We start from the raw sequence: 115,343 nt of genomic DNA, 5'->3' as shown, positions 1-115,343 counted from the left end.
TGGAGTTTATTATAATATATGACTGTACGCTTCTTCCTTTAATATACATATATCCTTAAGGTTTCTATAGCCCTCTGCAAAATCTATACCGTATCCTACTACAAATTCATCTGGAATATCGAAACCTTTATATGCTATCTCTACATTTACCAATCTTCTCTCTGGTTTATCTAGAAGAGTACATATTTTAACACTTTTAGCTCCTCTAGATTTTAGATTATTTACTAGATAATTTAAAGTAAGTCCAGTGTCTATTATATCTTCTACCAATAATATATCTTTACCCTCTATACCGCCCTCTAAATCTTTAAGAATTCTAACTACACCAGAAGATTCAGTAGAATTCCCATAGCTAGAAACCGCCATAAAGTCAATAGTAAGTGGTATTTCAATGTTTTTAGCAAGATCCCCTAAAAACATAAATGCACCTTTAAGAACACCAACAAGCATCAAGTCTTTGCCTTGATAATCCTTTGTAATTTCTTTTCCCATTTCTTCTACTTTGGCTTGAATATTTTCATATGTCACAAGTACTTCCTTAATATTATGTTTCATCCTTATCCTCCTTAAGCTTCTCATTGTTTTTTATATTCTAGAACTAATACTTTTTTAGTACTGTTTTCCACCTTGTACTCTTCACTTATTCTATACCCTACTATCCATATTATATTTCCATCATTCTCGATAATAGGTATATTATCTCTTTCTTCTCTGGGTACTTTCTCGTCAATAAAAAAATCCTTTAGCTTTTTAGACCCCTTCATTCCAAGAGGAATAAATCTGTCTCCCTCTCTTCTACTTCTTATACAAAGCCTACCTTTTATTTTATCATAATCAAAGTATTTTTTAAAAGGATTTGTGTCCTTAATATTTGCTTTGGATACAGGTAATATATATGATGAGATACTAGCATTTATTTCCTCTATATATATATCTTGACCTGTGACAATGGTGCTCTTAAAGTTAATCTTCCTCTGATCGTTTTCCTTTTCTATTATCATGTTGCCATAGCTTGCTTTAACTATAATATTTTTAATAATGTTAATACTCTTTCCAGTTAAATTTTCTTCTGCCAATCTAAGAATATCACTAATATGCTTTTCGCCAATTCCTTTTAGGCTACCATTTATTTTCTCAATAGCCTTTCTTATAATCCTTGATTTAATAGAATAATGTTCAGCATTTAATTCTTTTATATTCAATACTATACTATTTGTATGTTCTTCAATAGTTATGTCTTTATATTTTCTATCTACAATTTCCAGTATAAACTCACTATCCATCTGCATAAGTCTGGCAGTTCTGACTAATGTATCAATAATTCCACTATTATAGTTTTTAGCTATATAGGGTATTACTTCTAGTCTTGTTTTATTTCTTCCGTATATGGGCTCTAGGTTTGTCCTATCTATTCTAGCGTCTATATGGTTTTTCTTACAATAGCTCTCTATTTCTTCTCTATGGATATCTAAAATAGGTCTAATAATGTTTCCATTCTTATATTCCATTCCCCTTAGTCCCTCTAGGCCTGTGCCTCTAAAAAATCTCATTATTAGTGTCTCTGCTTGATCATTCTTATTATGTGCTACTGCAATTTTACCTCCACCAATAATATTTAATACTTTATTAAAAAAACTATATCTTATTTCTCTGCCTGCCTCCTCAGATGTGAGTTTCTTTTTTTTAGCATATTCATCCATGTTTACTTTCGTAGAATAAAATGAAATAGCAAGTCTTGAACATATATCTTTAACAAATTCTTCATCTGCATCCGCTTCTTCTTTTCTGATTCCATGGTTAATATGAGCCACATAAATATTAAAATTCATCTCCTGCTTTATATCGTTGAGTATATATAATAATGCCATAGAATCTGGTCCACCGGAAACACCAATTACTATATTATCCTCTTTTTCTATTAGATTATATTTTTTTATTGTAGCCCTTACTTTTTCTTTCATTCTTACATCACCGTTTATTAGTTTTTTGTTAAATATCCACTTTCTCCCCAGGAGAATCTAAATCTGTATTATAAAATTTCTATATCTAAATAAATTTTCCTTTTAAAAATAAATATTAAGTCCTATTATAACCACAATTAAAAGTAGTCCCATACTAAAGAAAAAAAAAGCATCTATAGCTTCTGGTTTCCTATAGGATTTTATTTTAGTACTGGATTTACTAATAGCCTTTAGAGATGAGCTAGTCTTTTTGAAAGCCTTTTTCAGTTTATCTTTTAAGATATCAGTATGTATGATTTCACATTTAAGTGCCTTAATCAAAATCTTTTTAAGTTCCTCATCTATAACAAGATGTTTAATGTGCCATATTACCTGTTCTAGATTATGTATTAGTGGGTTAAATTCTTTTTTTAGCAGCATAGAAGTGATTATCATGGCTATACTGAAATTTAAACTTGTTATACTATCATAATTTCTCTCTATTCCCCAAGATATCATACTATAGGCAGGAGTATATTCTCTAATCCCTTGTCCTTTGAGAATTACTCCTCCAAAATCAATAAAGCTGATTCGTTTCTTTTTTTTGTCTAGCATTATGTTTTCAGGCTTTATATCTGCATATACATATCCTATTCTATATATTATTTCTAATAAGTTCAATAAAATAATTCCAATTCCTATTATTTCTTTAACCTTCATGTCCTTATGCTTTATCAAATCCTTTATACTATACCCTTCTATATAATCCATAATAAAAAAATAAAAAACTTCACCATCTTTTTCATAATCGTCCACTTCATATGCTCTTGGAATATGCTTAATGCTTTTAAGCTTGTTCATCATATCAAATTCTCTGGTTATTGAACTTATATCTCTGCTTATTTTTAAAGCTCTAATATTTCCAGTACTGCCCTTAACCTTATATACTGCTCCTATTCCCCCTTCTCCAAGCTTAGACAATACTATATATTCATTTTTATTCCACTTTCCAAAGATTTTTTCTGATATGTATAGCATATTCTTCCTCCTCATATGGGATAATGCTTCTAAACAATATAAAATCGAGATTCTCACTCACACCGGCTTGGAGAAAGCCTTCTGAATGCAAGAGAGAATCTCATTATTTTATACGCTAAGACTTTTAAATACTATTTCTTCTTCTATTTTGATTCCAAATTTATCTTTTTTGCAAAGTAGCTCTATGGCGCTTTCTATGGCAGGTCCCGTAGGAGTATTGCCACCTATTTGAATTTTGTTAAGTGATTTTTCTAATAAATCTATATCTTCAGTAAAGTCACACAAGACATCATATTGACTTCCGTTTTTCCCTGGATAGCTTATTACTGCAATTTCTGTTTTTCCTTTTCTTTGACTAAGTACTCTTAGAAGATTTAATATACTATTTCTAGCTATATTAACTTTACTAGCCATACTTCCACTAGAATCTATAACTATACAGCATTTTATATTTATCTCGTCTCCAAGCCTGTCAATCATATCTGTAACCTTTATTCTAGATTGAGGGTGCATATCCTTAAGCTCTGTTCCTATTATTTCTTTTAGTTCTTTGTTAACAGCCTCTTCTATTGTTTTATATACAGATTTAACAGTTGCTATGCTTAAGGCCATTGAAAGATTTTGAATGTGGGTTATTTCCCATACTCCACCACCAGCTTCAGCTATATCTTTAATTTCTTTTAAAGCTCCCTCCTCCTTGCCTCTATTTGTAATTCCTATGGTACTTGTAGTTACCCCTTTTTCATGTCCTTCCTTTGCTGCACTTACAGGGCTTATTCCATCATTGGATTCTCCATCTGTTATAAGCATTATCTGCCTAAACTCAATAATTTTTTCCATAATAATCCTCCTAGGCTTTTTTTTAATTATTTCCAAGCCTTTGTTTTATATACATTTAAAATTCACAAGTTAATATATACTTATGCTAGTCCACATATGATTATGAAAAAAGCATGTGGCTTTTACCACATGCTCATCTTCTCTTCCATATCTTCGTAACCAGTACAGTCATATCATCATTTGCCTTTCCTTCACATACATCTAAGGCAGCATCCATTATGTCATCTGCAATAGTTTGTGGATTGAGGCTTTCAATCTTTTGGATAATATTAGCCATCCATCTTTCCTTGTTATCTTCATCATAGTTTGCATCTAAGATACCATCTGATACCATAATAATAAAGTCTCCATCTTCTAATTCTTCCTCATATACCTGAATATCAACATCCCTTAATATGCCTACAGGAAGAGAATGAGAGTTTATTATTTGAACTTTATCTTTTCTCTTTATAAAGGTTGGAGCTGAACCTATTTTAATAAACTGAGACTTCCCTCTATACAAATCAACAATTGACATATCAATTGTTGCAAGCATTTCTTCTGATGACTTTAGCACTAGCACTGAATTAATAGTCTTTAAAGCTAGCTCTTTATCAAATCCAGCTTCTAAGAATTTTTCTAATAATGATATGGTAATATGGCTTTCTTGGTTTGCCTTATGTCCTACACCCATACCATCGCTAATGACTGCAAAATAATTATTGCATTTTTCTCCAAAGGTATAATTATCTCCTGATACCCCTATAAGTCCTTTATCTATTCTTGATACTTTAGTTATAGCACCAAAACGATTTGCTCTAACCAGCTTGAACTTTAGCTTTTTTCCATCATATCTTGAGCTAGAACAATATTTATCGTTTGCAAGCTGGATACCTATGATTTCAGAGGCAATTGATATGGCCTTATTTATGGTATCTTCACTATTATGCGTCCTTATTTCTAGGTATATTTCAAAATCCTCTCTTTCAGTTTCTGTAACAATTACCTTATCAACATTTATCCTGCTCTTTCTTAACCCTGCATAAATTTCCTTTTCTACATCCTGCTTAAATCTTACATCTCTATGTATTTCATTTGCCAAGTCTTTAATTACCTTGGACATTCCTTCTAACTGCTGAGATACTAATTGTCTACTCTCAATTATTTTGTTTTCCCATTTATAGTCTAATTTGTAAATATGGAATAAATAGTTCAACCTCTGTGCTATAGCATCAGTTTTTGTACATCTCTTCTTAAATATATCTGGCATCAGGTCAGTAGATATATTGCCTCTAGTTTCTATGGTCCCTAGCATATCGAACATAGAACCATATGTAGTATAAAAGTCGCTTTCCCAACAAAATTTGCAAAGATAGCATTGCTTACAAACATGATCTACAACTTCATTAATGAGATTTGAAACATCTTTTTGCTCTACTATCTTACTCTTATCTGATACTCTTCTAAAAGTATCTCCAAGCTCTTCAAAAACCTGTGATATTTCATTAAGTCTATTATATGTCATATCTTTTACCCTATTTGAATAAGCATCCTCTATTTGAGTTCTATTTGATATACCTATAATAACCTTACTGCTCAATCCCTTTAATAATTTAGTCATTATCAAAAATATGCCAATAGCCAGGACTATCTCTTTGTTCTTTAATATTGTCTGTGAGGCGCCATCTATATAGAAGGACATAATAATACTGCCTAGAATAAAACCTATACAGCTACCAATTTTCCCCACTTCTTTGAATAGTCCTGATAACAGTCCTGCAAACCCGTATATGGATATAACAAAGGGCAAATTAATCTGCGACATAGATGTTACCACACCTATAGTAATCCCTACTACAGTGCCTATTGCTGGACCCTTGTTGTAGGAAAGCAAAAGAACTATTACTATTCCAATAACATTTTTTATAGACATACCAAACAAACTCATATCTCCCAAGCCTGATACCGCCAGCGCAAGCATTATTGAACCGCATATTACTTCCTCGTTTGAAAACACTCTATTAAAATCAGTGTCTACTGTAGGAATACTATATGCAAATATATAGGTTAGAGTAAACACAACTATTCCTTCAAACATAGTCAGCATCAAATCATAAATGTAAAAATCATTTATGATTACATATATGCTTTTAAAAATCATTAAAACTGAGGCTGCAAATACAGAAGACTTAATGGCACTGTCTTTAAATTTAGGGTTTAGTATCTTATAGGTGAAAAATACAAACCACAAGGCAGAAAGATACTGATAGCTCTCAAGTCCATGGACTGTTACTATGCCTAAAGACGCAAATATAGGAACAAGACTTAATCCACCATATTTTATTAGATATGCAGTGACAAAAGCTATTCCAAAAGGAGTTAATCCCTCCATAATAGATGACTTTCCTATGAGATAGGATAATACACTAATTATTATAGTGCTACTATTTATGACTTTAGCTATTTCTTTTAGACTTTTAATATTCCAGCGTCCCTGATCCTCTCTAGGGAATGTTTCTATTCTACTTATCATAAAGCACCCACCACCTATTCTTTGTTTAGGCCATTTTAACAGATGGTTTTCAAAATATTTGTCAATAGAAGTTGCGAATCCTAAAAAGTTTTTGACAATATCAATTATTGTTTTATCATTTTATAGGCGTTTTCTTTGTTAAGGTTATTTAAAGAAAATATAAGGTTAATTTAACACAAAGTCACACTAATATATGTAGCCTTGTTAAAATCTTATTCTATTCATTTTTCGACAAATTCCATTTTTATTTCAGATGATAGTATAGCTCAGCAAAGCTAATGTCTTTTTTTGTGCTATCCCTATGTAACCAGAATTTATCGCTTATACAGTTTAATATTTAAGGATTAACATTAATTTAATTTCGTATATTATTTGAAAACAAACTATTTATTTATCGAAAATAAATTAGAAATTCATTGATGAGGATTCATAAATCTTTTATTCAACAAATAAAAAAACCGGATATTATATCCGGTTGTTATCTATGATTTTCGATTTTTTGCTCCAAAGCCCCTTTTCGTATCTTTTTTCTTAAGCTGTTCTTGCTTTTCACTACTATCTTTTAAAAACTTAGCCATCTTATCCTCAAAAGACATAAATTTTTGCTTATCATCACTCTTGCTCCAGTCTATTTCTGCTGGTTGCTTTTTTGATTTTTTAGGCTCAGCTTGTCTTATTGATAAGCTGATTTTTCCCTCATCGCTAATTGATAAGACCTTTACTTTTACAGCTTGGTCTTTTTTTAAGTATTCGCTTACATTGCTTACATAATCATGTGATATTTCAGAAATATGAACTAGTCCTGTTTTTCCTTCAGGTAGTTGAATAAAAGCACCAAAGTTTGTAATACCACTAACTGTACCTTCAACTACGTTACCAACTAAAACGGGCATAAATTAAATACTCCTCCTTTAGATATTATAACTGCCTTAACTCATTTAAGTATATATTATAACAATAAATATGTCAATCAGTTAAAATCAGTTATCAATGCCTTTAATAGGCTTGTCCTTATTTCTGTTTTTATCTATGAATATTATCTCATCTGGCATTACCATCTTTAGTTCTTCTCTTGCCATCTTTTCAATATACTCTAAGGAATCCGTATACTCTAGTTTTTCTTCAATATCTTTGATTTCACTATTCAATCTATCTATCTCGTTTTGCTTTTCTATCTTTTCCTTATTAAGAGCTACTATTAGTTTTTGTTGATTAATAAAAGTTGTTCCTACATAAATAACCATGATGCAAACTAATATATGTCTTATTTTAAGTCCTTTTCTTCTCTTTTTCTCTTTCATAAAGCTCACCTTTCTTACCTTGGCATTAGTATATTGTTTCTACAAAAATATTTAAAATCCTTTATAGAGAAAAAGTATTATGTAATAATCTAATGGTATATTTTGTTATCGTACGCTGTTTTAGGCCTAGCCTATCTATTCCAATTATTTTTTGCGAAATAGAGTTTTAATGTTCTTTTTACATCTTTTAAGCACTACAAAGGGTAAACCCAGATATCTCTTAGTTTTTCTAGTTAATCTATTTACACTAGATTTAAGCTTTACATATGGTTCGCGAAGCTTTGACATAATTAATCTAAAGGGAAAGAAAATAACCTTAAACACTCTCCTTAGAATGCTTATTATCCCATTTACTATCCAAACTATGGTGCTAATAATAATCTTGCTTAAAAGCTTTGAATATAAAAAAGCACCACTAAAAAACCCAATAAAAACATAGCCCCTTATTTCTCCCCAATTCGTATATAAAAGAACTGTAAGAGAAATTAAGGAAATAATTATCCAAAAAATAAAATCTTCAATAAATGTAGCTATTTTTTTTGGTTTAAAATAATATCTAAATATTCTATATATATCATATGCGAATCCAATAATGATGCCTCCATATAAAGTTGAAAGAAAAATATATCCTTGATTTTGGACGTAGCTATCCATCCTATCACCTCATGAAAATACTAGATGTTACTTAAACATTTTCCCTAACAAGCCCCCTCCTTTATTAGCCGATAGTTCTTTGTTAGTGTAATTTAAGCTGTTTATAATACCTTGAATAGTTACATTACCATCGTCTAAATTTAGCTTGCTTATATTTAATGAAGCGCCCTTAATAGTAAGTCCTCCTTTTGATGTAAAAAGGATTATAGTATTATCGTTAAAGCTCTCTACATATTCAACACCTGATATGCCAAGCTTTTCTCTATCTTCAAGTATAATATTGTTACTCTTTAATGTGGTTTTCTTTTCCGTAACCATTTATTCCCCTCCCATTTATATACTTATGTTAATGAATATGTAGCTTTGCCTTTTTTTATGCTAGCAGTTAGTAAGATTCTCTTCATATATAAGATATTTAGAAAATGCAAAGGGCTGGTCTTTAGACCAGCCCTTCTATATATTTCTGTACATTTCCTCAGCACTTTCTTTTGTAACATGTTCAAGTAGTTTTAAAACTTCAATTTTCATTGTATTGGCTCCAAAGTTAATTTGGATTATATCTCCTACGCTTAATACTGTTCCAGGCTTTGCCTCTTTTCCATTCACTAGAACTCTTCCTTGCTCACATGCTTCCTTGGCTATTGTTCTTCTTTTAATTATTCTTGCATTTTTTAAATATTTATCTATTCTCATAGCATCACCTCATTATTACAAAAGCTTCTATAAAAAAATAATAATGTAGAACCTTCCTATTTGTTATAAAAAAATCAGGTCACTGACCTGATTCTCTTATTTGTTTACTGCTTCTTTTAATGTTTTGCCAGCTTTGAAAACTGGTGCTGAAGAAGCTGGTATTTTAATAACTTCTTCTGGGTTTCTTGGGTTTCTACCTTCTCTAGCTTTTCTTTCTCTAACTTCGAAAGTACCAAAACCAACTAATTGTACCTTTTCTCCACCTGCTAATGCTTCTTCAACGCTTTTCATGAATGCATTAAGAGCGCTTTCTGCATCTTTTTTTGTTAAGTTGCTTTTTTCAGCCATGCTAGCTACTAATTCAGCTTTGTTCACAATATAACCTCCCTCATAATATTAATAATTGGTTACAAATAGCATATTCTATGTTTTTATGCAAAATCCTTCTTTTCTGTACTATTTTTTATCATTTTTTTTATTTTTATGTATTTTTGCTTTTTCCCACATGAAATCCATATCTTCTAGGGACATTTCCTTTAAATTCTTGCCCATTTTTTTGCTTTCGGTTTCAATAAACTCAAATCTTTCGACAAATTTTTCTATAGTTTTATTTATTGCATTCTCAGGATTTATGTTTAAAAACCTACTTACATTTACTATAGCAAATATTAAATCCCCTATTTCTAATTCTAGATTTTCTTTATTATTGTTCTCTATTTCCTGTATTACTTCATTAAGCTCTTCATGGAGCTTCTCTATTGCTCCATTTACATGCTCCCAATCAAATCCAACATCAGCAGCTCTTTGCTGCACCTTGTAGCTTCTCATAAGCGAAGGAAGGCTTTTAGGTATGTCTTTAAGTCTCTCAGTATATGTTTTTATGTTTTTTTCCTCAGCCTTCATATCATTCCAATTTTTTAAGGCCTCATATACATTATCTGCTGTTTTATCTAAAAACACATGTGGATGTCTATAGATAAGCTTTTTACAGATATTTGTTGTCACATCCCAGAAGTTAAAATATCCTTCCTCTTTACCTATTTGACTTTGAAATACTACTTGTAAAAGCAAATCGCCTAATTCATCTGCTAAGGCATCCATGTCCTCATTGTTAATTGCGTCTACAACTTCATAGGCTTCTTCAATTATATATTCTCTTAATGATACATGGGTTTGCTCTGCATCCCAAGGGCATCCTTCCTCCCCTCTTAGCTTTTCCATTATTCTAATTAAATCATAAATGTCATATATGGATTTGTCCTTTACTCTAGGTACATATATGCTTGTTAAATAGCCTATATTGTCTACCCTGTCCAGTTCATAAAGAGGAATCTTGACTATTTCTTCATCCTTTTTAATACCAGCTGAACTTATAACATATATTTCATGCTCATCTCCATATATTTCAGCAAGAGCAAGCTTAACCTCTGAAGCTCTCATTTTATCATACACTTGAGTTATAATACAGTCAATATTTATATCGACACTTATTTCCTTTATGTTAAGTCCATCTATTACTTTTAGACCATTTATAGGGTCATGTCCTACTGCTAAGATTATTGGCTCAATAAAGCTTAAACCTGGTACTATCTCTAACTCTATCTTTCCCTGTTTTTCAAGGCTTATAAGCATTGCCACTGTTTTTTCAGCAACTAATGGATGACCAGGTACACAATAAGTAATATGACCATGTTTTTGGGACTTTGTTACTAAATCTTGAGTTATATGCTCATAGACCTTTTCAAAGCTTGCTTCTATCTCATAAGCATAGTCATATGAGTTATATTCTATACCTTTTTGGTCTAAATATTCGACTGTAGGGTGCTTTTCTGTTCTCAAAAAAACCTTATTGCCATTACCTATAATTTCTATAGCACCTAATGTGAGTGAACTAACATCACCTGGCCCTAACCCTACCACTGTAATTTTACCCATGTTTACCTCCATATTTACAATTAGCTTTGACAATTTTTCCTTCATTTATACCTGCCATTAGCCTCTTAGAAGCCCTTTTGACTTTAATTTTTTTGCTATTACTTCTCCTTTAGGTAAAAGTTCAAAATCTTCAGTCGTTAATGCACCTGTTAAAAGGAGAGCTATTATATATACTACCCCACCTACTCCTATAGATAAAACAGTTGAAATCTTACTTCCTAACAGAAGAACTGAATATCTATAAACAGCCCATACAGTAACTGTCATTATAAATGTAGATATTATGGGCTTTAAAAAAGTGTCCTTAAATTTAAATTGGACCTTAGTATACCTTTTAACTTCAATAAAATTTAGTATGGCAGCGACTAAATAAGCCATTATTGTACTTATTGCAGCTCCTTTTATATTTATTGAAGGTATACCTGTTAATATATAAGTAAATATTGTTTTTACTACAGCTCCTATAGCTAGGTTTTTAACAGGCACCATTATCTTTCCTATACCCTGAAGTATGGCTGTAAGAGATTGTATCAATGTTAAAAACACTAAGCTAAGTGCCAAAACTTGAAGTATTGCTCCGGTGCTCTGCATTTGAGATAAATCATAATTATAATATAAAAGATCAATAATAGGTGTAGACAATATGAATAAGCCAAATGCTGATGGTAAGCCTATAAGTAAGGTTACACGAACCCCAGATTTAGTTATATTACGAATACTTTCAAAGTTTTTCTTTGCAAATGCACTAGATACTGCTGGTACCAAACTTATGGCTATTGCCATGGATAATACCTGAGGAAGATTGATTAAGGTTTGTGCATTGCCTGTAAGTTGTCCATATAGTGCTGTCGCTTCCTTTTGTGTAAAGCCTATTTCTTGTAGTCTTCTCATAATAAGAAAGGTATCTATGGTACTAATTATAGGAAGTATGGATGCACCAATAGTTATAGGTATGGCTATAACTAATATATCTTTTACTATTTTCCCTACACTTTCAGGCTTAGTAGCTACACTTTTGTCCATTTCATGTAAAATGTTTTTTCTTTCTTTAAAATATATAATAACAATTATTATAGTACCTGCAATACCGCCAGCAGATGCTCCAAATGAAGCTCCACCTGCTGCTTGTGGGAGTCCTAAACCTACTAGCTGATATGCAAGGAATAAGCCTATGGAAACTCTAAATAGTTGCTCTACAAACTGAGACATTGCCGTTGGAACCATGGTCTGTCGCCCTTGAAAATATCCTCTAAATGCAGACATTATTGGAACGAAGAATAATGCAGGTGACATGGCGATTAGAGAATAATAAGCATCTTCGTTGCCTACTAGTTCTACTATATATCCTGCCGTAAAAAAAACAAATATGGATGTAATTATACCTGCAAAAAGAAAACCCATAAATGATATTTTAAAAACTCTATGAGCTCCTCTATAATCCTGCAAGGCTCTCTTTTCTGAAACAATTTTAGCAATTGCTGTTGGAAATCCTGATGTAGATATGGCAACTAAAAGAACATACAAAGGATAGGCGGTTTGATAATAACCCATACCTTCGTCCCCTATCATATTCGAGAGGGGAATTCTATAGAATGCTCCTAAAATCTTTACTATAAGGCCTGATACCCCTAATATAGCTGCTCCTTTTAAAAAGTTATCTCTAGTCATAATTGCCTCCTGGTATTCTTATTAAAGATAAACAGATATAGAAATCCGTAAGTATTATTATATCAAATTTAGAAAGGATAATGAATATAAAATATGTTAAAGTTGGACTTTTCTACTGGCTATAATAATTAAAGCCTACTTTTTATTTAGTAGGCTTTAAGTAAATTATTGTTCCATTTGTTTTGATAAAAATCCTGCTGCTGTTTCTGCTAGTTTAGTTTCTATATCTCCCATTTTTGCATTTGGCTCCTTTGATACTAAAACCACTGCCCCAATTGGGTCTCCTTGTGTAACTATAGGTGCTATGATTTGACTAGTGTATTTTTCTGGATTCAATTCATCAGAGGCTAGTCTAATAGGCTTAGTTGTACCTGTTGCCACATAGGTTTCTTTGCTTTCCATAATTTTCTCTAGTTCAGGACTTACTCTTTTATCTAAGTACTCTTTTTTAGATCCTCCTGATATTGCAACTATAGTATCCCTATCACAAATAACTGAAGTATGGCTTATGTTTTCATATAAAGACTCTGCGTATTCAGTAGCGAATTCATTTAGTTCCCCTATAGGTGAATATTTTTTTAGGATTACTTCTCCTTCCCTATCAGTAAATATTTCTAAAGGATCTCCTTCTCTTATCCTAAGAGTTCGCCTGATTTCTTTTGGTATTACCACTCTGCCAAGATCATCTATTCTCCTTACAATTCCAGTAGCCTTCACTTTTTTCCCTCCTCAATTGTAAAATGTAAATATATAACTTTCTATGTGTACTTATTATTTTACTATTAAGATTATTTTATGCATACATGGTAATTTTATAGCAAATAAAAATTAAAGACGGCCAATCAATGGCCGTCTCAGTTTAGTTGTTGTCTTTATTCTCTTCTTTGTTTTCTTCTTTATTTGCTTCATCTGTATCTTTGTTCTCTACTTTTTCCTCTTTAATTAAATATTCTACCTTGGCTGTGTCCCTTAACTCTTTAATCTTTTCTTCAAATTTTTCTGATTGTTGGTTTTGCAGTACTGCTATTATATCATCTTTAACTTCTTCAAAAGATTCTTTTCTATCAACAAGCTTAATTATATGATAGCCAAAATCTGTTTTAACTACATCGCTGATTTCACCAGGCTTTAATTCAAATGCTGCTTCTGAAAATTCAGGAACCATTCTATCCTTAGTGAAATAACCTAAGTCTCCTTTTCTCTCTTCTGCACCTGGCTCAATTGATAGTTTTGTTAAGTCGTCAAAGTTTTCCCCAGCATTGATTTTTTTCAATATATCCTTAGCCTCTTCCTCTGTATTAACTAATATATGGCTTGCCTTAACAGAAATATATAAATCCTTATTTTTTTCATAAAGATTTTTTGCATCCTCTTCAGAGATAATTGACTCATAAAATTTATCTCTATACTTTCCAATAACCATGTCCTTTTCCATTCTGCTTCTTATATACTCATCTGTCATATGGTTCTGCTGTAATATTTCTTTAAGCTTTTCCTTGCCGCCTACTGATTCAGTAAATTCATTTATAGCTTCGTCTAATTCATCTTTAGTTAGCTTAATCTTTTCCTTTTCTGCAGCCTGTAATATGACTTCTTCAATAATAATATTTTCTAATACTATATTCTTTAATTCTTCTTCAAAAGTTTTTCCATTACCCATATCTCTTGACATTACATCTGAGCCTAACTGGCTTTCATAAATCCTTTTATTTATATCAAAGTTTAAATCAAAATCGGATTTTGATATAATCTTTCCATTTACAGTTGCAACACCTTCTTCCTTTGACACATTGCAACCACTTAGTACCAGTACTACTGATAATATCAAAAACGTAATTAGTAATATCTTTTTGTTGAGTCTATTTTGCACCAAAATCCCTCCCTATTTTATGCCTGTTTACATACATACTATTATATCTTATTTGTACCTATATGAAAACCACTAATTTTTTCAATAATTTTTTCAAGCTCTGACAATATACCTTCTTGCGACTTATTCATGAGCTTGTATTTAAAGCTAGGATTCTTAGATACATCAAAAATCATTCTTCTACCATAGGAAACAACCAATTCGTTCATAATCTCTGGTGTAATATATTCTAAGGACTTAAATTCTATTTTAATAATATCATCATTTTGAAACAGTGATATTATCTTCCCTTTGATACATAAAGATTTAATATATGATATTCTTAATAGATTAACAACTTCATTTGGAACATCTCCAAATCGATCTATTATCTCTTCTAAAACGTCAGAGTAGTCTTCTTTGTTGTTAATAGATGAAATCCTCTTATATATCTCTACTTTTTGTTCTTCATCCTGGATATATTTATTCGGTATATATCCATCTATATTAAGCTCTATAGAAGTATCTACTATTTCCTCTCTTCGTTCTCCTTTCAGTTTCTTTATAGATTCATCAAGGAATTTAATATATAAATCATAGCCTATAGCAGCCATCTGTCCATGCTGCTCTGCTCCCAACAAATTTCCTGCTCCTCTAATCTCTAAATCTCTCATAGCTATTTTGAAACCGGAACCAAACTCAGTAAATTCCTTTATTGCCTTTAGTCTTTTTTCCGCAACCTCGGTTAAAACCTTGTTTTTTTCATAAGTGAAATAAGCATAAGCTACTCTATTGGAACGTCCTACCCTTCCCCTTAATTGATATAATTGTGAAAGCCCCATTTTGTCTGCATCATGAATTATAATTGTATTTACATTAGGTATGTCTAGACCTGTTTCAATAATGGTTGTACACACTAACACATCAGTTTCCCTGCTTAAAAAGTCCATCATGACTCTTTCTAGCTCTCTTTCACTCATTTGTCCATGTCCAATGGCTACTCTTGCCTCTGGAACTAGGGCTTTAATTTTTGAAGCAAATTGCTGTATGCTTTGGACTCTATTATAAAGATAATAAACCTGTCCCTGCCTACTAAGCTCTCTTATAATTGCATCCTTGACTATTTGATCATTATGCTCCACTACATATGTCTGGACAGGATATCTTTCCTCGGGAGGCTCTTCAATAACACTCATATCTCTAATACCTATTAAAGACATGTGAAGGGTCCTCGGTATAGGAGTAGCAGTTAATGTGAGGACATCTATTGATTCCTTCATGATTTTTATAGTTTCCTTATGCTTTACTCCAAATCTTTGCTCTTCATCTATAATAAGTAAGCCCAAATCTTTATATTTTACATCCTTAGATAATAATCTATGAGTTCCTACTACTATGTCTAGGTTTCCACTTTTCAAATCATTTATTATTTTCTTTTGCTGATTAGCAGTTCTAAATCGACTTAGCATTTCAGCTTTAACCGGAAATTGGTTAAACCTTTCGATTATGGTGTTATAATGCTGTTGTGCAAGTATAGTTGTAGGTACTAAAATAGCTACCTGTTTCCCATCCATTATGGCTTTAAATGCAGCTCTTAATGCTACTTCCGTCTTGCCATAGCCCACATCTCCACATAATAGCCTATCCATAGGTCTATCCTTTTCCATATCACCTTTTATTTCTTCTATGCATCTAAGTTGATCCTCTGTTTCCTCATAAGGAAAAGCATCATCAAATTGTTTTTGCCATGGTGTATCTTGAGAAAACTTAAAACCTTTAATACTTTCTCTAGTAGCATATAGCTTTATTAAATCATTTGCCATATCTTCTATAGCTTTTTTGACCTTTGTCTTAGTTTTTGCCCATTCGCTACTTCCAAGCTTGTTTATTTTAGGCTGGACTGCGTCTGAGCCAATATATTTTTGAATTAAATTCATCTGATCAATTGGAACATAAAGCTTATCTTCACCTGAATATTTAATGGCTAAATAGTCTTTTTTTACTCCTTGTACCTTTAGCTGCTCTACTCCTATATATTTACCAATACCATGAGCTTCATGGACCACATGATCGCCTATATTTAAATCTGTAAAGGATTCAATCTTAGTAGTGTCCTTTCTTGCCTTTACTGGTCTAGTTTTCTTGTAGGTTCCAAAGGCTTCCTTGTCACTAATTATAGCAAATTTAAGGTTTGTATATTCAAATCCTCTGCTAATGCTCCCATGGGTTACAAATACTTGACCTGATTTTATTTCTCTATGAGGGTCATCTACATAGCTGCATTCTATATTCATTTCCAAAAGACTTTGTGCAAGTCTAATTCCTCTTTCCTTAGTTCCTGAAAGAATTATGGTTTTATATCCCCTATATTTTAAATATTTTAGCTCATCTGCTAGTAACTCTATTTTATTATGGAAGGATTGCATACCTTTTGTATTAAAGTTTATAATAGCCTTTGGCATGAAGCGTGGATTGTTTTTAAGAAGATTAGTAGTGGTAATACTGGTCATGCTGTGTATTTTTTCTACGATAGCATCATAGGTATGAAAAATATCCTGATGTCTAGACAAGACTTCTCCTCTTTCAAATAAATCCGTATATCTATTTATAAAATCCTCTTTAATACCTTTTACACTTTCCTCTATTCTTTGTGGTTCATCGACTATGACTAATGAATCATTTTTAAAATATTCAAGGATATTAGAAAGTTCCTGCTTGAAATAAGGCACTAATAGGTCAATATTTCCTATGCTTAAGCCATTAGATAGTCTTTGAATATAGTGGCCGTATTTTTCTGTTAGACTATCTATTATTTCTACTTCTCCTTTTTTTTGTAGCTTTTTGATCCGTGCATTTAAGTCAATTTCCATTTCATTTGCTATGCTTTCAGCCTCTCCTTTTAGAATCAATATCTCTTTTATCGGAGGTATGCGTATACTGGATAAATTGTCGATAGACCTTTGTGTTTTTAAATCAAAAATTCTTATAGAATCTATTTCATCATCAAAGAGTTCTATTCTAAAGGGATTAAGTGAGTTAACTGGGAAAAGGTCGATTATTCCGCCCCTTATACTAAATTGTCCTACTCCTTCTACCATATGGACTCTTTCATAGCCTTGAACAACCAACGTGTCTGCAATATTATTCAAATCAACAACTTGGCCTAATTCAATATCTATTGTATATGCCTTAATTGCTGACTTGCTCATTATTTTGCTTATAGCTCCTTTAACAGATGCAACTACTACAATGTTTTCTTCCTTTGATAATCTATCTAATACCTTTACTCTCTGATTTGATATTTCATGGCTGTAGGCTTCTATATCATACAAAACTACTTCTTTGCTTGGAAATAGCTCACTATTGTCATTGCAAAAAAAGCTTAAATCTTCTAATATTTTTTTTGCTCTTAGTTCGTCATAAGTCATTATAAGTATTTGCCTGTCTAAATGCTGATTAAGCCCATATATTATATGAGCTATATTCTCCTCTGATAATCCATGAAGTGCAATAGGCGAGGACTTCTTATTTATTTCTTTAGTCAATTGGTCATATGAAGACAGATTCTTTAGACTGTCTATAAACATATTAACCTTCATAAAACCAGCTCCTCGTTAAACACCTTTAGCCCAGGCTAAGCACCTGGGCTATCTGTATTTTGATTGAATTCATTCATTGCAGTATTTATTCCGTGAGTAACAATCTTTTCAACTGCCTTGGCAGCTTGTTCAATAGTGCTATCTATGGTAATCCTGTCGTCCTTAGAAAACCTACTTAGTACGAAGTCAGCTAAATCTTGGTGCTCTTTAGGTTTACCAATTCCAATCTTTACCCTTGGGAAGTTATCACTTTGGAGTAAATGAATGATAGATTTCATTCCATTATGTGTACCAGCACTTCCTTTTGTTCTTATTCTTAAGGCTCCATATTTTATGTCTACATCATCGACTATAACTATTAAGTTCTCTAATGGTATTTTATAAAAATTCAATAGTTCAAGTACACTTTCCCCACTTCTATTCATATAAGTCTGTGGTTTAGCTAAAAGTACCTTTTGTCCACCTATTTGAGCTTCACCATATACTGCCTTAAATTTAATCTTAGTAACCTTTACATTATTCCTCTGGGCAATACAATCTATTGTATCAAAACCTACATTATGCCTAGTTCCCTTATATTGATTACCAGGGTTGCCCAGTCCTATTACCGCGTACAAAAAACCAACTCCCTTTTGAGCCTAATCAAATAATCTGCTCACTGATTCATTTTTATATATCCTTCTTATAGCTTCTGCTATTAAAGGTGCTACTGATACTACTTCAATTTTGTCTATTTTCTTTTCTTCTGTCAGTGGAATTGTATCTGTTACTACTAGCTTTTCTATTACAGAGTTTTCTATTCTTTCAATAGCAGGTCCCGAAAGAACTGCATGTGTGCAGCATGCAAACACTCTTTTAGCACCAAAGTCTTTCAAAACACTTGCCGCCTTAGTCATTGAACCTGCTGTATCTATAATATCATCTACTATTATAGCATCTTTTCCTTCTATATCCCCTATTACATTCATTACTTCTGATACATTTGCTTTTGGTCTTCTCTTCTCAATAATTGCAATAGGCAAGTCTAAAATACTAGCAAAGTTTCTAGCCCTTTGAACTCCACCTACATCGGGAGACACCACTACGGTATCCCCAATTAGCTTTCTTTTACAATATTCTGCTAATATAGGGCCCCCAAATAAGTGGTCAACAGGAATGTCAAAGTATCCTTGGATCTGAGCAGCATGTAAGTCCATCGTTATTATTCTATCTGGCCCTGATATTTCAAGAAGATCTGCAACAAGCTTTGCTGTAATTGGGTCTCTTGCTTTTGCTTTCCTATCTTGTCTTGCATAGCCATAGTAAGGTACTACTGCATTAATTCTTCCTGCCGAAGCTCTTTTTAATGCATCAATCATAATTAATAGCTCCATAAGGCTTTCATTTACTGGTGGGCATGTAGGCTGAATCACGAACACATCAAATCCTCTTACAGTTTCATTAATGTTTACTGAAATTTCCCCATCACTAAATCTACCTACGACACTGTCTCCTAAAGTTTCTCCAAGTTCTGTACAAATCTTTTGAGCTAATTCTTTATTTGCATTTCCTGAAAAAATTTTCAAGTCTCTTCCGCTAATGTTCATTTATATATTCCTCCTACTAGAAATTATTTTATTAATCCTTTTTTTTCTACCCAGTCTCCTTTGTTAACTTGTCTAGCTCTAGCTATAGAAAGGCTTTTTTTAGGCACTTTATCTGTAATAGTAGAGCCTGCAGCAACATAAGCTCCTTCTTCCACTTCAACAGGAGCAATAAGGTTAACATTACAGCCTATAAAAGCATTATCCTGTACTATTGTCTTATGCTTATTTTTTCCATCATAGTTTACAAACACAGTACCACAGCCTATGTTTACACCCTTTCCTACATAGGCATCTCCAATATATGAAAGATGAGAAGCTTTAGAGTTATCATCAACTTTTGAATTTTTAACTTCAACAAAATCTCCTATCTTTACATTCTTTCCTATTTCACTATTTGGCCTTATGTATGCATAAGGACCTATATGTGAATCATCATCTATTTTGCTTTCTATAATTGTTGACATTTGAATGTCTACTCTATCTCCAATTTTACAATTTACAATTCTACTGTTATGTCCTATTATACAATCTTCACCTATCCTCGTGTTTCCTTCTATTATCGCTCCCGGATATATAATAGTATCCCTCTCTATAGCCACTTCACTATCAATATAAGTATTGTCAGGATTTATAATTGTAATCCCATTAATCATGTGTTTGTTGTTAATCCTTTTTCTCATTATTTTTTCGGCTTCAGCAAGCTGTATTCTTGAGTTAATTCCTGCAATTTCTTCATTATCCCTTATCTTATATCCACCTATAGTAAAGCCCAATTCATTTAATATTTTTATAGCATCAGTAATATAGTATTCATTTTGTGCATTGTTATTGTCTAAATTTTCTAGTGCTAATTTTAGACTTTTGCCATTAAAGCAATAAATCCCCGAATTGATTTCTTTAATACCTTTTTCTTCATCACTAGCATCCTTGTGCTCAACTATAGCCGTTACATTTCCTGCATTATCTCTAATTATTCTTCCATAGCCTGCTGGGTCGTTGAAATCTGCACTCAGAACTGTCCCCTCATAGTCTCCCTTTTTGTGAAATTCTATGAGTTTAGTCAATGTATCACTTGTTATTAAAGGAGTATCTCCATAAAGAATTACTACACAGCTATTGTCTTCTATATAGTCTTTTGCTTGCATTACAGCAAAACCAGTTCCGTATGGAACACCTTCTCCTACAGGCTGCTCTACGAATTGAACATTTTCTTTAATCTTTTCTCTTACTATATTTCCACCATGTCCTACTACTACTATGTTTTTGTCTATACCAGAAGCCTTAGAAACATTTATTACATGGCTTAATAATGGTTTACCACATATACTATGCATAACCTTTGGAAGCTTAGATTTCATTCTAGTACCTTCTCCAGCAGCAAGTATAATAGAAAGAAACATTTTTCTCACTCCTTATATCCAGATGCAATTATTATTCCCTACTATAGATAATGTCAAAAAAATTATATCTATTCATTTATACATCCGAGTTTGTTTATTGTCTACCAAATATAAATATAATCTATTAGGTGTAAAAAAACAAGATGGTAGCAAAAATTATGTATACAGTATAATAAATTAAGGCTCCAATTATGAAACAAATATTACAAAAAAGTAAAAAGGGTCCATAGACCCTTTAATTTACTCCTCACTCATTGCTTTTTCATACTCTTCAAAAACTGCTTTTTGTATAGCATTTCTTGTTTCTGAATTAATTGGATGAGCTATATCTCTAAATTCACCATCTGCCATTTTCCTACTAGGCATAGCGATAAATAGCCCGTTTTGCCCTTCAATTATTTTAATATCATGTACTACAAATTCTTCATCGAATGTAACTGAAACTATGGCCTTCATTTTTCCTTCATTATTAACTTTTCTGACTCTTACGTCTGTTACCTTCATGAATTCACCACCTTCCCACGGGGTCTTAAATCTGAATTTGCTTAAATTTAATATTCTCTACTTTTTTGGTAAATCCTTCTTTTAAATATAAAAAAATTTGTAATTTTGTGTATTTATATAATAAAAGTAAAATTTGGTTTTACTTTTATTGTTTATTAATATGGATAGTGTGTTATATTTATATTGATACAGTTATGTAAACAAATTTTCTTTTCCATATAATACCTAATAACCATGAATATTATACCACCTTTTTATATGTTTTATTCACTCTATACTTGAAATATTGTAGATATAAATATTCTCTTTTTAAAATCTAGCTATTATGGTATAATCATCACTGTATCATCAGAAGTCACTATAGAATATATTAATAATAGTATAATTATTGGCAATAATATGAATAATCATCTTATTCCCTGTCAGGAGGTATTTAAATGTTTTCGTTTGATATACATAGTCATAGCTTTTCACAAGTTCATTTTATAGGAATTGGTGGAATAAGCATGAGTGGTTTAGCTGAAATACTTTTAGAGAATGGATATAAAGTTTCTGGTTCTGATGCTAAGTCCTCTAATATATTAAAAAGACTTGAAAATAAAGGTGCTATAGTAAGCATTGGACATAATAAAGATAATATTAATGGTGCTGATTTAGTCGTGTATACTGATGCAATAAGTAAGGATAACCCCGAGCTGCTAGAGGCCATAGAAAAAAATATAGTTACTGTAGATAGAGGAACCTTTTTAGGTCAGCTAATGAAGCTATATAAAAATTCTATAGCTGTTTCAGGAACTCATGGTAAAACTACTACTACAGGAATGATGTCTGTAATATTTAATGATTCTCCAATTGATCCTACTATTTTATTAGGAGGAGAGCTTGATTTAATAGGAGGCAATGTAAAAATAGGTAATGGTGAAGTTCTGCTTACTGAAGCATGTGAATATAAAGGAAACATTCTAAAGTTTTTTGCAACTATAGGTGTTATATTAAATATTGATGAGGACCATCTAGATTATTATAAAAACTTAAATCATATTATAGATACTTTTTCTGACTTTGCTAAGATAATACCCCAAAATGGATACATCATTGCAAATAATGATGATGATAACGTTAAAAAAGCAATAAGAAGTGCAAATTGTAATATAATAACATTTGGGATTGAAAATGACTCAGATTACAAAGCTACTCATATTTCCTTTAATGGAAAGGGAACTCCTTCTTTTAGACTAATAGTTAATAATAAGGAATCTTACGATGTGGCTTTAAATACAATGGGAACTCATAATATATATAATGCACTAGCTGCTATAGCTACTACACATACCTGCGGGGTTCCAATGGACACAATTATTAGTTCAATTGCTATGTATAAGGGAACTCATAGAAGACTTGAATATAAGGGGCAAGTTAATGGTGCTGCAATAATCGATGATTATGCACATCATCCTACTGAAGTTAAGGCTACATTGTCTGCTTTAAGAAATTCTTCTTCTAGCAGAATACTTTGTGCTTTTCAGCCCCATACCTATACAAGAACTAAATCTCTTTTAAATGAGTTTGCCCATTCTTTTTATGACGCTGACAAGGTTTTAGTAACTGATATATATGCGGCTAGAGAAAAGGATACTGGTGCCATTCATTCAAGGGATTTGGTCAATGAGCTATTAAACAATGGTGTTGATGCTGAATACTTAGGTACCTTTGAGAATATAAGCAACTATATTAAAGATAATGCTTCTAATGGAGACATAATAGTCACTATGGGAGCAGGGGATATTTATATGGTTGGGGAGATGCTGCTTGAGTAAAAAACAAATATTAATTGAAGTATAACATAAAAGCCTGCTTTTGCAGGCTTTTCTCATTCATACTTAATCATTCTGTTTATTTTCATTGCTTGAATCTTGGCTTTCATCAAGATTTTCTGATGGAACCTCATATATTTTCATCATCATTTCTTTTACTTGTATAGGATCATGAATAAAATAAGACAATGTTGTTCTTCCATACGTCCTATCTTCTGCTACACCTGGCAATGTAGTCATAGAAATATCGTCCACGCTAATACCTATTGCACCAGCAGCATAGCCTAAAGCATCCTTTAGACTTACATCAGTCCTTACATAATCAAAGCTAGTTTTTACTACATTAACAATCTTTAAGCTTAGTGATTTTTTTATTGCAGATTTTATAAACTGCTGTTGAGCTCTTATTCTTCCTAAGTCTCCGTCAGGATATCCTACAGTCTTATCACTATTATGTCTATATCTTAAGAATTTTACTGATTGTTCTCCGTTTAGCACTTGTTTTCCTTTTGGTATATCTATGCGTAATGGCGGCTTATCTGCTGGATCATAATAATCCATGTGAAAAGGTACATTCACTTCAACCCCACCAAGAGAATCTACAATCTTTTCTACCCCTTTATAATCTACCATTATATAGTGGTGAACAGGTACTTGTCCTAATATTTCTTCTACTGCTCTTTTTGTTCCCTCAGCTTTACTTCTTCCATATACTGCATTTAGCTTTCTTAGATCTCCACTTTCATAACCTTTTGTATAATAATATGTGTCTCTAGGTACAGATATCATATCTACTTTGTTGCCTTTAGGGTCAAAGCTGGCAAATATTATAGTGTCTGATCTAGCACCTTCCATTCCCATAAGCAAAAAATTTACCCTTTTACTAGATTCTATGGCTATTTGAAAAGGATCCTTAGGCTTATCTGCTTCTGCGTTTTCTTCTTCCCTCTCTTTTTCGTCTGTATAATCTGGCTGTTCCTCTGGTGGTTCATATATTTTAGAATAAGTATATACCCCTGCTCCTATAGCTAAAGCAAAGCAAGCAAAAGCTATGGAAAAAATTTTTATAAACTGCTTCAATATGCACACCTACTTTCAGCTTAATAATAGATATAATTTCGTTTTATATCTATATTATAAATATTACAGTTATGAAAATTATAACATATTAAAAAAGCTTAGAAGATTAAGATTATATTACAAATTTTAAATTTGACAAGATGAACAGAAATATTTTAATTTTATAATTACTTTAGACCTTGGCTCTCTAATTTTTGTTCCACAAAAACTCTCTCTAAAACAAAATATATCCACAGAGTATAATAATATACCTGTGGATATGTACATCTGTGTCAAAAAATAATAACGATATTATTTTTCCTTTAATAAATCTCTAATTTCAGTAAGCAAAAGCTCTTCCTTAGTTGGTGCTGGAGGAGGAGCTGGTTTATCCTCTTCTTTCTTCTTAAATGAATTCAAGGCTTTTATAAAAAGGAATATTGAAAATGCAATAATTAAAAAGTCAAAAATCGACTGTATAAATTGCCCATAATTTAGGAAAATTGCTTCTGAGCCTTCTGTTGCTTCCTTTAATGGTAGTTTTAAGTCTGTAAAGTTTACACCACCAACTAGAAGTCCTAGTAATGGCATAACTACATCATTTACAAGAGAACTAACTATCTTCCCAAATGCTCCCCCTATAATTACCCCTACTGCTAAATCTACTACATTGCCTCTCATTGCGAATTTTTTAAACTCTTTAAGCATAAAAATATGACCTCCCATCTTATATGTTTTTCTATACATATACTTATTCCCTGCTAACAACTTGTCTAAACACTAAGCTGTTTCTTCTGATAAAGTAGCTTCATAATTTTTTACTTCTTTCTTTACATCAAGCCAGTTATTAATCCTAGTTATACCAGGTAATAAGGGTAGTCTATTATAATAACAATCAAATAACAGCACATCTATACCTGCTAATGCTAGCTCTTTAGCATTTTCGTACCTATCTTCAATGAATATATGGCAATCCAACTCTTTAGCCTTGTCCACCTTATAATGGCCCCCTATGAAATATATAGGTGCTTTAGGTAGCTTATGCTCTTCAAACCATTTCTGAGTTGCTTTTGACATTTTTTCTTCCCTTGCAGTTACATAAAATATATTATGTACTTTTGCTAAATCTCTTATTATGTAAGCAGCATCTTCTCTAGCTAAAGCATTTAGATGTATTTCTTCTCCATGTATCTCATAAAATTCAAAGTATTCCTCTACTGTTACTCCCATTATTTCATTTATCTCATATGTTATCACATCTTCTGGCTTTAAATTCTTGTTAAAATATTTATTTGCACTATCTAACCAATAATATGGATCTGTAATGGTTCCATCTATATCTATACAAATATTAAGATTTTTCATGTATACCTCCAATTTATTTATTATCAAGTATTTAAGTATTATAATAGCTAATTTAGAAACTATTATATCATATTTTTAACTCAAAAAGAAAAAGAGAGTTCTTATCTCTCTCTTTCACCATCAATTAATATTTTTACTCTATTGATTTCAATATTTTTTCTAGATCTTCTTACAGCCTCGTTTACTGCCATTACTATACCATTACAGCAAGGAACCTCCATATGGGCTACAGTAACTCCAGTTATATCATTATTTAAGATTATATTAGTTAGCTTTTCCACATAATAGTTAACATCATCTAGCTTTGGACAGCCTATGACTACTGACTTATCTTTCAATAAATCTAAGTGATAATTAGGATAAGCAAATGGTACACAATCTGCTGTAACTAACAATTCTTTGCCATCAAAATAAGTAGCTCTTTCTGGAACAAGCATTAGCTGAACAGGCCATTGAGATAATTGAGGTTTGATTTTTATCTCTATATCTCCTATAGATACAGCTGTTGATGCTTTAGGCTTTTCATTTCTACTTATTGCCATAGCCCTGCTTCCTGGGCAGCCACCTCCATGCCCATGGGCTTGAGAGGTTTGATTTTTGTCTAAGCTCTCCAAATGCTTTGCTGCTGCCTCTTCATCAAATTCATCTGCTTCTCTTTCAATTATTTGAATAGCTCCTACTGGACAATGTCCTATACAGTTTCCTAGTCCATCACAAAGATTTTCTGATATTAGCTTTGCCTTACCATTTATTATTTTAATAGCGCTTTCTGCACAGCCCTTTGTACATAGTCCGCATCCTATGCATTTTTCTTCATCTATATGCATTATTTTCCTAATCGCCATTTTATGCACTCCTTTTTAGTTTTCTGTTTTTTATTATATATTACATTAGCATATAAATGTGTGATAATAAGCAAAAAAAATTGTGATGTTTATCACAATTTTTAAAATCTAGCTTAAATCTATTCCTTTTACTGCAATTTCTTTATTAGGTAGATCTGACACTTGCTTAGACATTTCTAATATAATTTCTTTATCTACTTTAGCATCCTTAAATAAATATACCTTTATTCCATCTACATCATACTCTTGAAAATCCTCAAGAGCCACCGGCTCTCTAGTCCTCACAAAAATTTCAGGTCTTGGACTTCAGCAACTTCCTATTATTTCTGTGTATATTGTAAGAGTTCTTCGTCTTAAGTTTTCAAGATATTGTATAACATCTTCAGAAATGATAATATCCATTTTTTCCCCTCCCATAGATTGTTTAATCTGCCTTAATATTTTTCTTAATATATATAATAGAATTATACCCACTTCTTGGTGAATTATCTTTTATAATAAAAATACATTATTAAACAATTTCATTTTTTACTCAAAAAGGTTATTATATATATAACTAGGCTTTTAGGAGGAGTCAATTTGAAAGATATAAAAAGTAAATTTTCTATGTTTTTAGTTTGCTTAATACTTGGTGTTATACTTTCTATACAGTTTAATACTACTCAAAATGTTACTGATGGAGCTAATCCTATTACTAAATCAAAGGCACTATCTGTTGAAATAGAAAGATTAAGCATTCAAAAAGAAGAGCTTTTAAAAACATTAAATGATATAGAGAGTGATATTAAAGGCTTTGAAGATGAGGTGGCAGAAAAAGATAATTATCTTAAGAGCCTTTACACTGAGTTAGAAAAATATAATATCCTTGTTGGATACAAAGATACACAGGGACCTGGGCTTCAAATAGAAATAGGTGAGCCTGAGGTTGAAGTAACCTTTGATGACGGCACGAATATTATAGCTGCTAATTATGATGCTTTGTTACAAATTATTAGCGGTTTAAATGCTGCTAATGCAGAGGCTATTTCTATAAACGATATAAGGTACACTTCTTATTCAACAATTGAGGAAGAAAACAACTCTTTGATTTTCGATGACCACGTTATTAATACTCCCGTAATAATAAGGGCAATAGGAGATCCAAAAGAGTTAGAAGCTAACCTAACTATAAGAGGCGGAATTATAGATTATGTGAAAAGAAATTTATTCCTAAAAATAAACATTGTAAAAAAAGAAGATATAGTAATACCTGGCCTTCACAAGAAAATTGAGCCAAAATATATCAGACCTGTTGAAAGCTTAAATAGTCAATTATAAAGGCTGGCATTTTGCCAGCCTCTCTTATCCTAATCTTTTTTCTAGTTTTCGTCTTAATTCTTCATACCCTGGCTTTCCTAATAATGCAAACATATTATTTTTATATGCTTCAACTCCAGGCTGGTCAAAGGGATTCACTCCTAGCAAATATCCACTTATGCCACATGCCTTCTGGAAAAAATATATTAGCTTTCCATAGTAAAATTCGTTTATTTCAGGTATGCTAATAATTAAGTTTGGGACCCCTCCGTCTACATGAGCTAAAACAGTTCCCTCAAAAGCTTTTCTATTTACATAGCCTAATGTATCTCCTGCTAAGTAATTTAGACCATCAAGATCGGATTCTTGCCTTTTTATTTCTAGCCTTTCAGCTACACCTTCAATATTAATTACCGTTTCAAATAAATCTCTTCTGCCATCTTGTATATATTGTCCTAAGGAATGAAGGTCTGCTGAAAAGTCTACAGAAGCAGGAAATATTCCCTTTCCTTCCTTTCCTTCGCTTTCTCCATAAAGCTGTTTCCACCACTCTGCTGTATAACGCATTGAGGGTTCATAACTGGCCAATATTTCAATACTTTTACTACTATTATAAAGTAGATTTCTAATGACCGCATATTGATAGCAGTAGTTCTTGTCTAAATCTATAAGGCTATATTCTTCTCTTCCTGATTTTGCTCCATCCATTAGCCTATCTACATCTATACCGCAGACTGCAACAGGCAATAGTCCTACTGGAGTAAGGACAGAAAACCTGCCTCCTATATCATCAGGTATAGTGAATGTTTCATAGCCCTCATCTTCAGCTAATTTTTTAAGTGCTCCTTTTTCCTTGTCTGTAGTTACATATATTCTTTTTGCTGCTTGTTCTTTTCCATATCGCTTTTCCATATATTCCTTAAGTATTCTAAATGCAATAGCTGGTTCTGTCGTTGTACCTGATTTAGATATAACATTAATGCTAATATCCTTATCTTCTACTATTTCTAATAAATCCTTCATGTATCTACTGCTTATATTGTTACCAGCAAAATATATCTCTGGCGAGTTCCTTTTGCTTTTGGGAAGTTGGTTGTAAAATGAATGGCTTAAAGCTTCAATCACAGCCCTTGCCCCTAGATAGGATCCCCCTATGCCTATTACAATTAAAGCATCTGAATCCTTTCTAATCTTCTCTGCAGACTTTTTTAATCGCTGAAATTCTTCCTCATCATAGTTTACAGGATAGTCTAACCATCCTAAAAATTCATTTCCAGATCCTGTTTTATAGTGCAGCATATTATGTACAGTATTTAAACTTTTCTTCATGCTTTCAATGTCTGATTGTGATACTCCTGAGTTTGAATAATCAAAATATAAATTTTTCATATTGCTCCTCCTAAATATATTCAAAAAAGCTGGTTACCCAGCTTATATTAACTCAATAGACAATAATGCAAAATCATCATCTAAGTCCTTGTACTTAAAATTATTAACACCCTTTTCTATATGCTTTAGGAGATTATCTTTATTGTTTTGACATATCTCTATAAGTCTTTCAATCCCAAATAGCTCTCCAGCTTGATTTCTTGTTTCTATAACTCCATCAGTATAGAACAATATTTTATCTCCTTTATTGAGTTTTATCTGCTTTTCCTCATACTTAATTTGTTCAAACAGACAAGTAATTGGATATCCCTTAGCTTCAAGGAGCTCTATATTATTATTAATTAGTAGAGGAATACAATTGTGACCTCCATTCACATATTTGAAAGAGTAGTCTTTTAAATCTAAAACACCATAAAAAATAGTAAAATACTTTTCTGTATCAAGATTTAAATCAAGAAATCTTTTATGCAGCTCAGTAATTGCAGCACCAGGTTCCACATATTCATATTTGATTGATTTCATAGCTTGTCTAACAAACATTGTCATTATTGATGCTGTTATACCATGACCTACTACATCACTAATATATATGCCCATGTGATCCTCATCTATTTTGTATATATCAAATACGTCACCACTTAACATTTCCGATGGGAAGTAAAGGTAATCTATCTTTAATGGCCCTTGAATACCTTTTTGAGGCAATATTTTCTTTTGAATAGTTCTAGCAAAGCTTAAATCTTCACTCATTTTTTCATTTTTTTTAATTATTTCTTGTTCAAGCTTTCTTTCTCTGGTTACATCTCTAAAGACCTCAACAGCAGCATAAATATTTCCTTCTAAATCTTTAACTGGTGAGCTCTTAACAGAATATATTCTGTCTCCTATTATTTCTTCTTTTTCTACAATTTCTCCAGTATTTACTGTAGCATAAGCTATACACCTTTCACAAGCGCATCCCTTACCAATAACAGAATAACACTTCTCACCAACAATACCTTTTCCTAATGCCTTCTCCATTGACTTATTTGCGTAAATTATAGTTCCTTTACGATCTATAACACGTACCCAATCCACCATCCCATCTAATACTTCATAGGATAGTCTTCCATATCTATTAATTTTTTCACTAGCGAGTACTTCTCTAGAGCTTTGGAGCATATTCCTATCCCTCTTTTCCTCATTGAATATGGGCAATGGTAACAATTTTTATGAAAAAACTCGTTTATAGTATTATACCATAGATTCATTGTTTTTCTATAGATAATACTAGACTTATGACGATAAAAAGAAAAAGTTTCAGAATTATAAGCATATTTCAAAATTTTTCTAAATAGCATTTGATATATAGTATATTCTTATTGTATAATTAAGTTAACATGCTATGAGGAGGTGAATCTATTGGATAACTTTAATCAACCAGCATATGCTACGCCAGATAGGAGTTTACTAGAAACCTTAAGTAAGTGGTCTGGATTTGTAGGTATTATGACTATTATAAGTGGTGCTTTTATATGTTTAGGTGCAATAACCACTTTTGGAGTTTCTTTAATTCCTGGAATCATTACAATTATACTAGGCGTAAAGCTTAGAGGAGCTAAAACATCTATAGACAAGTACTTATCAGGTGATGCAAGAGAAATCAACGGTATTTTTGAGAATTTAGGTTCATATTTAAAGCTTCAAGGTATTTTAATCATAATATCATTAGTTCTAGTTGTTCTATCTATAATAATAGGTATTGTAGTTGGAGCTGCTCTATTTAACTCTTTTGGAGGATATTACTAGGATATGCAATAAAAAAACCAGAACATTATAGTTTCTGGTTTTTTATTTTGTAATTTAATACAGGATACACCTTTATTGTTCTCTATTCCTTATTAAATTCAACTTTTTCAAATCTATTTTCTGTGCATCTTGACAATATATATATTAGGTCTGAAAGCCTATTTATATATTTAATTAGATAAGGGTTTATGTCTGTTGCTTTTGATAAAGTAATTATCCTTCTCTCAGCTCTTCTACAAACAGTCCTAGCCACATGCAAATGGGCTGATACCTTACCTTCACCAGGTATTATGAAATAGTTAGGCTTCTCTATTTTTTCAGTATACTCATCTATTTTTTTCTCTAAAAAAATCACATCCTCTTCTTTTATTACCATGGGTCTTTTAGAGGATTCCTCTGTAGCTAGCTCAGCACCTACATCAAATAGCTTTCTTTGTATTCCATGAATAAGACTAAATATCCCCTTATCATTAATATAGTTTTTAGATAATCCTAAAAAGGTATTTAGTTCATCTATAGTTCCATAGCTCTCAACTCTAAAGTCATCTTTATCTACTCTTTTGTTATCAAACAAACTTGTTTGACCCTTGTCTCCTGTTTTAGTATAAACGCCCATGCTTACCTCCAACTAATAAATAATTTCTGTTCTTGTATAAAAATATACCCAATATATTATCCTTTATCCTTTTTTGTGACATATATCACAATTTTATTTGATATCAATCACTGTTTAGATAAACCTATTGATTTATTATAAGTTTATGAACCTAGTTTAAATAACCTTGTTTATGTATGATTTTAATATAATTTATTTTTATAAAGGAGGATTTTCAATGAGTATGTTTTGTTTTCAATGTCAAGAAGCGGCAAAGGGTACTGGCTGTACATTAAGAGGTGTATGTGGTAAGCCTGCAGATGTGGCTAACCTTCAAGATTTACTTATTTACTCACTAAAAGGTATTTCTTTCTACAACAATAGAGCAAGAGAATTAGGTATAGACACTAAAAAAGCTGATAGATTAATAGTTGAAGGCTTATTTATGACAATAACTAATGCTAACTTTGATAAAGCTCGTTTTGTTGCTAGAATAAAGGATGCATTAAAGCTTAGAGACGAAGTTAAGGAATCGGTAGTAAAGGTAGGAGGAAGCATTTCAGATATTACACATGATGCTGCAACATGGTTCTCTGATTCAGAAGAATTATTTGAAGAAAAATCAAGGTATGTAGGTGTTTTAGCTACTGAAAATGAAGATGTAAGATCCTTAAGAGAGCTTTTAATATATGGGCTTAAGGGTATGGCTGCTTATGCAGAGCATGCACTAAATTTAGGTTATGAAGATGATGGAGTATACACATTTATAGGGAAAGCATTAGTAGCTACTACTGACAATACCTTATCAGCAGATGAGTTAGTTGCATTAGTTATGGAATGTGGTAAGTATGGTGTAGACGTAATGGCTTTATTAGATAAAGCAAATACTAGCACTTATGGTCATCCAGAAATAACTTCAGTAAATATAGGTGTAAAAAATAATCCTGCTATATTAGTCAGTGGACATGATTTAAAGGATTTCGAGCAGCTGCTAGAGCAAACTGAAGGCACAGGAGTAGATGTATATACTCATGGTGAAATGCTACCAGCCCATTACTATCCATCATTCAAAAAACATTCTCATTTTGTAGGTAATTATGGAAATGCATGGTGGAAGCAAGATAAGGAATTTGATAGTTTCAATGGACCTATTTTATTAACTACAAACTGTTTAGTTCCTCCAAAGGATTCATATAGGGACAGAGTCTATACTACTGGTGCAGTAGGCTTTGAAGGACTTACTCATATAGTACCTGATGCTAATGGGGAAAAAGACTTCTCCCAAATAATCGAGCATGCTAAAAAATGTGCTTCACCTATTGAAATAGAAACAGGTGAAATAGTTGGTGGATTTGCTCACAATACAGTTCTAAGCCTTGCTGATAAAGTTGTAGATGCTGTTAAATCTGGAGCTATTAAAAGATTTTTCGTCATGGCTGGCTGTGATGGTAGAATGAAATCTAGAGATTACTATACTGAATTTGCAAAGACTTTACCACAGGATACTGTAATTCTTACAGCAGGCTGTGCAAAGTACAAATATAACAAGCTTGAGCTAGGAGATATTGGTGGTATTCCAAGAGTATTAGATGCTGGTCAGTGTAATGACTCCTATTCTCTTGCAGTAATTGCCCTTAAATTAAAGGAAGTATTTGAATTAAATGATATAAATGAACTTCCAATATCATATAATATTGCATGGTACGAGCAAAAAGCTGTAATAGTCCTATTAGCCTTACTGTATTTAGGAGTTAAAAACATCCACTTAGGACCAACTCTACCAGCATTTTTATCAGCAAATGTAGCAAAAGTATTAGTTGATACCTTTGGAATCGGTGGAATCACTAATGTTGAAGATGATATGAAAATGTTCATGGGTGCATAATGGTATAGGAAAAGCTAGGTAATTTTTTACCTAGCTTTATTTATGTCCTTCTTCTGGTACTATGCATATAAATTCAAAGACTTCATTTCCAATGTTCGAAAACTGATGTGTCGTATCTGATGGAACATATGCAAAGGAACCGGCTTCTACATCAATGTCCTTTCCATCTAAGTGTAGTCTGCCCTTGCCACTTACTACATAGTTTATATGTGGCCATGGATGGTTATGCTTTGGCGTGTAGCCTCCTACTTCTATTTCTAAAATACGCATTACATATCCTTCCCATCCTTCTGTAGGTGACACTAGTACTTTCATTGTGGCATCCTTTGCTTGTGGGTTTTCAATTTTCACTGCTTTTATGTCTCCTTTGTGTGAAACTATCATATAAAACCCTCCTTTTTTATGCTGAACAATCGTTAAACTACTGTTACACTACTGTTAAACAATCGTTAAACTACCGTCATACAGGCCTAGGTCCATAGTATTGATAATAATCAACCTTTATTCTGCCATTAAACAGCTTTCTCTTTTTACTTGCTTTTTCCCCATATAACTTTTCAAAATCTTCATTTGAAGTAATAATATACTTAGACCATGTATCTAGCTTATTAAATACCTTACCCATTTCTATATATAATCTTTCAACTTCTTTTTTATCTCCTAGCCTTTCTCCATAAGGAGGATTACATATGATTACTCCATAATCATCATTAACATTAATTTTAGACATATGCTTTACATCAAAGGCTATACAATCGTCTACCCCAGCTTCATATGCATTTTCCTTAGCTGCTTCTATTGCTTTTGGATTTATGTCCGATGCAAATATACGCATATTTAAATCCTGTCTTATGGACTTAAAAGCTTCTTTTCTTGCTTCCTTCCATAAACCATCTCTTATTCTAGGCCATTTTTCAGATGCAAAGCTTCTTTGAAGCCCTGGTGCAATATTTTTCCCAATCATTGCTGCTTCTATGGGTATAGTTCCAGAACCACAGAAAGGGTCTAAAAGGATCCTATTTGGATTCCAATAGCTTAGGCTTACTATTGCAGATGCAAGTGTTTCCTTTATAGGCGCTTCTACATTTTCTACTCTATACCCTCTTTTATGTAGGCCTTCTCCACTAGTATCTATGGTGAGGGTTGCTATATCTTTGAGAATTGACACCTGTATAGTAAATTTAGGTCCATCTTCTTTAAACCATTCTGTTTTGTATTTTTCCTTTAATTTTTCTACTACAGCCTTCTTGACTATTGCCTGGCAATCAGATACACTAAACAGCTTTGAGTCTACAGATTTCCCAGTTACAGTAAACTCTCCATCTTCAGTTATCCACTCATCCCAAGGAAGTGCCTTTGTCCCTTGAAAAAGCTCTTCAAAAGATAATGCTTTAAACTCTCCCATTTTCAATAGAACCCTATCCGCAGTTCTTAGCCATAAGTTTGCTTTTGGAATTGCTGATTCATCACAATTAAATGTTATCTTTCCATTCTCTACTTTAATGTCACTATAGCCTAATTGAATTATCTCACGTTTTACTACTGCTTCAAGTCCAAAAGTTGATGTAGCTATTAATTGTATCATGCTCTCTCTCCTAGAAAATATGTTTATATATATTTTACCAGAAAGAATGATTTTTTACTAACTCATGTATGTTTTTTTTATATTATTTTTTGTTTTTTTTAGATTTTGATGGGTATATTATTAAATATGTATAATATAGATAAATAAATTACACAGGAGGTAGTGTTTAATATGAAATCTTTAAGTCAATTTTTACAGTCTGGAGATTGGAAAGGTGAAAAGCACGTTCCAGTAATACATATTCCTCAAAAAGCAAAAGCAGGAGAAGATATTGAAATTAAAGTTTTAATTGGAGAAGAGATAGGCCATCCAAATACACTTGAGCATCATATTTCTTGGATTAAAGTATTTTTCCATCCTGAAGGAGCTAAATTTCCAATAGAAGTAGGTAACTATAATTATACTGCTCACGGTGAAGGGGAAGTATTTAATGAGCCTTTAACAGTTACAAAAATGAAGGTTAATAAATCAGGTACAGTTTATGCTCTAAGCTATTGTAATATTCATGGTTTGTGGGAAAATTCTGCTGAGTTAGTAATTGAATAATCTAAGCTCTAAATGGGTCTCTTAAATTTTAAGAGACCCATTTATTTTAATATAAAATTCTATCTTAAAAATATTTTGAATAACACTTGACAATAATATATAAAAGGCATAATATATATGACAAATCACATATGTTTTTACTATGAAGGAATTAGTAGTGCTTTATGCTAACATTATAGAGAGTAGGCGGCTGGTGAAAGCCTTCAGTACATAAAGTCACGAATTACGCTCTGGAGTTTTCAATACGAAAGTATTGCGTAAGCTATACGATATAATAGCTAAGAGGCATCTTATTGATGCGAATTAAGGTGGTACCACGGGTCTTCTCGTCCTTATTATGGATAGAAGACCCTTTTTGTATTTAGAAATAATTTTATAAATAGCATAGACAAGGAGGAATTTTAATGAATGTATTTGATGTTTTAATGGAAAGGGGATATATTGCTCAAACTACTCATGAAGAAGAAATCAGAGAGCTTTTAGACAAAGAGTCTGTTACATTTTATATAGGCTTTGACCCTACTGCTGACAGCTTACATGTGGGACATTTCATAGCTATGATGTTTATGGCTCATATGCAAAGAGGAGGACATAAACCTATAGCTCTCCTTGGCGGTGGTACGGCAATGGTTGGTGACCCGTCAGGTAGAACTGACATAAGACAAATGCTTACTAAAGAGAAAATAGAGCATAATGTAAACAGTATTAAAAAACAATTGGAAAAATTCATTGACTTTAGGGATGGCAAAGCTATATTAGTAAACAATGCAGATTGGCTACTGGACTTAAATTATGTTGACTTCTTAAGAGAAGTAGGTACCCATTTCTCTGTTAATAGAATGCTAACTGCTGAATGCTTTAAACAAAGATTAGAAAAAGGCTTATCCTTTTTAGAGTTTAATTATATGCTAATGCAGGGATATGACTTCTATGTATTAAATGAAAAATACGGATGTAAAATGCAATTAGGTGGAAACGATCAATGGTCCAATATGATTGCAGGTATGGAACTAGTAAGAAGAAAGGCTGGTAAACAGGTATATGCTATGACCTGTACTCTTCTTACAAATAGCGAAGGTGATAAAATGGGTAAAACAGCAAAAGGCGCTGTATGGTTAGACCCAGAAAAAACTACACCTTATGAGTTCTACCAATACTGGAGAAATGTTGATGATGAAGATGTTGATAAATGTTTAAGAATGCTAACCTTCGTACCTATGGATGAAGTTAGGAGACTTTCTCAACTAGAAGGTGCCGAAATTAATGAAGCTAAAAAAATATTAGCTTTTGAAGTTACTAAGCTTATCCACGGTGAAGATGAAGCTAGAAAAGCTGCAGAAACTGCAGAAGCCCTATTTGGCAGCGGTGGAGATCTAGAATCCATGCCTACTACAGAGCTTTCAAGCTCCATATTTGAAGAAGGCATAGGTATCTTAAGCTTGCTGACACAGGTAGGACTTACTAAATCAAATGGTGAAGCTAGAAGACTTATCACTCAAGGTGGTATACATGTTGATGATGAGCAGGTAAAGGATCCAGGGATATTAATTACTTTAGACAGTTTTAGAGATAATAAAATAATTATTAGAAAAGGTAAAAAGGTTTATCATTTAATAAAATTAGTGTAAGGCTGATAAAAAACAAACAATGGTTGACTTTTTATTAAAGAATAGTTAGAATTCTAATTATTAGATTTCTAACTATTCTTTTTTGTAAGGTAGGTGATAATATTGAAAGACGAAAAATTAAAAGAGTTATATCCTATTTTTCTCGAATTCGTTCCTTTATTTCATCAAAAGATAAGTTCTTTTTTTAGTAATAATGATGACAATAAATATAGATGTAATAAGAACCAACATAAGGCAATAATGGTTATTGGAAATATGGATAAAGTAACTCCTACCATGCTAGGAAAATATCTAAATTTGAAAAAGGGTAGCTTAACTACTTTAATAGATTCATTAGAAAAATCAAATCTTCTTTATAGAAATATGGATCTTCATGATAGAAGAAAAACTATTCTAAAATTAACAGAGGAAGGTAAAGACTATTTCCATTCAAAAAACAAAGAGCTTGAAAATCAGTTAAAATCCATATTTAGCGTGTTAGAGGAAGAAGAATTAAACAAGTTTATTGATAGCTTCAACAACATAGTCAAAACATTAAAATCGGTTTAGGAGGTATTTATGGACAGAGCAAAATTATTAGGTGAAGAAAAAATTGGGAAATTGTTGCTTAAGTTTTCTATACCAGCAATTGTAGGTATGGTAGTAAACGCAATTTATAATATAGTGGATAGGATTTTTATAGGCAACTTTGTTGATTCCTTAGGCTTAGGAGGCATTACCATAGCTTTCCCAATAATGATTATTATAATGGCTTTTGGTATGCTTATAGGTATAGGAGCAACTTCTTTAATATCTATAAGGCTAGGAGAAGGAAAAAGAGAAGAAGCTGAATTAATATTAGGAAATGCCATGGTTTTATTAATAATTATTTCATTAACTCTTTCTATATTTGGCTTAATATTCTTAGACCCTATTCTTAAGCTGTTTGGAGCAAGTCCACAAATATTACCTTATGCTAAAGAATATTTAAGTATTATTCTATTAGGTGCAGTATTTCAGTCAATAGGTTTTGGTATGAACAACTTTATTCGTGCAGATGGTAGCCCTAAGATGGCTATGGCAACTATGTTAATAGGTGCCATACTTAATACTATACTTGATCCCATTTTTATTATAGTATTTAACATGGGAATTAAGGGTGCTGCTCTCGCAACAATAATATCCCAAGCTGTCTCTGCAGCATGGGTACTTAATTATTTCTTTAGTGGTAAAAGCTCTCTTGTAGTAAAAAAGGAAAATTGGAAACTAAAGCCCCATATTGTTAAAAATATACTTGCTATTGGTTCCGCACCCTTTGCAATGCAGGTTGCAGCTAGTGGCATTACAACATTATTGAATCGTAGTCTGATTACTTATGGTGGAGATTTAGCTGTTTCGGCTTATGGAGCTATAAATAGCTTTTCAACTATATTACTAATGCCTATTTTCGGTATAAATCAAGGTTCTCAACCTATTATTGGTTATAATTATGGAGCTAAAAATTATGATAGAGTGAAGAAAGCTTTTTTACTTGCAATAACAGCAGCCACAACTATTACAATAATTGGATTTGTCGTAACCCGAATGTTTCCTTCTCAGTTAGTAGCTTTATTTAATAGTAAGGACAAAGAGCTTGTCAATATTGGAGCCAATGGAATGAAAATATTCTTCACAATGCTTCCACTTATAGGCTTCCAAATCGTAAGCTCTAACTATTTTCAAGCTACTGGAAAACCAAAGCAAGCAATGCTGCTTAGTTTGTCAAGACAAGTTCTCATGCTTATACCTGCTATACTTATACTTCCACGTTTTTTTGATTTAAATGGAGTATGGATGGCTGGCCCAACTGCTGACTTTTTCTCTTCTCTATTGACGGGAACTTTTATATTAATTGAATTGAAAAAGTTGCAGAAGTTACATTTAGAGAATCAATAGTAAATTCAAAATTTATAGTCTAAACAAAAAACACCTACTATGTTAAGTACTAAATAACATATAGTAGGTGTTTTTTTATCTAAAAAATATATAATTCAATATTTATAACTTTTTAAAATACACTTAATCACAGCTTAACTCGACCAATGCTTTGTTGAAGCTCTTCTGCTAGCTTAGCTAAGCTTTGACTTGCTGACGCAATTTCCTCCATAGATGCTGTTTGCTCCTCTGTAGCAGCTGATACATTTTGTATTTGTCCTGAAACTTCTTTGCTCATACTTTCTAGTTGAACAGAAGATGAAACTACACTCTCGCTTCCTTTAGCCACTTGATTTATAGATTCTGATATAAATACTATTTGCTCACTAACATCTCTTACTAAATTGGCAATATTCTCAAAGGTTTTTTCTGTATGATTAACAGTGTCCATACCCTTATTGACATTATTCATGCCTTCTTCCATAGCTATGTTAGCTTTCTTGATAATTTCATCATTATTTTTAATAAGTTCATATATATCTTCTGTTGCCTGTTGAGATTCCTCAGCTAGTTTTCTAACTTCTTCTGCAACTACAGCAAAACCTCTTCCCTGCTCTCCAGCCCTTGCTGCTTCTATTGCGGCATTTAAGGCGAGTAAATTTGTCTGCTCTGCTATGTTCTGAATCAAGTTTGTCATGTCATTCATCTTTTTAGAACTGTTAGTAACTTCCTCCAATGATTCTTTAACATGCTCTGTACTTTTTGCTATACTATGCATTTGAGAAATTACCTCTTTGATATCATCTCTTCCTGTATTTGATTGTTCAAAAGTCTCTTTACTTAAATTATTTATTTCCTCTGCATTACTATATATTTCTTGGACACTTGCAGATATTTGCTCCATAGATGATGTTACATCTAGTATTTCTCTTAGCTGTTTTTCTGAATTTTGTGCTACCTCTGTAGAAGAAGTAGCTACACTTTGGGAGGCCATCGCCGACTGCTCAGAAATTGCTGTTAATTCTTCAGAAGATGCAGCAACTAGCTCTGCTGAATTCATAACATTTGATATAAATTCTCTTAAATTATATAATATGGTTTGGAAGGCTGTTGCTATTCTTCCTATTTCATCTTCCCTCTCTAAGAAACTTTTATCTATATCTTCGCTAATATCTAAATCAGCAATTCTTTCGGCTCGTTTTGTTACAGCTATAATAGGCTTTGTTATAGACAAGCTAATAAACAATGAAACTACAATACCTAAAGCTATAGCTATTATAGATGTAATCATACTTGAGTTTCTTAAGGTATTTAATCTTACTAGCACTTCTTCTTCAGGTGCAGTTACAGCAATAGACCAGCCTGTATCTCCTATAGGAGCATATCCGTTTAGTTTGTTTTCACCTGCAAAAGTATATGAATATTCTCCTACTTCTCCATTCATCATTTTCTCAAAAAGAATTGCTAAAGTTTTATATTCATCATTCTTCTTCATATTTTCATATTTAAATTCTTCTGACATAGCTAAGCTATGGTCTGGATGTCCAATAATAATACCATCTTTGCTTATAATAAAACCATATCCTGTTTCTTCGTACCTTATATCTTTAACCATATTATTTAAAACACTTGCATCTATATATGCAACAATTGTCCCTATGATTCTTCCATTGTCTTTAAAGGGTACTGATATTGCAATTTTAATTCTATTGTCATCGTCTATAAATGGATCTGATACAAAGCTTTCTCCACTTTTAGCTTTCGCGAAGTAATCTTTATTTGAAATGTTTTCTGATTTTCCATATACTTTATTTATATTTCCATTCAAATCAGATATACCTAAATTCAAATATCCAGAGCGTTCAGTCTCGTCTTTTAAAATTGACTTTTTCTCCTCCCATGAAACTTCTTTGCTTTTTAGTCTTTGTATTGTTCCTAGTACTTCTAATGATGAAGTATATGTTGTTAGCTCTGATTGTACAAAACTTGCAGCACTTTCTGCTAACTGTGGTAAATTATCTTTTACATTATATATTAATGCTTCCTTTGCATTGATATATGATATTATTCCTAAGCCTGCACACATAACAAGTATTAATAGTGTTAATGATAAAGAAATTTTAGCCTTTAAACTTTTTGAACCAAATAATCTTCTTTCTTTTTTCATTCTATATGCCCCCCTAGCAGTATAATATTTGTCACTATGTACTTACGTGGATTTTTGTGTAAAATATATAACAACTGAACCATGTATATAATTGTATTTAAATATTACATTTATGTTACATTTGTTTTATAATTTAATGATTATGCAAGTTTTGGAGAATAAGCTAGAATTTTTAGTTATATTATCTATATTATCACAGGGAAATATAACTTCTTTCTGCGTGTCATGTTTTTGTCATTGACAATGTTGCATTTTCTCTGAAAATCAAATATATATGGTCAATATTAAGCTAATTACTAGCACATAAAGATAGTATTGGGGGTAGCATTATGAAAAGTTGTTTAGAATTTGGGGAATGTTTAAAGCTTATAGTATCATCTCTAAACATAACTTATAATCAATTGGCTAGAGGCATAAATGTAGATCCTTCTTTAGTAAGTAAGTGGATTAATAATAAAAGAGTGCCTCCATATAACTCTAATCATATTCAAAATATAGCAAAATTTATTTCAAGCACAGTATCAAGTAGCCAGCAGGAAAGAAATATTAACGAAGTAATGAAGATGATTAGTAATGAAAAAAGTATTACTTTTAGAAAAGTAGAAGACAAAATAGAGGATATTTTGTTAAATGGACAAGAATATTCCATAGAACAAAAAAATAAAATAGCTGTTAGGTTTAATTCCAATTACATGAGTGTAAAAACTTCAAAAGCAAAGCCTATTTTAATTAATGGTAGCAACAATATATTTCCCCATAATAATGATCATATCTCGACAAGTCATACCATGTGCAGTGAGTGTATGATAACAGGAGAAGAGTACATTTTATCAAATATCTTAAGGATACTTGATGAGGCATCTACAATAAATGGAAAACATCAGGAGCCTATTCTTATCATCTTAAATAGTGGTGTAGAGTTAATTCCATTTAAGCAGGATTTTTACAGACTTGTTGAAAAACTTTTTATTAAAATTCTTGAAAACGATTGGCAAATAGTCATCAATTTGCTACTACATGACAATAAAGGAAATACTCTAAAGACATTAGGATTTATTCAAAAATTCATTAGGTATGAAAGTTTTAAGGTCTTTTATTTCAAAGAAAACAGCCCACAAGCTAGAGGAACAGACATAATAATAGTTCCTACAATTGGAGCAATGGTATGTCTAACGGATTTTTCGCATTACAATTTGAATAATGCATTTTATTTTAAAAATCAAGAAATTATTAATACACTTTTGTACCATCACTATAGATCAATTTCTCATTCTTCCCCATTAATAGTGAGTCGATTTTATTATAGGGATATTTTCTTTTGCAAAAGCAAAACCGAAAATATAGATAGATTAGGAAATAGTTATTTCTATAGTGATGGAATAAATTCGTTAACTATACCCTTAGGCCTTTATAACAAATATCTAAAAATATTTAATACAGCTAAATTAGAGATTGAAGAAAAAAACAAATGGCACGAAACAAAACTAAACGCCTTTTCCAATAGAGTTAAAACGTATATTTATAGAGATATTTACATAAGAGAAGAATTTGAGAATATGATTGATGGTAAAAAACCTTTAACAATTGATGGATACAAGACTTCACTAGAACACAGTATAGATAAAAATGATATTATCAGGTATGTCCATCATCTTATATATTTATTAAAAAAATATAATAACTATGAAATTGCTTTGATAAGCAAAAAAAATAAAAATCTGCTTCCATGCTTTTTTTTTGAGATTAATGGTGTGAGTTCTTTATTTATTAATGCTTGCAATCCCTTAGAAAAAGTATCAAATATTCCTGAAAACCAAAGGTCAGCCTTTAGTTTTTTATTTAATGAGCATATACTTGTTAAAGCTATAAACGAACATTTTTTAGATGCTTGGAAATCAATTCCTGATATTAATAAAAATAAAAATTACATAATAGCTTGGCTTGAAAATATTCTCGAAAAGCTTAAGCAATAACTATTTCTCTAACCATATTAGATGCATAAGCTCTTGTTCGTAAAATCTCCAAACTTATAAAAAGCAAATGAATTTTCATTTGCTTTTTATAAGTTATCTTCTTTTATTATACTGACAAAATTTTTTATAAATCTAGCAGTCATACCCCATATTACATAATCGCCATACACATAAAAATATACAGCTTGCTTTCCTTTATACCAATTATACTCCTTACCGTTTTGTATCATATGATATGGAAAATCTGAATCTGTGGTTACTTCTAGTTTAGTATAATGTGTTTCAGGTTCATTGTTTATAAAAAAGTCTAAAGGTACTGTGAATATGTGGTCTACCTCATCTTCATTGTACTTAATATGGTCTATGTCTAATTCTTCAAGTATCCCAAGAAAACCATATATAGCTCTATTCCCGGATGCTATAAAATCTAGTTCTCCCAAGAGAGTTATGTTTCTAGGATAAATATTTAGCTCTTCGCTGGTTTCTCTAATAGCTGCTTCTGAAAACTTCTCTCCTTTTTCAACCTTTCCACCTGGGAAAGATATTTCATTAGGCTGAGTTTCTAGCTTTTCAGAGCGTACCTCAAATAATACATGCCACTGACCATCTACCATTATAAGAGGCATCAATACAGCATAATTATCCTTTATTTCCATAGGCTTTTTCCGTCTTTTTGAAAATGCATATCTAATATTAGAAATCTCCAATAAAACCACCTCATTATGATACTATCATATTTATTGTAACCTATGAAAAAGTTTTAGAAAATATAATGAGTGCAATAATTCTTATATAAAATTAGAACTTTCCTAGTCCTCATAAATAATTAGGACGGCCACTGAACTGACCGTCCCACCAATTGTTCCAAACACCATTTTAGGCATTTATACTACAATAATTCGTCTCCTTCATTCCAATCTACAGGACATAATCCTCCAGCTTGTAATGCCTTAAGCACACGAAGAGTTTCATCAACACTTCTTCCTATTCCTAGATCATGGACTACCGAATACCTTATTACCCCTTCTGGGTCTATTATAAATAGTCCTCTTAAAGCTATGCCTTCTTCTTCTATAAGGACTCCATAGTCTCTAGATGTAGTCTTTGTTCTATCAGAAGCTAAAGGAAACTTTAGCTTGCCTAGGTCACCTTTTATCCAAGCCTTATGTGAGTGTTCACTATCTGTGCTTATGCCTAAAACTTCTGCCCTTGCTGCTTTAAATTCTTCATATCTATGGCTATAGGCTTTTATCTCTGTAGGACAGACAAAAGTAAAATCTAGTGGATAAAAAAACATTACTAACCACTTACCTTTATAGTCATTTAACTTAACTTCTCCAAAATCTTCTCCATTAGGCAATACTGCCTGCATATTAAAATCTGGTGCTTGTCTCCCAACTATTCTTTCCATATATATTCCTCCTTAGCTTTAAATTTAACTATAGTCTATATATTTATTCCCTAATAGATGATTTTTAAACATACAGGCATTTAGTACATATTTTAACAGGAGGATGAACTTTTTATTATGCTTCATTTATCTCTTCAATTCTTTTTATTATCCTGCTTGAAAGCTTTTCATTTCTTTTTTTCATTTCTTTAAAATAGTTCTTCACATCCCCATAGAAAGGAATAGTTTCTCCAAAGGCTATAATTTCCAAAGCTTGCCTTGCCTTATTAACAACATAATTATCATCATGATTGCCTCCATATTTTATTAAATGAGACAAGGTCAATGATAGTGCTTCCACTACTTTTCCTTGTGGAAAGCTTTTTCCATTAATTTTAGGTAGTTCCTCCCATTCTGAAGGTAGAATATAGGTTTCTTCCTCTATGGCTGATTTAAGAGCTCTTTTAGCAAATCCAACAAGACACCTGCTCCCTATGCATTCTCCACAAATAGATTCTCCAATACAAATATCTTCAACTGCTTTCTTTATTTCATTTGCTTGGTCATACAAGGTAGCAGCAATTTCTTGCATAGGAAGTCTTCTTTCTTCCTTTTTTGCTTTCAAAATTGGTTTCAAAAGTATATATATTAACAAGGTTAAAAAAGAAAAATATATCCCGATGCTAAAACCTGATATATACTCCTTAGGAACTGTTTGGAAGAGCTTTAAGGTCCCAAAAAAAATAAATATTGCCGATGATATAACTTTTATTGTAAATTCAGGAACTTTATCTCCAATAATAGTTCCAATAAATATTCCTAGTCCACTAGTAGCCAGCATTCCTAAAACTGCTCCAAGCAATATAAAGGTTGGATATTCTGAGTCTACAGCTAAAGTCATTGCAGTAAGCTGGGTTTTATCTCCTAATTCTCCAAGAAAAAAGGCTAAGGCCACAGTCAAAACCGGACCAAAGCTCCTTTTATTATCCTCTTTTTCTTCATCATGACTTCTTAAAGCCATGAGTCCAAAAACAATAAACATTAACCCTGCTATTATCTGTATTTTATCTAGTGGTACTAGAGTCGAAAGATACGAGCCTAATACTATGGCTATCCCGTGGTTTAATGCGGAACCGATTAAAACTCCTAATAGTACCTTTTGCACCTTATATTGTGTTGCAAATGTCATTGCCAATATTTGAGTCTTATCTCCCATTTCTGCTACAAAAATAAAGAAAAATGCTTTTACTAGTTCCTGTATCATTTTTATCCCTCGTTTTGTTTTGTTAATATTTCTTCAATTCTTTCAGGACTTACTGGCGGACTAAAAAAGTAGCCTTGTATAACATCTCCACCATTAAGGTTAACAAAATCTAATTGTTCTTGAGTTTCTACTCCTTCAGAAACTGTCTTATATCCAAGTTCACGAGCAAGATTCAATATTATTTTAGTAATAGATCCATCATCTTTTTCTGGATAATCCTTTATAAATTCCCTATCTATTTTTATTACATCAAGATTTAAATCTCTAAGATATCTTAAGGACGAATATCCAGTACCAAAATCATCTATAGAAATCTTGATACCCATATCCTTTAAGGAAGAAAGCTTTTTATTTATGTCTTTTATATCTTCAACTAAAGCATTTTCCGTAATCTCCACACCTAAATATTTACCTTCTAGTCCACATTCTTGTAATATGCTTTTTATATCATCGACTAGTCTCCTATTCTTAAATTGAATAGGAGATAGGTTTACTGAAACGGGAATCTTAGGTAACCCAAGCTTCTGCCATTTTTTGTTTTGCTTACAGGCTTCTAGCATTACCCATCTTCCTATTTGGTCTATAAGACCTAATCTTTCTGCAATAGGTATAAATACAAAAGGTGATACTTGTCCAATCTCGTCGTTATTCCATCTTACTAAAGCTTCTAAGCCTATTATTTTTCCTGTCTTTGTGTCATGCTGCGGTTGGTATAACAAGCTTAATTCCATATTATCAATTGCAGTTCTTAAGAGAGTTTCTATCTTTACATCATTTTGAAGCTGTTCCCTTATACTCTCATCGTAAAAAGCATAATTACCATTATTGCTTTTTGCCGCCCAATCTATTGCTAAATTAACATCCTCTAGAATTCTATAAACATTATCATATGTATTTATTATTGGTAATATTCCAATGATTATATTTATAAATACAATTTCATCATCACAGCTAAAGCCTATGCTAATAGCATTGTTCAGCTCTTCAGCAATACTATCTAAGCTTTGTATTTGCGTATCTATAGTTCCATATACCATAAATACCTCTTTTTCAGTTCTAAATAAGGTTCCAATTCCACTAAAGATTAGTTCAACTCTGTTAATCATATTTACCATAACTTCGTCCATTAGTCTGTATCCATAGCTGGCAACAATCTCATTAAAGTTTGTAATTTTAAAAGATATTACAAATTGTTCTTCATGGCTTGTACTCTTTATGCTCATTTCTTTTGTTAAAATTTCTCTCAAATATTTGTCATTTGGAAGACCTGTCAGCAAGTCATATTTCTCAAGTCTAACAAAATTTTCTTCTATTTTCTTCATTTCTATTGGATCTTGGTATATTCCTACATAATTTATTCGTTTACCGTCTTGTCTTTCTACAGCAGTTATAGTTAAATGCTTAGGAAATATTTCACCGCTCTTTTTTCTATCCCATATTTCGCCTTGCCATCTTCCATATTCATTAATGGCACTATCCATTTCAGTATAAAATTCCTTATCATGAATCCCCGAATGTAGAAATTTAGTGTTTTTGTGCAAAATCTCTTCTAGCCTATATCCAGTCAATTCTTCAAAGCTACTATTAACATAAACTATCTTTCTTTCATTGTTTGTTATTACCATAGGATTCTTTAAATTATCAAATACTATCTTTCCCATCATAATTTTTATATTATCTTTTCTTCTATTATATAAAAGTAGTAAAGCAATAGTTCCTGCTAGAAAAATACTCAAAGCATGAATAGTTTTTAAGTCTGTTATCTTTAATATAAACGCTATGTTTTCAATCATCTACATGTTCCTTTCCTCATTGATGAAGCTAGTAATAAAAATAAATATATATACATTTTACTATAAAATGTATAAAGTTGCTATAAAAAAGTAAAAAGAATAAAAAAACAAAGAATCCTGTAGTATTTTGGATTCTTTAAATATATTGTATTATCCTTATGTATCTTGATTCTATTTATAATTGTACATAAAGCTATTTTATAGCTAGCCTAAGAACTCTTTAATCATATCAATATGTTTTTTTTCTTCTTTGATAATTCCACTTAGTGCTTTATAGCTGTTAGTTTCAGTATCTTCTTTTTTCTTTACAAGCAGTCCTTGTATTCTAATAACAAGAGCTAGATTTTTTTCTTCAAAATCAAGAGCACTCATTAATAGCTGCTTAACATCATCAGCCTCTGTATAGGTGAGTCCCTTTCTAAAGTCTATAATAATTTTAGAAATATTGTCATAAACATCAAAGTCTAGCTGAATATCATCCTTATTCATAATTTCTTTTTTTATTTTGTTATATGTTTCTATGTGCCTTGTTTCTTCCCTAATAAAAGTACCTGCCACAAGCTTTACATGCCCACTTATGTTAGGGCTATCTTTCAACATCTCATAAAGCTCTAGTGATTTTTTTTCTATATCTATTATCTTGTCTATTACATCTATAATTGTGTACATTTCTTAACTTCCTTCCTAGTGTTTTAAGTCATGCTATTAAATTATAACATATGGTTTCAACATTTTTCAACAAAGTTATACATTTAACAGGAACTACAAAAATCCCAAAAAGATTAATAAAATAATTTTGTTTTTTCTATTGATATTTTTATGTTTTTTTGAAAAAATCTAACTATAATAATATACTAAGGAGAATCAAAATGAAAGCTAAAATACTTTTTGAGGACAGGAATATAATAGTAGTAGAAAAGCCTCCTAAAATGCCCTGCCAAAGTGATAAAACTCTAGATGAAGATTTAATGAGTATTCTAATTAATCATTGCGTAGAAAAAGAGGTCTTGAAGGAAAAGCCCTACCTAGGACTTGTTCATAGACTTGACCGACCTGTAGGCGGAGTTCTAGTTCTTGCTAAAACTAAGGAAGCTAATAGAAGCCTATCTAAGCAAATATCTGAACAAGGCTTTTTAAAGGAATATTTAACAATAGTATGTGGTAAGCCTAGTAGTCCATCTGGAGAGTTTAGAGATTATTTGAAGAAGCTTATAACTATTAATATGAGTAAGGTAGTTCCACAAAATACTAAAGGTTCAAAGGAAGCCGTTTTAAAGTACCAGCTTATTGACACTGTAAAAACTAATGAATACGGAGAATTAAGCCTTATGAGTATAAGCTTAGAAACTGGAAGACATCATCAAATTAGAGTTCAGCTTTCTAATGGAGGGATACCTATATGGGGTGACAACAAGTATAATAAAACCTTTATTAAGAAAAAGGAATGGAGTCAAATATCCCTATGGGCACATAAGTTAGCTTTTAAGCATCCAGATAGTAATGAATTAGTAACATTTTATAGCTACCCATATGATGAGTACCCTTGGAATATATTTCATATTAAAAAAAGATGGTTCTAATAACCATCTTTTTACTCTATATCTCTTTAGTATATATACAATATCTGTTTCCTCCACTATTTTTAGCTCTATACATAGACATGTCCGCATTCTTCATTATAGCACGAGCTGTCTCACCTGCTTCAGGATATATGCCTATGCCTATACTAGTGGTTACATGAATATATTCCTCATAAAGAATAAAAGGCGTTTTAAATGCATCTAAGATTCTGTTAGCTAAGCTAATAGCTTCATTTGTATGGTTTATTTCTGTCATCAATACTAAAAATTCATCTCCACCAAATCGGCCAAATACATCTGATTTTCTCACAACTTTATTAACTCTTTCTCCTACTAGCTTTAATACCATATCTCCTGCTTCATGGCCTAATGTATCATTAATATCCTTAAATTTATCTAAATCCAAAATAAGCAAAGCAAACTTGGTATTCCAAACAGATGCTTGAGAAATAGATTTATTTATAGCCTCTGTTAAAAAGGCTCTGTTAGGTAAAGATGTAACAGTATCATAATATGCAAGCTTGTGTATTTCTTTTTGATATAAAAGCAACTCTTTATTAGCTGCTTGGAGCTCCTTTGTCCTTTTATAAACCTCTTTAGATAATTTTTTATTCCATATAATAAAAAGTATAATTATAATAAAAATTACTCCTGTAATTATTGTAATTTCCTTTAAATATGCTTTTATTATATCTTTTCTTTGGGTTATTTCCTCTCCAAACCATTTGCTATATATTTTATCGTATGTTCCATTAGTTTTTAGTCTTTCTAAGCCCTGGTCTAATGTAAGTACTAGGTTTTCATTTCCCATATAAGTTGCAATACCGTATTCTGTTATTCTCATAGGTTCTCCAACTATTTTTACTAAATGAGACATTCTCTCTCTTTGAGAATAATATAACCCTGTAAGCCTGTTACCAACACTAGCATCCACTTCTCCACTTATTAAAGCATTTATAGCTTCTTTCTGATCAGATTTTGTAATTAAAACAATATTAGGTATGTTTTTTAATATTTCGTGATTTATGTCCCCTTCCTGAAGAGCTACCCTTAGTCCTGATAAATCTTCTATGCCTGAAACAATACTAGTGTCCTTCATAACAAAAATACTTTGAGAGTTAATTGCTGTAGGTTTTGTAAACAGAAATTTCTTTTCCCTCTCTTCAGTCTTAGATATACCTTGTATAAGGTCTACTTTTTTTTCTTCAAGAGCTTTTACCGCATTGCTCCATTCCATAGGCATGTACTCAATATGTATTCCTAGCTCAATAGACAATGCATTCATAATGTCTACATTAAACCCCTTAAAAATTCCATTCTCATCTACATATTCATAGGGAGGATGATTGTTGTCACCAGCTACACGCAATGTAATCGATTCGTCAAAAGAAGCATCCTTAGGAGTTCTAGTTACTATAAAGAAACCTACAATAAAAGCTACTAAAATAATTATATAGACCTTCCTTTTCACAGTAATTTCCCCCTTAGCCAATTGTTCCCTAGTAGAACTACAATAAGTAGCTGTTTAAGGCCCTATGCTCTTTACTAATAACAATGATTAATCATGATTTTTACTTCTACATATTCTTTCAAAATCCTTTATTTTTTACCAATTTAATCTATAATTTTTACATAAATAAAAATAGCTACTAGGTTTTATTAAACTAAAACATGAGAGCTATTTTTATGATTTTAAAATTATTCTAATTAGCATTGTGAAGAAAAAATTCCTTTAATCTATGTGTTTATTGAACATTATATTCTCTTTTCGACATTAAGGTAGACAGCCCCCCGAATAGCAAATTAAAATAGAAGGTTATAATTCTCCATAACAATACAGCTGTACCAATAATATTTTTACCAAAAAATAAGCTAAAAAACAAATAAAAGCTTCCTTCGGCACCACCGCTTGCCCCAGGTATAGGAACAAATGATGTAATCATAACAACAAAAGCTTTAGCAGAAACCATATTAACTATACTATGACCTCTTAAGCCAAATGCTCTATATATAAAATAAGGTATGGTGAAAAACGCCATTAGCTGTAGCGTGGTCAATATTGAAGTCTTCAAAATTAATAATACATTACTTCTCATTGTTATGAAGCTTTCACGAAACAGCAAAAGCTGATTTTCCACTCTGTCTACAACTTTGTTTGTGTTTTTTATAATCTTTAGTTTTTCTAAACCTCCACATAAAAATAATAGTAATTTGTGGGCAAAATTCATATATGAAGAAAGCAGTATTAAGAAAATTATCACAGCTGTATTAATAGCAAATCCTAGAGCTGCTAAATGAGTAAAATTTGACAATCTCTCTCTAAAAAAACCTAATTTAAATACTAGTATAGCGGCAGAATAAATGGTTAAGATTGTCTGATATATTATAAACTTGCCAGTCAGGATAGAGCCTGCCACACCTAGGCTTATGCCATTTTTAGTCAGTTCATATGCTTGTGCAGGCTGTCCGCCTGTGGCAAATGGAGTTATGGAATTAAAAAATTGTCCCATCATAGTAACTCTAAAAGATTCCTTAAACTTGATCTTTCTGTGTGATGAATTAGCTATTATATAAAGCACTATGGCTTCTAATATCCAATAAATGACCATTGCAGTAATAGCAAGAATTATCCAAAATAAATTTAGAGTAATTAGCTGCTTTTTAAAGTTTTCAAATCCATTAATTAGAATAATATAAGTAAAAACTCCTGCACTAAATAATAATCCTATTATCAATTTAATTAGATTTTTTTTCATAGCGTTTGCCTAAAAGACGGTTTGTCTTCAAATCCTTACGTACATTATCATAAAACTTTTGCCATAAGAGTAGAACATGTTCCTTTGAATAATATGAACTTCCTTTTTTAGAACTTTTTTGAGCCTTTTTATAATAATCTTTATCTTGTTTTAGATTATATAATATTTCTTTAAATCCATTGTTATCTTCAGCTCTTAAATAGTAATCAAAAAGTATATTTTTATATATGTCTATATCTCTTAAAACTATGGGCAAATTACAATTCATTGCCTCTAAAATGGCCATAGGGAATAATTCATTGTATGAGGGCATAAACAAAGTATCAGCAATATTATATACTGAATTCATATCTTTTCTTTCTATAATCCCTATGAATTTTACATTTTTCGGTGGGTCTTCGACTATTTTTTTAAGCTCTTTATATCCACTGGTAATCCTTCCAAACGAAAAGCCTCCGGCCCAAACAAATTGAACATCGGGCATAGATTCGGCAACCTTTATGAAGTCTAATACTCCTTTTCGTGTTTGCACCTGACCCACACCTAATACTACGAATGTATTCTCGTCTATACTATATTTTCTTCTTATTTCATTCTTTCGTTCTCTATTATAGGGATAAAATTCTTTAGATGAAACAAAATTAGGTATGTAGGTTATCTTTTTTTTATCTATACCATATTCGTAAAGCTTATCTATGAAATGAGGATTAACAGTAACTAAATAATCCATACTATTATAGAATGCAATGATATATCTATAAAATACCTTTTTAAATAATATTGGCATGTCCAAGCTTTCGTCTAATGTTTCAGGGAGAAAATGAACATATCCAACTGTTTTACCAGCAACCTTCGCAAAAGGCAAGCTCAAAAAATGCTTAAAATCTACAGTATGATAGTGTGTTATATCTGAAAGCTTAAACCTATTTATTTCCACCTTATATTCATCTGTTAACCCATATTTAACGAGGTTTACTTGTTCTACATATGCAGAAGCCACGCCTTGCCCTTTAACTTTTTGAGCTGATGATAACATATTTATCGTAGTCATAGATACCACTCCAATTAAATATTTGTTAATTTAGTCATTTATATTATAATATTTACTTCATAAAAATAATAGTCATCTAAATTATGTTTCGATTTGATAAAACATACTATAATTATATCCTTAAATCATTTAATTACTATGACAAATATATTATGAATTTATTAAGAAAAAATAGGGCTTTCCTATTCGTTATAAGAAAAACTTCTAATTGCAGCAAAAAAATTAAACAGTAAAACTTTCCTATTCCTTATAAAAAAAACAGAGGAATTCTTTAAATTAGTTTCGAGAATTCTCTGTTATAAAATCTTCATACCTCAGCTAAATTTTTATGATAATTTTATTCCTTTTTCTATAATCTGGATCTTTTTCTCCTTTAGAAGTCTTCCAACGGCCCTTTTAAATGCACCTTTGCTCATGTTTAGTTGCTTCTTTATCTCCTCTGGTGAACTATCGTCATTTAGGTTTAATATGCCTCCATTTTTAATCATCTTGGTTAAGATTTGTATTACATCCTCATCTGTTTGCACATTTGCTTTTTCTCTTATGCTTAGGTCTAATTTCCCATCTTCTCTTACCTTTGTTACTCTAGCTTCTATTTTGTCTCCAATCCTATGGCTACTATATACTTCATGCTTTGGTATCATGCTATCATATTTATTATCTACAGCTACAAATGCACCCATGTCTTTGTTTATTCTATAGATTATTCCCTGAACTTTATCGTTTACCTTATAGGGTGATTTGCTAGTTAATATTTTATTGGTTTTCATAGTTGCACAAAGTCTATCGCTTTTATCTACATATAAGCCTACTAAATATTCTCTTCCTTTTTCCACCTTACCTATTTGCTCTTTGAAGGGTAAAAATAAGTCTTTTTCTAGTCCCCAGTCCAAAAAAGCGCCTATTCTAGTAGTTTCTACTACTTTAAGCACTCCTAGTTCACCTAATACTATTTTAGGTTTTTTAGTTGTGGCTATTAATCTATCTTCTGAATCCCTATAAATAAATACTTCTATTTCATCTCCTGTTTGGACATCCTGTGGAACTTGCTTAATAGGTAATAAAATATCAGGTCCTATTTTATCACTTTTTGAATTTAAATATATACCTATTTCAGTCTTTCTTACAACCTCTAGCTCTTGAATTTTTCCTAACTCAATCATATTTTAACCTCCAGCCCTCTTCTTTTATTCATTAGAATTGTAAATTAAATAACAAAGTTATGTTCTCTTACAATTCTTATTATTAGTAAATTATGCTACTTTAATTACTTTTCTCTGCCAATATCCCTTTTTATAAATAGCAAATCCATATGCACATACTATTAGGTTACTAAAACTCATAGAAATCCATATGCCAGTAGGACCAATATCAGTGAAATATTTGAATAGTAATATCATTGGCAATCTTACGAACCACAGCCTTCCAACTTCCATTGCCATTGAGTACCTTGTATGGCCAGATCCTTGAAATATGCCTTGGAATATACTGAATATACCCATAAGCGGCATGGATACTGATATGTATCTTAGATAATTGATTCCTTGAGATATTACCTCCAAATCATCCTTAGATTGCATAAACAGATTAATAATCTCCTTGTCCTTCCATATCATTATAACACATCCCAATATTGAGAAGGATATTGTAAGCTTTAAAGATTTTATAAAAGCCTCTTTTACTCTTCCAGTTTGTCCAGAGCCAAGATTTTGCCCAACAATTGAGGTTAGTGCAGCTCCTACTCCCATTGCTGGCTGCATTATTAATGAAGTAATTCTATTGACCATACCAAATGCAGCTATAGTAGATGTCCCATAAGAAACTATGAATCCATTAAGTGCTATAAAGCCTAAGGATGCTCCAGATTGACCAATTGACGAAGGTAAGCCTACCTTCACAATACTCTTTATTATTTCTATATTAAATCTAAAGTCCTTGAAATTAGGTTTTACAACAGCAGAGGATTTCATTAAAATGTATATGGCTACAATTGAAAGAGCTGCTCTCGACACTAATGTTGCTATTGCCGCGCCTGCTATACCCATATTAAATGTAAAAATAAAAATTGGATCTAATATAATGTTTAGTACTGCACTTATTCCACTAAGTATTGTTGGACTTAATGTGTTACCCTGTGCATTCATAATTGAATTAAAGCAAAAAAACAAGAACATAAACGGCATATCTAAAAAAGTAATCTTTAGGTATATGTTACTATATTCCGCAAGGGTGCCTGTTCCGCCCATCAGCTTTATTATGTATGGACTAGTTAAATATCCTATAACAGTAAAACCAATAGATATTATTAAGGATATAACCATAAGTTGGCTAGAATATTTGCTTGCTTCTTCATATTCACCTGCTCCTATTAGCTGAGACAATAGGGATGTTCCTGCTATTGAGATGCCTATACCTAAGGATATAAATAAAAAAACTACTGGCCAGACGAATGCAGTAGCAGCAAAGTGAGTAGAGCTAAGCTTACTGACCCAAATTCCATCTACTAAGTTATAAAGTGTTTGTATTAAATTATTTACCATAATTGGAAGTGACAAAGTAATAATGACTTTATATATGTCTCCGCTGAGTATGAGTTCTCTTCTCTCTTGAGTGTTCATCGGCTTTCTCCTTTCCATAGGTTAGGCTTACTTCAATTATTAAAATACTTTTAAAAATGAATGTAATATTAATTATATCATTATATAGTAGGAATTGGATAGTACTCAATTTAAGAAGCATAAGGTAATTTTCGATTTAGAAGAACAACAAAAGGCTTGGATATTTTAAATCCAAGCCTGTTTAAACTCTAATTTATTATTTCTAGATTAATTGTGAATACAACAATTATTTGCAGCTAAAGCTGCCTCGAATACTGATTCTGATGTTGTCGGATGTGGATGTATTGTTTTAGTTATTTGATCTACTGTGAGTCCATTGGCTATGGAAATAGAAATTTCATTGATTAAGTCTGTAGCATTTGGTCCTATAATTGAAGCTCCTATTACTTTTCTAGTTGTTTTGTCTATAATAATTTTAACAAATCCTTCAGTAGAACCTAATGTTAAGGCTTTCCCGTTTGAAGCAAATGGGAACTTCCCTACTTCTATTTCTAAATTATGCTTGAGAGCTGTAGCTTCATCTATGCCTACACATGCAATTTCAGGGTCTGTGAATATAGCACTGGGTACTACCGTATAGTCCATTATACTTTTTTCTCCCATAATATTCATAGCAGCTACAATACCTTGAGTAGAAGCTACATGTGCAAGCTGAATATTACCCGTTACATCACCTATAGCATATATATTAGGTATATTGGTTCTCATTTCTTCATTTACTCTAATAGACTTCCTATTTTCATTTAACTCTATATTGGCTTTTTCAACATTTAATCCTTCAATATAAGGCTGTCTACCTATTGAAACAAGAACTTTATCTGTAGATATATGCTTGCTCTCATTGTTTTTAGAGAAGTTTACTATACATTTTCCCTTCTCATCTTCTAGTATCTGTTCTACCTTTGAACCTGTGTATATTTTAATTCCTCTGTTTTCTGCAATGTTCATTATTTCATTAGATATGTCCTCATCAAGTCCAGGTAAGACTCTATCCATATACTCAACTACCCATACCTTTGTGCCAAAGCTATTGAAAATAAAAGCAAACTCCATTCCTATTACTCCACCACCAATGACAACTAGCTCTTTTGGTAATTCATTTATTTCCATTATGCTTGTACTATTAAAAACATTCTTAGATTCAATACCAGGTATTGGTAGACTTGCAACAGCTGAGCCTGTTGCTATAATAATATATTCTGTATTAATAGTAGTTTCTTTGAATTTATCTTTTACAAATACTTGATTTTCGTTTATTATTTCACCATTTCCCGTTATAAATTTGACATTGTTTTTTTGGAGTAAATAACTTATGCCTTCTCCTAGCTCAGATACTATTCTATCTTTTCTAGAAACTACCTTATTAATATCAATCCCGTAATTTTCAGCAAAGCAACCGTAATTATCTGCTTCTAAAATATTCCTATATACCTCTGCTGAGCGTACTAGGGCTTTTGTGGGAATACATCCTCTGTTTAAGCAAGTTCCACCAATTTTATCTTTTTCAACAACTACTACATCTGCTCCTAGCTGAGCAAGCTTAATGGCTGCTACATAACCTCCTGGACCAGAGCCAATAATCGTGACCTTAGCTTTAATTTCTTCTTTCTTAGGTGTCATCATGCCTTTAAGATAGTCAAAGGATGGTTTTGTATCTTTTTTCGCTTCTACTATTTCTCCATCTAATATAGCTACAACCTGCCCTACATTAACCATGTCTCCAACTTTAACGTTTATTTCTTTTATTAATCCTTTCCCATTAGGAAAAATATCTGAAGATTTTTTGTTGGCCTCTACTAAAAACAATGGCTCATCTGGATTTATGTTGTCACCAGCCTTTTTATATATCTTCATTATTTTTCCTTTAGCTGCTCCACCTAATAATTTCTCAATCTTAATATCTACGCTAATTTTAATCGCCTCCCTATTTTAGAAGCCTTATTTGAAATCCTTTTCAAATTCATCAATGCAATCTTTTAATAATGTTGTTGCATAAGCTATAGATGGACCTCCACCAAATGCAACTGCAACCATTGCCGCTTCTAGTAATTCTTCTCTAGTTGCACCTGCCTCAAATGCCTTAAAGGTATGGAATGCTATACAATACTCACATCTATTGTAAACAGCAATACCAATACTAATTAACTCCTTAGTCTTTACATCAACAACCTTTGGTTCGTAGCTAGCGCCTAAAAGATTCATAAAAGCATCAATATGTGTTGGATTAGTTTCACCTACAGCTTGTAAGCCATTCATAAAATCATTTAATAATTCTCTTGGACCTTTACTCATTTTTATTCCTCCTTAAATTTAAAATACTTGCTATGCTAATTATTAGCATAGCAAGTATTTGTTAAAAAATCAACAACTTTTTAAAAAATTTATTTAACATTTGATAACATTTTATCTATCACTCTAAGAAATATTTCTAATTCTTCATCAGAAATGCCTTCAGTAAAAACCTGAGCCATCTTCTCTCCTTCTGGCATAAGTTTTTCTCTGTAATCAATTCCCTTTTCTGTTAATAGCAATATAGTAACTCTTCTATCACTTATATCTTTTTTTCTGAGTACATAGCCTTCCTTTTCCATTCTATCAATTAGTCTAGCCACAGAAGATTCCTTTATGTCCATTAATTCGGCTAATTCTTTTTGGTTAAGCTCATTGTGCTTACCTAGATAATAAAGTGCAATCCACTGTACTCTTGTTATTCCTACCGTTAAAAGTCTTTCATTAAACTCATTGGCAAGTTTTTTACCTGCTCTATTTGTAATAAATCCTACACAAGCATCTAAATCAAACAAATTATGCACTCCTTTAACAATTTATATAGATAATTTATACTATCATGAAGAATAGTATAGTTTTTCTAGAATACTTAATCCTTTTTATATTATCTCTTAAAAAATTATTTCCGTCAATTTCAACATGTTCCTTTCTTTATAAAAAGCTACAGGATTTAACCTTGCATAAAAACCTCTTCGATATAATGCTCAAAATCCCATTAATCAGAAGAGGTTTTAAAATTATGCTTAAATAAGGTTCCTGTTATTTATTCTTTTTTTGAAAACTACAACGTTTTATTAATTTTAATCTTGCTCCCTAAGCCATTTTACAAATACGTCTACAATCTGGGAATCAAACTGTATATCTTTATTCCTAAGCATTTCTTGTATGGCTTCTTCCTTTGTTAAGGGCACTGTACGATAAGGTCTAACACTTGTCATAGCATCATATGCATCTGCTATACACACTATTTTGGACAACAAATCAATTTCCTCTCCTTTAAGTCCTTCAGGATAACCGCACCCATCAATTCTCTCGTGATGCTCTAATACTATCTTTCTACTTTTTTCTAAAAAGTCTAAATTAGATAATATTTCATAGCCCATTTGAGGATGCTTTTTCATAATATCATAATCTTTCTCTGTGAACTTACCTTCTTTATTTAATATGTGTTCTGGTATACCAATTTTCCCAATATCATGTAAAATACTTCCTTGTCTTAGATGATTTTTATCGTAATCACCTAGATCTAGACTTTCTGCTATAGCAAGGGAATAGTGCATAACCCTTTCACAATGACCACCTGTATAAAAATCCTTAGTCTCTACTGCGTTTGCCAATGCTCTTACAGTTTCGAAATAATTTTTCTTGTTTTCTTTCAACAATTCTTCAAGCTCTTCATTCATTGCTGTGGTTTCTTCGTATAATGCAGTTGTTTCCTCATATAATGCAGTAATTTCTTCTTTTTGTCCAAGGATCTCTTTGTTTTTTTCTTCTAGTTTTTTCTCGTATCTATATCTTTCATCTAATAAGGTCTGAATGTTTTCCGCCATTTTATTGAAATTGCGACTTAGAATTTTAAATTCATCATTTGAATGGACTTCTGTGCGGATATTAAAGTTGCCTTCCGAAACTTCTTTTGTTGCAGCTGTAAACTTTTCAACAGGCTTTGAAATATATCCAGCAAGGAAAAAACCTAAAATAAGTGCTAAGACTCCAGCCAATGTACTTATTAACGTCATCATATATTTGCTGTCCTTTAAATGCTTCTGAAGCAATGAATCATTGAATATTATTTCTATAACATTTACATCGTTAATTCCTTTTGAATTCATTATTTCATATGGTACATACCAATATGTAGTTTTTGTCCCATTGTATTTATCATTTACCTCAACTATCTCTAAGGTTTCAATTGCCTGATTATAGTATTCTCTGTTTTTTTCATCTATTATTGCAATGTCTTTATCATTGTTTTTCTTATAGCTTATACCCTCATTATCATATAATGTTATACTATCTACAAATTCGTATGCTTCAATAATCTTGTTTTCAAAGCTATCAAAACCTATCCCCTCTAATGCATCATCATATCTATCCATCAAAAAACCTATTTCAAATATGTATTTCCCATCTGGAGAAGGTAAATAGCAATATTTTCTTGCTTCTGCCTTAATTGCAGATAGGTCAATTCTCTCTGAAACAAAAATTCCATTTTTCCTTATATTATCAAGCTCTTTAACAAAATTTAAGGATACTTTATTAAAATCTAAGCCTAAGTCAGTTTCATCTGTAGAAGCTACAATTATATTGTTTGAATCAATTATATATAAATCAGCACCTTCCTTGTCTGCTAGAAATTCATATAAATCAAAATCTATACTATTTTTTTCATGGTATTTTTCTAGAACTTTATTGAGTATATCTTCTGCATCTTCTGCTAAATAATCTTCTAAAAGTAAGTACATATGGTCTGCATCATTTACACTACTTACTACTCTATCTTTTACAAGGCTCTTATTATGTTCAAAATCATGCTCTAATGCAGTTTTCATATGAAGGTACTGTGAAACTCCTAAAATTAAAGAAGCTGTAAGCACTACAAAAAACATCAGTAAACTCAATTTATATCTAAACGAAAAAATTTTATGCAAAATTTCCCCTCCTTTGTCGATTTTTCGTATGTTATGTTAATTATTCTGCAATATTTTTATTTTTCCTGCATAATTACACATTTTTGTTCTAGCCTTTAAATTTAGGTCTTAAATATCATAAATAATTTAAATGTAAATAATAAAAATAGGATAATAATATGCTTATAGTGGTATATATTTAAGAAGGACGGTGATAAAGTTGAAAAGCTTTGAAAATTACACTATTAAAGGGTTAACGTTAAAAAACAGAATTGTTATGCCCCCTATGTGCATGTACTCTACAGATGACTCAGGTCTTGCAAGAGATTGGCATACTACTCATTATGCATCTAGAGCTATAGGTGGAGTTGGATTTGTTATAGTAGAAGCCACTGCTGTTGTACCTAATGGTAGGATAAGCAGTAAGGATTTAGGTATTTGGGAAGATAGACAAGTGCCTGGTCTTAAGAAAATAGTTGATAGCTGTAAGGAGCATGGAGCAGCTGTTGGTATCCAATTAGCACATGCGGGAAGAAAATGCTCTGCTGAAGGAGAAACAACCGTAGCTCCAACTTCCTATAAGTTTAGTGAAGCATATAAAGTACCAAAGGAATTAACTAAAGAAGAAATCAAGGACATAGTAAAAAGCTTTGCAGATGCTGCCCTCAGAGCAAATGAAGCAGGCTTTGATGTGATTGAAATACACGGTGCTCATGGCTATTTAATTCATGAATTTCTATCTCCTCTATCTAACAAAAGATTAGATGAATATGGCGGGAGCTTAGAAAATAGGACAAGGTTTTTACAGGAAATAATCTCAGCGATTAAAAATGTATGGCCTGAAGAAAAGCCTATATTGCTTAGAGTTTCCGCTGATGATTATATTGAAGGTGGGCTTAATATCGAAGAGATGGTTAAAATTGTTAATATAGTAAAAAATCATATAGATATGGTACATGTGAGTTCAGGCGGTTTAGAAAGTGTAAGCATCAAAACTTATCCTGGGTATCAGATAAAATTTTCTGAAACTATAAGGAAGGAATGTGGTATACCAACTATTGCAGTAGGTTTGATAAAAGAATATGATCATGTGGAGGAAATACTCAATAATGAAAGAGCTGATTTAGTTGCCCTTGGAAGAGAGCTATTGAGAAACCCTTATTGGACTTTACTTAATGCTTATGAGAGAGGATATGATATTGAGTATCCAAAACAGTATGAAAGAGGATTTTAAAAGACTAGCCTTAGGCTAGTCTTTATTCTTCATTTGTTAGATCCTTTGCTTCTTCAACTATTAAATTGATTGCAGCATATAATTGCTGCACGCTACTATTAATATTTTTTATGGCTTCTGCTTGATTTTTTGTTATTAAGCTAATCTCACTAATTATATCACTTTGCTCATTTGATGATTCCTTAATACCCTTTAGGATTTCTTCTATTTTTTGAATTGATTCAGAACTATTTAGTGCAAGCTTTCTTATTTCCTGTGCCACTACACCAAAGCCCCTGCCTTCTTGTCCTACTCTCGCCGCTTCTATAGCAGCGTTTAGGCCTAACAGGTTAGTTTGATTTGCAATGTTTTGTATAAACTTTAATATTCCATCAGTTTCTTCAATATGTACATTAGATTCGTTTGATTTTATGGACAGCTTATTAGATACTTCAAAAAGCTTCTCTGACCCATCATCAATTAGCTGGGAAGACTGAGTAAGCTCCTCCAAACCACTTGATAATTCTTCAGCTAAGGATAATAGTTTTTCCTGCTTGTCAATTGAAATCACAAAGGAGACAGCACCTGTTATTTTATTGTTCTCTTTAACTGGTATTCCACAAGCTACATAAGGAAAACCTGCAACTTCTGCTGGAACCTTTTTGATAATTCTTTTTCCTGTTTTTAAACAATCATTTACAACGCTGCCTTCTAAAATAGCATCTCCTGCATTAACAAGTTGTGGAACTTGTTTTCCCCTTACAAAAGACAAGTACTTTTCTGTGTCTGTTACTGTAACAGCCATATCATCTAGAGTTAAGCTATTTATATATGGGGCTACATTTACAAAAGATTCAAGTAAACTAGTCAAAACATACACCTTCTCTCTATTTTTTTATAATATATTAAAAGCTTCTATAGCCACATTAAAATAAATTAAGAAAACCTTCCAATTCGTCATAACAAAATTATATCAAAATAAATAAGAAAATGCATTATTAATGTGCTTTTTGTTTTATAATAAGCTTAATAATTATATATTTCCTTATTTATTTTGTTATCTTAGGGTAATAGAACTATAATAGGATTGAAAGGAGAGATTTTTTATGAGTACTACAAAATTAAATGGAAAATTAAAAGGTAATATGGCTTTTGAAATGAATATCAATGGTCATAATCTTGTGATTGACGCATCCGAAGAGATAGGTGGGAATAACCTAGGTCCAAGACCTAAGCCTCTTCTGCTAGCAGGATTAATCGGCTGTACTGGCATCGATGTAATGTCTATTCTAAAAAAAATGAGGGTTGAAATAGAAGATTTAGATATTGAAGTATCAGCTGAGAATACAGAAGAACATCCAAAGGTTTACAAGGATATTCATTTAATATTTAAATTCAAAGGTGAAAATCTTCCAATAGATAAACTAGAAAGAGCTGTAGAACTATCTCAAGAAAAATATTGTGGTGTTACTGCCATGCTAAAGGAAGCCACATCAGTTACTTATGAAATTATTTTAGTAGAATAGATTTTAAACAAATATAAGCCGATGAGTATCTTAGTTTTCATATACTCAATCGGCTTATATTTATTTTCTAAAGAGTTTATTATTTTTAAAAATGGTCTCTACTCTTTCTTTTTCTGGTATGATTCTAGCATTATCTTCATCGTAAGCATATAAAGCACCGCTTACCATTCTAGTCTTTAGTTCTCCCCTTGCTACATTACTGTTTTTCAATTGAGGGGCATCTAGTATACCTAATTTTACTGCTTCTACTAATGTATCAGGATCTATTAGTGGATCTTCTTTGTCTGGACTAAGGGATTTTATACTTTCTATAATGATTTTAGCATCTTCTATCAGTTCATTTTTCCTTCTCTGAACATTTTCATCTTTCTTAATATCAATTGAGCCTAGGAATTCATTTTTGATTATTCCTCTAACTATTTTACATGATTCTATAACATCCTCTGCTTCTGCCGCATGGTGGGCCTCACAGAAACCAACCACATGATATATATGGGGCTTAATTGCCATAGCTAAATATGCTGAAGCAGCTAGCTGACCCTTTGCTTGATATAAATCAGCAGGAAAGCTTGCCAAGCCCGCTCTAGCTTGACGATAGACGCTAAATTTTTCATCTACTAAGCTCTCTATTAGCTCTATTTTTGCCAGCATTTTTCCTAAGTCGTTTTCCCCAGATATATTGGCTGGTACATTAAACATAAATTGTGCTATATAATCTTTAACCCCCATTTTCTTAGCATTATAAGCCACTATATATGCAACAGCTACTCCTATAGCATCATGAGCATCTCTAAGACTCCAATGATGAGGATCATTTACTTCTACAGGAATATTTCTTTCACCATGCCAAGCCATCACTTGTTGATTTTCTATGATAGCTTCTTTTAATGCTCTAGGTCCTCTTTTATCTAATTCCGAATACCAGAATAGCGGAACCGCACACCAAGCATTATTAATAGTATCTTGTAGTACCTGAGCAAATCTTGTTATGTTTTTAGTTCCACTGTAAGATCTTAGGAGTGGGTAGTTTCCCCTTTGAGCCGCATTATATAAGGCACGCAAATCCTCTTCTGCTCTAACAGGAACTCCTCCTGCTCCACTTAAGCTATCATCCATGTTTTCTTGGTCAAAGAAATATTCTTGTGCATTTTGATCTGGTGCAATAGATATTACATCTAGTACTTTAGCTTCTGCAATCTTCTCTATTGCCTCTAATGTTTTTTCCATAGATGTAAGACCTAGATGATGCCTTATTACAGGATAAGGATATTTAAATTTAATTCTTTCTATAAGACTACTTGGATATATTTCCTCTTCTAAGTTTTCCTGACCTTTAAGATAAGCTATTACATCATCTATATCTTCATCTCCATAGAAGATTTTATTGAATATATTATATTTTTCTGCTACTAAGGCAGTAGGCTCTGTGCCTCCAAATAGCCAAAGCATGTTTTGCAGGTTTTCATTTCTATTTATTTGCTCCTTTAATTCCTGGAGTATTTTGTTTAATGGCTCTGGTGAAAGCCTATATGAAAGCCCTACAATATCTGGCCTTTTATTCTCTATTACATCTATTAATTCTTCAATGCTTAATCCTATGCCGATAAATTCGGTTTTATAATTTTCTTTCTGAGCTAAGCTTAGAAAATTCATAGTACCAGCCACATGAACACAATTGCCAAGTGTTAATCCTATAATTTTCTTCATTATACTACTTCCTCCAATCTTCTCTTAACTATTGTTCCCCCTCTTGCTAACATATGCATTTCCGTAATAGACAATCCATCTAATCCCAGTCTATCTGCAGTCCTTCCTTCTTTTCTAAAGTCTCTATTAGTCATAAATTGAGCTATATTTATTATTGAGGTTATGGCAGGTGTTTTCATGCCTAAGCTGTGAGCCATAGACTCCATAGGTACCAGTCCATATGGAACATCCTCATAAATATATCTAATCTGTAGCCCCTGTGGCGCTTGTAAGCCTTTGTAGCCTGAATTGTTCTGGACGGCTTCATATATATTATCTCCTTTTGACCCATAAGTTTCTTTAAGCCACTCAGCTGCAGATAAAGTCTCTACTTGTAATATTCTTCCTAGCTCCATTCTTTCTCTATCTATTTTCTCTAAAAAGTTTCCTATGGAGGGCGTTATACCTTCTGTATAATATTCGAAAGGTGCACATCTTTCGATATGTCCACTGTTAAGAAGCGTAGGTGCAGGATGGAATATAGCACCATAATTATTGATACTAGTTTCTAAAACATCTTTTGCTGGGATAAATTGAGGATATGCTTCGTTAATAAGCTCTAACACATAATTAGTTTTTGTAGCAGGTATTGCAGCTAATGTAACTTCTCTCTTTGATTTAAATATGTGTGCACTATTATATGATGTGGCTCTTGATGCATATATAAAGGTTTGAGCTTCTGCTACTATTATATTATTTTTATTTCTTTCCCTTAATAGGGTTTCATATACCTCTAGTGCCCCTCCAGTCCTGCCAGGATTTAATATTATTATTTGGTCGTTTTTTATATAGGGAGCCATTTCTTTAGCAATATTATAATGTCCTATTGCAGGTATGGTTACCATTATTATGTCAACATCATCTATGGCCTCCTCCATACTATTCGTCACCTTGTTCAATACTCCATATCCATTCTCTTCTCCAGTAAGGTAAATAACAGGATCTTTCATTAATGGAATAAGCTTTTCTAAGGTTCTGTTATACAGATTTACCTTATATCCAAGCATAGCAAGGTATCCTGCCATAGCAATTCCCCCATTGCCGGCACCAATGACACAATAAGTGAGTTTTTTTGTCAATACAATCACCCTTTCCAAATAGTATTTACTCTGTATATTATGTAAACAAGAATTTGGGGGTCAAAAAAGACCATGGGATTCCATAGTCTTAATATCGATTAAATATTAATCCCCCTTTGTACGCTTACGAGGTTAGCTGTCGGGTTAGGGCTAAAGGGTAGCCCCTCCTAAATGGATTCACCCCTAAAAATCGGTTCCCCCGCTTCCGCAAAGAACTCAGCGATATTATATTCTTATATTTTAGAGTAGAGTTTTTCTAGCTAATTATACCACAGGCTTTTTATATTTGCAAGAGGTATTTTGTGCTATTTGACCCTTTTAAATAGGTTAAGCTTATTTATTATTATGATAGTTTCAATAACTAAATTCCTATTTTGTCAAGCTCTTGTAAATTATATTGTTTTATTATCCTCATTAATTTTATAGGATATTGTGAATCAGTAGCATAGCCTGCTCTCCTTAATGCCCAAGCCCCCAAGGTGCTGTCATGCATTACTTCTCTAAAAGGTTCGTACCTACTAGCTTTTAGTAGTAAATTTTTATGGTCAGACCAGCTTTCGTCTATGTTGTTGTAGGCTCTAAATTCTGCATCAACTCGAAATGCTTTACCATTGTACTCTTCCCATGTGTTTGAAATTACAGAGCCTACAGTTCCCTTTCCTTTTATTCCGAAAAGATTATAGGAAAGATTGCCTTTATACTTGTCTACTGGAACGCTTTGACCCCAGCCTGTTTCAAGAATAGCCTGAGCTGTTTGTAGAGCTGCTGACATACCTGTTTTCTCCCAGGAACCCTTAGCAAGGTCAGATGCTAGTCCTAGAAATTTATCTTTTTCTATTATAGGTGATGATGAATAGGTCTTGCCTAAATATACTGTAACTGGAACCTCTTCACTTAAAATTTTTGTACCTGAATTATATATTCCTTCTGCTTGAAGCTTCCAGCTTCCCTCTTGACCCTGAATAGGTGTATAAGTGTACTCAACTAATGGTGATTGTCCAGAAGCTAAAGCCTTTCTAGCTCCTGTTTTAGCATTAATGATAATATAATTCACACTATCCAAGCTTACATTGCTAATAGTATTAAGTTTTACAGAGGTTGTAAGAACTTGTTTGGGTCCTACACCATCTAAGAACAGCTTAGGAGCTCCTGATAAATTAACGCTTACTTTACTACTTTCATGCGTTATCCCTCTAGTATCCTTAACTCTGACTAAAAGCTCCTTGTTCCCTGAGTATTCTGGACCTGGGAACCATTTGTAGCTTCCATAGCCCATTTTAGCGAGGGTTTCTTCCTTTCCAGTCTTCGGATCTCTTAGGACATATTCTGTTTCACTAACATGGAAATTTCTTGAGGTGGAAAGAGTAACTGGTTTGTCAATTGTTCTACCTGATGAAACTCCTGATAATGCCAGCTTGCGAGACATCTGAACTTTAGCACTAATACTTTGACTTTCATAGGCCTTGCCATTTTCATCATATGCTATTGCTTTAAAGGAATAGTTCCCGTTATCCTCTAGCATTGGAGTCCAGTTATACAGTCCTTGAGGATCTGCTTCTGAGGACATCACTACCTTATTATTATCCTGATTGATAATTTCATATTTTACATAGGATGGAACAAAATTAGTATCTGCGCCTATGGATACTGTTCCGTTTATAGCTTGCCCTTGTGATAAGCCTGTTAAGGAGACTTTAGGGTTAACATCCATCTGCACATATGTTGCATTTCCAGCTATAAATTCTCCCTTGTCATTATAAATAGCAGCTACTAATACTTTTTCTCCCTTATGCTCCAAGTTAGGTAACCAGTTATATTTTGAAGTTAATCCATTTCCTCTAGCAACAACTACACCTTTAGCATTAGCTGGGTCTAGCAAAAGATATTTTATTTCAGTACCATTTTTTATTCCTTCTTTAGGTAGTGATATTTGAAGCTCTGTTTTCCCTGTTATAGCTTGTCCTGGGTTTAGGGACAATATCCTTACATCAAAAAAAGATATAACCTCTGCATTTTTACTAGAATCCACATATACAGTTCTACTTTCTTGGTTCCAGTCAATTCCAATGCCTAAGGCATTACTAATTAAACGTAAAGGCACATAAGTACGTTCGTTTATTATAGTCGGTGGAACATCACATAAGTCATATACCTTTTCATCTTTTTGGTATAGAACTAGATGGCTGTCAATTCTTAAAAGAACAGAGTTTTTCCCTTTCTCCACCAGCACAGTTCTATCTTCATTATTCCAGGTTACTTTTGCACCTAGCTGCTCAGCTACGAATCTTATTGGAACAAGGGTCCTATCGTTTTGAATTATAGGCTGAGCTATAGATGTAATATCTTGCCCATCTACTATTAATTTTATTTGACTTAAGGCTAAAGCTTTTGGACTAAATAATTGAGTAAGTACACACAAACATATTAATATAGCTAGTTTACTGGGTCTCATAAATTTAATCTTCTTCATTATGTACTCTCCCTTCTTTTGTTGTTTCTATCTATTATTTTTCCTTCAAAAATATATTAATATGGAATTCTCCTATTGGAGTTACTAAGGGAAGAAGTAAAGCTTTTTCATTCCCCATAGAAAAGGCCTTATATTCTCCTACAAAAACCTGTGGTGGAACTATATCACATATATAGTTATTAGCTGCTAAAAGCGTCATAGCATTCCCACTAATAATATTAGCTACTTCCCCTAAGGCAGATGAAACAAAGCTGTCTATCTTGTCCATTTCTATACCAGACATTATCTTAACCATTTCTAATGTCATATCCTTTGGAAATCCAAATATTATTGTTCCCTTTAAATCTCCCGTTACTCCAAGTACAACATTTGCATCCTTGCTGCATATCATGTCTTCTATAGCTTGTAACTTTCCTCTTTCCACATTTACATCAAGCATCAATTGTAATACGTCTGCTGTAGCTTTATAAAATGAGTTAACATATTCTGCCTTCATTATATTTCTCCTCCCTTGCCCTTGACGTATTCTCCAATTTCCTGGTCCATTTTCCCCACATGCATAATCAGCCATGTCATGAGCTTAGCACTAAATTCTTTTACTGTTTCTTCAGTAAAGCCTTCACTTTCAAAAAGCTTAACATAGTTATTTATTTCTTCTTTGAATTTAGCATGTATTTCTTTATGCTTCTCAATATTTGGATATTGTATTTTTTCCTGATAAGCTTCTTCTGCATCAAAATGAACAACTACATAATCCTGCATAAATACCATAGTTTCTTTTACCTTATCTAGCTTTTCATCCCAAGTTATATTGTTTTGAACAGTTCGGATAAATTCAGATAATCGCTTGAAAAGCTCCTGATGCTGTTCATCAATAAGCTCTACTCCTATTTTATACCTTTCTTTCCACATAAATTATACCTCCCTTTCTATTTGTTAGATTGACTTTTCCTTAATAAAGTTCCATTCTATTGGTAACAAATTTTACATATATTATATTATAGCATAATAGCTTTTCCAATAAAAAACAGATATTTCTATAGTTATTACGAATAATTAACCCTCTTACTGATATAAGAGGGTTAATTATTCGTTAAATTTTATCATCTGAATTTGAATTGACTAGAACTAATAATGCTTTATTACTTCTCTAATATACTTTTGTTCTTATTAATATAATCTACTATAGCCTTTTTTAAAGCAATAGGCCCTAGTAATGAGCAATGTTCCTTTTCTGAGGGTAATCCTCCTAATGCATTTATTACATCTTCATTAGAAATAGCATAGGCAGCCATTAGAGGTTTCCCCTTTGCTAGCTCTGTTGTCATACTGCTGGTTGAAATCGCACCTACACAGCCATGAACCATAAACTTAATATCTTTTATAAAATAATCTTTAACTGAAATAGTTATTTCAATATAATCTCCACATTCTGGATCTCCTGCTATACCTACACCATCAGGATTTTCAATCTTTCCTACATTTCTAGGATTCATAAAGTGATCTATTGTTTCTTGGGAATACTGATTATGTTCCATATCTTGCATATACTCTCCTTTTCAAAAGTTTCAAACGTTATTGATACTATTTAATTTTACTATAAAATTTAAGATTAATCTATGGGTAGCCCGTTTCTCTATGGAAAGAAATAATTCTTTTCTAGCTCCTATAGAAAAACATAAAAATCTGATGGCTATTATTTAATATACAGTAGCCATCAGACTAGTGAGTTTTCCTGGTAATTTTATTTCTAGAGCTAAAACTCTATCATGAAAATATTAATTATTCTCCACATTCACCATGGTGTTCATGCTCATTACATATTGAACCTGTAGATTTTAGTCTTCCTTGTAAAAATGCTTCTACTACTTCCTTTGCATTTCCCATTACTCCTGTAATCACTTGAATTCCTTTTTCATTGAATATTTGTACTGCACCTGCACCCATTCCTCCGGAAATAATAACATTGACACCTAAATCATTTAAAAAATTAGGTAAAAATCCCGGTTTATGACCTGGATTAGATATGGCCTTTACTTCAAGAATTTTGCCATTTTCTACATTAAAAATATTAAATGCTTCACAGTGGCCAAAATGTCCTGTAACCATTTCTCCTTCGCTTGCTACTGCAATTTTCAATTTAATACCCCCATTCTTATTTTTCTAATACTTCTGCTATAGTGTCAAGCCAATTAAAATCAAAAAACTCAATCATGCCTTTATCGCAAGCCTGTGCAATTTCAGGTTCTATAGGCAGCTTTGCCAGAACTTCTATATTGTGCTTTTCTCCTATTGCTCCAATATTGCTTTCACCAAATACATTTATTTTCTTATCACAATCTGGACATTTAATATAGGACATATTTTCAACTAGACCTATGACGGGTATATTCATCATCTCTGCCATTTTTACTGCCTTAGCTACAATCATAGAAACTAGCTCTTGGGGGGATGTCACAACAATAATTCCATCAACAGGTATAGATTGAAATACTGTTAAAGGAACATCGCCTGTTCCTGGTGGCATATCGATAAACATGTAATCGATATCCTTCCATATAACATCCTTCCAAAATTGTTTAACTGTCCCTGCAATTATGGGCCCTCTCCAAACTACTGGATCTGTGTCACTTTCTAAGAGTAAATTAAGGGACATAATATCTATCCCAGTTTTACTCTTAACAGGTAATAAGCCTAGTTCATTTCCTACAGCTTTTTTATCTATTCCAAATGCTTTAGGTATAGACGGACCTGTAATATCTGCATCTAAAATAGCAGTATTGTAACCTCTTTTATTCATTGTTACTGCAAGCATGGATGTTACTAGTGATTTTCCAACGCCACCTTTACCACTAACAATACCTATTACTTTTTTAATGCTACTGAGCTCATGTGGTTTTTCGAGAAAATTATTTATTGGTGATGTTCTTTCATTACATTCTTCGCTGCAAGCTCCACAATTGTTATCGCAACTTTTGCTCATCTTTAAATCTCCTTTAGCTCTAATTTTTTCAGAATTATTTTATGATTTATTAGTTATATTTTTATATTAATTAAATAATATATCCATAGTCTTCTTAAAAACGGTCTTTGTAGCACGTCCTGAAGCACAATCATTATCTACAATGCTTTTTCCTTCATTAATTGCTTTTACTGCATGTGAATCGAAGGGTATTTCACCTGCAAAGTCTAATCCTTGTTTCTCACAATAGTCCTTTATTTTTTCTGTATTCTCCATATTAGTATCAGATTTATTTATACAAATTGCAATTTTAGTTTGAAATCTTTCTGCCGTTTTAATAATTCTCTTCATATCGCTAATTCCTGAAATAGAAGGCTCTGCAACTATCAAAACCATGTCTACACCACTTAAGGATGCTATTACAGGACACCCAATGCCTGGTGAGCCATCAATTATTGCAAGCTCTACATCTGTAGCTACTGAGTGCATCTGTTTTTTCACTTCTGTTACCAGCAGTCCTGAATTTCCACTTCCCATATTTAGTTGAGCCGTTGAAAAAACAGTTTCATTTTTATATAGCATCAACTCTCCAGATATGGCCGGTTCAAGAGTTATGGCTTTTTGAGGACATATAGCCTCACACACTCCGCAGCCTTCACATGCATAATAATTAATCCTATATTCTTTATCCTTATCTACAGCATGGAAACGACAATTTTCCTTGCACAAGCCACACTGGATACATAGGTCAGGGTTGATTTGTGCTTTTGGTAAGCCATAATAATCTCTTCTGGAAGGTTCAGATGTTTGAGCCATTATCAGGTGTAAATTTGGAGCATCTACATCACAGTCTGAAAAAGCCTTTGCATTTGCAAGCTTAATAAAAGCACTTCCTATAGTGGTTTTCCCTGTTCCACCTTTTCCGCTAAGGATTAACAGTTGTTTCATTCTGAACCTCCTCAGTTATAGTTTGAAGTAATCGGGAGAATATATTCATATACTTTTCACTTTCCCTGGCTGCAATAATAGCATTTGAGTTCAAGACTCCTAGCTCAATATCAAAAGGAATCCTTTCTAATATTCTTATTCCTTTCTCTATACAAAAAGTCTCTGCAGGATTTTCTCCATCTAAGCATTTATTAAGCACTACCCCATGAGGCTTATTAAATAATTTTACTAGCCTATATACCATATTAAGATTGTGAACACCAAACAAAGTAGGCTCTGCCACTAATATACAATAATCTGCATCCTTTATACTTTCCATAACACTGCAGGCACTTCCAGGTGGACAATCTATGACAGTTAGATTGTTGGATTCTAGCTTATAATTCAAAAGCTCGTCAATAATAGGAATACCTGTTGCTTCACCTGTATTTAATATACCAGTAAGCACAGTTACATTTGCTGATGTACCTTTCTGAATCTTTCCTATGAATTTTTCCTTTTCTGATAGTGCTTTTTGAGGACAAAACAGAACACAGCCCCCACAGGAATGGCATATATTGTCAAACACTATAAGCTTATGATTTATATAGGCCAAAGCATTGAACTTACAAAACTCCACACATTTTCGGCATCCATTACAAAGCTTTTTATCTGCAAAAGGAATTTTTACTGATACCCTATTAGAAGCTACTTCTTGTGGTTTAAAAAAAAGATAACCATTAGGCTCCTCCACATCACAGTCAATATAAGTTGATGATTTGGCAGCTGAGGCTAAATTTACAGATAAAAAGGTTTTGCCTGTGCCTCCTTTGCCACTTAAAACAGCTATCTTTATCCCTCTATTTTTCATGACCATGAAATCCTGGGTGAATATGGTCAAGTAAAGATAGCTGACCTAAATTAAAAGCATTGACATTATCTTCAACGGATTCGTTTATAGTCTTATATATTTTAACATTTGCTTCCCTTAAAACTTCTGCAGCATTCTCACCACATCGTGGAGTAAATAGCACGTCTATATTTTTGTCTATTATTATTTGAACAGCTTTTATTCCTGCTCCACCTTGACTATCTGCTGCAGTATTATCTAAGAACACTCTTTCATTTGTTTCTGTATCAGTTATCATAAAGTAAGGCGCACGACCAAAGGATTGAAATATGGTTGCCTGTGCTGATTTGTCACTTACTGGAATTGCTATTTTCAAATTAAATCCTCCTCTAATTAAATATTCTTTAATTTTCTTCCTCAATAAATCCTCTACCAAATCTGAACCTGTGACAATTGTTGCCTCCACAAGTTTTCCCAACACCGTTACAAAGCTTATAATCTCCACCTTCTATTCTAAGTCCCTTCCCTTCTACTAGGGATTCTGCTAATTTTTTTCGAGCATCACTATAAATACGCTGTACTGTTGTCCGTGCAATATGCATTTGGTCAGCACACTCCTCTTGAGTCAACCCTTCAAAGTCTATTAGTCTAATAGTCTCATACTCATCAACAGTCATATCTATAAAGTGATTTTGACTTAAGGGAATATTTAGTGGTCCAAAACGATTGTTTTCTGGTAAACAGCATACTTTTCTCCACTTTCTAGGTCTTGCCATATTCTTCTCCTTTTCTGCATAATAATAAAGTAAAATTTTCCTGTTCCTTATAAGAATAGCATGGGCGCCCTATATCTATACTATTCTTACAGACTTTCGATTTGCTTGTTTATGTTCTCAAGCCTGCTTTGAAGAACTTCTTTTTGCTTAGTTAAAAACTCTTGTTCAGTCATGACTGCTGGTTCTCCATTAAAAAAACTGCTAAATCCAACTCCACATCTATAACCAAAACCACGACTAAATCTACGTCCTATTCTTCCATCATATCTTCCATTAGCACCTATACAAAAACCTAAGCTCCTTCCACTCATTGGACCACACCCTATTGGACCAGTTCCATCTCTTCTTGGCATTTTCATACCTCCCTTCAGTTATTGACATATGCCCTTTTCAATTTCTATTATATTTTATATTGGGCATATGTCAATAACTTTTTTTCTATTTTTATAATAATTTTCTAAGGCTTTATCACTTTACATTTAACCCTGTATACCTTAAACCCTTGCTTTAAGCCGATTATTTAGGTGTTTTTTTTGCAAAAAAAGTAGCCCTGCTCTCCTATGGTAGGAAGACAAGGCTATAGATAATTGAAGTAGGTTTTGATTATTTATACTAATTGTTTAGTTCTATATATTTTAATCTAATAATTTTTTTGCTTTACTTCATCCATAAATTCAGACTTACTTTTTCAAAATATTATATATTAATTGAGCCATTTCCCCTCGAGTAGATGTTGACTTAGGCTCAAGTCTTCCATTGCTTCCTGATATAATTCCTCCTTCAACAAGAGCTTTCATAGCTTCCTTCGCCCAGCTCTCTATAAGATTTACATCAAAGAAATCCTCTATTCTCTTGCCTGTAGCTTCTGTAGGCAATTCTTCCATAGTCTTAAGCGTGTTGTATAACAACGCAAACATTTCTTGACGTGTAATTTCCTTATCTGGAAGGAATAGATTGTTACCAACACCTTGAGATATATTTAGTCTTTTAGCTGCTGACAGGTAGCCCGTATAATAAGTGTTTCCTCCATCAGCAAAATTATCTACTGGGTATGTATCTGGCTGAATTCCATATGCTCTCATGACCATAACAATGAATTGTGCCCTATTTAATTTCCCCATTGGTGTATAGTTGTTATCACTAGTACCTGCTGTAATATTACGAGCTGCTATAAAGCTTACTGCTTTACTATACCATGCGTCTTCCTGTACATCATCAAAGCTTATGCTATTGTATCCAATAGCGAAAGTTGAAAAATGATTTGTCTTGAAGGTTATTTGCCCAGTATTTTCATTATACATACAATTTCTCACAATTTCTGGCTTTCCTTGGGGATTTATATAGTAAACCACAATAGCCTCAACATTCTCCATAGGCTTAGGACTATAAGGAATCCTCACTGTAAGTTTTCCATTAAATTTACTGATTTGCTTTTCACCACTCATTACAGAAAAATCAAAGGCTGGTCTATCTTCTACTAATTCTTTTGCCTCTGACGATAGCTTATCTTTATCCGAATAAGCTATACAGATAACTAAATCACCTTCACTTGTATCTCCAATTTCCTTTAGGGTTTTTTCATCAAAGAGAATAGAGCCTATAGGTGTATCTATAGTTAGGGAATCAATCCTAGATTCTTTAATGTTTCTTATAACTTCTTTTGGTAATATTATTTCTAAGGACTTATTATCTCCTGTTGTCTCTACAGCAATTTTAATATCTACCTTGTTAATACCAGATTCTTCAGCCTTTACTAAAGCATCAGCTATTACTTTGTTCATATTATCTGTAGGAATGTTTATTATTGTTTGTCCATCCCTGTCTGTTACTCCCGTAGCTTTAATAGTAGCAGTGACTTTACTAGGCTCTGTCTCTACCTGTAATTCTGTCTTTTGCTCTGATTGCTTTGGCGTTTCTGGTTTGCTTGGTGTAGGTCTAGAGTCGTCAACTTCCTCATCAATTGGAGGACCCCCTGTGCTTGCTACACTAAACTGAGCTACATTATATGAACCACCTGTATAGTCTGCACTTCTAACCTTGTAGGTTCCTACAGCAAGAGCTCCTACTGTTATAGAGCTTTCAAAGCTTCCATTATCTAAGGATGCGGTTCCAAAATAAAGCAAATCACCATTAGGCTTTAATATTTCAATTACAATAATTTCTTTAGCTATACCTTCACCTGCTCCTGTTACTTTAACTGTTCCAGTAGAGTTATTATATGACGCTGTTAATTCTGTTACCGTACCGCCTATAGCAGCTTGTCCAATATTGCTAATGGGTAATAGTATCATTGTGAGTAAAATAGTAACAACCACAAATCTATATATTTTATTCATAATCCATACCATCCTTTCCTGAACCCCAGTCTTTATGATTAGGCATTAAATGACCCCATCCAGCTCCTACACCAAAGGTTGCACCGCCAAATGTATTTGAACCTTCATCCACACCTTCCTTTGATATTAAAAATGCAGTTATACGGTTAGCCCTAGATACAGATGCATAATCTGGATGCCCTTTTCTATACACAGGGATTTCATCTCTAAAAGGTTCACCTTCAATTAATACTTCAAATTGCTTTGCGCCTAAAATACGATTATTTTCATAATACATAACTAAAAGGGTATGATCTATTAAGTATCCTTCCTCAAATGCGAAAACTCCTACAAAAGTAATATAATCTTCACCATTGTATTCATATGGTGTTCCTCTCGGTGTAGTTATTTCTTCACCTGATTCTAGAATTTCCCTTTTATGTTCTTCGTCGTATTCCATTGAAAAGGCATCTAATAATACTCTTCGTATTTCGAGAGGTACTTCACTTGTGCTATTATCTTCAAATTTTAATGTTAATGTAAGCCTTACTACAGGTTCTATTATATCTGGAAGAGTCACTCTCCAATGCTCATCCAAATGACCATCTTGTTCCTTAAACTCTGCAGTTATACCTTCACCTTCTATACCTAAAATAACAAACCTTTTACCTATGTTAGATGGTTTAATAGATACTTCTTCATTTAAGAAATATACAAAGGAGGTAGGAGTAGCATTAGTTCTACCAGAAGCATCAATAACACCTGTACCCCAATCTCCTGCTCCAATTTCAGGCTCTACGTTTATGCCAACAAAGTCATCCTCATAAAAAGTAATGAAAGCATGTCTATTGTGATTATCATACATATAGTGGAGTGTTGCCTTGCCAAAATTTTTATAAACTGTTAGCTCTGGACCATTAACATTGCTATGGACAACATATTGAGACCTGTCAACTACATATTCAAGTACTCCCCATCCACCAAAATCCGTTAGCTCTTCATCCTCTGTTTCTACTTCCATTCTAATTGTTATACTGCTTTTATTTTTGAAATCAATCTTGATATTTGGCATGCATTCTTTAGTTGTATAGAAGGGTTCCTCTTCCCCTTCATAATAGAAATTAAATATCTCTTCTCCACAATCTGGCCAGCCTGGTTCTCCTGGTTCTCCTGGCTCTCCTGGTCCACCTGGTCCTTCAACTATCTCTGTGACTATAATATTTTTTGTAGCATAACCTACTAAATAAGAATAATCTCCACCTTGCTCTGGTTCTTGCTGAATTACATTATAAAAACATACAAATAAAAAATAGTCTCCAGGATCTAAATTTTCATGTCTAGTGTTTTCTAAAGGTTCTTGTGGATTGCTATTAAAGCCTGCAGGTAATCCATCGTTCTCAACATTCCAAGTATGACTAGGTATCAGTACAACTCTAAATTCATCTACGTTTGATTTTATTTCTTCTGGTAAATTGTCTTTTATCACAGATACATTAACTCCTGAGCTTCCTGATGTGTTTATTTCAGCAGATATAGCCGTATCTGTTACCATCACTACATCACTTTTTTTGTAAAGCGGTAATGGCACCCTCTCCCATGTGTGCTCATTTAATTCAAAATTCTCATTAGTTGTATAATAGCCATCTGCACTTGCCTTTAGTTCATATCTGCCATTTGTTAATAAGTATTTGTATTCGTTATTATCCTTGCTTTGAAAATCCACTACTTCTCCGCTATCAGCAGCATATACTGCAAATGATACCGTTTCCGAAATCATGTCATTTGTTTTCCCATCATATAGTTCAAAGGTTATAGTTTTTCCTTCTCCATAGGCAATGTTTGAGATAGGTATCATAACTAGCAATAAACTCATGATGATAGATATAAAGCACTTTACTTTCATAGCTTATCTCCTCCTTATAAACATAGTATTAAACTACTCATAAAAACAATTTTACTTTTATAAAGCTTATACACAATATTTAGAAGCTTCTATTCTCCCTCCTTTATTAAACCTAGCAGTTATTATAATAATCCTTTCAAATAATTTTTCTATATCCTCTTTTGATTCTTCATTTTCCGATGCACCTTGCAATAATATTTTTGATTCTCCAAATTCAAGTAAGGAGATTAAGGAAAGAGTTATTTTGTATTTTTCTGAATTAAATGATTTTTTGCTTATGCTAATGAGCCCTAAATCTCTATTAGCTTCTTCAATAACAAAATTCATCTCCTCTAATGCATCATATATAGCATTAAATATAATGCTTTTATCTAGATTAAATTTTTTCGAGAGAACAATCATATACCCTCCACCTCCCTTATATTAACTATAAGTCTAAGGATATAATCTTAGTAGGACAGGCTTGGTATAGGGAGTCAAAATGCAGGGGTAGTTTTAGGGTAGGTATGTGATAGGATAGTACAAAATTTTACTTTGAAATATAGTATATTTTGTCGTATAATAAATTAACATAGTATGGGAGTGGTAATATGAATCGTAAAAATTTTCTTTTGTCTACGGGGATTATTGCTCTTTATTTTTTATGGGGCGGCTCTGCTTATATATCACAAATGTATAGGCTTCATGCATTCCTAAGTCCAGAGCAGGTAGATATTATTGCAATGCGTTGGAATTATATAGCTCAAGCCTTAGGTATAATTTTATTTTCATTATTTTTATGGTATGCCCCTAGCCTTGCGTCTAAACCTTCTACTTATGCTATTGGAATGTTTATAAATGCAATAGTAATCACAGTAATGCTCACCTGGAATAATCTCTTTATAATTGTATTTAGTGGTGTTATTATGAACCTATTTCTTGGAATTTTTGCTGCCTACCAATTTGCTGTACTAGCTACTCAGGTTCCTCAACAAATGCGAGGGAGGGCTTTTGGATTTGCTTATGCTATAGGTAGTATTGGAACTTATTTGATTTCCTTAATGCTCAATGGTAGGATGATGGAGTCAGGCTATGTGGTGCTTCTTTATATTGGATTTATTCTAATAAACATGAAACTTATATCCGCAGTACAAAACTTGCCTATTTCTGAGGAAAATAAAAGGATTACATTAGAATCATTTCCTAGTAAAAGCCTACTTCTACAGTTTATAGCTGTTTTTCTTTTAATGTCATTGATTAACTCTATAGGCTCTAATTATCAATCCTCAACTATATTCCATAAAAAAATTAACTTTGAGTTAGCAAGAGCATTCTATGCATTAGGCTTAGTCATTGCAGGGATAATTGCTGATAAAAGTAGAAAATATGGAGCACTTTGCTGCTTAGCAAGCCTGTTTTTCCCATTTGCTGCTATCGTATTATATAAAGAGCCTTCATTTATATTTATAACATGGGCTTTTAGCTATTTACTACTAGGCTTTTACTCTGTTTACCGTGTGATTGCTTTTGTTGATATTTCTAGCAAAAAAACAGAATGGCTTCCTTTGGCAGGTTTAGGCCTATGTGTTGGACGGGTTGGAGAGGCTTTAAGCACATTTATCCCTAGTGCTTTATTGCATAGTTCAATTTTTAGTACTATTTTAATAGCTGCTTTATTTATGCCACTTATTATTTTGTTTATTATACTATTTCAAAGGCTATATATGACAAGCCTATCTATTCCTAAGACTCAAGAAGATTTTTATAAGGAATTTGAAAACGAGTATTCTCTTACAAATAGAGAACGTGAAATTTTACGTTATGTCATTAAGGGTTATTCTAATAGTGAAATCTCTAGCCTTGCATACATATCTGAAAACACAGTCAAATTTCATATAAAAAATATACTAAAAAAAACTAATTGCTCCAACAGAACTGAAATTATGGAGCTTTTGCAAAAAATGGAACTTAGTACCAATGATTTTATGTACTAGCATTTTTTAAGTATGGTCAACAAAATAGCCCTGTTCTCTTATAATAAGAGAACAGGGCTATTTTGAGAATAACTTCTGAAAATAGGCTTAGCATATTATTAAGAAAATTTGGTCTTAAGGTATTATTTAAGATCAATCCTAAGCTTTAGTATTATTAATAGGCAATGCAAAACTTTAAATAAAATAAAGGATTTTCCATAGAAAAATTGAATATCTCTTGTGACACAGCTTTTGATAAGGCTCATTAGGTCAGGTTATTTGGATAAAGAAAATAATGTAAAACTATTGTATTCGTTATGAAAAATTCCTTAGAACAGGTGAAAAATATGAATAGGTTTGTTAGACTTGAAATAATTACAGAAGATAAGATTGGAATGACATTAGCCATACTATCTCAAATTTATTCTGCTAATATAAACTTAAATTCTTTAGAGGTTTTTCCTAAAAAGGTTTGTGTTAAAATGCTAAGTATAGATGAAGCTAAAAAAAATCTACTAATAAAGAATCTATCAGGATTAGACGGGGTAATTGCCATAAATGAAATAGATTTGCTTTCCTACGAAACAAGCGAAAGAAAGCTTCATGCTATTATTAACTCGGTAGAAGATGGAATAATCTCTATAAACAAGGATTATAAAATAGAGATTTTTAATGATTATTGTGAAAATATTTTTAACTGCAAAAAGGAAGATGTTTTAGGCACAGATATAAGAAAACTCATTAACAACAATTCATCTATTACAAACCTCATGAAGAAAGAAAATAAACATAAGGACTTTCAATTAAACATAGAAAGTACAGGCAATAAGCAGTATATATCCACAGAAAATCTTATTAAAGATGATGATGACAAAATTCTCGGTGCTGTAATATCTATAAAGGATACTGAAAGGGCCATACAAATAGCAAATATTATTTCTGCTAATAAGGCGGATGCTTTTAAGGATATTATCGGTAATAGTCCCTCTATTGAAAAAGTCAAAGAAATGGCTCAGCTAGTAGCTAAAAATGATTCAACTATTTTGCTGCGAGGAGAAAGCGGGACAGGAAAAGAGCTTTTTGCAAAGGCAATTCAAAACCTAAGCAATAGGAGGAGCAAAAGCTTTGTTACATTGAACTGTGCTGCCTTACCAGATACCTTGATTGAAAGCGAGCTGTTTGGATATGAAAAAGGAAGCTTTACTGGAGCCTTTGAAGGTGGTAAGGATGGTCTTTTTAAAGAAGCCCATGGCGGAACATTGTTTTTAGATGAAATTGGTGAGCTTTCTGGAGCTATGCAAGCAAAGCTATTAAGAGTTTTGCAAGAAAAAAGCATTAGAAAAATAGGTAGTACTAAGGAAGAAAAGGTTGACGTTAGAATAATTGCAGCTACTAATAAAGACCTAGAGAAGATGATTCAAGATAATAGCTTTAGAGAGGATTTGTACTATAGATTAAATGTTATCCCTATACATATTCCACCTCTTAGAGAAAGACTTGAGGATATTCCTTTATTTGTAGCATTCTTTATAAACAGTTTTAATAAAAAATTAGACAAAATAGTGGAAGGAGCAGAAGGGGAGTTTGTGAATAGACTCATGAAGCATAGCTGGCCTGGAAACGTTAGAGAGCTAAAGAACGTAATAGAAAGGGCAATGAATCTCTGTGAAGGTAGTTTTTTGAGGACAGAGAACCTAATCATAGCATCACATAAAAACATTTCAGCACCTGAAAGCTATCTATATTCTAGGGATAGTCTGCCACTAAAAAAACTAGTGGAGGACTGTGAAAAAGGTGCCATTAAAAGTGCCTTAATAAACAATAAAAGCATTAGGGCCGCTGCCAAGGCTTTAGGCGTATCTCACACTACTATCATAAATAAGGTCAAAAAATATAATATAAAGTGGTGAGTTTGGTTTCCACATGGAAATTAAACTCACCACTTTTATTCTTTTGTGGCTTAAAAGCTTTCCATTGCCTTTTACTATTTGCTTTTATGTACTACATAATGGCTATTTTATAATATAGTATACGATTCTTGTATTATTTCATTTCTGGTATGATTTTTGCTTATTATAAATAATAAATAGATAATATTAAAAGGAGGACACTATGGATAGAGAGGGATTAACAAGCATGGGTTTCGGAACAAAGGCCGTACATGGTGGACATAAAAAGGATATTGCCACAGGGGCTTTGACTACTCCTATTTATCAAACTTCAACCTTCGTATTTGATTCTGCTGAGCAGGGTGGGAGAAGATTTGCTTTAGAAGAAGGAGGCTATATATACACTAGATTAGGTAATCCAACAAATACTCAAGTTGAAGAAAAAATTGCATTATTAGAGAATGGTGAAGCTGGTTTGTCTACTGCTTCTGGTATGGGTGCTATCTCCTCAGCTTTATGGACAGCTTTAAAGGCAGGAGATCATCTTATTGCTTCAGAAACTCTTTATGGTTGTACCTTTGCTTTTTTGAATCATGGCTTGACTAGATTTGGTGTGGACGTAACCTTTGTAGATACTACTAATCCTGAAAACGTGAGAAAAGCTATGAAGGATAATACTAGAGTAATATATTTAGAATCCCCCGCTAACCCCACCTTATTAATTTCTGATATAAAGGCTATATCTGAAATTGCTCATGAAAAAGAAGATTGTTTAGTAATAGTAGATAATACCTTTGCTACTCCATATATCCAAAGACCTTTAGAACTTGGTGCAGATGTTGTTGTTCACTCTGCTACAAAATATTTGAATGGGCATGGAGATATTATTGCCGGCTTTGTAGTAGGAACCCAGGATTTTATAAATCAAGTACGATTTTTTGGTATAAAGGACATGACTGGTGCTGTTTTAAGTCCATTTGATGCTTTTCTGCTTATGAGAGGAATGAAAACTTTAGAAATAAGAATGGAAAAGCACTGTCAAAATGCTATGGAGGTTGCCAATTTTTTAGAATCTCATGAGGCAGTTAAGAAAGTATATTATCCAGGACTAGAAAGCTTTGAGCAATATGATTTAGCTAAAAAACAAATGAATTTACCAGGAGCAATAATAGCCTTTGAGCTTAAGGGTGGCATAGAAGAAGGTAAAAAGGTAATAAATAATACTCATCTTTGTAAAACCGCAGTAAGCTTAGGGGATGCAGAAACACTGATACAGCATCCAGCCTCAATGACTCATTCTCCATATACTCCAGAGGAAAGAGAAGAAGCTGGAATAAGTGAAGGCTTAGTTAGATTGTCCGTAGGTCTAGAAACCTGCAGTGATATAATAAATGATTTAAAATATGCTTTAGATTCAATACTTTAAGCTTATATATAAATCTTTAATATAAAGCCACTTAGCTACTCTCTTTGATAATAGTTAAGTGGCTTTATATATTTACTTTACTACAAAATTTTTAAATAATACATTGCCTAAACTCACTTACATAAATAGGCTTATAAGTTAGCCTATTGTTTACCCTAGCGCTTTCCATTAGGGAAATTTTATCTGCAAATATATTTATATTATCTGTTTTTATTTTTTCAGCTAGCTTATTAAAATCTTCTTTAATAATTACTTCTCTTCCTAAGGTAATATGAGGAGTAAAGCTCCTGTCCTCTTTTGGATAACCTTCTTCTTCTAGACCTAGTTCTAAATTATAATATAGTTTTTTAAGTGTTTCACTTTCCTTAAGACCCATCCAGATTATCATCCTATTGCCTCTAGGGAAATATCCCAAATTTTTAAAAACCAATTGGAAGCAGTTTTGTTCTAAACTTGTTTTGTCTATTACTCTTTTTAGAATCTGTATTTGATTAGTATCTACCTCTCCAATAAACCTAAGTGTTAGATGGAAGTTTTCCTTTCTAGTAAAATTACCTCTCTCACTATAGTTGGTAATTAAACATTGTATTTCATGTAAATATTCCTTGATTTTCTCTGAAAATTCTATCCCTATGAAAACCCTCATAAGTATACCCCGTCTAACAGATTATTTATATAGTATCAAAAAAAACCTCTTACTATCATTAATAAGCCCATAATTGCCAATGGAACACCAATAATAGCACCAATAACAGTTAAGCTTAAAACTATACCTAGGATTATGAAAACAAAGCCTAATATTATAGCAATTAGTCTTCCTGTTATCTTGATTATATATTCAACTAATTTTCCTAATGCAATAAAAGGTAAAAACAAAACTCTCATCTATCCCTACTCCTTTTTATAGCACTCATATAAGTATTCTGGTTTTATCATTTATGATTTATATTATTCTATTTTTTAATGAATATTCCTTCTTTTAACTCTTTAAAGGCTAAATCTAACTCTTCCTTAGTATTCATGACTATTGGTCCTCCCCATGCAACTGGTTCATTTAATTTTTTCCCGGTTAAAAGTAAAAATCTTGCAGGGCTTTTCCCTGTTTTTACTCTGATAGTGTCTCCCTCTGTAAAAAGTACTCCGTTAGGATAACTAATCATTTCTTCTTTTTCAACATTAAAATTAGCTTCTCCTCTTACAAGAAAAGCAAAGGCATTAAAATCATAATCAACACTATAAACAAATTCTGAATTCTCTTTTAGTTCAACGTCAAAAAAGCTAGGCTTTGTTTCTGTAGCCTCCATTGGTCCTTTTTTTCCACCATATTCTCCTGCAACAATATGCACTGTATAGCTTTCCTCTTCATATACAGGAATCATTTCCTTAGTTATATCCCTATATTTAGGTTCTGTCATCTTTTCTTTTTTAGAAAGATTAAGCCAAATCTGAACTCCTAGCATTTGTGGACTTTCCTGTGGCATTTCCTGATGGAGAATTCCTGAGCCTGCTGTCATCCATTGACAATCTCCATCACGTATTACTCCTTTGTTGCCCAAGCTATCACCATGCTCTATTGCACCATGGATTAAATAGGTAACAGTTTCGATTCCACGGTGTGGATGCCATGGAAATCCTTTAATATAATCCTCTGGATTAGTAGAATCAAAGAAGTCCATCATTAAGAAAGGATCAAAATCTGGTATTTCGTAGTATCCAAAGGTTCTATATAGACTTACTCCTGCACCATCCTTTGCTTGTCTTCCCATAAAATATCTCTTTATTTTTCTATCCATTACTAATCCTCCTTCAGTCCTTATTCTATATCCTCAAAATTATTTCTATAATGACTTGTTCTAGTTGATTTTCGAATAGCTTGCAGTAGTTCCTTTAGTAAAGTATTAAAAGCAGTATGATGAGACTTAATTTCCTCTTCATCTTTTTCTTCAAGAGATTTCTGTAGGCTAACAGCAACACTATGAAGTTTATCTGCTCCTATGCTTCCTGTGCTGCTTCTTGTCTTATGCACAATCTGAATTGCATCACTATATCTTTTTTCATTTATTGCAAGGGATAAGCTTTCGATTGTGTTTTTATTTTCTTTATAATATTCCCCTAATATCATTTCATAAAGCTGAGCATTGTTTCCTAAGTTTTTTAGTCCCCTGGCTTTGTTAAGAATATCCGAATTTTCATTGTCTTTAGCTAAAGATGCTTCTATAATATTACTCAAGGTTTGGATAAAATATTCTGGCTCAAAGGGCTTGCTGATGTAGTGGTTAATTCCATGAGCATGACATTTTTCCTTTACCCCTTGAATTACATCTGCTGTCATGGCTACAATTGGAACAGATTTTGATATTTCTCTTATTTTTATAGATGCGTCATAACCATTAAGAACAGGCATATGTAGATCCATCAAAATTAAATCTATATCCTGAATATGCTCCCTAAAGGTCATAATGCCCTCTGCTCCATTTTCTGCACTCCAAACTGAAAATCCTGCCTGCTTAAGAAGGGATTTGACAATTAATAGATTGGTCTTATTGTCCTCCACTACTAAAATTCCATGAGAACTTCTTGATGGCTCCATTATTTTCTCCTCTATTGGCTCTAGGACTCCATTAGCCACAATGGCATTAGCTTTAAATGTTTCTAAAATTCCGTTAAACAATATAGATGGGATAATAGGCTTTCCAATTCCCGCATGAACTCCATTTTCATCTAGCTTATCAAACAAGTCTTCTCTCATCATAGGCAGTAGCATTATTATCTTTGGCATACTAACTATTCTTTTGTTATTCCTCAGTGATTCAATAAATTTAAACCCTCCTTCTATAGGAGTATCATAGTCTAGGATAAGTAAATCATAAGGATTGACAGTTTTGCCGTTAGCTGTTTCTAGCATATTTATAGCGCTGACTGGTGATGTGGTTAGCTCACAATTCATTCCAAAAGCACTGAGATAACTATCGATAATATTAATGTTCCCTCCACTTTTCTCTAAAACCAAGGTTTTAATATCTTTAAAATAATATGCAGACATTTGCTTCTTATATTCTTTTTCTTTTTGAGCATCTACTTCCAAGGCAAGCTGGATAACAAAAGTAGAACCCTCTCCTTCTGTGCTGAAAACCTGTATATCTCCACCCATCATGTCAATTAAATTCTTTACAATGGATAGTCCTAGTCCTGTGCCTCCAAATCTTCTAGTAATACTAGCATCCCCTTGGGTAAATGGTTGGAAAAGCTGCTTAATCTGTTCCTCTGACATTCCAATACCTGTATCCTTTATTGTAAAAGATAAATAGTACATATTAGCTTCCCTAGCTACTAGTCTAATATGGAATAAAATTTCTCCTGATGTAGTAAACTTAACAGCATTGTTAATAATATTGAGAAGAATCTGTTCTATTCTTTTAGAATCACCATAAAACCAGTTAGGTATTTCAGGATCCTTTGTTAGCCTAAGTTCAATCTCCTGCTCTTCAATTTTATAGGATACAATATTAACTACTTCTTGAATTACCTGATCTAAGCTGAAGGATATCCTATCTATTTCAATTTTTCCAGCTTCGATTTTCGAAAAATCTAGGATATCATTAACAATTCTAAGCATATTATTTGATGCTTGTACTATTCTTTCAACATACATTTTCTGAGTTTGCGATATATTATCTTTCTTTAACAAATAGGCCATACCAGTAATAGCATTTAGAGGTGTCCTTATTTCATGAGACATACGAGCCATAAAACTAGATTTAATATTGTTTGCAGCATCTGCTTCCTGCTTAGCTTTCTCTAAATCTATTTGAATCCTTTTACGCTTTTCAATCTCTTTACGCAAGCGAACAATCCAAAATATGGATATCAGCCAAATAAAAAATATTAGGGAGCCAATTATTAATACTATCCTAAAAATAGGACCATAATCCATTTCACTTTCAAATCCTATCCATTTATTGTTAATACTAATTCTCTCTTCCTCAGTTATTGTATCAAGAGCTTTATTCAGTATACCGACAAGCTCTGGCCAATCTTTTCTAACAGCAAAATGTATGGCCTGTTGCTTTTCTGCTTCAAAAGCTACAAACTTTAAATTCGTTAAACCCGTAGATCGTATTAAATAATTAGTAGTAGCTAGATTCCCCACAAAAGCCGTTTCTGAACCATTTGCAACTGATGTTAGGGCTGTCTCTACGGACTCATATAGGCTTAAATTAATTCGGGGAAATGATAATAAATAGCTATGATGAGAGCTGTTTTTTTGAACTGCAACTGTTATCCTTTCTAAATCCTCTATCCCTTTAATGCTGCTAGTGGTGTCTCTAGTGACAATTACCCGTTTAAAATAATAATATGGCTCTGAAAATAAAAACTGCTCCTCTCTTTCAGGGGTCTTTGAAACAGCAGGAAGCACATCTATATCTCCTTCAAGAGCTTTTTCATATGCTTCTGGCCATGTTAGTCCTTCGACAACTTCCATTTCTAATCCAGTTTTTTCCCTAAGTATTTGAATATAATCTGCTGCAATTCCTTTATAGTTTTTATCTTTATCTATAAATTCAAAGGGAACAAAATTAGGATCAATGCCTAATCGAATGACAGGATGTTTTTTTATAAATTCAAGCTCTTCTTTGGTCCATTGAATTTCAGGATTGCTGGCACGATAAAAAGGAGAAGCATATAATACTAAAATTAAAATGCCTATAATTAAAAGGATTCTGCGTTTCATTAAGCCTCCTCCTTCACTAACTCCTGCACATACCTTTTAGAAATCTCTAAGATTTCATCTTTAATTTCTAAAAAGCCTTCAACAATTTTAGGATCAAAATGCTTCCCACTTTCTTTTTTAATATATTCTATTGTATAAGAAAATCCATAGGCTGGCTTGTATACTCTTTCACTCATCAAAGCATCGTATACATCAATAATAGCCATGAGCCTTCCTGGTAGGGGTATAGACTCTCCTACTAAGCCCAATGGATATCCAGTACCATCGTATTTCTCATGATGAGCTCCAACAATCTCAATAGCTGTTTTTATAAAGCTTGGTATATGTTCATCATCATATAAATCATTTTCTAAGGCTTTTACCCCATAATTTACATGGTTCTTCATAATCTCGTATTCCTCTGTTGTCAGTTTGCCAGGCTTTAATAGTATATTGTCTGGTATGCCCACCTTACCGATGTCATGAAGTGGAGTCGTAGTTACTAGCTCTTTTATGTAATGGTCTGTTAAAATATCCTTGTATTCCTTCTTCTTTTTTAAATGTTCACAAAGCATTTTCATTATTTTTTGAGTTCTTATGGTATGATTGTGGGATTCAATGTTTCTAATCTCAAGAAGCCCTACTAAGGCATGGATAGTAATGTCACGTGTTGCTATCAGCTCTTTAGTTTTCTTTAAGACCATTGAGTCTAGTCTTTCGTTATCCCTTTCAACCTTCTTCTGTACTTCTTTTAGCTTTAGATGTATATCTATTCTGATTCTTAAAGATTCAATATTTAAAGGCTTTCTAATATAATCAACTGCTCCTAATTTAAGGCCTTTTACCTCGTTATCTATTTCATCAAAGTTAGTTAATATTATAATTCTAATGGAGCTATATTTTGGATTATTTTTTAAAGACTGGATAACCTGAAATCCATCCATATTAGGCATGTTCAAATCGAGTATCATAAGATCAATATCTGGTGTGGTTTCAATCAACTGCATAGCCTCTAGTCCATCACTGGCAGTTAAAGTATGGTAATCTTCTAACATACTTTCAATAATCATACGATCTGTAGCTGAATCATCAACAATTAATATCTTCATGCCAATATCTCCCCCTATTATCTAGCTATTAGTTTTTAAGAGTTATAATTCTGGTCTTTTTTATCACAGTTCCTTCCATTTTTACTTTAAAAGAAAAGTCTATTTATAGTTTTATATAGTTTTGCTTAATTTAAAGAAAACCTTCATAGGGTCTTTAAATTATTTCGTACAATGGGGAAGAGTTTTGACTGAAAGGGACTGTGTTAAAAAAGCATTGTATTTTATACATACCCTTTTTATAAATTCTTAACTGGAAAAGTTTTTCTACTACTAAAATTAGTAATTTATTATTTTTTGCCTTATAAATTGTACATATCTGAAAATCACTTTTCCTTATGAGCATTGTTTTTAATAATCTATCATATTGCAACTTTATTCGTCAATTGTTTAAATAGAATTTCCTGAATTGCAGCTTAATTTAGGCTGTTATTACTATATAAATTGATTTATGATGGGTATTGTTCTATCAATAATTTATTATTTTTTTAAATATCTATTGCAATTAAATTAATAATCGTGTACTATTGTATTAATCAATTAATACAATAGTACAGCTTTATAAGCAAAGGAGTGATGAAATGCAATGGAATATTGACTCAGAGCGACCTGTATATATTCAGCTAATTGAACAGATACAGGCAGGAATCATATCAGGCCACTATAGTCTTGGAGATAAGCTGCCTTCAGTTCGTGAATTAGCAGCTCAAGCTGGTGTGAACCCCAATACTATGCAGAGAGCATTATCGGAATTGGAGCAAACTGGATTAGTTTATACTCACCGAACCAGTGGCAGATACATTACCTCAGATGTAGAAATGATTAGAAAGCTAAAAAAGCAATCTGGGAAGGATATTGTTTTAGATTTCATAGAAAGGATGAAGCAAATCGGCTATGAAAAAAAGGATATTTTAGAGATTGTGACAAAAATATTAGGGGAGATGATAGAATGAATCCTATTTTAGAATGTAAATCAATAACCAAAAAATATTCAGGTTTTGCTGCTCTTTCAGATGTTAGCTTAACATTAGAAAGAGGTCGTATTATTGGACTACTAGGTCCAAATGGAAGCGGAAAAACTACTTTAATTAAATTGATTAATGGTCTTTTAGTACCAGATAGTGGCATAATCAAGATTGCAGGCAATGAGCCTGGAGTAGAAACCAAGAAAATTGTTTCCTATTTACCAGAAAAAACATACTTAGCTGATTGGATGAACGTTACTGAGCTTATAAGATTATTTGAAGACTTTTATGCAGATTTTGATTCTAAAAAAGCATATGAAATGATAATAGATCTTAAAATCAATCCAAAAAAGCCCCTTAAGGCCCTATCTAAAGGAACAAAGGAAAAGGTTCAGCTTATTTTAGTTATGAGTCGTGAAGCCGATTTGTATTGTCTTGATGAACCTATAGGAGGAGTAGATCCCGCATCAAGGGATTATATTTTAAATACTATTATAAATAACTATAGAGAGAACTCTACAGTCTTAATCTCTACACACCTTATTGCTGATATTGAAAAAGTATTAGATGAGGTTGTTTTTCTTAAGGATGGCTCTGTAACCCTTCATTCTTCTGTTGATGATGTCAGAGCAAAAGAAAGCAAATCAATTGATTCATTATTTAGGGAGGTGTTCAAATGCTAGGTAAATTAATTAAACACGAATTGAAGGCAACTAATAGATTATTAGTACCTTTATATCTAGCATTACTAGGTATATCTATTATTAACCATTTTCTATTCCCTTCTGCCATAAATGGTGGTTTCCTTGGACTATTTGTTGGATTTTTAATAGTTGCTCAAGTAGTTCTAGCTATTGCAATTTTATTTACAACGATTATATTTATGATTATTAGATTTTATAAAAATCTTTTAGGTGATGAAGGCTATTTAATGTTTACACTACCTGTCAAAGCTTATCAATTGATTATTTCAAAGCTTATAATTACACTTTTTTGGTTAATTATCAGTTTAATAATTATATTAATTTCTCTATATGTAGCTTTTTCTGCCTCTGTTAACATGAATATAATTCTTAAAGAAATTAAATTTGCTTTTTCTGAGCTATTAACAATATTTGAAGGAAAACAGCTTATATTACTAACAGAATTCATTATCATAGTACTTTTAGCCTCAGTTGAAAACATATTATTAATATATGTTTCCATTGCAATAGGTCAATTATTCAGTAAGCATAAGATTATTGCATCTTTTGTAGCCTATGCTGTTATTTACCATGCTCTACAATTAATTATGCTTATAATTATCCTTGTTTTTGGCTATGCAACCTCTGGAAATATAGGCTTGGAAACTATAAAATATGTGAATATGGTGCCTCAGGTGTTTTTACCATTTACCATAATAACCAGCTTAATAGGATGTATTGTGTTTTTTACAGGAACTAATTACATTTTTAAAAGAAAACTTAATTTGGATTAGAAACAATACTCCCTCTGTCATATGTTAAATGACAGAGGGAGTCCAATATAACAAAATAGACTTTTCTAATAACCTTAGAGTACTAATGTAGGCTTTAGTTTACTCTACCTCATGAAGCCAGCATCTTGACCAATGCTCTTTAGAAATCTCTTTTAATTCTGGCAGCTCATCTTTACATCTGTCAAAAGCTTTATGACAACGATCCGAAAACCGGCATCCTTTTGGAAGCTCTGTTAGATGCGGTACGTATCCCTCAATAGTATCTAATCTCTTTTTTCTGTCATCTATTCTTGGAATACACTCCATTAGCTTTTGTGTATATGGATTTAGAGGATTTTTAAATAATTCTTTATTTGGTGCAATCTCCATAATTTTTCCACAATACATGACCACTACTTCATCTGCCATTTCTGCTACTACTCCTAGGTCATGAGTATTTAATATTATAGACATATTGTACTCATTTCTTAAATTACGGAGTAGGTCCAAAATTTCTGCCTGAATTGTAACGTCTAAGGCCGTTGTAGGCTCATCTGCAATTAATATTTTAGGATTGCAGGCTATTGCCATAGCTATCATAAGTCTTTGCCTCATTCCTCCACTAAACTGTTCAGGAAGGTGATTATATCTTTCTTCCCCATCAGGGATTCCAACTGCCTTCATCAGCTCTACTACAATTTTTTTTGAATCTTTTTTTGTAGCTTTTTTATGTATAATTAAGGCTTCTTCAATCTGCTTCCCTACTTTAATCATGGGGTTTAGTGTTGACATTGGATCCTGATATATCATGGCTATTTCATTTCCCCGTATTTTTTGCATTTCTCTTTCACCTTTTTTTAGTAGGTCTTCTCCCCTATAATATACTTCTCCTCCTATTATTTTTCCTGGAAAATCAACTAATCCCATGATAGAAAGAGATGTTACGCTTTTACCACTTCCAGACTCCCCTATGATTGCTATTGTTTTTCCTTCATCAAGAGTAAAACTTATATCATCTACTGCAGGATACTCATTCCTATCTAAGTAAAAGTATGTCTTCAAATTTCTAACCTCTAGTAATGACATATTATCCCTCCTTAATGAGATTTTATCTGTGGCATTAAGATATCCTTCAATGCATTAAAGAGCATAAAGATAAAATAATAGAAAATTGCCAGTGCTACAATAAATAATGTAAATCCAATTCCTGCTTCATAGGGAGGAATCAATTGAGTTGTGTAAAAATATATTAAGTAAAATCCTATTCCTTGGAAGTGAAAGAGTCTTTCTACAATAATAAGACTTGAAAACATTATACCTATAACCGTAGGAAATCCTGATAACACGCCAAATACTATGCTTTTCATCATATGGTTCTTTATAATTTGGAATCTGGAACAGCCTTTTCCCCTAGCCGCTAGTATATATGGCTTTGTAAAGCTATCCTCAATTATATTAGCTGTTATCCTTGATATATATGCTGCTGGAAGTATTGATATTGATATTATTGGATAGATGGCATGACTAAAGGTTTCATCTCCCAAAAAGGGAAATGGGCCTAAACCAAATATTGAGATTTCATTATTAAAAAGGTATATAGCACCTAGTTGCACAAGTGTTATTGTCAATATATCTGGAACTGAAAGAGGTATCAGGGACTGTAGCAGCTTTATTGTTCCACTCCTGTTCCTTTTTCTGCTGTCTACAATTCCTTTTGGTATTCCAATTATTATTGCAAGAAGAGCTCCGAAAAATAATATAGCTGAGCTTTTCTTTGCTGTTTTAGCCAATAGCTGTACTGTAGTCTCACTTTGAATCATTACTTTAAAGGCTTCACCACTAAAGAAAATTTTAAAATTATTCTTTATACTTTGGAGGATTTCATCTATCTCCATATTGGCTTTATGCTCTCCATTGAATGAATAAATATCAAAATCCGTAGGTATTCCTGTTATAGCTATAACAAGAAATAAAATTATAAGGAGTATTAATACATTTGTAAAAAATCTTTTACTTATTATCTTTAATATTTCAGCTGTCATTATTACTCCTCCCCTCTTGGTACAAGTGACAGGAAACTACTCTTTTATCATCAAGCTCTGTTAGCTTTGGCTCCTGAGTTTCACAAACATCCATTTTATTTGGGCATCTATCATGGAAAGTACAGCCTGAGGGTAAATTCATCCCACTAGGTATTTCACCTTGAAGCCTTATTCTATTAATATTTCTTCCTGGCTCAGGCAATGGTGCTGCAGACATAAGAGCTTTAGTATATGGATGCTTTGGAAAATCAAATATGTCATCTACATAACCCTTTTCTACTATTTTCCCAAGGTACATCACTGCAACCTTGTTGCTAACATGCTTTATTACGCTTAGATCATGTGCAATAAATAAATAGGATAGTCCAAATTCATCTTGAAGGTCCATAGTAAGATTCAGTATCTGTGATTGTACAGACACGTCTAATGCAGATACAGGCTCATCACATACTACAAATTTAGGTCTTGTTGCCAATGCTCTAGCTATACCGATTCTTTGCCTCTGTCCCCCACTAAATTCGTGAGGAAATTTTTTCCCATCATGCTTTGATAGTCCCACCATTTGGAGTAATCTACCTACTTCATTTCTATATTCCAGTGGTCCGACTATTTTATGTATTTGAAGAGGTTGAATCAATATATCCTCAATAGTCATTTTATAATCTAATGCAGAATAGGGATTTTGAAAGACTATTTGCAGGTCCTTTCTTAAGCTTCTAAACTCTCTATTACTTATGGTGCTAATATCCCTTCCTTCAAGATATATCTTCCCATCAGTCGGCTTAAGAAGTCTTAGTATTAACCGTCCTGTAGTTGACTTTCCGCTTCCAGACTCTCCAACAAGGCCAAGAGTTTCTCCCTTTTCTATTTTAAAATCTATACCATTTACTGCATTTACAACGCCTTTATTAACGCCTAAAACTTTACTTTTTATATTAAATTGTTTTTTTAAATTCACTACTTCAATCATGGTTTTTCTCCTTTACAAAGGTTTTTTAATCCATAATATGAGAATTCATTGTCATAGTATCTACTATAGTTTGTCCAATTTCTTCTAATCTCTTGTAATTTATACTTTCTATATTATCTCTACTAGTATTGACTGCACCTGTTGAGGGATTACCTATTCCAATACTTGTAAGAGCGTTTAATCTTAAATGTATCAGTGCTTCTGATATATTATAATCATAATGAAATCTTCGGTATTTTATATTCATTTGCTTAAATCTTTTTTCTATATCTAGTCCTACTAGATAGTTTTTTCCATCTGCTCTTTGGGATGGCAGAGTTATCAGATTTAGATATTTGTCCTCATTATAGCCTGGATAACTTATATCAAAGAAATAATAGCCATGAGTCAAAGCCATATCTATATCTCTCATTTCTGTTAAATGATAATGCCCTGATCCGCCAAGTGGAGTATATTTCTGTGTTTCAGACTCATTATCCCAAAATACAAGCTGAATGGATTTTTCTAATGGTTCTTCTATAAGGGACAATATCCTTGCCACCTCTAAAGCAGTAGCTGCAGGCGCTGCAGTCATTGCAAAGGTTTCTCTTTCTTGACTCTGATAAACACCATCATAGCTTGCTCCAATAACTATTATCTGTCCCGGATCTTCTATTGATTTTCCCTTACCTGGTAAAAAAGCAATAATATTTCGTCCTGGATACTCTGCTATCTTTGGATAGTCAAGATTTATTTGGACTTCTCTATAGCCACCTTCTAAATCCTTTCTCAAATCATCAAATGGGATAATGGCGGTAGATTTAAAAACATATGTGCCAAATTCTCTGTCATATTCCTCCCCAAGCAAAACAAACTCTACATCATATTTTAATTTTTTATTTTCATTAACTTTTACTATGTTTTGTTCGTTAATATTGTACTCATGCAAAATTGGAAACCTTGAAGTAATTGAAAAAAATTCTGTTTCTTCTGATACATTAATTGCATTTTGGGGATCTGCTGCAACTCCTTTATAGCTAAGCTTGTTCTTTGATGTGTCTGTAAAAATATTTCTATTAACTGTGGCGATACTAAAATCCTTATGTAGATAATATGTTTTCTCCACATCATTGTCATCTTTTAGTTTTATCCATCCTGATTCAATGGATACAGGCGATATAATTTTAGGATAGATTATTTCTTCACCTGTTTCTGGAGTAATTGTAGTATCTGTTAGTGGTATTTCCATAATTTCGACCAGATAGCCATAGGATTTTAATGTGTCAATAATATACTCACCAGCTAAATAGCCTCCTTCAGTTCCAGTTACTCTGCCACCATATTTATCCTTTGTTAGCTCTTCAATATGTAGTTTAGCCCGGTCTAAGTCAAATTTATATAGACTTGGGTGCCAAGGTATTATAAAGTATGCAATAGCTCCTACTATAACTAAAGTTTTTATAATTACAGGCTTATAATACTTTTTAAAATCCTTGATTTGTGAAATAAACAGCTTAGGAGAAAATAAATAATAAGCTTTTCTAATATAGCTAATTATTCTAGAGTCTCTTTTTTGAAACTCTATTCTAAGCCCTTCCCCTGTAAGATTTATTCCGATAATTGCAAAACTGAAAACCAAAATAGGGTATAAGGTCATCCAATATACAGAATTATATTTTCTAACATTTACTGCTATTCTTGAAAGGGTTCCGCCCCATTCAGGCTCTAAAATCATATCATAAGCTGCTTTAAAGGCTAGTTCCTTAATTTGTCTTGTTACTCCAACAAAAACATAGAGAACTGCTAATTGAGCAATCAGAAATAATGCCATTCCCATTTCTTTAAAAAATAAGCTTATACTATCCGGTATTAAATGTGGCAATACGTTTTGATATGCTATTTGTAGCTTTGTTTTTCCTATGGCTATTTCGCCCTCGATAAAGTCCTCTTCCATAACTCGCCTAGTTGAATCCTCGATCATTCCCGCTAGCTTTGCCCATCCTACAATAGTAAGCACTATTGCAAATGCAAGGATTGATTTGTCCATCTGAAGCTTTCGAAAATATCCTATGTTCAAAATTACGAAGCTAAATATAAGCATAGGTATTGCTGTGAAAAAGGTGTTAAATATTTTTATGATGCTAGAAATAAACCTTGTACCCATTCCTGCAGCTAGTCCAAGCGGAAGTGCTAAAATCATTCTAAATGCGGCTATAAGAAGTGCTAACTTTAGTGTGTTTCTAGTCCCATATATGAGTCTTGCGTAGACATCCCTTCCAGCATCATCTGTTCCAAGGATGTTTTCCTTGTTAGGAGGCATTGGGTTGTAACCAAATTTTTCTACCCATTCTCCCTTCTCCTTGTATTCTATGTATTTAGGTTTTTCCTCAAAAAGAGGATCCTTGGAAGTGAAAAGTCCTGGATAAAAGGCTAAGAGAATTAAAAATGTGACAATTATAATTCCAAGAAGAAGTGGGAAGTTGATATTTCTCATTGTATGCTTACCCTCCTTAAAATAATATTATAGTCATAAAGATATTTTTACTATTATAACACAGTTTCCAAATATTGCAATGTTTATAAATGAAACTGTCCATTTACGTTTTTAAGACTATGTTTTAGTTATTACAAAAATTTAACTATGTATAAGGCTAAAGTATTTTTTCTGAAAATTCAAAATACCTGTTTTCTTCTGCTTTTGGTCTGTGATTTTTGTTGCTCCAATCTTTTCATAGTTTTTTCTTCCAGAAAAAAATGGTATAGTTATTAATAAGATTTATATAAATTTTATTATGCTTATATAGCAATGATGGAGGTCAATATGGATAATAAAAAAGCATTAGATATTTTGGAAAATCTAAAAAAGGTCATTATAGGCAAGGATGATGTTTTAGAAAAAGTGCTAATCACTTTGCTTGCAAAAGGTCATCTATTAATTGAGGATGTGCCAGGTGTTGGCAAAACAACCCTTGTTAAAGCCCTTGCTAGAAGCATGAACTTGTCCTATAAAAGAGTTCAGTTTACACCAGATTTAATGCCTTCTGACATTATAGGATATAGCATTTATGACAAAAATACAGGAGCCTTCACATTTAAGAAAGGAGCTATTTTTAATCAAATATTTCTAGCTGATGAAATTAATAGAACATCTCCTAAAACTCAATCCAGTTTGCTCCAAGCTATGGAAGAGGGAGAAGTATCTACAGAAGAATCTCACTATATTTTAGAAAAGCCCTTTATGGTATTAGCAACTCAAAATCCGCTAGAATATCAAGGCACATTCCCACTGCCAGAGGCACAGCTAGATCGCTTCTTAATGCGTTTATCTCTTGGATATCCTGAAAAGTCATATGAAATAGAAATATTGAAGAATTATCAATCTATTAAGAACCTTAATCTTATAGAGCCAGTTGTTTCACAGGAAGATATCCTAGAAATGCAGCTTATGGTGGATGGGTTGACAGTCCATCATGATATTATTGATTATATTATCAATATTTCTAATGTAACTCGTTTCTATGAAGATTTACAGCTTGGAGCTAGTCCAAGAGCCTCAATTGATTTATTGAAGGTAGCAAAAGCAAAAGCATTTTTGTCCGGTCGAAGCTATGTTATTCCTGATGATGTGAAAACAATGGTTGCACCTGTATTGGGACACAGACTTATTCTTTCTCCAGAAGCCAAAATTGAAAGAAAGAGTGTTGAAGATATAATAAAAGGAGTTCTTAGTCGTGTTTTTGTACCGGTGATAGTAAATGAATAGATTACAAATAAGTATCTTATTAATATTTATCCCTCTATTATTCTTTGTCCTATTAGTTGGAGGAACTATACCCTACTTTTTGTTCTATGTATTCTTACTAACATTTCTCATTCCTCTACTCCACAGCTTAATTTCTCTTATGGGTATAAAAGGCTCTGTTCAGCTTCCAAAAGACGCCCTGTTTACTGGGGAAAAAATATCTATAGCCTATGAAGTCAAAAATAACAGTATTTTTCGCATACCTTATATGGAAATCCAAAGTCATATATTAGAGCAGCTAACAGGAATAGATTATCCAAATGTGGCTTTAGCACTGGAAAAAAAAGAAGACTTCATTCGCAAGGAAATCGGTGTTCTAAAAAGAAGAGGATATTACCAGCTTGGAGAAATACATATAACCATACGTGATGTATTCGGCTTTTTCTCATTTAAGAAAAAGATTAGGAGCAATGCTTCTCTTTTAGTATATCCAGAAGTGGTTAGCCTCTCTACCTTTAAAATAAATGTTAGTCAGCAATCTGGAGAACTTCTAATACAGGATTCCTTCTTTCAGGATAAAAGTAGAATTGATTCCTTGAGAGAATATAGAGAAGGCGACTCTATTAAAGCTATTCATTGGAAGCTGACAGCTAAAAAGGATGTGCCAATAATTAAAAATTTTGAAAATCGAGGAGATACTCATGTTGTAGTTTTCGTAGATAATGAGCATAGGCTATTTAAATATGATATAGATCGTCATCTAGAGGACAAGGCTGCAGTTGCTGCTATTAGTATCGTAAATTATTGTTTAAACCAAAATATAGAGGTTAATTTAATAACTCAAGATAATAAAAGTCATATAAATATACAAGGTCGCCAAAGCGCTGAGCTTAAGCCTTTTCTCGAAGCTTTAGCTAGATTTAAGGGTAATGGAGCCCTTGATTTTAGATTTCTTATTATGCCCAGCATTGATGCCTTGAAAAGAGGTTCAACAGTCGTAATTATTACACCTAATTTAGATAAGGCTATGGGTGTTCATGGAATTCAACTAAAAATGAAAAACTATAATCCTCTATTTATTGTAATAACTGATAGGGAAAATAAAACAGGATATATTGACCAATTAGTTGAAAAAAGGCTGAAGCAGGAAGGCATAATTATATATATTCTGGATCATAGCGCAAATATTAAAGAAGCATTGGAGGTTTTTCATGGATAATATATTGAATAGAAGTCAAAAAACAATATTGCATCTTATTTATGCTTCTTTTGTATTTAGCCTTGCGTACATTTTAGGATTGGGAATGAGCCTTAAAGCAGATGTTATGCTACAGATATTAATGGTTTCCCTTGGAAGTGCATTAGTTAAATTTTTTCTTCTAAATCCACTTGTTTTATATATTCTTTTGGTTGCTGGGTTTATGGCAATTATTTTAGTCCATCGTTTTATCTCTCCTATTTTGTTTCCTCTAATGGAGAGAATATATTATTTATTCCAGAATATTATTCAAAACCTCCAGGGTAAAGAAAATATTACATCAGATAATCTACTATTATTCTGGGGACTACTTATAGTCTTAATATCTTTTTTTACTGCCTTTATATTATTCAAGAATAAAAGCATTTATTTACTGCTTCCTGCTTATATAGGACCTTTTCTTTACTATTGGTATAGCTTTTTCGATGAAGCATTATGGATGTTGTCTATATTTTTATTAGCCTTTTTCATACTAATGGGCCTAGACAAGTATTCCAGAGAGAAAACGCAGACTTCAAACTTAAAGGGCTATAACTTTGAAAAACTTTACACACCTTGGATTCAAACAGTAACTATATACAGCATATTAATACTTTCTTTAGCCCTGGTACTACCTAAAAGTAACAACAATATTCAATGGCCTATGCTACAGCAGAAGGTTTATAAGACCTTCCCTGTTGTTGAAAAACTCCGCTCTAATGAAGGCTATGGTCGTAGAGCTGGAAAAGCTTCCTTGTTTGACTTCTCCATTACAGGGTATCAAGAGGAATCCTCCAGACTAGGTGGTCCTGTAAAGTTAAACCCTAAGAAAATCATGACAGTACGTACTAATAGTAATAGTAATTACCTTAGAGGAAACGCAAAACAAGTATATACAGGGAGTTCTTGGAGAACCATAAATGAGCCTTCTAAAAATTATCCTTTTAAAAGAGACTTTAGCGGACTTTCTAAAGAAGAGCGAAATCTTTATTATGACCAAACCTATGTTACTATTACTAACCATGCTTTTGCTTCAACAACTCTTTTTAGTCCTTATAAAGCAGCAGAGGTAATTTTCGATGATGGTAATGCTTTAAGCATAAACCGCGATGATTCTTTGACCTTTTCTAAGGGAATTTATGATGGAGAAAGTTATACTATTCGAGTACAAAAACCTCTTCCCTATGGAACTCTAACATCCCTTGGTATAGACAAGAAGAAGAGTGATATAGATGATTTAGAGCTATATTTACAAATTCCAGAGGATAAAATAACTGAACGTACAAAGGCATTGACAAAAGAGATAGTTAAGGGCAAAAATAATGATTTTGAAAAAGCTATGGCTATTGAAAATCATCTTCGAAGCAATTATAAGTATAATCTAAATGTTAATCAGGTACCTGAAAACAAGGAATTTATTGATTATTTCTTATTTGAGGAAGGAGAGGGCTATTGTACATACTATGCTACTGCTATGGCTATAATGCTTCGTCTAGAGGGAATTCCTAGTAGGTATATAGAAGGATATTTGGCACAAGACTTAATAGAGCCTGGCATATATGAAGTTAGTCACAGTAATGCTCATGCATGGGTGGAGGCATTTATAGAGCCTGTGGGTTGGATGACCTTTGAGCCTACCTCCATTTATCCTATAGAGCTTCGATTAGAGAGCCTTAGGCAAGACGTACCAAACGACAGTAATAATCTAAATGAAGCTGCTGAATATGTCAACCATCCTGAAAATAGTATTAACGATCAGTTGATCCACAGCGACGAAGACATTCTAGGAAATAGAGTGCCTAAAGATAAAATTAATCATGAAGATACCCCTTCTAATTTACCCAAAAATATTGTAGCTATAATAATAGGAGCTTTACTGCTAATAATTCCTATTAGATTTATAATTGGATTTTTCCAGCATAGGTACAAAGAAGCTCGTGCTAAAAAACTAGATAGCAATAAGAGGATTATTTATTTGTATAAACAAATACTTCGGCTTATGGAGTTTCTAGGACATCCACAGCAACATGGAGAAACTCACTATGAATATGCAGAGCGTGTTGCATATAAGTTTTACTCCTATGGTGAAATAAAGCTTAAGGAGGTCACTGAAATTTTTGTAAAGAGTAAATACGGTAATTTCTCTATTCAAGATGAAGAAAGATTGATTTTAGAAAAATACAGAGAAGACCTAGAAAAGCGCCTCCAAAATTATTGGGGTTTAAGAACCTTTTATTACCGTAAATATGTCAAAGCAGGATATATAAAGGATTAAAATAAAAAACAAGAGGATATGGGTTTGTTTTTAGCACTACATCATGTATAAAACAAAAAATCCCTAAAAATACATTTAAAATATCCTCTTGTCTCATATCTATGCTCTAAAAAATAGAACTTCCCTTTTCTTATTCTAATAGCTTGTCTGCAAAAATATTAATACCTATAGCTCCTAAGGGGGCTGTAATTAATATTGACAATACCGCAATAGCTAAAATTACTTCTCCTGATTTTACTCCCAGCGATAGTGGAACTGCTCCCATTGCAGCTTGCACAGTTGCTTTCGGAATATAAGAAATAATGCAAAATAGTTTTTCCTTCCAATTTAAATTTGTACCTAATAGAGAAATAATTACTCCTAGGCTTCTTCCTAATATACCGATAAATATTATTATGGCACCTATTTTACCTGCATTCGCAGCTACTCCAATATTCACTTGAGCTCCGACTAGTACAAATAGCAGTATCTCTGCAAAAACCCAGATTTTATTAAACTTTGACGCAAGTCTTTTCCCTACATTAGGCATTTTATCAATAATTATAAATCCAATAGTCATAACTCCCAATAATGATGCTATTTCTATTCTAGTTTTTAACAAGTTTTCTAATTCAGTAAGTAGAATTGATAAGCCTAGTATCAATAAAACTTTTTTTGTATCTCTCATATGATGTTTCTTAAAGATTTTTATCATCACAAAACCAATAACACCGCCAATCATAATACCTAATAATATTGATATTGGAATACTTAGTATTTGAATACCAATATTTATATGCTTTCCACTATATAGACCTAGAAAAGCGCTGAATATAGTTATGGCAAATACATCGTCAATAGAAGCCCCTGCTAGTATTAAAGTCGGGATACCTTTTTTAGCTCCTATATTATTCTCAATTAAACGTAGCATAGAAGGAACTACAACAGCAGGCGAAACAGCCGCTATAATAAAGCCTAATATACCTCCTTGAATAAAGGAAAAGTTTAGAAGCTTAACTGATGCAAAAGCAATAAAAAATCCTTCTATTAGTCCTGGTACACAACTCATTTTTAATGCAGTGTTGCCAACCTTCTTTAAATCATCTCTATTAATCCCAAGCCCTGCTCTTAATAGAATAATAGTTAAAGCAATTTTCCTTAAATCAGCTGATGCATGAATCATATCTGTCTGAAGTAAATTAAGACCATAAGGGCCTATGATTATTCCTAATATTAGCATTCCCAATAAACCAGGTATCTTAATTTTTTCAAACAGCTTATTTGCCGGTAATCCTAATAATATAATGATAGCTAAACTTGATGCCATAGTGATTTCCTCCTTAGATGTAATAATAAAAACAAAAAACTCCTACAGGTATAGTAAACCTGTAGGAGTCATTAGCAATTTGCGATTCTGGTGAACTCCATCACCATTGTTTGATTTCTAATAGAATTATAGTCTAAAATAATATTTATGTCAACAATATCTTGTTTCTGAAATCTTCAGTATAGTGAAAATAATATATAATATTTTTATTCTATTGACATTTCAGAAGAAGGCATCTTAGAAGCGGGCATAACAATAGTTATACGAGTCCCTACATCTACTCTACTCAATATTTCAAAATAGGCTCCATGACGCTCGATTATCCATTTGGCAATTGATAGACCTAGGCCTGAACCCCCTGTTTTTCTAGCCCTTGACTCATCTGAACGATAAAAACGGTCAAAAATACGAGGCAAATATTCAGGTTCTATTCCTATACCACTATCTTGGACTATAATACGAACAGAATCTTCCTCAATAGCAACTCTTAGAATAATTTTCTTTCCTGGTGGTGTATATTTTATGCTATTATCTACAAGTATTCGAATAGCTTGCTTAATAAGCTGCTTGTCAGCATTAATATAAGCTGGTCTGTTTAAATCAATTTCAAATTTATGGTTTGGGTCAATCATTTGTGTTTCACGAATTATTTCACCAACTACTTCACAAGCATCAAAGCCTTCTTTGTGAAGCTGGATAGTTTCATTGTCCCCACGAGCAAGAAAAAGCAGTTGCTCCACTAATTCCTTCATATTTTCTGTTTCGCTCTTAATTGCATCAATTGATTCCTGCATAGTTCTTTCATCTTTTTTACCCCAACGATCTAAAAGATTTACATATCCTTGTATCACAGATATAGGCGTTCGTAGCTCATGGGACGCATCTGAAACAAACCGCACCTGTGATTGATAAGAATCGTTGATACGGTTTAGCATATCATTTATAGCATATGCCAAATCCTTAAGCTCGTTTTGAGAGCTATCAACAGATATACGCTTATCAAGTTTATTGGCATCAATACTACTAATAACTCCAGCTAAGTCTTTGATATGCGTACCATCTGCATTAGTACCCATAGATAATACTTCAGCATTAAGGTTTTTCGCTGTTTCTGTTAGATCAGATAAAGGTTTAAGGGTTTTTCTTATTATTCTTGAGCCCTTACCAATATCCCCAACTATGATTAGTAGCTCATATATTAGTACAATTAAAAACAAATGCAAGAATAACCTTAGATCACGTCCCAAGCCATATATTATTTGATAAGATGTATCATTAATGGAAAGTTCAATAGTGTACTTCACCAAGTCTATTTTTTCTAATAATTTCATTTCCTTATTGATTCTGGACACTCTGATACTTCTTTTCGCATCAGTAATTTCTAATGGTAAGCGTTTTTGTATATTTCGTGGAAGCTTAATGCCTTTTAATGGCCCTTCTTTGATTAAAATCTGATAGTTTTTGAAATCATAATATGTTGATTGTAAATTATTAGGTGCTAATTCTATTGCTGTAATTATATTTTTTGCTCCTTCTTCAGCTTTCCATAAAACAACAAAAAAGCCCATTAATATAATAAGGACATTTATGGCTAAAAATCCAGAAAACAATCTTCCCAGCATTCGTACATTAAGTTTTATAACAAGGGATGAACGTATTTTAGTAGTTATATTGTTTGAATACGCATTTTTAGTATCACTCATCTTTTATCACATACCCCACTCCACGAACAGTATGTAGCAATTTTAGTCCGAATGGCTCTTCAATCTTTGCACGAAGATATCTAATATACACATCTACTGCATTTGTTCCGCCTGAGAAATCATAACCCCATATATGTTGAAGTAGGGTTTCACGAGTTACAACAATATTTTTATTTTCTAAAAGATAATTTAGTAAATCAAACTCACGTTTTGTTAAATCAAGTAAGCTTCCATCTACCTGAACTTCTCTTCTAATAGGATCAAGACGTAAGGTCCCTGCCGAAAGCTCAGATGATGTTTTTACTACATTTACAGCAGCCTTTTTCCTGAGAGTAGCCCTAATCCGAGCAAGCAGCTCTTCAATTGCAAAAGGTTTAGTAATATAGTCGTCTGCACCACCATCAAGGCCAGTGACTTTATCCACAACAGCATCCCGTGCAGTAAGAAGTATCACTGGTAAATCAGAAGCTTTACGGATTCTTCTGAGAACCTCTAGTCCATTTAAAGCTGGCAGCATAACATCAAGCAAAACAAGGTCAAAAGGTTGGGTTGTTGCAAGCTCCAACCCATCCCTTCCATTAAATGCCTTCTCTACTTCATAGCCCTCATATTTAAGCTCTAATTCTATAAAACGTGCTATTTTCTCTTCATCCTCAATTATTAGAATTCTCTCCATTGGACTTCTCACCTTTAACTTCTTTTTTTAGATTCTCAGCTACTGCCGCAACTGAATCCATGGCACGATTAACATTTTCCTTTCCCAAATCAGGACCACTAAACATATACCTATACCCAAAAAAGAGTCCTACAACTATAAGAGGGATCGTAAACCAGAACATGAATAATAGCAGCAACGCTAATAATGTAACTGGAATAGTCATTACCTTAACTTCACCTTTTATAACCTCAAAGCTGTTCTTGTTTCCCTTATCAATTATTTCTCCACACCATCTAAAAAACCTTCCTGTCAGTTCTCCAAAAGATGCACTATTAGTTTTGCCAGATTCTCTTTTGAAGTTTTTATCTTGGCAATTTTTTCTTTCATCTTGCTGAGTATTTCTTGAATTGTAATAGCCTCCTCCTTTGGGTGCTTGAATACGATTATGTTTCTCAAGATTGACAATAGCCTCAAGAATATCACCATTTGTTTCTTCAAGTGCTGCCTTTGCCTCTTCATAAGAAATGTTTGCACGTCTGCGTAATTCTTCTACTTGTTCCAAAGTAACCATAATTACAACCTCCTGTTATTTAATATGGTTTAATTATAGCAGTACAAACTTCAAAAACAATTCAAGAAACATTAAAATTTCATTAGAATTAAAATATAAATAACCAATAAATTGTTTCTCTTAATGTATTCATTAGCTATGTTTTCTTTGAGCAACAGATGTATATATTTCCTATTTTTATTCAAAGTCAAAAATTTTTCTTATCAGTTTTCTATTACAAAGCATATTATCAAATGGAGCAATAAAAGCAATCAGATATATCTTCGATAAAGATTTCAATAATCCTACCGCTTAAAATGATTAATATCTTATTGCATTCTAATAATATTATTTCCCTTCATATACATCTATTTCTACCTTTTCTATATATACATCTTCTGAGGGTTCACTTGTTCCAGGAATTACATCTACTTTATTTATCGCCCTCACTGTATCTAATCCATAAAACACCTGAGCAAATACAGTATATCTTAGATCTAATCTTGGAACTCCGCCTAATGTTTCATAGGCTCTAATTACATCCTTTGGATATCCCTCTTCATCATATTCTTTCATAGCTTCTATATATTCTTCATCTATTCCATCCTGTACTATAATATAAAAATTACTATGATTTTTATTTTCTTCCCTTTTAGCTAATCCAACTGCCCCTGTAATATGCCTATAATTTAAATCATATTCATCCTCATAGAATTCTCCATAAATACTTTTACCCTCAGGATATTCCGGATGATTATCTATTTGAATCAGAAAATTCTCTTCTATTCTTGTAAATTTTACACCATCATAAAATCCTTCTCTGACTAAAGTCTTAAAGTTTTTAACAGCCTTTGGTGCTACCTCTGGAAATAATCTAAGCTTTATCACACCCATATTAGTTGTAATAATGGCTATTTCTTCTCCATTTTTAGGCATTTGTATTTGCTCTAGTTTTAGATTTCCTGCTTGTGTATAGCCATCGACTATTTTACCTGCATCATTATTACAGCCACTTAATACAATAATAAATATTAAGACAGCCATAACGAGGCTTATTCTTTTCATTAATCTATACCCCCTGTAATTTATTCCTTTGCACCTAAGAAATCCTTTTGAACAAATTTGTAATAGCTCATTATAAATAATCCAATTCCTATTAAGCTATTTAATAATATTCCAAATAAATAATTAGAACGAGTATTTAATTCTATAGCATCTCTAGCATATAAATAAGAGTATGGATAAATTAGGTTTACAATAGATTTTTTCGTAAGGAAATTATGGAATATAAATGCTAATACTAATAGCATAATAGAAATTCCTATGGTTTTTCTATTAGAGTCAGTAAATATAGATATAGATATAATTAGAGCTATTGTGCAAATAAGAATTGGTATTAATAACCCAAACCCCATAATAACATATTTCCATAAAGGCAATATAATATATTCTCCATGGACATTGCTAAATGATATATGCTTTATACTTTCCGCTGAAATAAATGGATAGTTCATATTTCCTACTCCGTATATAATACTCAATATACAAAAGTTGAGTATTACCCCCAAGGCAATAAGTGATAATGAAACAATTAATATTGTAATTACTTTCCCCCAAAATATATTTATTCTTTGGAAGGGTTGAGTATAAGCAAGCTTATAGCTTCCTTCTTCTACTTCTGATAGATATATATCGACAGCCAGCAACACTATAAAGAATATTAAAATTATTGAATTGTTGCCTTCCAAAAACATAACTAATGAATTTGCTCCAGTCATGGTATAGGGATTTATAATTGGCTCTATATCATTATCTAATATGTACTTATTTAGATACATTCCCTTTTGTATGTTTTCTTTGCTTAGGTTTATATTTTCTTCTGTAACAGCACCATTTTCTAATCCCTTAAGCATGTTCTCATATCTTTCATTAGTATATATTAATATATCCCTATAATACTCTGGCCTGTTATTTACATATTTCGCTTCTATGAATCGCAAATTACCTCTCTCTGCTCTATAGAATACTATTTTTTTCTCAATTTCTTCTATCTCTTCAGTGCTTAACAAATCGGTTCTAACAAGCATTTTACTTAATGATCTCCAGCTACCTTCTGCTTGTAAATACTTGGCATGATACGATTGTTTGGTTTCATTCATATACATCTTATATTCTTTTAAGTTATAGAAGTTGATACCAAGTAAATAGGCAAAAAATAAAATAATAATAATGATATTCTTCTTATTTTTAAAAAATTTATATATTTCATTTTTTATTATTTTAATCATATCCATCACCCTGTAGCATGTCTAAACCCCCTCTTAAATTTCTTTTCTCTTAAAATAAACTACTCCTGCTATTAGCAATATAGTGGTAGATACAAATAATATAATAGTGCTGGCTAGTGCTGTTACATTATAGGTGCCTATAAGGATTCTTGATGCGTGCTCCATAGTAAAAGGGCTTAAATTTAAATGCTTATCATATTTAAAAGGACTACTTATTAATATACCTATGCCAAATATTATTGATATTGTAGTAATACTAATTATCTCTTTATTGACAATTGCTGATATGAGCTGTGTCAATGCTACTACAAATGTAATGAATAAAATAGATAATAGTACTGCCATCAGTAGATATTTATAAAAAGGGATGATTTCCATTTTTTCGTGTGGATCGACAATATTTACATCATAACTAGATTTTGGAGCCATATAACTATATGTAGCATTATAGTCTCCAAATTTTTCAAAATTACCTTTCTTCATTTTGACAGCATCCATATAATTAGGAATAGTTTTAAAGCCTGACATAGAATTTTTTAGATAAAAAGTAGGATACTTTAGGGATACAAACCCATTTATTATACCAAGTAAGGTACTTATTATAATTGCTGGGAAAAATAGTGTAAATATTACATGAATAGTTCCGCTAAACCACTTACTTAGATAATACTTCCATCTGCTTATGGATTGAGTAAGAACTAGCTTTAAGCTTCCCCCATTTTTTTCTCTATTTATAGAATTATAGATAAAAAGTATTGGTATAACAATAATGAACTTTGGAAGAATGCTAAAAAAATATTCATATAAATATGTAACATTGTTAATATCGTTTGAATAAACAGGTTCTATATCGTTTATATATAATTGATGATAATACTTTGCATATAATAATGCATAAACTCTAGTTTCACTACCACCAAAATATGGACGAAAGTCCATATCCTCATAAGGTATTCCATCACTAACATCATTCCAGATCTTCATAGCCCTATTTTCAAAAATCTTATTCATTATAGCATCATGGGTTATATATTCTTGTTTAGCCCATAAAAGATGAAAAAAACTCATAAGTCTAGTTATTTCTCTTACATCATTTTCTTCAATGGCTATGACTAAATCTTCCTGGACTTTTTTATATACACCTAAAGAGTAATATGCCTGTGGATATAGTTCTTTCTCACGCTCACCATATCTTCTAGTGAAGAACAAATCCCAGTCCATAATCTCTTTATTTACAAATGAATATATGTCATGCCCCTTAAAAGGCCTAAGAAATCTAGCATTTTTCATTTCAATAATACTTAGCATGGACATTATGCATAATATTAATATAACAAACCAGGTTAATGAATTTTTTAATCTCTGCTTTAAATCCATTTTCATAAGTGTAAGCATAAAACAACTACCCCCTTAAAATCTGATTATCAATGTAGATTTCTTCATAAATTGTTTCGATATCTACATTGTCCTTATATATGTCATAAATCTTTATTTTTCTTGACAATAATTGGAATAAAATTTCAGAAAGTATGTCTTGGTTTTGAATCTCAAATTTGATGCTATCTAGAGTAATTGCTTCTACTGCGTCTTCTCCAATAATATTGGTGATTATCTGTAGGGTTGTATCTAAATCTGAAATCTGTATGATGTAGTTTTGAATACTTGACATTATATTTGGAACCTCTATAATCTCGCCTTTATTGATACATACGATTCTATCTGCCAGCTTCTCCACCTCTCCTAGCTGATGCGAGGAAAACAGTATGGATATGTCCTCTTCCTTTACAAGCTTTTGTAGAGTACTTCTTAGCTTAATCACCCCTGTTGGATCTAATCCATTTGTTGGTTCGTCTAATATGAGAAACCTTGGTTTAGTTAATATGGCTATACCTAAGGCTAGCCTTTGCTTCATTCCCATAGAGTAGCCAGAAACTTTTCTTTCTAATGCTTTGCCGATTTCAGTAAACTCATATATTTCCTTTACCCTTTCCTTTGAGACATTTCTAAGCCTTGCTATTAAGTCTATATTTTCTTTGCCTGTCATATCCTGATATAGTCCTGGGCTTTCTATTAGGGCTGCTTGATTTTCTAGAGCCTTTTCTCTGTCCTTGAACAAATCATAGCCATTTATGATTATTTCTCCACTGTCTGGATAAATTAAATTACAGATACATTTCATAGTAGTAGATTTTCCTGCTCCGTTAGGCCCAATAAATCCTACTATTTCATTGTGTTTAACATTAAGGGACACATTGTTTAAAACCCTATTCTTTCCATAGGTTTTGTTTAGGTTTTTAACTTCCAATACATACTCCATTTTAATCCTCCTCGCTCTTATAATTATATATTTATCAACCTTCTTATATGGATAATATCAAAAGATTCTCTCAAAATTCTCTCATTACACTTATATTTGTTAAATATTATCAGTTTGAAAACAAATCTTTTTTTTGCTATTATTAAGTCAATAGAATAGGTGGTGGATTTATGATAAGGATACTCATAGTAGAAGATGATCATCTTTTATTAAATACATTGAAATTTGACTTGGAATCAGAAGGATTTGAGATAATAACTGCTTCTTCTTATAGAGAGGGGTTAGATGCTGTTAACAGTAGTTCCTTTGATCTAGCTATACTAGATATTAATTTACCAGATGGTGATGGTTTTAATATCTGTAGAGAAATTAAAGCCAGCTCCAATACGCCTGTTGTTTTTCTAACAGCTCGTGATTTGGAAATAGATGAAATTAAGGGCTTTGATTTAGGTGCTGATGATTATATTACTAAGCCCTTTAGCCTAAAGCTTTTTAAAAAACGTATTAAGGCTATATTAAAAAGAGCAGGACTCTACAATAGTTCACCTAATTACGATGATGGGTTTTTGTCAATAAACTTTGATACCTTTAAAATAAATTCTTTTGGGGATGAATATGATTTGACAACTACAGAAGCTAATCTTTTAATACTATTTATAGAAAGTAGAGGCACCATACTAACAAGAAGCTTCCTCTTGGAAAAGCTCTGGGATCAAAACTTAAGATTTGTTAATGACCATGCCCTTTCTGTTCAAATAAACCGACTAAGAGCTAAGATCGAAAAGGATAATCACAAATATATTAAAACCATATACGGTGTAGGCTATCAATGGATGGGTAAGTAATGATTTGTTAGGGGTGAGGTTTTGAATAGTATATTTATAGATAAGATAGCTTTAATTTTTGATTTTAAATCATTAGCTCTAATTTTATCTTTAACTGGTTTTTTCTTATTATTTATTAAATCATATTATAAAGAAAAAGAGATTCGTAGTTTTACAGAATTTCATAAAAAAACTACTGAGAATATTATTTCTGGAAGCAATAGTGATTACTATCCTTTTTTCAAAGATGATAGACTTAATACAGTGGAAAACAATATGAGAAGTATTGAAAAATACATTAATTCAGAAAAAAATATAATAATTGAAGACAAGCATAAGCTTCAGACTATTATTTCTGATATATCCCATCAGGCTAAAACACCTATTGCAAATATAAAGATGATTAATGAAATATTATTGTCTAGAAATCTGGATAAACATCAATCAAAGGAATTTATCAAATCTATGGATAGAGAAGTAAGCAAACTAGACTTTCTTATGCAGTCTATGATTACCATGTCTTTTTTAGAAACAGGTATAATGAAATTTAATAGCAAGGTATTGCCAATTTATGATACAATTCTATCCTCTCTAAACTCATCTATGTCATTAATAAATGAAAAGGAAATAAATATTGAAGTCATATGTAGTGAGGATATATTAGTAAAGCATGATCCTAAGTGGACTGCTGAAGCAATTTACAATGTAATAAATAATGCAGCAAAATTTTCGCCATTTAAAGGTAATATAACTATAGAAGCCGTCCAAGGACAATTCTATACATCTATATCAATTAGGGACAATGGCACTGGTATTTCTAATGGGAATATTAGGAATATCTTCAGCAAATTTTACAGTAAAGGAGACGAAAACGGCAGTGGTATTGGCTTACATTTGACCGAAAGAATTATTAAGGGTCAAAATGGCTATATAAATGTAAATTCTGAAATTAATCATGGATCTGAGTTTATATTATACCTACCTAATGATTAGAATCCATATTTTTTTGTTTTCTTTTAAAGAAATCCATGATACAATATACCCATATGGGGTATATTGTGAAGGAGGTATAATAAATGAAAAAAGCAGTAATCGATGGGAGCAGATGTGATCAGTCGCCATTTTGTCCTGTAGTAAGGGTATGTCCAGTTAAAGCAGTGAAACAAGAAAAGTCTAGCTTCTTCAAAGGCTCTACTCCTGTGGTCGACCATGATAAATGTACAGGATGTGCCAAATGTGTTAGCTACTGCCCTCATGGAGCAGTAAAAATCATAAACAAATAAATTTTAACATATAATATATCTACAAATAGGCGGGTATCTAAAGATATCCGCCTATTCATTGAAACTGAACCTTTTGTTATAATATTTTTTGAAATATTTAATGATTTTTGTAAGTCCTGTATCTAAACTAAAATACTAAGCTTCAGCTTTCTTTTTGTTCATAATTTGTTTAACTAAAGGACTAAAGAAAGCCATAAGTGATAAGATAATTATTACTAAAGAAATAGGTCTTGTTATAAAACCCATCCAGCTTCCATCACTTACAATCAACTGCTTTCTCATAGAGTTTTCCGCTATTTTTCCTAGTATTAAGCCTAGTACAAAAGCCGATGTAGAATACTTATATTTATTAAAGAAATATCCTACAAAGCTAAATCCAAATAGTACTATAACATCAGTAAAATTATTGCGTAAAGAAAATGCACCTACTACTCCTAGTACCATAATTAATGTTGCTAAAAGAGGATAAGGTAGTTTTAATATTTTAGTAAATTCTTTTGAAATATACTTACCTAATACAACCATTAATAAAGAGCTTACAATAATACCAATAAAAATGCTATAAAGCATTGTTGGCTGCTGCTTTAGTAATAATGGTCCTGGTGTTAATCCATGAAGCATGAATGCAGCCATTATTATTGCTGCTACAGGACTTCCAGGAATTCCAAGAGTCAATGTAGGAACTAAGCTTCCACCTACTGCACCATTATTTGATGCTTCTGCTGCTATAACTCCTTCCTCCATGCCCGTTCCAAATAATTCTGGTGTTTTACTTGCTCTTACTTCCTCACTGTAAGCAATAAATGCTGCTATTGAGCCACCAGCCGCTGGAATAATTCCCACAATAGTTCCGATGATAGATGCTTTTATATAAGTAGTCCATTTACTTAAAATATCTTTAATCTTAATAAACTCAAACTTTGCATTCTTTTCGACTTCCCCTTCATCTACACATCCGCCGCATTTTTCTGATATATTCTTATATACTTCAGCAATGGCATATGCACCAATCATAACAGGTATGTAATCGATTCCTCCATATAACCAAGATTGCCCGAAAATGAATCTTTCAGCTCCATTAATTGCATCAAGACCTATAGTGGATAGGAGTAGGCCTAGGCAACCTGCTAACAACGATTTAGCTTGGTTCTTAGCTCCTAAGCTTGAAATGCAGCTTAAGCCTAATAGGGCTAAAGCAAAATATTCAGCACTCTGAAATTTCAAAGCTACTTTTGCCAATAGTGGTGCAGAAGCCAACATGGCAATAGCTGAAAATATACTTCCAAATGCTGAAGCAGTAAAGGCTAATCCTAAGGCCCTTCCCGCTTTACCCTGTAAAGCCATTGGATATCCATCAAAGGTTGTAGCTATAGCACTTGGTGTACCTGGGACTCTAAGTAATATAGATGAAATACTTCCGCCTGCTTGAGCACCCACATTAACAGCTACAAGGGATATTATTCCTACTATAGGATCCATGTTATATGTGAATGGCAATAGTAGTATAACTGCCATAGATGGCCCTAATCCTGGTAAGGCTCCACATACAATTCCAAAGGCTGTTCCAACAAACATAAATACCAGAGATATAGGGCTAAATACCACAGACAATGACTGTATTATATGTTCCATTTATTTCACTCCCTTAATAAATAAAATAACTAATTTCTCTTAATAATCCTACCCCTCTAGGTAAAGCTACATAAAAAACCTTTCCAAATACTAAAGTGATACTGGCCGTTAGAACCAGTGAGAATATTAAGGTTTTTACCTTCTCCCTGTATCCCATTAGCCAAGCTGCAACTATTATAAAAATAAATGTACCTAGTATAAATCCAATATAATTCATAGTAAATATATAGATTGCCAGCAAGAGTATATTTATAATCATTATCTTAAAACCCTTATCCTGTATGTTAAAACCACTTTTCTTTCCTTTTCCTTTATTCTTAATATGGTCATAAGTAATGTATGCTAATAAAATTAAACTAATTATTATAATCATTTGTGGAAATCCATTTGCTCCAATTTTATCAGTGGATACAGATACTTTATCAAAGGTTGTTGATGTAATAAAAAACACTATTAATATCAAAGCAATAAATGCATTAAAAAGCAGCTCCATCTAATTCACTCCTTTTTTTATTCAAGTGTTCCTCGAGAGGAACACTTGAATAAT

General features: G+C 32.4%; 105 protein-coding genes, 2 riboswitches and 1 other annotated feature. Of the genes, 24 read left to right on the top strand and 81 right to left on the bottom strand.

The window, feature by feature from the left end:
* Positions 1-9 precede the first annotated feature (9 nt).
* From hpt to spoVG, 20 genes are all read right to left on the bottom strand, one after another.
* Complete coding sequence (gene hpt / locus BLV37_RS01865) at positions 10-555, bottom strand: hypoxanthine phosphoribosyltransferase (protein WP_091726402.1); 546 nt, start codon at positions 553-555, stop codon at positions 10-12.
* A 20-nt stretch (positions 556-575) separates the two neighbouring features.
* Positions 576-1,961, bottom strand: coding sequence for a tRNA lysidine(34) synthetase TilS (gene tilS / locus BLV37_RS01860; protein WP_091726399.1), 1,386 nt, complete (start codon positions 1,959-1,961; stop codon positions 576-578).
* A 102-nt stretch (positions 1,962-2,063) separates the two neighbouring features.
* Complete coding sequence (locus BLV37_RS01855; RefSeq protein ID WP_176967822.1) at positions 2,064-2,978, bottom strand: protein kinase domain-containing protein; 915 nt, start codon at positions 2,976-2,978, stop codon at positions 2,064-2,066.
* A gap of 108 nt (positions 2,979-3,086) precedes the next feature.
* A complete protein-coding gene (locus BLV37_RS01850; RefSeq protein ID WP_091726395.1) occupies positions 3,087-3,818 on the bottom strand; it encodes a vWA domain-containing protein in 732 nt (243 codons plus the stop codon).
* A gap of 133 nt (positions 3,819-3,951) precedes the next feature.
* On the bottom strand, positions 3,952-6,330 hold the full coding sequence (gene spoIIE, locus BLV37_RS01845; RefSeq protein WP_091726392.1) for a stage II sporulation protein E: 2,379 nt from the start codon (positions 6,328-6,330) through the stop codon (positions 3,952-3,954).
* Positions 6,331-6,812: 482 nt separating this feature from the next.
* Positions 6,813-7,223 (bottom strand): S1 RNA-binding domain-containing protein, encoded by a 411-nt coding sequence (locus tag BLV37_RS01840; RefSeq protein WP_091726391.1) that lies wholly within the window; start codon positions 7,221-7,223, stop codon positions 6,813-6,815.
* An 87-nt stretch (positions 7,224-7,310) separates the two neighbouring features.
* Positions 7,311-7,631 (bottom strand): FtsB family cell division protein, encoded by a 321-nt coding sequence (locus BLV37_RS01835; RefSeq protein ID WP_091726388.1) that lies wholly within the window; start codon positions 7,629-7,631, stop codon positions 7,311-7,313.
* A 144-nt stretch (positions 7,632-7,775) separates the two neighbouring features.
* The gene (gene yabQ / locus BLV37_RS01830) at positions 7,776-8,285 is read right to left on the bottom strand and encodes a spore cortex biosynthesis protein YabQ (RefSeq protein WP_091726386.1); all 510 of its coding nucleotides are present in this window, start codon (positions 8,283-8,285) and stop codon (positions 7,776-7,778) included.
* A gap of 27 nt (positions 8,286-8,312) precedes the next feature.
* Positions 8,313-8,603: a sporulation protein YabP gene (yabP, locus tag BLV37_RS01825; protein ID WP_091726383.1), complete on the bottom strand. Its 291-nt coding sequence runs from the start codon at positions 8,601-8,603 to the stop codon at positions 8,313-8,315.
* 135 nt (positions 8,604-8,738) lie between these two features.
* Positions 8,739-8,978 (bottom strand): RNA-binding S4 domain-containing protein, encoded by a 240-nt coding sequence (locus BLV37_RS01820; protein WP_091726380.1) that lies wholly within the window; start codon positions 8,976-8,978, stop codon positions 8,739-8,741.
* A gap of 96 nt (positions 8,979-9,074) precedes the next feature.
* The gene (locus tag BLV37_RS01815) at positions 9,075-9,353 is read right to left on the bottom strand and encodes an HU family DNA-binding protein (RefSeq protein ID WP_074351213.1); all 279 of its coding nucleotides are present in this window, start codon (positions 9,351-9,353) and stop codon (positions 9,075-9,077) included.
* A gap of 81 nt (positions 9,354-9,434) precedes the next feature.
* Positions 9,435-10,958: a bifunctional methyltransferase/pyrophosphohydrolase YabN gene (yabN, locus tag BLV37_RS01810; RefSeq protein WP_244270445.1), complete on the bottom strand. Its 1,524-nt coding sequence runs from the start codon at positions 10,956-10,958 to the stop codon at positions 9,435-9,437.
* Between the two features lie 12 nt (positions 10,959-10,970).
* A complete protein-coding gene (locus BLV37_RS01805; RefSeq protein ID WP_091726377.1) occupies positions 10,971-12,581 on the bottom strand; it encodes a putative polysaccharide biosynthesis protein in 1,611 nt (536 codons plus the stop codon).
* Positions 12,582-12,746: 165 nt separating this feature from the next.
* On the bottom strand, positions 12,747-13,298 hold the full coding sequence (spoVT, locus tag BLV37_RS01800; RefSeq protein WP_091726375.1) for a stage V sporulation protein T: 552 nt from the start codon (positions 13,296-13,298) through the stop codon (positions 12,747-12,749).
* A 142-nt stretch (positions 13,299-13,440) separates the two neighbouring features.
* Positions 13,441-14,451 carry a peptidylprolyl isomerase gene (locus BLV37_RS01795; protein ID WP_143031465.1) on the bottom strand — a complete coding sequence of 337 codons (1,011 nt, stop codon included), beginning with the start codon at positions 14,449-14,451 and terminating at the stop codon, positions 13,441-13,443.
* A gap of 41 nt (positions 14,452-14,492) precedes the next feature.
* Complete coding sequence (gene mfd, locus BLV37_RS01790) at positions 14,493-18,029, bottom strand: transcription-repair coupling factor (protein ID WP_176967821.1); 3,537 nt, start codon at positions 18,027-18,029, stop codon at positions 14,493-14,495.
* A 35-nt stretch (positions 18,030-18,064) separates the two neighbouring features.
* Positions 18,065-18,646 (bottom strand): aminoacyl-tRNA hydrolase, encoded by a 582-nt coding sequence (gene pth, locus BLV37_RS01785; RefSeq protein ID WP_091726370.1) that lies wholly within the window; start codon positions 18,644-18,646, stop codon positions 18,065-18,067.
* 21 nt (positions 18,647-18,667) lie between these two features.
* Positions 18,668-19,615, bottom strand: coding sequence for a ribose-phosphate diphosphokinase (locus tag BLV37_RS01780; protein ID WP_091726367.1), 948 nt, complete (start codon positions 19,613-19,615; stop codon positions 18,668-18,670).
* Between the two features lie 23 nt (positions 19,616-19,638).
* Entirely contained in the window at positions 19,639-21,015 is a 1,377-nt protein-coding gene (gene glmU, locus BLV37_RS01775; RefSeq protein WP_091726365.1) for a bifunctional UDP-N-acetylglucosamine diphosphorylase/glucosamine-1-phosphate N-acetyltransferase GlmU, read from the bottom strand.
* 240 nt (positions 21,016-21,255) lie between these two features.
* Positions 21,256-21,519, bottom strand: coding sequence for a septation regulator SpoVG (gene spoVG, locus BLV37_RS01770; RefSeq protein ID WP_091726362.1), 264 nt, complete (start codon positions 21,517-21,519; stop codon positions 21,256-21,258).
* A gap of 437 nt (positions 21,520-21,956) precedes the next feature.
* Between spoVG and murC the strand changes: the two genes are divergently transcribed.
* Positions 21,957-23,336 (top strand): UDP-N-acetylmuramate--L-alanine ligase, encoded by a 1,380-nt coding sequence (murC, locus tag BLV37_RS01765; RefSeq protein WP_091726360.1) that lies wholly within the window; start codon positions 21,957-21,959, stop codon positions 23,334-23,336.
* Positions 23,337-23,399: 63 nt separating this feature from the next.
* Here the strand turns inward: murC and BLV37_RS01760 are convergent, their stop codons facing one another.
* The 5 genes from BLV37_RS01760 to BLV37_RS14930 all read right to left on the bottom strand — a co-directional run bounded on the left by BLV37_RS01760 (position 23,400) and on the right by BLV37_RS14930 (position 26,887).
* Entirely contained in the window at positions 23,400-24,413 is a 1,014-nt protein-coding gene (locus BLV37_RS01760) for an LCP family protein (RefSeq protein ID WP_091726357.1), read from the bottom strand.
* Between the two features lie 291 nt (positions 24,414-24,704).
* Entirely contained in the window at positions 24,705-25,100 is a 396-nt protein-coding gene (mscL, locus tag BLV37_RS01755) for a large-conductance mechanosensitive channel protein MscL (protein ID WP_143031464.1), read from the bottom strand.
* Between the two features lie 72 nt (positions 25,101-25,172).
* Entirely contained in the window at positions 25,173-25,757 is a 585-nt protein-coding gene (locus tag BLV37_RS01750) for a 5' nucleotidase, NT5C type (protein WP_091726355.1), read from the bottom strand.
* Between the two features lie 101 nt (positions 25,758-25,858).
* Entirely contained in the window at positions 25,859-26,602 is a 744-nt protein-coding gene (locus tag BLV37_RS01745) for an ATP-binding protein (RefSeq protein ID WP_091726352.1), read from the bottom strand.
* A 108-nt stretch (positions 26,603-26,710) separates the two neighbouring features.
* Positions 26,711-26,887 (bottom strand): hypothetical protein, encoded by a 177-nt coding sequence (locus BLV37_RS14930; RefSeq protein WP_176967820.1) that lies wholly within the window; start codon positions 26,885-26,887, stop codon positions 26,711-26,713.
* A 294-nt stretch (positions 26,888-27,181) separates the two neighbouring features.
* Between BLV37_RS14930 and BLV37_RS01740 the strand changes: the two genes are divergently transcribed.
* Complete coding sequence (locus BLV37_RS01740) at positions 27,182-27,919, top strand: DUF881 domain-containing protein (protein ID WP_091726350.1); 738 nt, start codon at positions 27,182-27,184, stop codon at positions 27,917-27,919.
* A 24-nt stretch (positions 27,920-27,943) separates the two neighbouring features.
* Here BLV37_RS01740 and BLV37_RS01735 read toward each other — a convergent pair whose 3' ends face one another.
* Positions 27,944-29,287 (bottom strand): glucose-6-phosphate isomerase, encoded by a 1,344-nt coding sequence (locus BLV37_RS01735; RefSeq protein ID WP_091726347.1) that lies wholly within the window; start codon positions 29,285-29,287, stop codon positions 27,944-27,946.
* 42 nt (positions 29,288-29,329) lie between these two features.
* Entirely contained in the window at positions 29,330-30,448 is a 1,119-nt protein-coding gene (locus BLV37_RS01730; RefSeq protein WP_091726345.1) for a SpoIIE family protein phosphatase, read from the bottom strand.
* Between the two features lie 240 nt (positions 30,449-30,688).
* On the opposite strand from BLV37_RS01730, the gene BLV37_RS01725 reads away from it, so the two are divergent.
* The gene (locus tag BLV37_RS01725; RefSeq protein ID WP_244270444.1) at positions 30,689-31,075 is read left to right on the top strand and encodes a DUF5362 family protein; all 387 of its coding nucleotides are present in this window, start codon (positions 30,689-30,691) and stop codon (positions 31,073-31,075) included.
* Positions 31,076-31,157: 82 nt separating this feature from the next.
* Here the strand turns inward: BLV37_RS01725 and BLV37_RS01720 are convergent, their stop codons facing one another.
* Positions 31,158-31,691: a cob(I)yrinic acid a,c-diamide adenosyltransferase gene (locus BLV37_RS01720; protein WP_091726342.1), complete on the bottom strand. Its 534-nt coding sequence runs from the start codon at positions 31,689-31,691 to the stop codon at positions 31,158-31,160.
* 217 nt (positions 31,692-31,908) lie between these two features.
* Here BLV37_RS01720 and hcp point away from each other — a divergent pair, with 217 nt between their 5' ends.
* On the top strand, positions 31,909-33,555 hold the full coding sequence (hcp, locus tag BLV37_RS01715; protein WP_091726340.1) for a hydroxylamine reductase: 1,647 nt from the start codon (positions 31,909-31,911) through the stop codon (positions 33,553-33,555).
* A gap of 36 nt (positions 33,556-33,591) precedes the next feature.
* Here hcp and BLV37_RS01710 read toward each other — a convergent pair whose 3' ends face one another.
* Both BLV37_RS01710 and BLV37_RS01705 read right to left on the bottom strand, forming a co-directional pair.
* Entirely contained in the window at positions 33,592-33,939 is a 348-nt protein-coding gene (locus BLV37_RS01710) for a cupin domain-containing protein (protein ID WP_091726338.1), read from the bottom strand.
* A 76-nt stretch (positions 33,940-34,015) separates the two neighbouring features.
* Positions 34,016-35,140: a THUMP domain-containing class I SAM-dependent RNA methyltransferase gene (locus BLV37_RS01705; RefSeq protein WP_091726335.1), complete on the bottom strand. Its 1,125-nt coding sequence runs from the start codon at positions 35,138-35,140 to the stop codon at positions 34,016-34,018.
* Between the two features lie 171 nt (positions 35,141-35,311).
* On the opposite strand from BLV37_RS01705, the gene BLV37_RS01700 reads away from it, so the two are divergent.
* The 4 genes from BLV37_RS01700 (at position 35,312) to BLV37_RS01685 (ending at position 39,228) form a co-directional block, all read left to right on the top strand.
* Positions 35,312-35,686, top strand: coding sequence for a class II SORL domain-containing protein (locus tag BLV37_RS01700; protein WP_091726332.1), 375 nt, complete (start codon positions 35,312-35,314; stop codon positions 35,684-35,686).
* A gap of 133 nt (positions 35,687-35,819) precedes the next feature.
* Positions 35,820-36,023 (top strand) — a binding site (T-box leader).
* Between the two features lie 67 nt (positions 36,024-36,090).
* Positions 36,091-37,314, top strand: coding sequence for a tyrosine--tRNA ligase (gene tyrS, locus BLV37_RS01695; protein ID WP_091726329.1), 1,224 nt, complete (start codon positions 36,091-36,093; stop codon positions 37,312-37,314).
* Between the two features lie 102 nt (positions 37,315-37,416).
* Positions 37,417-37,863, top strand: a complete 447-nt coding sequence (locus BLV37_RS01690) for a MarR family winged helix-turn-helix transcriptional regulator (RefSeq protein WP_091726327.1) — start codon at positions 37,417-37,419, stop codon at positions 37,861-37,863.
* A gap of 9 nt (positions 37,864-37,872) precedes the next feature.
* A complete protein-coding gene (locus tag BLV37_RS01685) occupies positions 37,873-39,228 on the top strand; it encodes an MATE family efflux transporter (protein ID WP_091726325.1) in 1,356 nt (451 codons plus the stop codon).
* 127 nt (positions 39,229-39,355) lie between these two features.
* Here BLV37_RS01685 and BLV37_RS01680 read toward each other — a convergent pair whose 3' ends face one another.
* Positions 39,356-41,374: a methyl-accepting chemotaxis protein gene (locus BLV37_RS01680; protein ID WP_091726323.1), complete on the bottom strand. Its 2,019-nt coding sequence runs from the start codon at positions 41,372-41,374 to the stop codon at positions 39,356-39,358.
* Between the two features lie 329 nt (positions 41,375-41,703).
* Between BLV37_RS01680 and BLV37_RS01675 the strand changes: the two genes are divergently transcribed.
* Positions 41,704-43,347: a helix-turn-helix domain-containing protein gene (locus tag BLV37_RS01675; protein WP_091726320.1), complete on the top strand. Its 1,644-nt coding sequence runs from the start codon at positions 41,704-41,706 to the stop codon at positions 43,345-43,347.
* A gap of 86 nt (positions 43,348-43,433) precedes the next feature.
* Here the strand turns inward: BLV37_RS01675 and BLV37_RS01670 are convergent, their stop codons facing one another.
* From BLV37_RS01670 to BLV37_RS01650, 5 genes are all read right to left on the bottom strand, one after another.
* Entirely contained in the window at positions 43,434-44,054 is a 621-nt protein-coding gene (locus BLV37_RS01670) for an NUDIX hydrolase (RefSeq protein WP_208975173.1), read from the bottom strand.
* 182 nt (positions 44,055-44,236) lie between these two features.
* A complete protein-coding gene (locus tag BLV37_RS01665) occupies positions 44,237-44,758 on the bottom strand; it encodes a peroxiredoxin (RefSeq protein WP_091726317.1) in 522 nt (173 codons plus the stop codon).
* 115 nt (positions 44,759-44,873) lie between these two features.
* Positions 44,874-46,001: a TMEM165/GDT1 family protein gene (locus tag BLV37_RS01660; protein WP_091726315.1), complete on the bottom strand. Its 1,128-nt coding sequence runs from the start codon at positions 45,999-46,001 to the stop codon at positions 44,874-44,876.
* 2 nt (positions 46,002-46,003) lie between these two features.
* Positions 46,004-47,794, bottom strand: coding sequence for a putative bifunctional diguanylate cyclase/phosphodiesterase (locus tag BLV37_RS01655; RefSeq protein ID WP_091726314.1), 1,791 nt, complete (start codon positions 47,792-47,794; stop codon positions 46,004-46,006).
* A 204-nt stretch (positions 47,795-47,998) separates the two neighbouring features.
* The gene (locus tag BLV37_RS01650; RefSeq protein WP_091726311.1) at positions 47,999-48,463 is read right to left on the bottom strand and encodes a hypothetical protein; all 465 of its coding nucleotides are present in this window, start codon (positions 48,461-48,463) and stop codon (positions 47,999-48,001) included.
* A 200-nt stretch (positions 48,464-48,663) separates the two neighbouring features.
* Between BLV37_RS01650 and BLV37_RS01645 the strand changes: the two genes are divergently transcribed.
* Positions 48,664-49,374: an RluA family pseudouridine synthase gene (locus tag BLV37_RS01645; RefSeq protein WP_091726309.1), complete on the top strand. Its 711-nt coding sequence runs from the start codon at positions 48,664-48,666 to the stop codon at positions 49,372-49,374.
* A gap of 16 nt (positions 49,375-49,390) precedes the next feature.
* Here the strand turns inward: BLV37_RS01645 and BLV37_RS01640 are convergent, their stop codons facing one another.
* From BLV37_RS01640 to BLV37_RS01600, 9 genes are all read right to left on the bottom strand, one after another.
* Positions 49,391-50,845 (bottom strand): diguanylate cyclase domain-containing protein, encoded by a 1,455-nt coding sequence (locus BLV37_RS01640; protein ID WP_176967819.1) that lies wholly within the window; start codon positions 50,843-50,845, stop codon positions 49,391-49,393.
* A 274-nt stretch (positions 50,846-51,119) separates the two neighbouring features.
* Positions 51,120-52,130, bottom strand: a complete 1,011-nt coding sequence (locus tag BLV37_RS01635; protein ID WP_091726303.1) for a lysylphosphatidylglycerol synthase transmembrane domain-containing protein — start codon at positions 52,128-52,130, stop codon at positions 51,120-51,122.
* On the bottom strand, positions 52,111-53,181 hold the full coding sequence (locus BLV37_RS01630; RefSeq protein ID WP_091726301.1) for a glycosyltransferase family 4 protein: 1,071 nt from the start codon (positions 53,179-53,181) through the stop codon (positions 52,111-52,113). Before BLV37_RS01630 ends, BLV37_RS01635 begins: the two co-directional genes overlap by 20 nt.
* A gap of 326 nt (positions 53,182-53,507) precedes the next feature.
* Positions 53,508-54,344, bottom strand: a complete 837-nt coding sequence (locus BLV37_RS01625; protein WP_091726298.1) for a CvfB family protein — start codon at positions 54,342-54,344, stop codon at positions 53,508-53,510.
* Positions 54,345-54,434: 90 nt separating this feature from the next.
* A complete protein-coding gene (locus tag BLV37_RS01620) occupies positions 54,435-55,799 on the bottom strand; it encodes an MATE family efflux transporter (RefSeq protein WP_091726296.1) in 1,365 nt (454 codons plus the stop codon).
* Between the two features lie 207 nt (positions 55,800-56,006).
* A complete protein-coding gene (gene lpdA / locus BLV37_RS01615; RefSeq protein WP_091726293.1) occupies positions 56,007-57,653 on the bottom strand; it encodes a dihydrolipoyl dehydrogenase in 1,647 nt (548 codons plus the stop codon).
* Between the two features lie 84 nt (positions 57,654-57,737).
* Positions 57,738-58,091 (bottom strand): carboxymuconolactone decarboxylase family protein, encoded by a 354-nt coding sequence (locus BLV37_RS01610; RefSeq protein WP_091726291.1) that lies wholly within the window; start codon positions 58,089-58,091, stop codon positions 57,738-57,740.
* Positions 58,092-58,180: 89 nt separating this feature from the next.
* Complete coding sequence (locus BLV37_RS01605) at positions 58,181-58,603, bottom strand: MarR family winged helix-turn-helix transcriptional regulator (RefSeq protein WP_091726289.1); 423 nt, start codon at positions 58,601-58,603, stop codon at positions 58,181-58,183.
* A 285-nt stretch (positions 58,604-58,888) separates the two neighbouring features.
* On the bottom strand, positions 58,889-60,739 hold the full coding sequence (locus BLV37_RS01600; RefSeq protein ID WP_091726286.1) for an HD domain-containing phosphohydrolase: 1,851 nt from the start codon (positions 60,737-60,739) through the stop codon (positions 58,889-58,891).
* 199 nt (positions 60,740-60,938) lie between these two features.
* Between BLV37_RS01600 and namA the strand changes: the two genes are divergently transcribed.
* On the top strand, positions 60,939-61,952 hold the full coding sequence (gene namA / locus BLV37_RS01595) for an NADPH dehydrogenase NamA (protein ID WP_091726284.1): 1,014 nt from the start codon (positions 60,939-60,941) through the stop codon (positions 61,950-61,952).
* A 22-nt stretch (positions 61,953-61,974) separates the two neighbouring features.
* On the opposite strand, the gene BLV37_RS01590 is transcribed toward namA, so the two are convergent.
* The gene (locus tag BLV37_RS01590) at positions 61,975-62,802 is read right to left on the bottom strand and encodes a methyl-accepting chemotaxis protein (protein ID WP_091726281.1); all 828 of its coding nucleotides are present in this window, start codon (positions 62,800-62,802) and stop codon (positions 61,975-61,977) included.
* Between the two features lie 235 nt (positions 62,803-63,037).
* Between BLV37_RS01590 and BLV37_RS01585 the strand changes: the two genes are divergently transcribed.
* On the top strand, positions 63,038-63,457 hold the full coding sequence (locus tag BLV37_RS01585) for an OsmC family protein (protein ID WP_091726278.1): 420 nt from the start codon (positions 63,038-63,040) through the stop codon (positions 63,455-63,457).
* A 60-nt stretch (positions 63,458-63,517) separates the two neighbouring features.
* On the opposite strand, the gene BLV37_RS01580 is transcribed toward BLV37_RS01585, so the two are convergent.
* From BLV37_RS01580 to BLV37_RS01505, 16 genes are all read right to left on the bottom strand, one after another.
* Positions 63,518-65,164 (bottom strand): methionine synthase, encoded by a 1,647-nt coding sequence (locus tag BLV37_RS01580; RefSeq protein WP_091726276.1) that lies wholly within the window; start codon positions 65,162-65,164, stop codon positions 63,518-63,520.
* Positions 65,164-66,291 carry an NAD/NADP-dependent octopine/nopaline dehydrogenase family protein gene (locus tag BLV37_RS01575; RefSeq protein ID WP_280140100.1) on the bottom strand — a complete coding sequence of 376 codons (1,128 nt, stop codon included), beginning with the start codon at positions 66,289-66,291 and terminating at the stop codon, positions 65,164-65,166. The genes BLV37_RS01580 and BLV37_RS01575 overlap by 1 nt, the downstream gene beginning before the upstream one ends.
* Before the next feature lie 97 nt (positions 66,292-66,388).
* Positions 66,389-66,514, bottom strand: a riboswitch (cyclic di-AMP (ydaO/yuaA leader).
* A 129-nt stretch (positions 66,515-66,643) separates the two neighbouring features.
* Positions 66,644-68,752, bottom strand: coding sequence for a stalk domain-containing protein (locus tag BLV37_RS01570; protein WP_091726272.1), 2,109 nt, complete (start codon positions 68,750-68,752; stop codon positions 66,644-66,646).
* A gap of 34 nt (positions 68,753-68,786) precedes the next feature.
* Positions 68,787-69,248 (bottom strand): chemotaxis protein CheX, encoded by a 462-nt coding sequence (locus tag BLV37_RS01565; protein WP_091726270.1) that lies wholly within the window; start codon positions 69,246-69,248, stop codon positions 68,787-68,789.
* Positions 69,248-69,664: a bacteriohemerythrin gene (locus tag BLV37_RS01560; RefSeq protein WP_091726267.1), complete on the bottom strand. Its 417-nt coding sequence runs from the start codon at positions 69,662-69,664 to the stop codon at positions 69,248-69,250. Before BLV37_RS01560 ends, BLV37_RS01565 begins: the two co-directional genes overlap by 1 nt.
* Positions 69,665-69,894: 230 nt before the next feature.
* Positions 69,895-70,290: an iron-sulfur cluster assembly scaffold protein gene (locus tag BLV37_RS01555; RefSeq protein ID WP_091726536.1), complete on the bottom strand. Its 396-nt coding sequence runs from the start codon at positions 70,288-70,290 to the stop codon at positions 69,895-69,897.
* Positions 70,291-70,534: 244 nt separating this feature from the next.
* Entirely contained in the window at positions 70,535-70,861 is a 327-nt protein-coding gene (locus tag BLV37_RS01550) for a NifB/NifX family molybdenum-iron cluster-binding protein (protein WP_091726532.1), read from the bottom strand.
* Positions 70,862-70,907: 46 nt separating this feature from the next.
* A complete protein-coding gene (locus BLV37_RS01545) occupies positions 70,908-71,735 on the bottom strand; it encodes an Mrp/NBP35 family ATP-binding protein (protein WP_091726266.1) in 828 nt (275 codons plus the stop codon).
* A gap of 66 nt (positions 71,736-71,801) precedes the next feature.
* Positions 71,802-72,662, bottom strand: coding sequence for an ATP-binding protein (locus tag BLV37_RS01540; protein ID WP_091726264.1), 861 nt, complete (start codon positions 72,660-72,662; stop codon positions 71,802-71,804).
* Complete coding sequence (locus BLV37_RS01535; RefSeq protein WP_091726512.1) at positions 72,640-73,497, bottom strand: nucleotide-binding protein; 858 nt, start codon at positions 73,495-73,497, stop codon at positions 72,640-72,642. Before BLV37_RS01535 ends, BLV37_RS01540 begins: the two co-directional genes overlap by 23 nt.
* Positions 73,498-73,501: 4 nt before the next feature.
* The gene (locus BLV37_RS01530; RefSeq protein WP_091726262.1) at positions 73,502-73,867 is read right to left on the bottom strand and encodes a NifB/NifX family molybdenum-iron cluster-binding protein; all 366 of its coding nucleotides are present in this window, start codon (positions 73,865-73,867) and stop codon (positions 73,502-73,504) included.
* Positions 73,868-73,895: 28 nt separating this feature from the next.
* Positions 73,896-74,267, bottom strand: a complete 372-nt coding sequence (locus BLV37_RS01525) for a DUF134 domain-containing protein (RefSeq protein ID WP_091726259.1) — start codon at positions 74,265-74,267, stop codon at positions 73,896-73,898.
* Between the two features lie 86 nt (positions 74,268-74,353).
* Positions 74,354-74,620: a DUF5320 domain-containing protein gene (locus tag BLV37_RS01520; RefSeq protein ID WP_091726256.1), complete on the bottom strand. Its 267-nt coding sequence runs from the start codon at positions 74,618-74,620 to the stop codon at positions 74,354-74,356.
* A 327-nt stretch (positions 74,621-74,947) separates the two neighbouring features.
* On the bottom strand, positions 74,948-76,603 hold the full coding sequence (locus BLV37_RS01515; protein WP_176967818.1) for an S-layer homology domain-containing protein: 1,656 nt from the start codon (positions 76,601-76,603) through the stop codon (positions 74,948-74,950).
* The gene (locus BLV37_RS01510) at positions 76,596-78,485 is read right to left on the bottom strand and encodes a hypothetical protein (protein WP_091726251.1); all 1,890 of its coding nucleotides are present in this window, start codon (positions 78,483-78,485) and stop codon (positions 76,596-76,598) included. Before BLV37_RS01510 ends, BLV37_RS01515 begins: the two co-directional genes overlap by 8 nt.
* Positions 78,486-78,551: 66 nt before the next feature.
* Positions 78,552-78,887, bottom strand: coding sequence for a hypothetical protein (locus BLV37_RS01505; protein WP_091726248.1), 336 nt, complete (start codon positions 78,885-78,887; stop codon positions 78,552-78,554).
* A gap of 188 nt (positions 78,888-79,075) precedes the next feature.
* Here BLV37_RS01505 and BLV37_RS15255 point away from each other — a divergent pair, with 188 nt between their 5' ends.
* The 3 genes from BLV37_RS15255 to megL all read left to right on the top strand — a co-directional run bounded on the left by BLV37_RS15255 (position 79,076) and on the right by megL (position 83,752).
* The gene (locus tag BLV37_RS15255) at positions 79,076-80,458 is read left to right on the top strand and encodes a LuxR family transcriptional regulator (RefSeq protein WP_091726246.1); all 1,383 of its coding nucleotides are present in this window, start codon (positions 79,076-79,078) and stop codon (positions 80,456-80,458) included.
* A gap of 326 nt (positions 80,459-80,784) precedes the next feature.
* Entirely contained in the window at positions 80,785-82,347 is a 1,563-nt protein-coding gene (locus BLV37_RS01495; RefSeq protein ID WP_091726244.1) for a sigma 54-interacting transcriptional regulator, read from the top strand.
* A 202-nt stretch (positions 82,348-82,549) separates the two neighbouring features.
* A complete protein-coding gene (gene megL / locus BLV37_RS01490; RefSeq protein ID WP_091726241.1) occupies positions 82,550-83,752 on the top strand; it encodes a methionine gamma-lyase in 1,203 nt (400 codons plus the stop codon).
* Between the two features lie 91 nt (positions 83,753-83,843).
* On the opposite strand, the gene thpR is transcribed toward megL, so the two are convergent.
* The 5 genes from thpR to BLV37_RS01465 form a co-directional block, all read right to left on the bottom strand.
* Positions 83,844-84,398 (bottom strand): RNA 2',3'-cyclic phosphodiesterase, encoded by a 555-nt coding sequence (thpR, locus tag BLV37_RS01485; protein WP_091726240.1) that lies wholly within the window; start codon positions 84,396-84,398, stop codon positions 83,844-83,846.
* Between the two features lie 35 nt (positions 84,399-84,433).
* On the bottom strand, positions 84,434-84,637 hold the full coding sequence (locus tag BLV37_RS01480; protein ID WP_091726237.1) for a hypothetical protein: 204 nt from the start codon (positions 84,635-84,637) through the stop codon (positions 84,434-84,436).
* A 68-nt stretch (positions 84,638-84,705) separates the two neighbouring features.
* Positions 84,706-85,545, bottom strand: coding sequence for a pirin family protein (locus BLV37_RS01475; RefSeq protein ID WP_091726235.1), 840 nt, complete (start codon positions 85,543-85,545; stop codon positions 84,706-84,708).
* Positions 85,546-85,565: 20 nt separating this feature from the next.
* Positions 85,566-88,484 (bottom strand): transporter substrate-binding domain-containing protein, encoded by a 2,919-nt coding sequence (locus BLV37_RS01470; RefSeq protein WP_091726232.1) that lies wholly within the window; start codon positions 88,482-88,484, stop codon positions 85,566-85,568.
* Positions 88,484-89,572 (bottom strand): HD domain-containing phosphohydrolase, encoded by a 1,089-nt coding sequence (locus BLV37_RS01465; RefSeq protein WP_244270442.1) that lies wholly within the window; start codon positions 89,570-89,572, stop codon positions 88,484-88,486. The genes BLV37_RS01470 and BLV37_RS01465 overlap by 1 nt, the downstream gene beginning before the upstream one ends.
* A 578-nt stretch (positions 89,573-90,150) precedes the next feature.
* On the opposite strand from BLV37_RS01465, the gene BLV37_RS01460 reads away from it, so the two are divergent.
* Genes BLV37_RS01460 through BLV37_RS01450 form a run of 3 tightly spaced genes read left to right on the top strand, consistent with a single transcriptional unit; the run spans position 90,151 to position 92,011 of the window.
* Complete coding sequence (locus BLV37_RS01460; protein WP_091726227.1) at positions 90,151-90,522, top strand: GntR family transcriptional regulator; 372 nt, start codon at positions 90,151-90,153, stop codon at positions 90,520-90,522.
* Entirely contained in the window at positions 90,519-91,217 is a 699-nt protein-coding gene (locus BLV37_RS01455) for an ABC transporter ATP-binding protein (protein ID WP_091726224.1), read from the top strand. The genes BLV37_RS01460 and BLV37_RS01455 overlap by 4 nt, the downstream gene beginning before the upstream one ends.
* Positions 91,211-92,011 carry a hypothetical protein gene (locus BLV37_RS01450; protein WP_091726222.1) on the top strand — a complete coding sequence of 267 codons (801 nt, stop codon included), beginning with the start codon at positions 91,211-91,213 and terminating at the stop codon, positions 92,009-92,011. Before BLV37_RS01455 ends, BLV37_RS01450 begins: the two co-directional genes overlap by 7 nt.
* A 99-nt stretch (positions 92,012-92,110) precedes the next feature.
* Here the strand turns inward: BLV37_RS01450 and BLV37_RS01445 are convergent, their stop codons facing one another.
* From BLV37_RS01445 to BLV37_RS01430, 4 genes are read right to left on the bottom strand one after another with little or no spacing between them, the layout of a single operon-like run.
* Positions 92,111-93,076, bottom strand: a complete 966-nt coding sequence (locus BLV37_RS01445; protein WP_091726220.1) for an ABC transporter ATP-binding protein — start codon at positions 93,074-93,076, stop codon at positions 92,111-92,113.
* A gap of 11 nt (positions 93,077-93,087) precedes the next feature.
* Complete coding sequence (locus BLV37_RS01440) at positions 93,088-94,032, bottom strand: ABC transporter permease subunit (protein ID WP_091726217.1); 945 nt, start codon at positions 94,030-94,032, stop codon at positions 93,088-93,090.
* Positions 94,022-95,002: an ABC transporter ATP-binding protein gene (locus tag BLV37_RS01435; RefSeq protein WP_091726215.1), complete on the bottom strand. Its 981-nt coding sequence runs from the start codon at positions 95,000-95,002 to the stop codon at positions 94,022-94,024. Before BLV37_RS01435 ends, BLV37_RS01440 begins: the two co-directional genes overlap by 11 nt.
* A 25-nt stretch (positions 95,003-95,027) precedes the next feature.
* The gene (locus BLV37_RS01430) at positions 95,028-97,475 is read right to left on the bottom strand and encodes an ABC transporter permease subunit (protein WP_091726212.1); all 2,448 of its coding nucleotides are present in this window, start codon (positions 97,473-97,475) and stop codon (positions 95,028-95,030) included.
* 327 nt (positions 97,476-97,802) lie between these two features.
* Here BLV37_RS01430 and BLV37_RS01425 point away from each other — a divergent pair, with 327 nt between their 5' ends.
* From BLV37_RS01425 to BLV37_RS01415, 3 genes are read left to right on the top strand one after another with little or no spacing between them, the layout of a single operon-like run.
* On the top strand, positions 97,803-98,744 hold the full coding sequence (locus BLV37_RS01425; RefSeq protein WP_208975171.1) for an AAA family ATPase: 942 nt from the start codon (positions 97,803-97,805) through the stop codon (positions 98,742-98,744).
* Positions 98,737-99,942, top strand: coding sequence for a DUF58 domain-containing protein (locus BLV37_RS01420; RefSeq protein ID WP_091726210.1), 1,206 nt, complete (start codon positions 98,737-98,739; stop codon positions 99,940-99,942). Before BLV37_RS01425 ends, BLV37_RS01420 begins: the two co-directional genes overlap by 8 nt.
* Positions 99,935-102,235: a DUF4129 domain-containing transglutaminase family protein gene (locus BLV37_RS01415; protein ID WP_091726207.1), complete on the top strand. Its 2,301-nt coding sequence runs from the start codon at positions 99,935-99,937 to the stop codon at positions 102,233-102,235. Before BLV37_RS01420 ends, BLV37_RS01415 begins: the two co-directional genes overlap by 8 nt.
* 130 nt (positions 102,236-102,365) lie before the next feature.
* Here the strand turns inward: BLV37_RS01415 and BLV37_RS01410 are convergent, their stop codons facing one another.
* From BLV37_RS01410 to BLV37_RS01375, 8 genes are all read right to left on the bottom strand, one after another.
* Positions 102,366-103,541 carry a cation:proton antiporter gene (locus tag BLV37_RS01410; protein WP_091726206.1) on the bottom strand — a complete coding sequence of 392 codons (1,176 nt, stop codon included), beginning with the start codon at positions 103,539-103,541 and terminating at the stop codon, positions 102,366-102,368.
* Between the two features lie 55 nt (positions 103,542-103,596).
* A riboswitch (Fluoride riboswitch) is annotated at positions 103,597-103,655 on the bottom strand.
* A 92-nt stretch (positions 103,656-103,747) separates the two neighbouring features.
* Positions 103,748-105,244, bottom strand: a complete 1,497-nt coding sequence (locus BLV37_RS01405) for a sensor histidine kinase (RefSeq protein WP_091726204.1) — start codon at positions 105,242-105,244, stop codon at positions 103,748-103,750.
* Entirely contained in the window at positions 105,237-105,920 is a 684-nt protein-coding gene (locus BLV37_RS01400) for a response regulator transcription factor (RefSeq protein WP_091726201.1), read from the bottom strand. The genes BLV37_RS01405 and BLV37_RS01400 overlap by 8 nt, the downstream gene beginning before the upstream one ends.
* The gene (locus tag BLV37_RS01395; protein WP_091726199.1) at positions 105,898-106,473 is read right to left on the bottom strand and encodes a DUF4342 domain-containing protein; all 576 of its coding nucleotides are present in this window, start codon (positions 106,471-106,473) and stop codon (positions 105,898-105,900) included. Before BLV37_RS01395 ends, BLV37_RS01400 begins: the two co-directional genes overlap by 23 nt.
* A gap of 327 nt (positions 106,474-106,800) precedes the next feature.
* On the bottom strand, positions 106,801-107,517 hold the full coding sequence (locus tag BLV37_RS01390) for a peptidylprolyl isomerase (RefSeq protein WP_091726196.1): 717 nt from the start codon (positions 107,515-107,517) through the stop codon (positions 106,801-106,803).
* 20 nt (positions 107,518-107,537) lie between these two features.
* Entirely contained in the window at positions 107,538-108,746 is a 1,209-nt protein-coding gene (locus BLV37_RS01385) for an ABC transporter permease (protein ID WP_091726193.1), read from the bottom strand.
* Between the two features lie 27 nt (positions 108,747-108,773).
* Positions 108,774-110,135 carry an ABC transporter permease gene (locus BLV37_RS01380; RefSeq protein ID WP_091726190.1) on the bottom strand — a complete coding sequence of 454 codons (1,362 nt, stop codon included), beginning with the start codon at positions 110,133-110,135 and terminating at the stop codon, positions 108,774-108,776.
* A 7-nt stretch (positions 110,136-110,142) separates the two neighbouring features.
* On the bottom strand, positions 110,143-111,057 hold the full coding sequence (locus BLV37_RS01375; RefSeq protein WP_091726188.1) for an ABC transporter ATP-binding protein: 915 nt from the start codon (positions 111,055-111,057) through the stop codon (positions 110,143-110,145).
* A 170-nt stretch (positions 111,058-111,227) separates the two neighbouring features.
* Between BLV37_RS01375 and BLV37_RS01370 the strand changes: the two genes are divergently transcribed.
* The 3 genes from BLV37_RS01370 (at position 111,228) to BLV37_RS01360 (ending at position 113,164) form a co-directional block, all read left to right on the top strand.
* Positions 111,228-111,902, top strand: coding sequence for a response regulator transcription factor (locus BLV37_RS01370; RefSeq protein WP_091726185.1), 675 nt, complete (start codon positions 111,228-111,230; stop codon positions 111,900-111,902).
* 21 nt (positions 111,903-111,923) lie between these two features.
* The gene (locus tag BLV37_RS01365; RefSeq protein ID WP_091726182.1) at positions 111,924-112,874 is read left to right on the top strand and encodes a sensor histidine kinase; all 951 of its coding nucleotides are present in this window, start codon (positions 111,924-111,926) and stop codon (positions 112,872-112,874) included.
* Positions 112,875-112,957: 83 nt separating this feature from the next.
* Entirely contained in the window at positions 112,958-113,164 is a 207-nt protein-coding gene (locus BLV37_RS01360) for a 4Fe-4S binding protein (RefSeq protein WP_091726179.1), read from the top strand.
* A gap of 135 nt (positions 113,165-113,299) precedes the next feature.
* On the opposite strand, the gene BLV37_RS01355 is transcribed toward BLV37_RS01360, so the two are convergent.
* A complete protein-coding gene (locus tag BLV37_RS01355; protein WP_091726177.1) occupies positions 113,300-114,796 on the bottom strand; it encodes a tripartite tricarboxylate transporter permease in 1,497 nt (498 codons plus the stop codon).
* Between the two features lie 13 nt (positions 114,797-114,809).
* Positions 114,810-115,289 carry a tripartite tricarboxylate transporter TctB family protein gene (locus BLV37_RS01350; RefSeq protein WP_091726175.1) on the bottom strand — a complete coding sequence of 160 codons (480 nt, stop codon included), beginning with the start codon at positions 115,287-115,289 and terminating at the stop codon, positions 114,810-114,812.
* Between the last annotated feature and the right edge of the window lie 54 nt (positions 115,290-115,343).

Source organism: Proteiniborus ethanoligenes (assembly GCF_900107485.1).
GTDB classification, from domain to species: Bacteria; Bacillota; Clostridia; order Tissierellales; family Proteiniboraceae; genus Proteiniborus; species Proteiniborus ethanoligenes.
Note: the sequence above shows the minus strand (reverse complement) of the source record. Positions and strands in the feature narration are given on the sequence as shown.

Coding starts and splice junctions, on each gene's coding strand:
- BLV37_RS01510 (WP_091726251.1), bottom strand. CDS start 78,485: ATGAAAGTAAAGTGCTTTATATCTATCATCATGAGTTTATTGCTAGTT.
- BLV37_RS01570 (WP_091726272.1), bottom strand. CDS start 68,752: ATGAAGAAGATTAAATTTATGAGACCCAGTAAACTAGCTATATTAATA.
- BLV37_RS01655 (WP_091726314.1), bottom strand. CDS start 47,794: ATGATTGAAAACATAGCGTTTATATTAAAGATAACAGACTTAAAAACT.
- BLV37_RS15255 (WP_091726246.1), top strand. CDS start 79,076: ATGAATCGTAAAAATTTTCTTTTGTCTACGGGGATTATTGCTCTTTAT.
- BLV37_RS01620 (WP_091726296.1), bottom strand. CDS start 55,799: ATGAACACTCAAGAGAGAAGAGAACTCATACTCAGCGGAGACATATAT.
- BLV37_RS01665 (WP_091726317.1), bottom strand. CDS start 44,758: ATGGAAAGAATAGTTGGGAGACAAGCACCAGATTTTAATATGCAGGCA.
- tyrS (WP_091726329.1), top strand. CDS start 36,091: ATGAATGTATTTGATGTTTTAATGGAAAGGGGATATATTGCTCAAACT.
- BLV37_RS01495 (WP_091726244.1), top strand. CDS start 80,785: ATGAATAGGTTTGTTAGACTTGAAATAATTACAGAAGATAAGATTGGA.
- BLV37_RS01385 (WP_091726193.1), bottom strand. CDS start 108,746: ATGGATATGATTAAAATAATAAAAAATGAAATATATAAATTTTTTAAA.
- BLV37_RS01745 (WP_091726352.1), bottom strand. CDS start 26,602: ATGGCGATTAGGAAAATAATGCATATAGATGAAGAAAAATGCATAGGA.
- BLV37_RS01855 (WP_176967822.1), bottom strand. CDS start 2,978: ATGCTATACATATCAGAAAAAATCTTTGGAAAGTGGAATAAAAATGAA.
- spoVG (WP_091726362.1), bottom strand. CDS start 21,519: ATGAAGGTAACAGACGTAAGAGTCAGAAAAGTTAATAATGAAGGAAAA.
- BLV37_RS01445 (WP_091726220.1), bottom strand. CDS start 93,076: ATGTCATTACTAGAGGTTAGAAATTTGAAGACATACTTTTACTTAGAT.
- lpdA (WP_091726293.1), bottom strand. CDS start 57,653: ATGAAGATATATAAAAAGGCTGGTGACAACATAAATCCAGATGAGCCA.
- BLV37_RS01370 (WP_091726185.1), top strand. CDS start 111,228: ATGATAAGGATACTCATAGTAGAAGATGATCATCTTTTATTAAATACA.
- BLV37_RS01820 (WP_091726380.1), bottom strand. CDS start 8,978: ATGAGAATAGATAAATATTTAAAAAATGCAAGAATAATTAAAAGAAGA.
- BLV37_RS01610 (WP_091726291.1), bottom strand. CDS start 58,091: ATGAGTAAAGGTCCAAGAGAATTATTAAATGATTTTATGAATGGCTTA.
- BLV37_RS01735 (WP_091726347.1), bottom strand. CDS start 29,287: ATGAAAAATTTATATTTTGATTATTCAAACTCAGGAGTATCACAATCA.
- yabP (WP_091726383.1), bottom strand. CDS start 8,603: ATGGTTACGGAAAAGAAAACCACATTAAAGAGTAACAATATTATACTT.
- BLV37_RS01565 (WP_091726270.1), bottom strand. CDS start 69,248: ATGAAGGCAGAATATGTTAACTCATTTTATAAAGCTACAGCAGACGTA.
- BLV37_RS01840 (WP_091726391.1), bottom strand. CDS start 7,223: ATGCCCGTTTTAGTTGGTAACGTAGTTGAAGGTACAGTTAGTGGTATT.
- BLV37_RS01710 (WP_091726338.1), bottom strand. CDS start 33,939: ATGATAGTTTCACACAAAGGAGACATAAAAGCAGTGAAAATTGAAAAC.
- BLV37_RS01705 (WP_091726335.1), bottom strand. CDS start 35,140: ATGATACAATTAATAGCTACATCAACTTTTGGACTTGAAGCAGTAGTA.
- BLV37_RS01625 (WP_091726298.1), bottom strand. CDS start 54,344: ATGATTGAGTTAGGAAAAATTCAAGAGCTAGAGGTTGTAAGAAAGACT.
- BLV37_RS01460 (WP_091726227.1), top strand. CDS start 90,151: ATGCAATGGAATATTGACTCAGAGCGACCTGTATATATTCAGCTAATT.
- BLV37_RS01680 (WP_091726323.1), bottom strand. CDS start 41,374: ATGAAAAAAGAAAGAAGATTATTTGGTTCAAAAAGTTTAAAGGCTAAA.
- BLV37_RS01425 (WP_208975171.1), top strand. CDS start 97,803: ATGGATAATAAAAAAGCATTAGATATTTTGGAAAATCTAAAAAAGGTC.
- BLV37_RS01685 (WP_091726325.1), top strand. CDS start 37,873: ATGGACAGAGCAAAATTATTAGGTGAAGAAAAAATTGGGAAATTGTTG.
- BLV37_RS01440 (WP_091726217.1), bottom strand. CDS start 94,032: ATGACAGCTGAAATATTAAAGATAATAAGTAAAAGATTTTTTACAAAT.
- spoIIE (WP_091726392.1), bottom strand. CDS start 6,330: ATGATAAGTAGAATAGAAACATTCCCTAGAGAGGATCAGGGACGCTGG.
- BLV37_RS01805 (WP_091726377.1), bottom strand. CDS start 12,581: ATGACTAGAGATAACTTTTTAAAAGGAGCAGCTATATTAGGGGTATCA.
- BLV37_RS01750 (WP_091726355.1), bottom strand. CDS start 25,757: ATGAAAAATCTTAATATTTGTATAGATATAGATGGAACCATTACAGAT.
- BLV37_RS01835 (WP_091726388.1), bottom strand. CDS start 7,631: ATGAAAGAGAAAAAGAGAAGAAAAGGACTTAAAATAAGACATATATTA.
- megL (WP_091726241.1), top strand. CDS start 82,550: ATGGATAGAGAGGGATTAACAAGCATGGGTTTCGGAACAAAGGCCGTA.
- mfd (WP_176967821.1), bottom strand. CDS start 18,029: ATGAAGGTTAATATGTTTATAGACAGTCTAAAGAATCTGTCTTCATAT.
- BLV37_RS01395 (WP_091726199.1), bottom strand. CDS start 106,473: ATGGTTACTTTGGAACAAGTAGAAGAATTACGCAGACGTGCAAACATT.
- BLV37_RS01580 (WP_091726276.1), bottom strand. CDS start 65,164: ATGAAGAAAATTATAGGATTAACACTTGGCAATTGTGTTCATGTGGCT.
- BLV37_RS01450 (WP_091726222.1), top strand. CDS start 91,211: ATGCTAGGTAAATTAATTAAACACGAATTGAAGGCAACTAATAGATTA.
- BLV37_RS01700 (WP_091726332.1), top strand. CDS start 35,312: ATGAAATCTTTAAGTCAATTTTTACAGTCTGGAGATTGGAAAGGTGAA.
- BLV37_RS01660 (WP_091726315.1), bottom strand. CDS start 46,001: ATGATACAGGAACTAGTAAAAGCATTTTTCTTTATTTTTGTAGCAGAA.
- hcp (WP_091726340.1), top strand. CDS start 31,909: ATGAGTATGTTTTGTTTTCAATGTCAAGAAGCGGCAAAGGGTACTGGC.
- BLV37_RS01650 (WP_091726311.1), bottom strand. CDS start 48,463: ATGTACACAATTATAGATGTAATAGACAAGATAATAGATATAGAAAAA.
- BLV37_RS01465 (WP_244270442.1), bottom strand. CDS start 89,572: ATGAAGATATTAATTGTTGATGATTCAGCTACAGATCGTATGATTATT.
- BLV37_RS01380 (WP_091726190.1), bottom strand. CDS start 110,135: ATGCTTACACTTATGAAAATGGATTTAAAGCAGAGATTAAAAAATTCA.
- BLV37_RS01555 (WP_091726536.1), bottom strand. CDS start 70,290: ATGGAACATAATCAGTATTCCCAAGAAACAATAGATCACTTTATGAAT.
- BLV37_RS01525 (WP_091726259.1), bottom strand. CDS start 74,267: ATGGCAAGACCTAGAAAGTGGAGAAAAGTATGCTGTTTACCAGAAAAC.
- BLV37_RS01560 (WP_091726267.1), bottom strand. CDS start 69,664: ATGTGGAAAGAAAGGTATAAAATAGGAGTAGAGCTTATTGATGAACAG.
- glmU (WP_091726365.1), bottom strand. CDS start 21,015: ATGTTTCTTTCTATTATACTTGCTGCTGGAGAAGGTACTAGAATGAAA.
- BLV37_RS01405 (WP_091726204.1), bottom strand. CDS start 105,244: ATGAGTGATACTAAAAATGCGTATTCAAACAATATAACTACTAAAATA.
- BLV37_RS01415 (WP_091726207.1), top strand. CDS start 99,935: ATGGATAATATATTGAATAGAAGTCAAAAAACAATATTGCATCTTATT.
- BLV37_RS01675 (WP_091726320.1), top strand. CDS start 41,704: ATGAAAAGTTGTTTAGAATTTGGGGAATGTTTAAAGCTTATAGTATCA.
- murC (WP_091726360.1), top strand. CDS start 21,957: ATGTTTTCGTTTGATATACATAGTCATAGCTTTTCACAAGTTCATTTT.
- BLV37_RS01515 (WP_176967818.1), bottom strand. CDS start 76,603: ATGAATAAAATATATAGATTTGTGGTTGTTACTATTTTACTCACAATG.
- BLV37_RS01455 (WP_091726224.1), top strand. CDS start 90,519: ATGAATCCTATTTTAGAATGTAAATCAATAACCAAAAAATATTCAGGT.
- mscL (WP_143031464.1), bottom strand. CDS start 25,100: ATGCTTAAAGAGTTTAAAAAATTCGCAATGAGAGGCAATGTAGTAGAT.
- BLV37_RS01645 (WP_091726309.1), top strand. CDS start 48,664: ATGAAAGCTAAAATACTTTTTGAGGACAGGAATATAATAGTAGTAGAA.
- BLV37_RS01360 (WP_091726179.1), top strand. CDS start 112,958: ATGAAAAAAGCAGTAATCGATGGGAGCAGATGTGATCAGTCGCCATTT.
- BLV37_RS01585 (WP_091726278.1), top strand. CDS start 63,038: ATGAGTACTACAAAATTAAATGGAAAATTAAAAGGTAATATGGCTTTT.
- BLV37_RS01420 (WP_091726210.1), top strand. CDS start 98,737: ATGAATAGATTACAAATAAGTATCTTATTAATATTTATCCCTCTATTA.
- BLV37_RS01540 (WP_091726264.1), bottom strand. CDS start 72,662: ATGAAACAACTGTTAATCCTTAGCGGAAAAGGTGGAACAGGGAAAACC.
- BLV37_RS01720 (WP_091726342.1), bottom strand. CDS start 31,691: ATGGGCGTTTATACTAAAACAGGAGACAAGGGTCAAACAAGTTTGTTT.
- BLV37_RS01475 (WP_091726235.1), bottom strand. CDS start 85,545: ATGGATAGAAAAATAAAGAGATATTTTATGGGAAGACAAGCAAAGGAT.
- BLV37_RS01780 (WP_091726367.1), bottom strand. CDS start 19,615: ATGAACATTAGCGGAAGAGACTTGAAAATTTTTTCAGGAAATGCAAAT.
- BLV37_RS01470 (WP_091726232.1), bottom strand. CDS start 88,484: ATGAAACGCAGAATCCTTTTAATTATAGGCATTTTAATTTTAGTATTA.
- BLV37_RS01410 (WP_091726206.1), bottom strand. CDS start 103,541: ATGGCATCAAGTTTAGCTATCATTATATTATTAGGATTACCGGCAAAT.
- BLV37_RS01550 (WP_091726532.1), bottom strand. CDS start 70,861: ATGGTTACAGGACATTTTGGCCACTGTGAAGCATTTAATATTTTTAAT.
- BLV37_RS01350 (WP_091726175.1), bottom strand. CDS start 115,289: ATGGAGCTGCTTTTTAATGCATTTATTGCTTTGATATTAATAGTGTTT.
- BLV37_RS01505 (WP_091726248.1), bottom strand. CDS start 78,887: ATGATTGTTCTCTCGAAAAAATTTAATCTAGATAAAAGCATTATATTT.
- BLV37_RS01630 (WP_091726301.1), bottom strand. CDS start 53,181: ATGACTACGATAAATATGTTATCATCAGCTCAAAAAGTTAAAGGGCAA.
- BLV37_RS01400 (WP_091726201.1), bottom strand. CDS start 105,920: ATGGAGAGAATTCTAATAATTGAGGATGAAGAGAAAATAGCACGTTTT.
- BLV37_RS01435 (WP_091726215.1), bottom strand. CDS start 95,002: ATGATTGAAGTAGTGAATTTAAAAAAACAATTTAATATAAAAAGTAAA.
- BLV37_RS01390 (WP_091726196.1), bottom strand. CDS start 107,517: ATGAAAAGAATAAGCCTCGTTATGGCTGTCTTAATATTTATTATTGTA.
- BLV37_RS01520 (WP_091726256.1), bottom strand. CDS start 74,620: ATGCCAAGAAGAGATGGAACTGGTCCAATAGGGTGTGGTCCAATGAGT.
- BLV37_RS01635 (WP_091726303.1), bottom strand. CDS start 52,130: ATGAAAAAAAATCTAATTAAATTGATAATAGGATTATTATTTAGTGCA.
- BLV37_RS01355 (WP_091726177.1), bottom strand. CDS start 114,796: ATGGAACATATAATACAGTCATTGTCTGTGGTATTTAGCCCTATATCT.
- BLV37_RS01545 (WP_091726266.1), bottom strand. CDS start 71,735: ATGAGCAAAAGTTGCGATAACAATTGTGGAGCTTGCAGCGAAGAATGT.
- BLV37_RS01730 (WP_091726345.1), bottom strand. CDS start 30,448: ATGCTCCAAAGCTCTAGAGAAGTACTCGCTAGTGAAAAAATTAATAGA.
- tilS (WP_091726399.1), bottom strand. CDS start 1,961: ATGAAAGAAAAAGTAAGGGCTACAATAAAAAAATATAATCTAATAGAA.
- hpt (WP_091726402.1), bottom strand. CDS start 555: ATGAAACATAATATTAAGGAAGTACTTGTGACATATGAAAATATTCAA.
- BLV37_RS01480 (WP_091726237.1), bottom strand. CDS start 84,637: ATGAGAGTTTTGTTTTTACCTTTTATTGCATTAGGAAAATTAGTTGAA.
- yabQ (WP_091726386.1), bottom strand. CDS start 8,285: ATGGATAGCTACGTCCAAAATCAAGGATATATTTTTCTTTCAACTTTA.
- thpR (WP_091726240.1), bottom strand. CDS start 84,398: ATGAGGGTTTTCATAGGGATAGAATTTTCAGAGAAAATCAAGGAATAT.
- yabN (WP_244270445.1), bottom strand. CDS start 10,958: ATGAAGGAAAAATTGTCAAAGCTAATTGTAAATATGGAGGTAAACATG.
- BLV37_RS01850 (WP_091726395.1), bottom strand. CDS start 3,818: ATGGAAAAAATTATTGAGTTTAGGCAGATAATGCTTATAACAGATGGA.
- BLV37_RS01430 (WP_091726212.1), bottom strand. CDS start 97,475: ATGAGAAATATCAACTTCCCACTTCTTCTTGGAATTATAATTGTCACA.
- BLV37_RS01375 (WP_091726188.1), bottom strand. CDS start 111,057: ATGGAGTATGTATTGGAAGTTAAAAACCTAAACAAAACCTATGGAAAG.